Source organism: Rhodococcus sp. 05-2254-5, assembly GCF_002258575.1.
Classification (GTDB): domain Bacteria; phylum Actinomycetota; class Actinomycetes; order Mycobacteriales; family Mycobacteriaceae; genus Rhodococcoides; species Rhodococcoides fascians.
In genome coordinates this window covers 173015-270044 of record NZ_NOZG01000033.1, presented here as the reverse complement: position 1 = coordinate 270044, position 97030 = coordinate 173015, and the positions used below count along the sequence as shown (strand labels likewise).

Here is a 97030-nt window from a genome sequence, read left to right as displayed (position 1 = left end):
AACGCCCGGTCCCATTCCGAACCCGGAAGCTAAGCCCTCCAGCGCCGATGGTACTGCACTCGACAGGGTGTGGGAGAGTAGGACACCGCCGAACACAACATCCCAAAATGCCCCTGACCTCACGGTCAGGGGCATTTTGCATTCGAAACCACCAGCCACACAACACAATCGAAAGAACGCGTGCGCACTGTGTACCGCGCTGGATTCGTGTGGCACAGTCGTGTTCGATGAAACTTCCCGTCGACGGCCAGCGCGTCCACAAGGTTCTGCTCGATTTCGACCTGACCATCGAATTCGACAGCGGTGCCACCGTCGCGTTCAGTGAAGTCGTCGTCGATGATCTCGTCGTCGACGAAGACAATCAATTCGAGGGACTCAGGGCGTTCGCCGTGTTACTCGGTCTAGTCTGCGATGATGCCGAGTTCGACGAATCCGGTGTTCTCCGTCTGACATTCGACGGACGGACGCGAGTTGTGGCCCATCCACGACCAGAGGTCGAGTCGTGGGAATTCTGTGCGGCCGACGGGTCGACCGTGCTGTGTGGTGCCGAGGGCACCGTCGAATCGTGGCCGGCACCGCCGCACCGAAGCGACGAAGTATCCACTCGGGAGGGTCTACCCTCGATCGGTGCGACCGTCGTTCGTATATCTACCGGCGACGATGCATCCGTAGAATTCTCCGACGGAACTTGCCTGAATTTCGATCTACCGCTCGACGCGGGTTACTTGGTGCTTCGGGAGAGCGTTACTGCCAGTTCCGACGCGGGCGGGGACTGGGTCGTCGAGTTGTCGTCGGGGCACGTCATCTTCTACCGACCACGCACCACATAGGGTTTGCCGAACTGAGTTGCGACCCCGTCCGAGTACAGCACCGAGTCGGGTGTTCGAGTACTGACCCCCGGAAGACCCGCAGCCTCAACCAACTGATCCGAGCAGTGGGTCAGTTCCGCGTCCACCAGGGCCCAATGTCGATGCACGTTCGGCACGTACAGCAGGCGTCCGCCCAGCGCGGTGTGCAGTCCCCACCGCGCGGTGAGGAATACCGCCAGCGGGTCGTCGGACATGTCGCGTGTGCCCCGCACGATGCCGAAATCCGTCGTCGCACCGCGCTTCGGCGGTGCCAGCCGCCGGCTTCGGTAGGAAATTGCTCGCTTGTCGTCGTCGATATCGATCGATGCCCACCGGTAGGGGATACGTGCGGCATTGGTGCCCACGACGACTGCGAGTCGGGTCGCCTCGAGGGAGCGAAAGACGACACCGCGTCGGCCTTCTGCGTCCACGGAGTACAACCGCACATTGATCTCGCCGAAGGTCCCGAAGTACGGCACCGGGTGCCGATATCCGAGACCGGCACCGACCATGTGGAACCCGATGAGACCGACCCACGACGAACCGTCGAACTCGTCCGGTACGCACCCGTCCGGTAACAGCGGCGCGACGACCGAACTCGGTACTCGCCAGTGCAGGAAGACGAGTCGTTCCCACCGCTGGTCCATCAGAATCGGACGAGGCAACAGCGGTGGCCGGGGCCAAAGGCGTCGGGCATCGTCGCGGTTCATGTACTCGAGGGTAGGCGCGCCACGTCAGGAGGCGGTGAATCTGGCGTGCACGCTGGCGGAGATCGTGATGTTCTCGGGCTTCAGGGCGAACGCGGCGGGCCCGGATTGTGCGGCAAGCATGCGGTGGGACGGCTCGGTGACGCCGCGTTCGGCAGACCCCGTCAGCAGTCCGGGATCGGCAACGGCCACGGCCGTCACATTCACCCTTCCCAGGCTCGACGCATAGGCCTCTGCCTTGGACACAGCATCCTGCACTGCACGTTCGCGGACCTCATGGGTGTGGGCTTTCCTGCTCGGTTCGGTGAGGTCCCAGTCGAAGTGGTCGATCGAGACCCCGTCGAGAGCGGATGCCGCGTACACGAAGGCATCCACCAGGTCGAGTTGGCTGAACTTCACTTCGACGGACGCCTCGGCCTGATAGACGTACGGAAGTTGTTCGCCGTCCTGATTGAACGGGCGGTGACGGGAACGCCGAACCTGATCGATGGTCCATCGATCGATCGGCCCGTGTTCACTGTTGTAGAGGGGTTCGATGAGGCGAGTGAGCTCACGTACGAGTTGCCCCGCAGGCTCCGACGCGGACTCGGCGCTGCGGCCGTCGGTACGCACCGTCAGGGACAACGTGCATTGTTCGGGTGGGTATGTCACCTCGCCGTGACCGACGACGGTGATGTCGAGTGCTTCCGGGCTCATGACGTCCAGTCTGGCATCCGGGAACGGGGATTCATCGAATCTCAACACTGCTGGCCGACGCGTCAGGTGCGGAGGACAATCGGGTCATGCTCCCTGTTCTCGATCTCGAGTCGTCCGAAGACGACCCACAGGCCTTCCGACGGGCTCTGCGCGAGGCAGCCCACGACTCGGGGTTCTTCTACCTCGTCGGACACGGCATCGGCACCGACCGGATGGCCGACGTGTTGCGTTCGGCGCGGGCGTTCTTCGCGGTGCCCGACGCCGTCAAGGACGAGATCAGTCAACTGAAGAGCCCACACTTTCGCGGCTATTCGCGAGTGGGCGGCGAGCTGACCAACGGTCGGGTCGATTGGCGCGAGCAGATCGACATCGGTCCCGAGCGGCCGGCGATCGAGCATGCGCAGGGCTACTGGAATCTGCAAGGACCGAACCTGTGGCCGTCCGAACCCGAGGGCTTCCGCGAGACGTTCGAGCAGTGGGAGCAGTCGGTGTCGCAGATCGGACTCGCGCTGCTCCGACATTGGGCGGCCTCTCTCGGCGCGGACGAGCACGTGTTCGACGACGCGTTCGGCACCGCGCCGGCAACGTTGATGAAAGTCGTGCGCTACCCGGGTACGCCGGATCACTCACAGGGTGTGGGTGCGCACAAGGATTCTGGGGTGTTGACGCTGCTCCTGGTCGAACCCGACTCGGCCGGTTTGCAGGTGGAGACGACCGCGGATACCTGGGTCGATGTGCCGCCTCTGGAGGGCGCATTCATCGTCAACATCGGCGAGCTGCTGGAAGTGGCGACGGGCGGCTACCTCCGCGCGACGCGGCATCGGGTGATCGCCCCCGGGCCGGGTACCGACCGGGTATCGGTGCCGTACTTCCTCAGTCCCGCACTCGATGCCGTCGTACCGATCATCACGCTGCCACCGGAACTGGCACGGCACTCACGTGGCGTCGAGGACGATCCCGACAACCCCATCTACGACACCTACGGGGCGAACGCCTGGAAATCCCGTACGCGCGCACATCCCGACGTGGCTCTGTTGCACCACGGCATCGTTCCCGCCGGGCACAGCTCCGCTCAGTGACGCTGGCTGCGACCCTCATTCGAGGCGCGCCACTGTGCCCAGGCACCGGTGCACCACAGCGCCCACACGATCAGAAGAGGTTGGAACAGCAGTCGGATGCCGCGTGCGGCATCGGAGTCGAGACCGAACGCGTCGGTGTGCGTGACGAATTGAGAGATGTTTCCCGGGAAGACGGCGACGAAGAAGGCGGCCACCACCCATCCCACGAGCGCTGAGCGAGCAGTCCAGAACAGGAGCGCAAGACCGAGAACGATCTCGACGACGCCCGAAGCCAGGACGACGAAGTCGGTGTCGACGGGCATCCATGTCGGTACCTGGGCCGCGAAGGTACTGCGTGCCCAGAACAGATGGCTCAGACCGGCGAAGACGAGAAATGCTCCCAGCACGATCCGGCCGATGGTCCGAGATATCGATTTCGTCATTGCGCCATGAGACACCACGGGCACACTGGTGACCATGACCGGGACCACCACGACCGAGCATGCGTCGACCGATGCCACTCGGCGGCGCTGGGTATTGCACGTCGATCTCGACCAATTCATCGCAGCGGTCGAGGTGCTGAGGAACCCCGAACTCGTGGGCAAAGCCGTGGTGGTCGGCGGCAGGGGAGATCCGACCGAGCGTGGGGTGGTGTCGACGGCGTCCTACGAGGCACGGGCGAAGGGCGTCGGATCCGGAATGCCGCTGCGGATCGCAGCGAAGAAGATTCCCGACGCCGTTTTTCTTCCCGTCGACAAGCCGGCATACGACGAGGCGTCGGCGACGGTGATGGACACGCTGCGTTCCCTCGGGGTGGTGGTGGAGGTGATCGGCTGGGACGAGGCCTTTCTGGGCGTCGAGACCGACGATCCGAGGACATTCGCCAGGACAGTGCACGACGCGGTGTTCGATGCGACCGGGCTGCATTGTTCGGTCGGGATCGGGGACAACAAGCTTCGAGCGAAGATCGCCACCGATTTCGACAAGCCTCAGGGTATCTACCAACTCACCCAGGACAATTGGTACGAGGTGATGGGAGAGCGCGGCACCGATGCGCTGTGGGGAATCGGCAAGAAGATCTCCACCCGGCTTGCTGCACTCGGTATCACCACCGTCCGTGAATTGGCCGATGCGGACGACGCAGACCTCGCCGCGGCGTTCGGGCCGAAGATCGGGCCGTGGCTCGGTACGAAGGGGCGGGGGATCGAGCTGTCTCCGGTGACGTCCGAACCGTGGGTCGCGCGATCTCATAGTCGGGAAGTCACGTTCCAGACCAACGTCGCCGACTGGACCGTGATCAGGGACGAGGTCGCGAATTTGACGTCGAAGGTGCTCGCAGACATCGAAAGCGAGAATCGGCCTGCGCTCCGCGCGGCATTGAAGATCCGGTATGCCCCGTTCGAGACGCATACCGTCAGCGCCCCGATCGCGGGCCCGCCAACCTTCGATGCAGCGACTCTCACGTCGGCCGCGGTGGCCCTGGTGGATCGGCTCGACCACAGCCGAGAGGTTCGCTTGATCGGTGTGCGACTGGAAATGGTTCCGCCGCAACCGAAACCAGCGTCCTAGTTCACTTTCGGCCGGCAGCCCACTTCATTCCCCAGCCGTACTTCTTGTCGAGATCGGCTTGGCTGCCCTGGATGTACTCCACCTCGCGCGTCACGGTGATCCCGGCGGACGTGTTCTGCAGCAACGCGATCGAGCAGATCCGTGCCGAGTTTTCGGCCGAGTCCAGGCGAACCTCCACCTGCGGGCCGCTGGTGGGGTACAGGGTCACCACGCCGTCGACCGCAGCCCAGTTGGGTGCGCCGTCGTAGATCATCGCGAAGATCAGAATGCGCGTGAATTTGTCGGGGTCGGCGAGATTGATATGCATGTTCTCGCCGCCGCTGACCGAACCCGAGCGGTCGTCGCCGTCGAGCGCGATGAACGGCGGCTGCTGCAACGAACCGAAGCTGTTTCCCAGTGCCTGAACGACGCCCTTGGAACCGTCCCGCAGCTCGTAGAGGCAGCCGAGGTCGAGGTCCACCCCTCCGGTGCCGTACGACGCGGCGGCCAGCTTCGCCAGAAAGCCTTTCTTCTTCGGTTGCGCGGCAGGTGCGCCGCTCGATCAGTTGAGATTCACCCGCATCGACCCCTGCTTCTCACCGGACTTGGTCAAGCTGATGGTGGGCGACGCCTTGGACAGCGTCACCTTGCTCAGATTCACCGACGCGGCGGGCTGGGCGGGCTGAGAGGGCTTGCGGGTGTAGTCGATGGCCATCGTGGAGCCTTCCGAAACGGTCGAGTTCCGGATCGCGATGTCCGGTTTGGGCGGTCCGTCGAGAATAACCGCAACCGGGGTCGACGACGTGGGCCGGGAGTGCACTATGGAGTTCTCACGTTCGAAATTGAAAGGAACCGATGAACCCGGTCGTAGAGGTCGCGCAAGGGAAACTCAGTGGTCGCACAGTTGCGGGGGTGAGCGCCTTCAAGGGAATCCCGTACGCGGCACCGCCCTTCGGTGCACACCGCTTCCAGGCACCACAGCAACCCGAGTCGTGGGAGGGCGTCCGGCAGGCCACCGAATTCGGCCCGACGGCTCCCAAACCCGGATTTCCCAGCCCGATCGACCAGATTCTGTCCGAGGTGGCGATCGACGGAGACGATTGCCTGAACGTGAATGTCTGGACGCCCGACGTCGAGGCCGCGGGGTTGCCGGTACTGGTATGGATTCACGGTGGGTCGTTCACCAACGGCAGCGGCGCGGTACCCACGTACGACGGCACCGCGTTCGCCCGCGACGGAATCGTGTGCGTCACCATCAACTACCGATTGGGCGTCGACGGATTCCTGGCGATCGACGGAGCGCCCGCCAACCGCGGTCTGCTGGATCAGGTTGCGGCGCTCGAATGGGTGGCCGCCAACATTACGGCGTTCGGCGGCGACCCCGCTCAGGTGACGATTGCGGGGGAGTCGGCGGGCGCGATGAGTGTGGGCACGCTGCTGTCGATGCCACGCGCGAAGGGGCTGTTTCGCCGCGCCATCCTGCAGAGCGGCGGCGGGCACCACGTACTGACGGAGGAGACCGCGAAGAAGGTCACCGCGGCGTTGGCGTCGGACCTCGGTGTGGAACCCACCGTCGACGGTTTCGGTTCGGTGCCGGTGGCGGACTTGACGGCCGCGCAGACTGCGCTGTCGAATCGTATTGCCAAGCAACCCGATCCGCGTCTGTGGGGCGAGCTGGTCCTCAATGTCATGGCGTACGAACCGCACATCGACGGGGACGTGGTGCCGGCCCGGCCGATCGATGCGATCGCCGCCGGCTCCACCGCAGACGTCGAGATCATGGTCGGATCCAACTCCGACGAACATGCGCTGTTCTTCGTACCCAGCGGGGTGTTCCGGCACATCGACGAGAATCTGCTGCGCATGGCCATGGCGGGCATGGGCGCCGACGCGGACCGGGTGCTCGAGCTCTACCGCGCCGACACACCCGACGCCACCGCAGGTGAGGTCATGATGGCCGCGATGACCGACTGGTTCTTCCGAATTCCTGTCATTCGTATCGCCGAGGCTCGTTCGGGTTCCGCGACGTATATGTACGAATTCGCTTGGCCGTCACCGTCGTACGAGGGCAAGCTGGGTGCCTGCCATGCAATCGAGATCCCGTTCGTCTTCGACAACCTCGCCGAGGGCACCGGTGGGTTGCTCCTCGGGCCGAACCCTCCGCAGAAACTCGCCGACCGGACTCACCGCGCCTGGGTGGACTTCGTCACGGCAGGCGACCCGGGCTGGGCCCCGTACGGGTCGGAGCGAACGGTCATGACATTCGACGAGGAGTCGGCTTCGGTGCAGGATCCTCGTGCGGCGCAGCGGGAGCTGTGGGACAAGATCCGGTAGACGACAGCACCGGTGGTATATGCCGTACCACCGGTGCGGGGTCTCGATCAGGGACGCGGAACGTTACGCAGGTTCGACTTCGCCATCCGAACTGCTTCTCCTACACCGCCGTTGAGAACAACCTTGCTCATCGCGAGCGCGAAGCCCTTGAGCTGCTCGCCGGTGAGGGTCGGCGGCACCGACAGTGCCAGCGGATCGGTGATCAGTTGCACCAGGGCAGGCCCGTCCGTGGCGAACGCGGTTTCGAGTGCGCCGCGAATATCACCCGGCTGGTCGACACGCTGCGCGTGAATGCCCGCAGCCTTGGCGATTCCGGTGTAGTCGACCTGTGGCACGTCTACGCCGAAGTCGGGGAGTCCGTCGACGAGCATCTCGGCCTTGACCATGCCCAGGGTCGAGTTGTCGAACATGACGATCTTCACCGGCAACTTGTACATCGCCACGGTGAGGAGTTCGGAGAGCATCATCGAGAATCCACCGTCACCCGAGATGGAGACGACCTGACGGCCCGGGTGCGCGAACTGCGCCCCGATGGCGTGCGGTAGCGCGTTGGCCATCGAGCCGTGCAGCATCGATGCGACGAAAGCTCTTTTGCCGGTGGGGTTGATGTATCGGGCGGTCCACACGTTGCACATACCGGTATCGGTGGTGAACACGGCATCGTCGTCGGCCAGATCGTCGAGCACGGACGCGGCGAACTCGGGATGGATCGGCACGAGCTTCTCGGCATTGCGGGTGTACGCGCCGACTGTCTTGCCCATCAGATCGTTGTGCTTGTCCAACCACTTCTCTGCGTACCGGCGATCGGTCTTGCGAGTGACCAACGGCTGCAACGCGTTCAGAGTTGCACGCACGTCTCCGTGGATGGGGTACTTCACCGAGGTACGGCGACCCAACTTGGTCGGATCGATGTCGATCTGCGCGGTCGCGACATCCTCGGGAAGAAACTGTTGGTACGGAAAGTCGGTGCCGAGCAGGATGAGCAGATCGGCGTCGTGGATACCGGCGTGCGCAGCTCCGTAGCCGAGCAGGCCGGTCATGCCGACGTCGTACGGGTTGTCGTACTGGATGAACTCCTTGCCGCGCAACGAATGTCCGACGGGAGCGCCGATGGTGTCGGCGAATGCGACGACCTCGTCATGGGCACCCTTGACGCCGTAGCCGGCGAAGATCGCGACCTTCTCGGCATTGTTGATGGCGTCGGCCAGCTGTTGGATGTCGGCGGCGGGCGGAGTGACGACGGGAGTCGACGGAATGGCGATGGGATCCATTGCGCCGGCAGCGGACAGCTCGGCGATGTCACCGGGGAGCGTCACCACCGATACTCCGCCGCCGGTGATCGCTGCGTTGATCGCGGCGCGGAAGACGCGCGGTGCTTGCTCGGCGGTGGAGACGAACTCGTTGTACAGCGAGCATTCGACGAACAGGCGATCGGGATGCGTCTCCTGGAAGTACCCCGACCCGATCTCGCTGCTGGGAATGTGGGATGCGATCGCGAGAACCGGTGCGCCGGAACGGTGTGCGTCGAACAGCCCGTTGATCAGATGCAGGTTACCCGGTCCGCAGGAGCCGGCGCACACGGCCAGGGTGCCGGTGGTCTGCGCGTCCGCCGATGCCGCGAACGCCGCGGCTTCCTCGTGGCGAACATGGATCCAGTCGATGCCGCCCTTGGCCGACCCTCCGGTCCGACGCACCGCGTCGACCACCGGGTTGAGACTGTCGCCGACGATTCCGTAGATGCGCCGAACTCCGGCGTCGACGAGTCCGCGAACGAGTTGATCGGCCACTGTGGTGGACATAGTTTTTCTCCTCGGATGTAGTAGCGCGCCTCGGGGTCGATGTGCCCTGTGCGCATTCTCGACGCCTTCCCGGCGCCGAGGGTGTACGAAACATAGAAGTGCAGCGCGATCGCTACCGCAAGAGCAAAGCCCAGGTAGAGGCCCGACGCGATCTCCGTCACGTGGCGAAATTCCTGCCAGCACTCATCGAAGACTGGGGCTGTCCTGACGTGCTGTCTGCCGATGGCGACATTCAAATGAACAGGCTCTGTACAGGTTCATTCTTGGGATGTACGGTTCTGACATGACCGAGCCCGCTATGACTCAGCGCACACCGGAACGCGCACGGCACAAGCGCCAACAGGTACTCGCCTCGCTCAAGAACACCATCGAGTCCGGCGACATCCCCTCAGGCTCGTTCTTGCCCGGAGAGAACGACCTTGCCCGCGAGTTCTCGGTCAGTCGCGGAACCATCCGATCGGCGCTCAGCGAATTGGAAGAACAGAACCTCATCCAAAAGCGAAGCGGCATAGGATCACTCGTCACCTTCGATGGTCATCAGATCGAGACTGCGGACGGATGGGCGCGGGCCCTGTCCTCCGCGGGCGTCGAGATGCACACCCGCACTCTCCGGGTCGAGCGCATCGTCGACCCCGAGTTGGCAGCCGAGGCCGGTACTTCCACGTTGAACTTCGTTGCCGTCGACCGAGTGCGGCACGTGGTCGACGGGCGACCGGTGTCGCTGGAGCGTAGCCGTGTTCCGGCGCTCGGTTCGCTTGCGGACCTGCCCGAGAACGGATTGGTAGAAGAATCGCTGACTGCAACCTTGAGGTCTGCGGGGCTCGTGGCTGCCAGCGGCGAGCAATGGGTCTCGGTGGTTCCCGTCGACGCGGCCGATGCAGCCGTTCTCGAAGTGCCGGTGGGCACCCCGTACCTGCACAGCATTCGTGTCAGTCGAGACGCGTCGGGTCGGTTCGTCGAGAAGGTCGTCAGCCTGCTCGCGCCCGACCGATTTCGGCTCCATCTCACTTTCAATTCCTGACCGATGACCCCACTCTCTGCGAGGACTGTTTCGATGTCTGCTTCACGCGATCGCGCCCTCGGGGCTTTCTATGGCCTGGCGCTGGGAGACGCGCTGGGAATGCCGACGCAATCGATGTGTCGCGGGGACATTGCTGAGGATTACGGCCAACTACGCGGATTCGTCGCCGCCGGTCCCCGTCAGCGGATCGCGCACGGCATGTCGGCGGGCTCGATCACCGACGACACCGAGCAGGCGATCATGTTGGCCCAGTTGATCATCGACGGTGACGGTAGGGTCGATCCCTCGGCTTTCGCCCGCGCCTTGATCGCGTGGGAGTCCGAGATGTCCGCGCGCGGATCTTTGGATCTGCTCGGGCCGTCCACCAAGCGAGCTGTGGAACGAATACTCGACGGCTCCGACCCGAACGAGGCGGGCAAGTTCGGCAGCACCAACGGTGCGGCCATGCGAATCACACCTGCGGCAATTGCGGCATCGTTGGACGGCGGTATCGCGCCGTTCGTCGACGCGATCTACAGTTGCAGTTTCGTCACCCACAACACGTCACTCGGAATAGCCTCCGCCGCAGCGGTTGCCGGAGCCATCAGCGCCGGGATCGCGGGTGCGGAATTGCACGAGGCGGTCGACATCGGTGTCGCCGCCGCCACCGAGGGGGCCACCCGGGGATATTGGGTCGCCGGTGGAAACATCGCAGCCCGTATTCGTTGGGCAGTCGAGCTGGTCGGCAAGTCCGCCGACCGGCCCATCACGGACACAGTGGCAGACGTCATCGGCACGTCCGTCGCGTCACAGGAATCAGTGGTAGCGGCCTTCGCTCTGGCCGTTGCGTACGACGACCCTTGGGACGTCGTACTGGCAGCCGCCACCATCGGCGGCGACACCGACACGATCGCAGCAATAGCCGGCGCAATTCGCGGTGCCGTCGGCGGCCTGGCAGCGTGGCCCGGCGAAGCGATACGAACGGTAACCGACGTGAACAAGCTCGATCTGGAGCCCATCGTCGACCGACTGCTTGCTCTCCGTAACACGAACTGACACAGTTCGACTCACCCTTGGAGCACAACCATGACCTCATCCGCTTCCACGTCTGCATCGGACACGACAGTCGACGTATTGTCCCTGGAAACTCGGGGGATCGAGCCAGTCCCGGACGACGAGCGCAACGGTAATCCGCTGCAGTTGTTCTGGGTGTGGTTCGCCGCGAACATTTCCATTCTCGGTCTACCGCTCGGGGCTACCCTGGTGGTCTTCACCGGTCTGAATATCTGGCAAGCATTGATTGTCGCCCTGGTGGGCGCGGCGGGTTCGTTCGCCATCGTTGGAATCGTGTCGATTGCCGGTAAACGTGGCGGGGCACCGAGTCTCACGTTGTCGCGAGCCACCTTCGGGGTTCGCGGAAACATCGGCCCCACACTGGTCTCGCTGATGTCGCGACTCGGCTGGGAAACCGTCAACACCACGACCGCGGCATTCGTGTTGCTGTCGATCTTCACACTGATCTTCGGTGGATCCGGCGTCGCGAAGGATCATGCCGTCGTCACGATCGTCTCCATCGTCGTCTTCATCGTGCTCACACTGGTGGTCAGCGGTCTGGGGCATGCGGCGATCCTCGTCATCCAACGCTGGTCCACGTGGATTTTCGGTGCGCTGAACATCTTCGTCGCAATCTTCCTGATCGCCACCGTCGACTGGACTGCAGTGACCAGTACCCCGGCCGGATCCATCAGTGCGATGGTCATCGGTGTCGGAACCATAGCTGCTGGAACAGGTATCGGTTGGGCGAATGCCGGAGCCGACATGTCGCGATATCAACGAAAGAGTGTGGGAGCCGGCTCGTTGGTGCTGTCCAGCGCGGCCGGAGCCGGAATTCCCCTCGTTCTGCTGATCGGACTCGGCGCGCTGCTGTCGGCAGGCGACAACAGCCTTGCGTCCGCATCGGATCCGGTTGCGGCAATCCGAGAAATTCTGCCGGCCTGGATGGCCGTTCCGTATCTGATCACCGCATTCGGCGGATTGCTGTTGTCCAACCATCTTTCGGTGTATTCGGCCAGTCTCACCACGTTGACCCTCGGTTTCCGGATCAAGCGGGTCTATGCGGTCGGAGTCGACGTCTTCGTCACGTTCGTCGGCGCCATCTATTTCATGCTGATCTCCGACGGCTTCTACGGACCGTTCATCACCTTCATCTCGGTTCTCGCCGTACCTCTGACGGCATGGCTCGGTGTGTTCATGACGGACATGATCAAACGGAAGACGTACGACGCGGCATCGATCATGAACGTGGGCAACACCAGTCGCTACTGGTACACCGGCGGAGTCAACTGGTACGCCTTCGCGAGCTGGGCGGCGGGAATCGTGGTGGGCTTCCTGTTCACTGCGATCACGGTGGACGGCGACGTGATCTACACCGGACCGCTGTCCGGCAGCTGGATCGGTGACAACGGACTCGGCTGGGTGGCGTCGTTCGTGATCGCCGCCGGGCTCTATCTCGTCACCGGTGGAGCGCGGCGGACCGAGACGGTCTCTCGGTGAGTCCGCGACTGATCCATACCGGTCAGGTGATCGTCGACGTGGTGATGGCCGTACCCGAAGTGCCGGTTCCGGGAGGTGACGTCGTAGCGACGTCACTGAACGAGACCGCGGGCGGTGGACTCAACGTGATGGTCGCCGCGATTCGTGATGATCTGCCGGTGATCTTCGCCGGCAGATACGGGTCCGGTCACTATGGTTCGATCGTCCGCGAAGCTCTGTCCGCCAGCGGTGCCCGCATAGTCAATACCGCACCGTCTGAACAGGACTCGGGGTTCTGTATCGCCCTCGTCGATGCGAACACCGAGCGCACGTTCGTGACCTACCCGGGGGCCGAGGCGGAACTTGGTGTCGGGGACCTCGAGGCGGCAGGGGTGCGGAGTGCAGACTTGGTGTACGTCACCGGCTACGGGCTGGCGCACGAGAGCAACGCCGCAGCATTGACCGCGTGGCTGCCGACGCTTCCCGCGGACGTCACGGTGCTGTTCGATCCGTCTCCATTGATCGCCACGCTGAACCGCGACGTGGTGGACGCCGTTCTCGCCCGTGCCGACATCGTGAGCGTGAATCTACGCGAGGGCATGCTCATGACGGATGAGGTCGATATCGATTCCATCGCGGCCGAATTGGTGACGAGGGTGCGGCCCGATGCGGCGGTGGTACTCCGTACCGGTCCGGACGGTTGTCGAATCGCGGGCGGTAGACGGACGTCGCAATCGGTTCCGGGGTTCGAGGTGCAGGCGGTGGACTCGAACGGCGCGGGCGATGCTCACGCCGGGGTGTTGTTGGCAGGGCTGTCCCGTGGGCTCGGTCTGTACGACGCGGCGCTGCGGGCCAATGCTGCTGCAGCACTTGCGGTCACCGAGCGAGGACCGGCGACGGCTCCGCCTCGGTCACGTACCGACGCGTTGATCCGCGGTCGTCCTCTCGACGGGTGAGAGACGACTCCGTCCTGGAACCGTCGAGTCGCGCACGACGAGGGTCGGTGTCAACGCCATCGAGGACACCGGAAGTCCATGGGTGACCGCCAGCAGCATCTCTGCTGCGCGCGTGCCGATTTCGCGGTGTGGGCTGTGAATCGTCGTCAACGGAACGGTCAACTCGCTGCAGATCGAGATGTCGTTGTAGCCGACGACGGCTACGTCGCGTCCTGGCTGCAGACCCGACTGACGCAGCACGCCGAGCACTCCGATGGCGCTGAAATCGTTGGTCGCGAAGATCGCCGTCGGGGGAGTCGGCAGCGACAGAAGGGCGCTCGCCCCGCGCCTTCCGGCATCGGGATCGAACCCCTCTTCCCGTACGTACTCGTCCGGAACGTCGATGCCTGCGTCGCGGAGGGCAGCGCGGCAGCCCTCCAAGCGGTCGATTCCGGTGCTGGCCCACGCAGGGCCGGACACGATCCCCACTCGGGTGTGGCCCAGTCCGGCCAGGTGCTCACCGGCGAGGTAGCCGCCCCGATGGTCGTCGCACGTCACGGAGGTCATGCCCGGGTATCTGCGGCTGATGAGCACGAACTTGATCCCTCGGCGCTGGAGGTTTTCGAGGTTCTCGCTGTCGAGGCGAGCATCACCGAAGATGAGGCCGTCGACGTTGCGGCCGAGCAACAGGTCGATGCGTCGACGCTGCTGAATCGGATCGTCGTGGGTGTTGGCGACGAAGGTCTCGTACCCGGCACGATTCGCTGTTTCCTCGATGGCGTCGTACATCGCAGAGAGCACCACATCGGTCAATCGCGGGACGAGTACTCCGAACGCAGTGGATTTCTTGGTGGTCAAGCTCGCCGCGTTGGGGTTGGGGACGTAGTCCATATCGCGGGCCAGCTCGAACAATCGCAGATCTCCGGCGCTCGCACCTGCCGGGTCGAGCGCAACGCGTCGCAGAGCACGAGAGACGGTCGAAACATGCACTCCCGCAGCCGCTGCGACCGTTTTGAGCGTGACGCTCCCCGAACTGGTGCTGTCCACTGGCGGTTCCCCTCGATCCTCCGTCGGCGCTGCCCCGACCCCTGATGACCCCTAAGCTAGCACCGTGCGCAATCGTTTGCGCAACAAGTTGCCCCTAGGAACGGACAATAGATGACAGGTCTTGGTGGTCTCAATCCGTCGCCGACGTCACTCACGCTCGGCCTGGTTCAGCAGCAGGTTCCGCTGATCACGAGCTTGGACGATGTCGACGCGACGACCGATCGCGTGTGCAGGCAGCTGCGCGAGGCGAAGGCCGGGTTCGCGGCGCTCGACCTCGTGGTCTTCCCGGAGTACTCACTGCACGGTCTACGCAAATCGTCGTGGGCGTCCGACGAGGTGATGTGCGACATGGACGGTCCGCAGGTGGAGCGATTGCGCGACGCGTGCCGTGAGTCGACGGTGTGGGGGTGCTTCAGCATCATGGAACGCAACCCCGGTGGAGCGCCGTTCAACTCAGGAATAATCGTCGACGATCAGGGTGAGATTGCCCTGTACGTCCGCAAACTTCACCCCTGGACGCCCAAGGAGCCTTGGGAGCCCGGCGACATCGGTCTGCCGGTCTGCCCGGGACCGAAGGGTTCGGTGCTGTCGCTGTTGATCTGTCACGACGGAATGTTCCCCGAAGTCGCCCGTGAAGCGAGCTACCGCGGTGCCAACGTGTTGCTGCGCACGGCCGGCTACAAGTTCCCTCTTCGGCAGTCCTGGCGTATCACCAACGAGGCCAATGCATTCCACAACCTGGCGTACACTGCCTCGGTCTGTTTGGCGGGGGAGGACGGCAACGGCATCCCGTCGATGGGGGAGGCGATGGTGTGCGACTACGAAGGAACGATCATCGAGCGCGGCGATTCCACACCCGATCGGGTGGTGACCGTGTCGATCGAGCCGGCCAGGGCCGACGCGGCACGTCGCGAGTGGGGAGTGGAGAACAACATCTATCAACTGGGGCATCGTGGGTACACCGCGCTCGATGGAGGGGCGCGTGACTGCCCGTACACCTACGTCCGCGATCTCGCCGACGGAACCTACCGAGTTCCGTGGGAGGACGAGGTTCGCATTGTCGACGGGTCTTCGGAGGGATACGGGCCGCCGCGTCGAGACGGTAGTCCGATCGATACGGCCAGGGCCGGGATGCGCGGCGAGTAAGGCGCAGGTTACGCAGCCGGTGCCCGTGTAACGGTGCCATTAATTGGTTTCGGATTTGTGGCCCAAAGCTCGACATCGACCGAGAAACCCCTCTATCGTCATGACAACGCAATCGGTTGCACGACCGGTTGCACAGCAAGCGAAAGAAGGCTCGTTTCGATGACTTCCCAGGTAGGCGACTCTCTGGAGCTCACGGATCGCACCCGCCACGACATCGAATCGATGTCGTCGGGGGATGTGTACAAACTGCTGTCCTGTGCGGTGCAGCCACGTCCTATCGCCTGGATCTCGACGGTCTCCGGCGACGGCGTCCTCAACCTGGCACCGTTCAGCTTCTTCAATGTCGCGTCGCGCAACCCGGCGACGCTGATGATCTCCATCGGTGAACGCATCGGATTCCCCGGAGAGTTCAAGGACACACTGGTCAACATTCGCGACACCGGCGAATTCGTCGTCAACATTCCGTCCGCGGACACCGTGGATGCGGTGACCGCAAGTTTCGCCACCGTCGATGCCGATGTCGACGAGTTCGAGCTCTCGCACATGACCGCAGTGCCGTCGGTGTCCGTCGCGGCCCCGTCGGTGCTCGAATCCCTGGTGTCTCTCGAATGTCGCACGATGCAGGAAATTGCGCTCGGCACGGACACTCTGGTGTTGGGGACCGTCACGGCGGTGACCAGCAGGCCTGGCCTGCTCACCGCCGACCTGCACGTCGATACTCTCGAACACCGTTTCCTCGGCAGACTGGCGGGCCCGTTCTACACCACCGACATGAACCGGGTGGCGCAGTGACTGCCTCGGCCCGTCTGCGCGGTGTCGACACCGAGGCGGTTGTCGACACCTTCGACATCGCTGTGGTGCAGACCGGTTCGCGGGTGGGAGCCTGGCAGCAGAACATCGACGCGGTGCGCTCGGAGGTGCAGGCTCTCGCCGCGGGCGGATCGAAGGTGATCGTTCTGCCCGAATTGTTCGCCAGCGGTTACGATCTCGACAGCATCGACACGATGGCCGAGTCCGTACCCGGTCGAACGTCGACCGCGCTCGGAGCGCTCGCCGCCGAAACCGACACCGTTCTGGTGACGGCCATCGCGTTTCGTGATGCCGACGGAATCGTCTTCGACAGCTCGCTCGTCGTGGGCCCGGGCGGCCTGATCGCTCTGGGACACAAGCGCTTTCTGTGGGACCGAGAGAAATCGGTGTTCACTCCTGGCGCTGAGAGCGGACTGCTGGTCAGCACTCCGTTCGGCACCATCGGCGTCGTGATCTGCTACGAGGCAGGGTTCCCCGAGACGGTCCGCGACCTCGTCCAGCGAGGAGCCGATGTGATCGCCGTACCGTCGGCATTCGGACACGTCCGTTTGCACGTGTGGAAGTTGCTCACCCGTTCCCGAGCACTCGAGAACGGCGTCGTCGTCGCGGCCGCCGGACTCACCGGACAGACCGGCGACGGCCCACGGTTCGCGGGCCACAGCGTCATCGTCGGACCGCAAGGACGCACCATCGTCGAGATGGACGAGAGCGTCGGATCGGTCTCGGCAACAGTGACTCGCCGTGAGTTGCTCGACGCACGCGACGAAATTCCTTATCTGAAAGACCTTGCCCGCCTGGGCGGAATCACCGAGAACGATTCAACCGAGAACCCTCACGAGAGGAACCGAGATGTTCGATCTGCGATCAGCTGATCTCCTGCGCGCGTTCACCCGTCAGCTCGAGCTGTGCAAAGTGCAGCCAGGAGAGCAGGTGGTGATTCTCGCGGAGCCTTCGAGCCGTGGGGATTACGTCTCGGCTGCCTTCGGAGCGGCTCAAAGTTTGGGGGCACAGGTACTTTCGGCCACCGTTCCCGGCGGCAGTCCGGCACCGATGCCGAGCACCCACACCGGTGCGGGCCCCGGTCTTGTGTCGGTCATGAACAGTTCGGTCGCACAGGACATGCTCAAGGGAGCTGATCTCGTGGTCGATCTGACCAGCGAGGGCTTCATTCACGCGCCTATCCAGCAAGAGATCCTGGCCGCCGGAACACGCATCATCTTCGTGTGCGACGCCCCGGACGTGCTTATCAGGAATATGCCGCAGGACGGCGACAAGGAGCGGGTCCAGGCAGGCGTCGATCTGATCCGCAACGGTTCGACCATGCGCATCACCAACGAAGCCGGTACCGATCTCACCGTGCAACTGAGCAATTCGCAGCCCGAGTTCCAGGTGGGCTTCGCCGACGACAAGGGCCGCTGGGATCACTGGCCGTCCACCATGGTGTTGTGTTGGCCGGAGATCTCGAACGGAAAGATCGTGCTGTCCGAGGGCGATATCTTGTTGCCGTTCAAGGAATACGTCCGGGACGAGACGACGCTGACGGTCACCAACGGCCACATCGACGAGGTGACCGGCGGCGGTGAAGCTGCACTGCTCAACATGTTCTTCGCCGACTCCAACGACAAGTGGGCGCGCTACCTGTCCCACATGGGCTGGGGCTTGATGAAGACCGGCGACTGGTTCGCGGCCGCGATGTACGGCAAGGACGACATCATGGGTATGGACGCGCGAGCGTTCGCCGGCAGCTTCCTGTGGTCCACCGGCCCGCACCCTGTACTCGGCCGAGACTCATACGCACACCTCGACATCGGAATGCGCGCCTGCACGGTATCCATCGACGGCATCGACGTCGTCACCGAAGGTCGATTGGTGGAGAACTGACATGGCTCCGATCGAAGTGGTCGTCGCCGGCGGCGGCCTGGGCGGGCTGACCGCAGCGCTTTCGCTGCGGCACAGAGGAATCAAGGTAACGGTACTCGAAGCCGCCGCCGAGCTCGGCGAGGTCGGAGCAGGCATCCAGACCGCACCGAACGCCAGCCGCATTCTCATCGCCCTCGGTATGCGAGAGAAACTCGAAGAGATCAAAACCGAGCCGATGGATCAGGTGCGCAGGCGCTGGGAGAACGGGAAGGTCATCGCGCTCACCGCGCTCGGCGAATACTGCAAGAAGACGTTCAACGCGCCGTACTGGCACTACCACCGCGCAGACCTGCACTCTGCCATTCATGCGCAGTGCCTCGACCCCGACGGCCCCGGCCCGGTTGTAGTGTTCGAGACCGACGCGAAGGTCGTCGAGGTCGACCGCACCGACCCGATGCGGCCCGTCGCAGTCACCGGAGCGGGACGACGGTACGAATCGGATCTGCTCATCGGAGCCGACGGAATCCGCTCGACGGTACGCGATCTCATCGGCCTGCCCGACACGCTGGTGTTCTCCGGCGAAATGGCGTATCGCGCACTCATTCCCGGCGACCGTATCGTCAAGGATCCGGCAACCCGCTGGCTCGTAGATCGCTACCAGAGCACCATCTGGTACGGACCCGACCGTCACCTGGTGCACTACATGATCCGCAACGGCGAGTACCTCAATGTCGTTGCGTTGGCACCGTGTACGGATGAAGTACGTGACGGCGGACCGCGGCTCGTCGGGCCCGAGGAACTGATGGTGACGTTCCCGGACTGGGACGACCGCGCCCACGCGATGCTGTCCAAGGCCGACGAGAACGTGCTGTGCCAGGCGCTCTACTACCGCAGACCCGACCCGCGTTGGACCGACGGCCGCGTCGCGCTGCTGGGCGATGCGTGCCACGCCATGCTGCCGTACCAGGCGCAGGGCGCATCGCAGGCAATGGAAGATGCGGCGGTGCTCGCCGAGGAACTCGCGAAGGTGACCTCGAGCGGAATCGACGACGCGCTGGCGCGCTACGTCTTTCGCCGGGCCCGGCACGCGCGGATGGTGCAGGACGCGAGCCTGCAGAACAAGACCTTCTACCACATACCCGATGGACCCGAGCAGCAGAAGCGGGACGCGACACTGGCGTCGTTCGATGGGGAGTCCGACATCTCGTACGACTGGCTGTGGAGCGGTACACCGCTCGACGACAGCGACGACGAGAAATTCCATTACTCGTTCGTCCGATGACGACCTCGGACCACAACACCGCGCCGGAGGCTGCGATGAAGACTGGTGATCAGGTAGTACAGGAGCTCCCCTGGAAATGGGGAGTGCAGGGCAAGATCTTCATCATCGGCGGGCTGGGTTACATGTTCGACGCCTGGGACGTGGCGCTGAACGGCTTCTTGACCCCCCTGCTCGGAAGTTACTGGGATCTGTCCCAGGCCGAGCGCGGTCTCGTCGCCACCGGCAACCTGATCGGTATGGCCGTCGGAGCCGTCGTGTGGGGAACGATCGCCGACCGCGTCGGGCGAAAACGCGCATTCTCGTTGACGCTGTTGATCTTTGCGCTGTTCTCGGTCCTCGGTGCTTTCGCCCCGAGCTTCGAGATCTTCATCGTTCTGCGGTTCCTCGCAGGATTCGGCCTCGGCGGCTGCATCCCGGTGGACTACGCGTTGGTCAGCGAATTCTCGCCCCGCCGCATTCGCGGCAAGATTCTGTCCGCGATGGACGTCTGGTGGCCGATCGGTGCCACCATCTGCGGCGTCGTGGCAACACTGCTCGTCCCGATCGACGGCGATGTTCGCTGGCGCTACATGCTGTTGTTCATGGTTCTGCCTGCGCTGCTGCTGTTCTGGGTCCGGCGCGGCATCCCGGAGTCGCCGATCTACCTCGCCAAGGTCGGCCGAGACGCCGAGGCCCGCGCCGTCATCGACGACATGGTGACTCGTACCGGATCCGACGCCGTCGAGTACGTCATCGTCGCCGACACCGCTCCGAAGGGTCCGGGTGGAATGAAAGCTGCTCTGACGCAGCTGAAATCGGTGTGGCGCTACAGCCCACGTATCACTGCCGCAGCGTGGATGCTGTTCGTGTCGATCATGCTGCTGTACTACGCCGCGCTGAGTTGGATGCCGTCCATCCTGCGGGCCGAGGGCTACGGGGAATTCGCGGCCTTCGCCGGTACGACGCTCATGACCGGAGTCGGTATCGTCGGTGTGCTCACCTCCGCGTTCATCGTCGAGATCTTCGGACGCAAGTGGGTCATCGGACTGTCCGGACCGATCGCCGGCAGTGCGCTGGTCATGTTCGCCGTCATGCTCGACATTCAATCGGCAGCGCTGATCTGGCTCGGCATCTTCGGATTCGTCATCCAGCTGACCATCCCCGTGCTGTACTGCTACGTCTCGGAGTTGTACCCCACCAATATCCGCGCCTCGGGATTCGGGTACGCCTCCTCGGTCAGTCGGGTGGCGACCGGCTTTGCGCCTCTGCTCTTCGGCTCCGTCATGTGGCCGATCCTGGGTCTGCCGTTGACCTTCGGCATCGTCACCGCGTTCGTGTTGTTCGCGGTGATCTGGATGGCGTACTTCGCACCCGAGACCAAGGGCCGCGAACTCGACACCCTGGTCGACGAACCCACCGAGGTAGTCGCAGGCGAGGCTCGGGTCTGATGAAGCCCGCACAGTTCGACTACCACCGGGCGCGCGATGTCTCGGGTGCAGTGCGCCTGCTGGCCGAGCTGGGCGAGGACGCGAAGATCATCGCCGGAGGCCAGTCCCTGGTTGCCATGATGAACTTCCGCCTCGCCCGGCCCGGGCATCTGGTCGACGTGGGTGGGTTGAACACTCTGAGCTACATCCGCCGAGAATCCGACGGCCTGCACATCGGAGCGCTCACCACCCACCATGACGTCGAATCCGGCGACGTGGGAACAGACTTCGCTGTTCTACGCGATGCCATGCGGTGGGTGGGGCACTACCCGATCCGTACCCGCGGCACCGTCGGTGGCAGCATCGCCCATGCGGACGCCACCGCCGAATGGTGCTTGCTCGCCATCCTGCTGGACGCCCGCATCGTCGTCGAGAGTGTGCGGGGACGGCGCACCGTTGAGGCAGACTCGTTCTTCTTCGGGTACTACTCCACCGATCTTGCGTTCGACGAGATGATCGTCGAGATCGTGTTCCCGAACCCGGCACCGCATGCCGCAGTGACCGAATACGCCGAGCGGCAGGGAGATTTCGCGATCGTGGGCGCAGCAGTGTCCCTCGATCTCGACGGCGTGGCCGTGGTCGGCGGACGCGTCGCCCTTGCGGGGGTCGGCGCGACCCCGATGCGATCGCCCGCAGGAGAAGCCGCGCTCGCCGCCGGTGGAACGTTCGCCGACTGCGCGGACGCCGCAGCCGAAGCACTGGAACTGGAGGACGAGGGCATGTTCACCGCCGAGTACCGCCGCGCCCTGGTGCGCACGTTGGTCGTCGAAGCCTGCAGCGACGCGCTGGTGTCGCAGGGGGTGCCCACGTGAGCGTCGATCAGGTTCTCACGCCGAAATTCGTCGGTACCTCGGTCGCACGCCGGGAAGATCCACGGTTGCTCACCGGCCGTGGCAGATTCGTCGACGACATCGCGATGCCGGGCATGCTGCACGCGCAGTTCGTCCGCAGCACCGTCGCGGCCGGAGCCATCACCGGTCTCGACGTCGGTGATGTCGCCGGAGTCGAGGGAGTGCGCGGTGTGTTCACCGCGGCGGACCTGGACTTGAGGCCGATCCGAGCCGAATTGTCCCGTCCTCTGACCGAATTCGTGCCCACCGACATGCCCGTGCTGGCGCACGACGTCGTGCGCTATGTCGGTGAGCCGCTGGCCATCGTCGTCGCCGCCGACGCCTACAGCGTCGAGGACGGACTCGAAGCGGCACGAGTGTCGTACCGGACTGTCGCCGCTGTCACCTCCGCAGATCAGGCCATGTCCGAGGGCATGCCGCTGGTTCACGATTCGGTTCCGAACAACACCGTCGTGGACGTGCAGATGTTTGCCACCGACGGCATCGACGAGATATTCGACGACGCGCACACCGTGGTGTCCGTGCAGTCCAGAACCGGACGTCAGAACGCACTGCCTCTCGAGACCCGCGGATGCATCGCGTACTGGGACGACCGCGACGAGCAATTGATCGTCTACATCTGCACGCAGGTCCCACACCAGGTTCGCACCGTCACCGCGCTCTGCCTCGGACTCGACGAGCGCCAGGTGCGCGTCGTGGTACCCGACATGGGCGGCGGCTTCGGGCAGAAGTGCGTCGTCGGTCGCGAGGAAATTGCAGTCGCCGCGGCAGCGTTGAAGCTCCGTCGTCCCGTGAAATGGATCGAGGACCGCAAGGACGCACTGACGGCCTCGTTCCTGGCGCGCGAACAGCAGTACGACGTGCGGGCAGCGTTCGACTCCGAGGGACACATATTGGGCCTGGACGCGGATGTCGTGTGCGACATGGGCGCGTACTCCTGCTACCCGTTCACCGCGGGTATCGAGCCGCTCATGGCGTCGGCGGAAATGCCAGGGGTGTACCAGGTTCCGGCGTACCGGGTACGAGGGCGCTCGGTGTTCAGCAACAAGGCACCGACCGCGCCGTACCGCGGAGTGTCACGCCCGCAGTACGTGATGGTGATGGAGCGGCTGTTCGAGCGAGCGGCTCGCGAACTGGCGCTCGATGCGGTGGAGATCAGACGCCGCAACGTCATCACGGCCTTCCCGTACACCGGCGTCAACAACATCACCTACGACCCGGGCTCGTACCTCGAGGCCCTGAACCTGTGCGAGCAGACGCTGCGGGACGGCGGTTGGTACGACCTTCAGGAGCGGGCGACCGCAGATGGTCGACACGTCGGCATCGGATACTCCTGCTTCAGCGAGCGAACAGGTTACGGAAGTAGCGCGTTCGCCGCCCGCAAGATGAACGTGGTGCCGGGGTTCGACATCTCGGAGGTCAGGATGGATACTTCCGGCACCGTCGTCGTGACGACCGGAACGATGAGCCACGGGCAGAGTCACGAGACCACCATGGCGCAGATCGTCGCAGATCGTCTCGGCATCGGCGTCGAACAGGTGAAGATCGTGCAGGGCGACACCGACCGCATCACGTACGGCTTCGGGTCGTTCGCCTCCCGCTCGATCACCATCGGCGGCAGTGCGGTGGCGTTGGCGTCGAACAAGCTGGGAGACAAACTGTGTGAGATCGCGGCGCACCTGCTGGAGACACGTGACGACAACGTCGAGCTGGCCTCCGGGCGCGTCCGTCAGCGCGACGACCACTCGAAGTACGTCACCTACCGGGACATCGCCGACGTCGCGTATCTGAAGGCGCAACTGCTACCGAAGGGCGTCGAACCCGGACTGTCCGCGACGGCCAGCTTCGACGTGTTCAACGACGGCACGTTCTCCAACGCCACACACGGCGTCGTCGTCGAATTACACGAGGGCACCGGGCAAGTGGAGATCCTGAAGTACGTGTGCGTCGAGGATTGCGGGGTGGCCATCAATCCGAAAATCGTCGAGGGCCAGTGTCGCGGCGGGATCGCCCAGGGTATCGCGGGCGCGTTGTTCGAGCAGGTCTCGTACGACGATCATGGAAACCCACTGTGCGCCAGCTTCATCGACTACAAGGTGCCCACCGCGTGCGAAATTCCAGACATCGAGATCCACCACCTCGAAACTCCCTGCCTGTTCACCGAATCCGGGGCCAAAGGAGCCGGTGAGGGTGGAACTATCGGCGCACCGGCCGCGGTGCTCAACGCGGTCAACGACGGACTGCGTTCCACCGGAGTCGAACTGAACGACACACCGATCACTCCCGTTGCTGTACATGCGGCGCTGGCGAAGGGAAGGCCATGAGCAACAAGCAACTGATCGAACTGACCGTCAACGGTACCGAGCACGAGGTGATCACCCAACCACGCCGCACCCTGGTCGACGTACTACGGCACGACCTGCAGTTGACCGGAACTCACGTGGGTTGCGAGCACGGCGTCTGCGGGGCCTGCACTGTCCTGATCGACGGCAAGCCGGCGCGCGCATGCTTGACGTTTGCCGCGCAGGTGGAGAACTCCGAGATTCGGACCGTCGAATCACTGAGCATCGACGGCGAATTGAACGATCTGCAACAAGCGTTCGCGGACCACCACGGACTGCAGTGCGGATTCTGTACGCCGGGATTCCTGATGCTGGCCGAGGGATATCTTGCCGACAATCCCGATGCCACCAAGGAACAGATCCGCGAGGTGGTTGCCTCGAACTATTGCCGTTGCACCGGATACCAGACCATCGTCGAGGCCATCGACTCGTGCGCCGAACAGCGCCGCTGCGTCGGCTGCGCGAAAGGAGTTTCCCAGTGATACTGACCAACACCCTCGACATCGACGCGTCCGCGGACGACGTTTTCAGGCTGATCAACGACGTCGAGAAAGTGGCGACCTGTGTACCAGGGGCCGCAATCACCGGCAAGGACGGTGAGACGTTCCTCGGCGGAGTCAAGGTCAAGGTCGGGCCGATCAGCGCGTCGTACGCCGGCACGATTCGGTTCCTCGAAGTCGACGCCGAGACCCGCACGCTCACACTCGAAGCCAAGGGTGCGGACTCGCACGGAAACGGCGATGCCGAGGCTCAGGTCGATCTCGCGGTCGAGTCGATCGGTGACCGTTCGCGGTTGACCCTGAACACCGATCTGGTGATCAGCGGCAAGATCGTCTCGTTCGGCAAGGGCGCGATCGTGGCGGTGTCGAACAAGGTGTTGCAACAGTTCGCCGTCAATCTCGGTGCGTTGCTCAGTGGTTCGGCTACGGCCGATCCCACCGCGCCTGCAGCAGTGAAGACCGCTGTTCCGAGTCCGATGGGCGGCGAATTGAATGCGATGTCTCTGATGCCCGAACCGGTGCGCAAGTACGCACCGGTCGCGGGGATCTTTCTCGCCGGAATGGTCGAGGGCTGGTTGGTCTCCAGAGCCTTCGGACGTCGGTAGGTTCGCGATGCTCGACTTCGCCGGCACACTGCACGATTGGTTCGTAGACGGACGACCGTTCGGTGTGGCCACTGTCGTAGCGACCTCAGGCAGCGCGGTGCGGGACGTCGGTGCGGTCATGGCCGTCGACGCCGGTGGTACCGCTCTCGGCGGGGTGTCCGGCGGATGCGTCGAAGGTGCAGTGTTCGATGCGGCAGTGTCGGCGGCGACGGGTGGACTCGTCGACCGCCTGAGGTTCGGCGTCGCGGCCGACGACCCGTTCGCCATAGGCCTCACCTGCGGCGGAACGGTCGACGTTGTGGTCGACAGGGTCGATCGAGACAGTCGCCCGCACTACGCAGAACTGTTGGCGCGAATAACATCGCGATCGTCGGTTGCCGAGGTCACGGTCGCCTCCGGTGCTGCGGGCGGACACCTCGTGGTGACTGCCGACGGTTCGTCCGGCTCCATCGGACACCCGGTGCTCGATGAGCGAGCTGTATCGCTCGCTCGGGTGATGTTGTCGGACGGCGCAAGTGGACTGCGGGAAATCGACGTCGACGACGACATCGTCGAGGTCTTCGTGCGATCGTTTCGGGCCCCACCGCTCCTGATCGTCTTCGGCGCGCTCGATCTCGCCGACGCCGTCGCCCACGCAGCAACCATCGTGGGCTACCGCACCGTGGTGTGTGATGCCCGGCCGATATTCGCTACGGAGGAGCGCTTTCCGCACGCCGACGAGGTTGTCGTGGCGTGGCCGCACGAGTATCTGACGGCCCAGTGGGACAAGGGGTCGATCGACGACACCACCGCCCTGTGCGTGCTCACACACGATGCGAAGTTCGATGTCCCGTTGCTCGACGTCGCAGTGCGCACCCCTGCCGGTTACATCGGTGTGTTGGGCAGCCGCCGAACGCACGAGGACCGACGTGAACGTCTTGTCGACAGAGGTGTCGGAGAGGACGCGTTCGCGCGGTTGTCGTCGCCCGTCGGTCTCGACATCGGCGGACGCACCCCTGGGGAGACCGCACTGTCGATCGTCGCCGAAATGGTTGCGGTGTCCAACGGGCGATCGGGCGGGCGTTTGCGTGACGGCACCGGTCCGTTGCACGGCAGCGCCGACCGTGGCAGCGAGGCTCAGCGTGGCGCGGTCAACTGCGATACGCGCACTGCGCCGGCAGTTCCCAGCACCAGCACGCCGGTCGCGATGGCGAAGGCGATCGCGTACGAATCGCCGATTGCGGGCGCAACCACCAATGGACCCACCACTTGTCCGACGCCGTAGACGGTAGTCAGTGTCGCCGCGGTACGGCCGATGGGAAGTGATTGCGCTGTGCTCATCGTCAGCATCGTGATGCCCATGAACGTTCCCCCGAACAACAACGCTGAACATACGGCGGCAAGGGTGTTCCCGGTCAGTGCGGGAAGTACTGCGGCAACGGACTGTAAGGCGAACGCTGCTACCAGAGCTTCGCGCAGGCTGGTTCGGCGTGCCACCCCTTGCCACAGCACCGTCGCCGGCACCGCAGCCAATCCCACGACGATCCACACCGCTGGACCCACCGACGTGCTGCCGTGGCCACCGACCGCTGCCACGAGAAACGTGCCGACGACGATGTACCCGAGGCCCTCGAGGAAGTACGCGACGAGCAATGTCCGCCACACCGCGCGGGTTCCGGCGTTCACCTCGCCCGCCTCGGACCGCCCTGCAGGCTCGGGGTGTACCCGAAGCGTCCATGCCGGGGCGACGAGCACCGCAGTCAGTATCGCCGAGCACAACCACAGCGCCTCCCACGACAGATGTGGCCCGGCGAGCAACGTCAGAATGCCCGACGCTGCAATACCTGCACCGACGCCGCCGAACGCGATTCCTGGTGACGCACCGTCGGCTCTGTGCTTGGTGACGGTGCTCGCGCAGGCGATGAACACCGCGGCACTCGCCAGGCCGGCCAGGAACCGCAGCGCCGAAAACGTTGCGGTGGAATGCACTGCAGCCATCGCCATTTCGCTTGCGATGAGCACGAGCGTCCACAGCCTGAACGACGTCGTCGTATTGATCGACGGGCGCACCGACAACACGATCGCGCCGACGAGGTAGCCGGCATAGTTCGCGGTTGCGATGACGGCACCGCTGCTCGGGGTCACCTCCGCCGCGTCGACCATGATCGGTAGCAGCGGCGTGAACACGAATCGCCCGACGCCCATCGCGGCCGCGAGTCCGGCCGCGGCAGCGAACGATAATCGACGGCCGTTCATTGCGATCGCCCTCCTAAGTCGTTAGCCGCGCCAACGGTACGCGTTGGATCCCCGTCTCATCGAACCGAGCAGCAGGGAACCGATCGCACCACCGGTGCGTCCAATACCTGATACCGACTGTGGGGGACGCATGAGTGAGACGAAGTACACCGACGCAGAACGACCTATCTGGGTCCCGTACTGGCCGAACACGTTGGGCCGCCTGTGGCAGGCCGTCATCGCGATTGTCGCGGTGGTAGCCATTGCGATCTATCGCGGACGGCTCGAGGTGCAAGGAAGCGACAATGGGCACACGATCGGATCGATCGCTCTACTTGCCCTCATGGCTTGCGTTTGGATCGGCATCAACGACAACGTGATTCGATGGGGAATCCCCGTCCGATTCGTTCGGCGCGTCGAGGACCACGCGCTCGGTAGCGGCGTCTGCATTCCGCCTCGGACCGCCAAGCTCTGGTCGATCACGGTCGCGTCCATTTCGGTGTCAGGAATGGGGGTCGCCCTGTCGAAGAGTGACGTGTTCGGCGCGGCCGGTATGCCGATTGCTGGAATTGCCATCGTTGTACTGGTGGCGACGCTCGGCTTCCGCAGCAGCGTCGAACTGTGTTTGTTCGCGGACGGATTTATCAGACGCAGACGGTCGTGCATGTTCTTCTTTCCGCGCACTCACGACATCCTCGTGCGCTGGGACGATGTGGAGCACTACGAGGCCTCGACGTACCGAACGTCAGAGAAGCGGGGGAGTGGGTTCACCGAGCCCGTACTGTACGTCCGAGCGACTGGGCTCGATATCGAGCGTCCCCGCGACCGGCTGGATCAACCGGACCGGATGGCGATTCGCATCCATTTGCTCGCAGCCGAGCCGAATGCCGTTCTGGCATTGATGAAGTGGTGCACCGACGGCCCGGTCAACCGGATTCGCATGACCGGCTACGACTCACCCGACCTGCTGGTGCCACCACCGCTTCGTGAGCGACTGGAACTGTCGCGGTCCTAGCTTCGGCACGGAACCGACAACGGGCTCGCTGCGTCAAACCCGATGACGCCGATTCACCGGGCGTCGATACGGTGCGACTCGGGGGAGCGTCATGACAGTGAATGTGGATCCAGTGATCCTGCGGCAGTTCTCGAATGTGCTGTCGGGAACGGGGGAGGTGATCGCCGAGTTGGACACCCTCGCCCCGTTCCGAGCATCCGAGAATGCGCTGCAGGGTACCGACTTTCGCACTGCGTGTGCGGCAGCGTCCGCAGCGGCTGCGGGAGCTGTTGCCGCTCTGGCAGGCCGAGCCGAATGCGTTGCGGACATCGCCCGTGGTGTCGCGCAGAACTACGAGATCACCGACGACGACCTTGCCCGCCGCCTCGCTGCGATGGACCAGCCGAAATGACCCCGACCGTGCCGCACGTCGCCGGCTGGGAGCCGCAGTCGATGCGCAAGACGATGATCGAACTGGCCGAGATAGTCGAACGCGTCAACGGCCAACGAACCGGGGTCTTGGAAGAGCAGGACACACTGGCCGAGACGTGGACCGGCGAGGCGGCACGCGCCGCAGCCGATCGCGTGGTGGCCGAATGCTCCCGGATGAGCTCCGTCTGCAGTGAAATCGACTCGCTCGGAGCTGCATTCGAAGGTGCGGCCGACATCGTCGAGGCCGCCCAAGCGCACGTGCGGGCTCAGGTGTCGGCGGCTACGACGAGCGGGTTCGCGGTACGGGCCGACGGTGTGGTGAATCCCGAAGGGATGATCGCGCTGATTCCCGACAGCCTGGGTGACGAGAAGACGCGTCGAGCCGACGAACTGCGTTCTGCAGCAAATCAATTGACCGAGGACATCCAGAGTGCTCTGCGCCAGGCCGAGAGTGTCGCTCTCGACGCTGCGCAGCAGCTGGCCGAGCCCACCGAGGTGCTGACGGCGCTCGCCCTCGACAATCCCACCGGAAAGTTCGTCGAGAACCCGGACGGGTCGTTCTCCTGGATGCCGGACTGGCCGTCGACCATCGCGGCGTCGGTCGTCGGAGGCATGGCCGCCGTGACAAGGCGGGCGCTGGAAATACCCGGTGTCGAATCCGTCGACGACGTTGCCAAGAACATCGGACGCGGGCTCGGGGTCTTCGGAGTCGTTGCGGGTGCGATTCCCGGAATTGCGGGAAAAATCGACGAGGGCGTGAATCCGGCCGAGGCCGTGATCGTCGAGGCGACGCCGATAGTCGCGGGAGCAATTACGACCTGGGCGTTCGGAGCCGTGGGTGGCATGGCGGGTTCCATTTTTCCGGGGCCCGGCACGGTGGCCGGCGCTGCTGCCGGGATCGCACTGGGCCAAGTCGTCAGCTACGGGGTGGAGAAGTTGTTCGAGGCGGCAGGAAAATGAGCGAGATCAGAGACGATCGCACGCCCCGGACCGAGGACGTGCTGCGTAAGAGCCTGGTAGCGCAGAAATATCCATTGTGGGTGCGGACGTGGCGCAGTGTTCACCTGGGTTGGCTGGTAGCTCTCGGGGTTTCGTCTGCAGTCCTTGCCGCGACGATCGTGGCTCCGGTTCTCCTGTTCGGGACGCTTTCCGGGGAGACCGTTCTCCTCGTGTCGCCGCTGGTGCTCGCGGTGCTGATATCGCTCACAGCGGCCGTGGTGTTGTCCGGCATCGGGTCTGCGCGGCTGTCGCTGTTCGTGCGACCGGTGACTGTCGCCGGAGTCGGCCGAGGCGTGGCAGTGCCAGGGCGGGGGACTGTGTTGTATCGCAGCGGCATACTCGCATTCGCGTTGGTGTCCGGCCTGTCCTACATCCACTGGGGAGGAGACGCACGGGTAAGTACAACGCGTCACGACCTGAGCGTCGTAGTCATGTCGCACTTCGGCGCTCCGATATGTCTGCTGTTTTTCGCACTGAGTGTGCTCGTCGTCAACCGGACCCGAATTTCACTGCATCCCGATGGCCTCGTGGAGGAGATCTATCGGCGCCGCGGATGGAAGGCCACCACTGCAATCACGGTTGTCCCGTGGGACGGGATCGTCGAGCTGCAGCCGCAGACGCATCCGAATCCTGCGGTGTCGCATTCACATTGGTACCCCACCATCCGAGTCGTGTATCGCGACCCTGCCGGTGGAACGGATCAGGTGCTGGTCCTGATGGCGTGCGAGAAGAAGGTCGAGCCCAACGCGCTGCTGTCCGTACTGCAGTGGTGTCGGGACAATCCCTGGGGCCGTGCGCAGCTTGCCCACGACGACGCGCGAGAGCTACTGCGCCAGCCTCGATTCCTCGATCGCATCGAAGCAGACCGAGCGGCGTCGATGTCGGGTCGACGGGACGTCCGGTGACAACTCAGGAGCAATCGATGCAGAGCGTTCTGCAACAGCAGGATGTCGAGCTCGTGCCCGTACATCTCGACGAATGCGCAAGGTTCGGTCTGGAGCTCCCCGCGCTGCCGGGGTGGGATCTCGTTCCTGCGCATCTGTTTCCGCACGCCACCGCGGTGCTGTGTTCTCCGACAGATGCGGTCGACGGGTTCGTTCCCAACGCGGCAGTCTTGACCGGAAAGTTGACGCGGTCACTCGATCCGCAGACCCTGCTGGCTTGTGGGCTCGGCGACTCTCGGGCACTTCCGGAATGGATCGACGTCAGCTACGACCGTGAACCGTTCTGCGGTCTACCGTCCGTTTCGATTGCGGGTCGGTACGACTGGGACGGTCGGACGCTGTTCGCTCGGACTAGGTATGTCGTGGTCCACCACATCGTCGATCAGTACCTCGTCCAATTGACGGTCACCTTGCCGGAACGGGTCAGGTCTCGATTGGCTTGGGCAGCAGACGAATTCGTGGACGAGGTTCGTATCGGGAGAAACTAGGTCGTAGGCAGCCTGCGCAGTTCCTCAGCAACGTCATCCGTCGTGCAGATGGATTCGACGATGCCTTCGAGCTCTGCTGCATCCTCTTCTCCCACCAGGCGGGCAATTTTGGCTCTGATCCCGCCGTAATTCATCGGGAAGTGGTCGACATCTCCGACGGGATTCGGGGTCGAGGCAGACATGGCAGTTCCATCTCGGAATTCGATCGTCACCTCGGCAGCCCGGCGCTCGGGTAGAAGCTCATCGAACTCGCCGGCCGAGGAGATATCGACCCGGGCGCTGAATTGTTGCGCGCGAGAGAAAGTGGGACCATCCGGATCGAGCGCGTCGACGTCGATCGCGTCGGACAAGAACGCAGCAGCGACGACGAACGGTAGCGAGAACATCGCGCCGAGGCGAGTGCTCGGATTGCGTTGGAACAGCGGCTCCGCCAGTGAATGTGTACGCACGACGACCCTTGCGATGTCGTCGGCTGACCAGTCGGCATGGCTGCGCAGACTCTGCACGGTGTCGATGGCGGCATGTGTGTAGGAGCAACTCGCATGCTGCTTGGAATAACCTTCGAGAGTCAGCCATCGCTCACCGAGATTCTCGGTGAGCTTCGCCAGATCCAGCGTGCCGATGATCGAGCCCAGTGAATGCTCGATCGCACCGGTGTTGCCCACCACACCCGCACTGGCCAGTCGTGCGGCGTTCGTACCGGCCCGCGCCGCACCGCCGATCCAGAGGTTGCGTGCAAAGTTACCGTCGAGCACCACAGCCCACGGCGCTACCTGCACCAACGCCGCGGACGAATCGATCGCTGCAGCAATGGCATCGCGGTCGCATCCGTGAACGACGGCGGCCGCAGTCGCCGCACCGGTCGCACCCCAATGCCCGTGGGTGTGCCATGCACTGTTCCGCGTCAGCGCATAGCCGAACCTGGCCGCCACTTCGTATCCGGCGACAACGGCGGTGAGGAAGGTGGGACCGGAGATCCGCTGGGGTGCACGTCGCGCTGCTGCAATCGCTGCAGGCACCACGTGCGCGGCGGGGTGTCCAGCGGCGTACTTGTTGCCTTCGTCGAGTTCGAGGCAGCACGAGGCAATAGCGTCGAGTTCGGCAGCCGATTCGACCGTGGTGCCGTGGGGTCCGCCGAGCGGGTGCGTCGAGCCGGGCTCGGCGTTCCAGTGGGCGCGTACTCGTGTCATCTCTGTGGTGCGCGCCCCGGCGAGTGTCACGCCCAGCAGGTCCAACAGAACGAGCCGTGCGCGCTCGACGAGGTTGTCCGGCAGGGGCCGGCCGCGAAGTATGTCGACTGCTTGGGCGAGCCGCGCGACGGAGGCGACGTGTTCCGTTGAACGAAACGACAATGAACCGTCCATCGGTGAAGGTTAGAAGCAGATGGCTCTGATCGTCAATGACACAACTGATATTGCCTGGACTGTTACTCTGATTACATCGCTTAGCCGTGAACTGGGTCGCTCCACAATGTTCCGCTTGGCGAAACGAATGCATTGCTGACGTGATCGGCGCGCTCAGCGAGTAGAAGGAGACAATCAATGTCCGATCAACTCCTCGATGCCGTCCAGCAGGGCGTGCACACGGTGGATCTCGGGAGACAATTGCGAGTGGGAATGCCGCAGTCGCCCAATCACCCGCAGTTCTGGCACACGCTGCCGCGCAGACACGGGGACATGACACGGTCGGACGGCGGTAGTGCAGCCAACGACATGATCACGACGGGTACCCACGTCGGAACCCACATCGACGCGCTTGCGCACGTGAGTCACAACGGGAAACTGCACGGCGGTGCCGACGCGGGCCAGTCCTGCCTCGGTGGAAAGTACGTGGAGCACGGCGTGCACACCATCGCACCGATGATCCGGCGCGGTGTACTGCTGGACATCCCCAGGCTTCTCGGTGTCGGTCGCTGCGACGGAGGTTACGAGATCACGGTCGACGATCTCGAATCTGCCTGCGCTGCACAGTCGGTCGAGATCGGTACCGGCGACGTAGTGCTGATTCGCAGCGGCTGGGGTCAGCTCTTCGACGAAGGCCTGCCCTACGTCGGAGGCCCTTCCGGCGTGCCGGGGGTCAGCGAAGCCGGGGCTCAGTGGCTCGCTGCCCTGCAGGTGCACGCGGCTGGTGCCGACACCATCGCGTTCGAACGACTCGCCCCCGGCGGAGGTCACGCTCTCCTGCCCGCACACCGAGTGCTGTTGGTGGAGAGCGGAATCTACATCATCGAAGCGTTGGACCTCGAAGAATTGTCGCGTCAGGAGATCTTCGAGTTCACGTTCCTGCTGGTGCCGCTGAACATCTTCGGTGCAACCGGCTCGCCGGTTCGCCCTCTGGCGGTGACGTCCGCATGAGTGAACTCACCCTCGCGCAGCAGGTGGCGCGGTTCGCTGTGAACACGCGATACGAGGATCTGCCGGAAGATGTGGTGGCCTCGGTCGGTATGCGCGTTCTCGATACCCTCGGAATCGCGGTCGCGGCCACGGACCTCGATACCAGCCGCGCCGCCATCGCATGGGCGTGCGAACAGGGTGGCACTGCGACGGCGACAGCCATCGGAGTCGACGTCGCGCTACCGCCCATGCTCGCCGCATTCGTCAACGGGGTGCTCGCGCACTCCTTGGACTTCGACGACACACATCTGCCCTCTATCCTGCATCCGAGCGCCAGCGTGGTTCCCGCTGCCTTGGCTGCTGCCCAGGAACACGGTGCCGACGGCCGCGCCCTGGTGCGCGGCATCGCAATCGGCCTCGAGGTCTGCGTTCGGCTCGGCATGGCAGGCTTCGACCCGGACGCCAAGAACTCGGTGTTCTTCGAGCACGGCCAACACGCAACCTCCATTTGCGGCGCGATGGGTGGTGCCGTAGCGGCTGCCGTCATCGGGGGTGCTTCCGAGACCGGGATCGTCGACACCATGGGCATTGCGGCGTCGATGGCATCGGGCATCATCGAAGCCAACCGCACCGGCGGAACCGTCAAGCGCATGCACTGCGGGTGGGCCGCACATTCCGCACTGTCGGCCGCGGGACTGTCCCGGCACGGGATCACCGGCCCGCCGACGGTCCTGGAGGGCCGGTTCGGGTTCTTCCAAGCCTGGTTGCACGAACCGGGCCGGGCAAACGAAATAGTCGCCGGCCTCGGTACCGAGTGGGCGGTTCCGGCCATATTCTTCAAGCCGTATCCGGCCAACCACTTCACCCACGCCGCCATCGACGCAGGGGCTGCGCTCCGCAAGCGCGGAATCATGTTGGAGGACATCGGCACATTGGAGCTGGGTGTCCCGGCCGCGAACCTGCGCACGATCGGTGAACCCATCGAGGTCAAGCGCACTCCTGCAACCGGTTATATGGCTCAGTTCAGTGGCCCGTACGCCGTGGTCGTCGGACTGCTGGGCGGTGGGGGACTCGGTGCCGCTCTCGAGGACTACTCCGACGAGTTGGCCAACGATCCGCAGCGGCGAGAGTTGATGGCAAAGATCTCGGTGGTGCCGGATTCACGGTGCGACGCCATTTTCCCCCATCAGTTCCCGGCGGTCCTGACGGCCACGATGACGGACGGTTCCGTACTCGTCGAAGAAGTCCTGACGACTCGCGGTGGTCCGGAAAGGCCGCTGTCGTTCGAGGAGGTGTCGGCCAAGTTCACCAGCAACGCGCAACAGTTCCTGAGCGAGCCCGAGCTCGGTGCGTTGGCCGGTCGTTGCCATGGACTCGGCGACTTGTCGAGCATCACCGAACTGCTTGCGCCCCTGACGGTATCGAAGAACCAGTAGAAGCGCTGCACCGCCCAGTTCTCGGCTGGGCGGTGCAGTAGTTCGGCTGATTACGCGCGAGCCAGGACTTCCCGAGCTCCACGAACCACGGCTTCGTCGACGAATCGGCCGGAGTCGTCGACTGTCGGTCCTCCGTGAGCTGCGTCGTACAGCTCGAGCAACCTCCGAGCGGCGTTCACATCTTCGTCGGTGGGTGTGAGTGCGGCGTTGATGATGGGCACCTGGCTGGGGTGCAGTGCTGTTCGGGCTCGAAAGCCCATCTCGACAAACCGTGCGGTGGTGGTCTCGAAGCCGGCGAGGTCTCGAAAGTCCGTCGATGTGGGTGCGATCGGGGCTGCGATACCAGCTGCAGCGCAGTCGATCACGATGCTCGTGCGGATTCCGTCGATCACCGTCGCCGTGTCCTCGGAGCGGGTGATGCGCAGGTCTGCCAAGAGGTCGACCTCGCCTATCCCGAACGTGCGAATTCGGTTGCAGCGGGCCATCTCCGGCAAGGCACGCAGTGCGTGGGCGGTTTCGACGAGACCGATCAATTCGACATCGGGGAGCCCTCTCTCGGAGAGAATTCGGTCGGCATGGGTGAGCGAATCCACCGAACATTTTGCAACCATGATGCCGGTGATCCCCACCCTGCCTACCGCGTCGAGATCCTCCTCGAGGAATTCGGGGGTGACGCGAACCCATACTTCGGTGGCGGTCGGCTCTGTGATGTCGAGCCACTGCGCGACGTCGTGGCGAGCTCGTTCCTTGTACGGCAACGGAACTGCGTCTTCGAGGTCGATGATGACGGCGTCGGCCGCGCCTCGTACTGCCTTGTCGAACAGCTCGGGCTTGACCGCAGGAACATAGAGAAACGACCGGGCGGAGGACAGTGTCATCGGCTTGTACGAGCTTCCAGGATCTGGGTGATCGATGTCGCGGCGGCGACCACCTGGCGGGCATGAATCATGTGTTCGTCGTCCGCCGAGGACGAGTAGCGGAAGGCCGGACCGGACGAACTGACAGAGCCGAGTACATGTGCGGCCCCGTCGAAGAACGGTGCCGCAATGGAGGCAGCTCCGGTGTTCCGCTCGTTCGTGGAGGTGGCGTACCCATTGGTGCGGATGTCCTGAAGTCCTGCGTGGAAGCGACTTTCGTCGGCATCGGGGGAGTGTGCCCGCAGCTCTTGGAAGGCCTCCACCGCAAAGCGTTCGGGCAGGAAGGCCAATATCGCGCGGCTCGATGCTCCTGAGTGCAAGGCGTACTGGGGCCCGATCTCGACCACCATCTTCACCTCTTGCGGGCTCTCGTATTGGTCGAGGTACACGCGTCGATGCCCGACGAGGACCGACAGAGTTGCGGTCTCACGGGTTTGAGCGCGCAGGGAACGCAGGACCGGGGCAGCGACGGACCTGACGTCCAGCTGGCTCCACGCCTTGGTTCCGAGGCCGATAGCCGCAGGACCGAGGGCGTATGTCGACTCTCCCACGACCGGCTGCACGATCGAGCGTGACGCCAGCGATTGCAGGATTCGGTGCACGACGGCCTTGCTCAGTTCGAGTCTGCGTGCGATCTCCGAAACCCCCAGGGCCCGATCGGATTGTGCGAAAGCAATGAGCACATCGGCGACACGATCTGCCGACTCCGTGCCCGTCGATGTTTCCAGTACCGGCTTGCTGACCATGTGTGTCACCTTTCGGATGTTCCAGCGTTCCGCTGGGCGAACCATACCCGTAACAAGAATTTGACGAAAGGTCCTGTTCTGAGCGCGTGATGCGTGACATACTCGGTTCCAGCGAGAAAAGTCATCAATCTGATGGTGCGCTCAGCGGAACGATCGAGTTCCGCCCTCTTGTTCGACTCGGCGCCGGTGGGTGCGGAAGGCAGACACAACAATGAAGAAGCTCGTAGGTGTGCTGACAGCGGTTGCGGTCGTGGGTGCGGCAGCGTGTGGATCCTCATCGGGTTCGGACGATTCGGGGCCGATCAAGATCGGCTCGGTGCACCCCACCACCGGTGCGCTCGCCGGTGTGGGTGGTCTGATGAACGACGGTGCAGCGCTGGCAGTTTCCGACATCAATGCGGCAGGCGGCATCGCTGCCCTCGACGGGCGGTCACTCGAACTGGTGTCCGGTGACAGCCAGGGCAAGGCCGAAGTCGGCCAGAGCGAGGCACAACGCTTGATCGACGACGGTGCCGTGTCCCTCGTCGGTACGTACCAGAGCGACGTGACGCAGAACGTCGCGTCGGTCGCCGAACGGTCTCGTGTGCCCCTGGTCATCGACGTCGCGGTGGACGACAAGATTCTCGAACAGGGTTACCAGTATTCGTTCCGTATGCAGCCGAATGCCTCGAGCATGGGCACCGACGGTGCCAAGGCGCTCGCCGCGATCGAGGAGCAGACCGGCCAGGCCATCGACAGAGTGTCGTATCTGCACATCGAAGGCTCGTTCGGCGACAGCGTCTTCGACGCCTTCGAGGCCGAAGCAGCAAATCAGGGAATCTCCTCCGTGCAGGAAATCACCTATCCGGCAACGAACTTCTCGGACGCGACCACCCAGGTTCGGGAGGCAGCCGTGTCCAATCCCGATGTCATCGTCGCCACCGGTTACTACCCGGACGGGTTGTTGATCGCTCGCGCGGTCGAGCAGTTGAACCTGAACGTCAAGGGCGTGTACGGAATTGCCAACGGCGCGTTCGACGACAGCTCCTTCCCGAGCGATGCCGGTGCTGCCGGCGCAGGCGTTCTCAGTGCCAATTACCACTTCGATGCCACCAGCGACCGCGTCACCGACATCCGTGCACGCTTCGAGGCTCAGTACGGGCGACCCATGGAAACGGCAGCGATGTTGTCCTACCAGGCAGTCGAGGTTATCGCGGCCGGCTTGGAAGGCGGCGCTTCGACCGACCCCGAGGATCTGCGGGACGCGATTGCGGGCGTCTCGATCGAGGATCCGTTGCTCGCGTTCAGTGGGCCGATCGAGTTCGACGAAACCGGTGAGAACAAGAACGCGACCGTCATCGTCACCCAGGTACGCGACGGTGCGATCGCCCAGGTCTTCCCCGAAGAGTTCGCAACGGACGCAATCGAGTTCCCGGTAGGGGCGGGACAATGACGTCCGCGGCCCCCACCGTCGACAAGGCGGGAAAGCGCGGACTCTCGGGTCTCGGCCCCGGTGCTCCCGTGCTGGCCGCGATCGTCGTCGTCATGGCGGTCATCTATTTCGTCGGTGGTAAGGACCAGGGACTGGTCACCCAGGCGGTCGTCTCCGGTCTGCTGCTCGGCGGCGTCTACGCACTGATCTCGGTCGGGTTGACGCTCATCTTCGGCGTTCTCGGCATCGTCAACTTCGCCCAGGGAGCGATGCTGACGATGGCCATGTACATCGTCTACGCCTTGTCCACGGCAGGCCTTCCGGTCTACGTCGCGACACTCGTGGCGGTTCCGCTGATGTTCGTCTTCGGCATGATCGTGCAGGCGACGTTGCTGACCAAGCTGACGATCAGCGGGAGCCACGACGGCCCGCTGCTGGTCACTCTCGGTCTGTCGCTGCTGATCATCAACGTGCTGTTGATGATCTTCGGCGGACGTCCACAGTCGGTGCAGGCACCGATCGACGGTTCGCTGAACGTGCTCGGGGCCGTCGCATCATGGCCACGTGTGGTGGCGTTCATCGGTGCTGCGCTCGTCGCCGTTGCGTTGACCGCCGTGTTGAAGCGGACGCCGCTCGGCTTGTCGATCAGGGCAGTTGCGTCGAACTCGGAGGGGGCCAAGCTCGTCGGCGTCGACATCGGCCGGGTCTACGCTCTCACCTTCGGAATCGGCGCGGCCTGTGTGGCTGTGGCCGGCGGATTGATGACGCCGTTCACCAGCCTCACGCCGTCGGTCGGCGAGCAGTTCACGATTCTGGCGTTCGTCATCGTCGTTCTCGGCGGACTCGGCAGCGTGGTCGGTGCCGTGGTCGGCGGGCTCGTCATCGGGCTCGTGCAGACGGTCGGCGCGCTCTACCTACCCGGAACGGGCTCGCTGATCCTCGTGTTCGCAGTGTTCGTCCTCGTCCTGTTTCTCAAGCCCGAAGGATTGTACGGAGCTCGCCGATGACAACGACCGGTACCGCACCCACCCCGGTGCAGGACGATTCACGACTGAAGGACACGTGGCTTCGTCGCCAACTGATCACGCTGGCAATAGGATTCGTCGTCGTCGCGGCATTGCCGTTGATGCTGGGCGAGCAGGCGCAGACCGTGGCCGTCCGCACGTTGATCTTCGCGATCATGGCGGTGGCCTGGAACATCATGAGCGGCTTCGGCGGCATGTTCAGCTTCGGTCACGCCGCGTTCTTCGGCATCGGCGCTTACACGGGTGCGTTCCTGCTCGTCGAACACGATGTGTCGCCGTGGATCTCGATGATCGTGGCCGCGTGTATCGCCGCTGTGGTGGGCACACTGATCGCCTATCTGTGTCTGCGTTACCGGCTTGCCGGTTCGTACTTCGCGTTGGCCACGTTCGCCTTCGCCCAGATGTTCCTGCTGTTGGTCCAGAATCTCGAGGTTTTCAACAAGACCGAGGGCTTCAATGTGCCGATTCTGCCTCGTGATTCGTGGTGGATGTTGCAATTCGAGAAGGGCAGCGCCAACTACCTCTGGATCCCGTTGGTGATACTTGCTCTCGCGGTTCTCGGCACCATCTTCTACACGCGTTCTCGTGCAGGCCAGTTCGTCCAGGCCACCCGCGACGACGAGACAGCCGCAGCATCGCTCGGTATCGACACGATGAAGTATCGGCTGATCGCCGTCGCGGCGAGTTGTGCGCTGACCGCCGTCGCCGGCGTCTATTACACGCAGTACTACTTCTTCGTCGGCCCCGAGCAGGCCTTCGGCTCGGCGGTATCCGTCGAAGCCATCGTGCCGGCGGTCATCGGCGGAATCGGAACGATCTGGGGTCCGGTGATCGGTGCCGCCGTCATCGGGCCGCTGTCCGAGTTGATCAACCAGTTGCTCAGAAACCCGCCGCAATTCCTCGAATTCCTGCAAGGAACAATCGGTTTGGACGTCGCCGCCTATTCGGTGATCCTGATTCTGATCGTGATCTTCCTGCCCAAGGGAATCTTCGGGACAATCCGTGAGAGGTGGAACCGATGAGCCTGTTGAGCATCGAGAACCTGAGCAAGTCCTTCTCGGGAATCCACGCGGTACGCGAGGTCAGCCTCGACGTGCCCGAGCACGAATTCCTCGGCATCATCGGCCCCAACGGGGCCGGTAAGACGACCCTGTTCTCCCTGCTGTCGGGTGAGCAGCCCCCGACAGCAGGCCGAGTGATCTTCGACGGAACGGATATCACCGGATGGCCGGCGAGCAAGATCGCGCGGGCCGGTCTGGTGCGTACGTTCCAGTTGATGCGCCCCTTCGAGTCGATGTCGGTACTCGAGAACGTCACCATTGCCGCACTGTCGAAGCGTAAGTCGCGCAAGGATGCTCGACGCCACGCGCTCGAAGTGCTCGACCGGGTCCAACTGTCGGATCAGGTCGGCGGCAAGGTCTCGACCATGTCCACTGCGGGGTTGAAGCGACTCGAACTCGCGCGGGCTCTCGCGATGGAGCCGCAGGTCGTTCTGCTCGACGAAGTACTGGCCGGGCTCGTCCCCGCCGAGCGCGCACCCATGATCGAGCTGTTGCGCAGCGTACATCAGCAAGGCCAGACGGTGATGTTCGTGGAGCACATCATGGCAGCGGTGATGGCGTTGTCCGAGCGTTTGGTCGTCATGCACGAGGGCGCTGTGTTGACCTCGGGCGACCCGCGCACTGTCGTCGCCGACGAACGAGTCGTCGAGGCCTACCTCGGTGAGGAGAAGACCGCATGATGCTCGAAATCGACGACCTCCACGCCGGCTACCGCAGGCTGGAGATTCTGCACGGACTGACGCTGGGGGTCGACAAGAACGAGATCGTCTCGCTCATCGGTGCCAACGGTGCGGGTAAGACGACGACGCTACGTGCGTTGTCCGGCCTCGTCACCACGTCGGGTGGCCGAATCATGTTGGACGGAAACCCCATTCACGGCATGCGTGCCGACCGAATCGTCAAGGCGGGTCTGGTCCACGTGGCGCAGGACCGCGCGCTGTTCGGTAGCCTCTCCGTAGCAGAGAACCTCGAGATGGGTGCCTACTCGCAGAAGCACGGAACCGTACGCTCGTCGTTGGATTCGGTCTTCGAGTTGTTCCCCATCCTCGCCGAACGCCGGGAACAACGCGCCGACACCATGTCCGGTGGGCAACAACAGATGTTGGCCATCGGACGAGCCATGATGGCCCGTCCCCGGGTGCTGACGCTGGACGAACCGTCCGTCGGACTGGCACCGAAACTCGCCGCGGAGGTTCTCGACGCTATCGTGCGCATCCGCGACTCCGGCGTGACGGTGCTGATAGTCGAACAGAACGCCGCGCAGGCACTGGCGATCTCCGATCGCGCCTACGTGATCGAGAGCGGCTCGATCGTGTTGACCGGCAGCGGTTCCGAACTGGCACACGACGAACGCGTCAAAGCGGCGTACCTCGGCATTTAGGAGCCCCACGCACATGCACCTCTTGGCTTTCACCCCGATCGACGTCGACTCTGCCGAACTGGCTCGTCGGCAGCGTCGGTACGACCAGTTGGCCCCGTCCGGCGTCACTGTCGAACTCCGCAACATCGGACCCGACGCGCCCGATGCGCTCGACACGGAATTGGACATCAGACGTTCCGAGGATGTCCTGTCTGCGGCCTTTCATGCTCTACGCGACACCGAAGCAGACGGCTTCCTGCCCGACTGCGTGCTGGATCCGTGCGCAGAGGAAGCGGACTCGTTTGCTGTACCCCTGTACGGATTGACTCGACTGACCGCGTCGTTCCACGCATCCCAAGGAAGCCGCATCGGCGCTCTGGCCCGAAACGAGGCCATCGCCGCCGAACTGGACCGCAGGCTCGGCTTCTACGGTCTCGTCGCCGAGGCCACTGTTGTTCTGGGACTGGGTGTTCACGACATCGCCGATACTCGGGCGTGGGTACGAGCAGTGTCCGAGCACGCGCGCGAGTTGCACTGCGACGTCGCAATCAACGCCTGTTCGGCAGTCGACCTGACGGATCCTCCGGTGTCTCCGTGGGTAGTGGACCCCACAGCAACGGCGCTACGACTGCTGGGACTTCGCAGCGAATTGAAGGTCCTCGCATGAGCGCGGAGGGCCCCGATCTCGTCGTTGCAGGTGCGGGCGGCGGACTCGTCGCGGCGCTCAGGGCTGCTCAGCTCGGTCTCGACGTATTGGTGGTCGAGGCGAGCGAACACTTCCGGCGCGGCAACAACACGGCGATGTCCACCGCGATGATCCCGGGCGCGGGCTCGCGGTGGCAACGCGACGCGGGAATCGACGACTCACCGCAGCAGTTCGTGGACGACGTGCTGCGCAAGACCAAGGGCACAGCCGACGCTCGGTTGGCCACGGCGCTTGCCGACGTCAGCGCTCCCTTGGTGGAATGGTTGGCAGATCATCTGGATCTTCCGCTGGCGTTGGTGACCGACTTCGCGTACCCGGGGCACTCCCGATTACGTTGTCACACGGTCGAAGGCCGACACGGTAGCGCGATGCTCGATCACCTCGCCCGCGCTGTGGCGGCCGAGCCTCGGATCGACATGCTGGTTCCGGCGCGCCTCACCGATGTGTCGGTCGACCTCGACGGTGGAGTGGACGCGGTGACTGTCACGCTGCCCGACGGCAACACCGAGGTCATCCCTACTCGCGCAGTACTGTTGGCCACCAACGGATACGGCGCGAACGAGGCTCTCGTGGAGCAGCACGCTCCGGAAATATCGTCGGCGCGGTACCACGGCAGCGAGCACTCCACCGGAGATGCTCTCGCCATCGGGCGCAAGCTGGGAGCGGATGCGGCGTACCTCGACGCCTATCAGGGGCACGCGGCACTGTCGAAGAAGGCGACGACGCTCGTCGGCTGGGCCACTGTGATGCACGGCGGAATCGTGCTCGACGCAACGGGCCGCCGATTCGGTGACGAAACCACCGGCTACTCCGAATATGCCGCCGCTCTCGCGGCTCGGCCCGGATCCGAGGGCTGGGTCGTCATCGACAGGGAGGTCTACGACAAGTGCCTGTCGTTCAAGGACTTCGAGCAGACGGTGGCCTCCGGTGCGGCAGTGTGGGCCGATGACGCTGCAACTCTGGCCGACGCGACCGGCCTGCCGGCCGAGGCGGTGGCAGAAGAACTCGCGGCTGTGGCAGGGTATGCACAGGGCGACGTGCCGGATCCGTTCGGCCGCAGCTCTTTCGAGCACACCCTGACCGAACCGTACGCGGCCATCAAAATCGTCCCCGCGTTGTTTCACACGCAGGGCGGCCTCGTCGTCGACGAGAACGCGCGAGTACTGCGGCCCGACGGGTCTGCAATCGACGGCCTGTTCGCCTCCGGCGGCGCGGCAATGGGCATTTCGGGCCACGGGGCCGCCGGTTATCTGGCGGGCAACGGGTTGTTGCCCGCGCTCGGGCTCGCGTACCTCGCGGCCAGTTCTCTCACAACTTCCTAACTAGTGAAAAATCTCGAAAGGACAACCATGTCAACGTTGTTGATCACCAATGCCCGCATCGTGCGACCGGGATCGGACGCTCCCGACGAGGGGGAGTTCCTCGACCTTCTCATCGAAGACGGCAAGTTCACCCGCATCGAAGCGGGAATCGATGCCGCCGGAATCGACACGGTCATCGACGCCGCAGGCAAGGTTGCGTTCCCCGGAGTGGTCGACGCGCATCAGCACTGGGGTATCTACAACTCGCTCGGTGAGGACGCCGAGATCGAGTCGCGGGCCTGCGTGCAGGGCGGCGTCACCACCTCGCTGTCCTACATGCGTACCGGGCAGTACTACATGAACACCGGCGGCTCCTACGCCGACGTCTTCCCGACCGTGCTCGAGGCCACCGAGGGCCGACCGTACGTGGACTACGCCTACCACCTGGCACCGATGTCCAAGGGTCACATCGACGAAATCCCGGCACTTATCGCCGAGCATGGCGTCACCTCGTTCAAGATCTTCATGTTCTACGGCAGCCACGGCCTGCACGGGCGCTCGACCGACCAGAGCGAGTTCCTGATGACGCCCAAGGGTGAGCGTTACGATCTGGCGCACTTCGAGTTCGTGATGCGCGGAATTCAGGCTGCGCGCGAACAGTTCCCGGACAAGGCCGATCACATCTCGCTGTCGCTGCACTGCGAGACCGCCGAAATCATGAGTGCGTACACCAAGATCGTCGAAGAAGAAGGCACATTGCAAGGCCTGGCCGCCTACAGCGCGTCACGGCCACCGCACTCCGAGGGCCTCGCCGTCACGATCGCGTCGTTCCTGGCCGACGAGACGCAGCTGCCGAACATCAACCTGCTGCACCTGTCCTCGCGCAAGGCGCTGACGGCGGCAATGCGGATGGCGAAAGCCTTCCCGCACGTGAACTTCCGTCGTGAGGTGACCATCGGGCACCTGTTGGCAGATATCGACACCGCCTACGGACTCGGCGGCAAGGTCAACCCGCCGTTGCGTCCTCGAGACGACGTCGAAGCGTTGTGGGAGCACCTGCTGGCCGGCGATATCGACTGGGTCGTCAGCGACCACGCGTGCTGCAAGGACGAGAAGAAGTTCGCCGAGGACCGCGGCGACATCTTCGCCGCCAAGTCCGGCTTCGGCGGGGCCGAGTACCTGCTCCCCGGTTTGGTCAGCGAAGGCCGCAAGCGCGGGCTGAGCTGGCGCCGGATCGCCGAGCTCACGTCCCTCAACCCGGCGTTGCGCTACGGCCTGCCGGGCAAGGGCGACATCGCCGTCGGGATGGATGCAGACCTCGCGCTGGTCGACCCCGATCACACCTGGACCGTGAGCCCCGAAGGCTCCGAGTCGGCCCAGGAATACACGCCGTTCCAGGGCTTCGAACTCGGTGCCAAGGTGACCGACACGTTCGTCCGCGGACAGCGTGTGCTCGCTGACGGTGCCGTCTCCGGCGCGCCCGCCGGTCGCTACCTGCACCGCCCGTACCTGTGACGGGGCCGCTCGAGGGCGTCAAGGTACTCGATATCTCGACGATCCTCGCCGGGCCGCTCGTCGCGCAGATCCTGGGTGATTTCGGTGCCGAGGTCATCAAGATCGAGCACCCCACGAAGCCCGACGGGATGCGCGGACACGGTCTGGACAAGGACGGACACCCGCTGTGGTGGACGATGATCAGCCGCAACAAGCGGACGATGACGTTGAATCTCGGCAACGAGCGCGGAGCGGAGATCTTTCGGCGTCTGGCGGCAGAGGCCGATGTAGTGGTCGAAAACTTCCGGCCGGGCACACTCGAGCGCTGGGGGCTGGGATACGACGTCCTGTCCGAGGTGAACCCCGGCCTGATTCTGTTGCGTGTCACCGGTTTCGGGCAGACCGGTCCGTATTCCACCAGGCCCGCATTCGGAACACTCGTCGAGTCGATGAGCGGCTTCGCCCACCTGACCGGTGAAGCCGACGGCCCGCCGACGCTCCCCGCATTCGGGCTCGCCGATTCCCTTGCCGGAATAGCGGGCTCGTCGGCAGTGTCCATGGCATTGCTGCACCGCACCAACAACGGCGGCAAGGGGCAGGTCATCGACCTCGACCTGTTGAGCCCGATCATGGCCGCAGTCGGCCCGGGCGTCATCTACGCCGACCAATTGGGTATCGACCAGGAGCGCACCGGAAACAGGTCCAGCAACAACGCACCACGCAACCTGTACAAGACGGCGGACGGCCATTGGCTGGCGATCTCGACCAGTGCCAATTCCATCGCCGAGCGGGTCCTCGTTCTCGTCGGCCACCCCGAGGTGCTCGACGAACCCTGGTTCGCCACCGGCCGGCAGCGCGCAGCGCACGCGGATCTGTTGGACGATTACGTCGGGGGCTGGATCGCCGAGCGGACGCGGGACGTCGTCATCGACGAGTTCGAGAAGGCAGGTGCTGCAGTCGCTCCCGTGTACAAACCCAGCGAACTGCTGTCGGATCCGCAGGTCAATGCCATCGAGATGGTGACGACCGTGGAAGACGACGATCTGGGGCCGGTCCGTATGCAGAATGTCATGTGGCGGATGGGCGGTAGCCCCGGCCGAATTCGGCACACCGGTCGACGGCACGGGGCCGATACCGACGACGTACTGTCCGAACTCGGCTGTACGGCGGACGAGATCGAGGCCATGCGACGCGACAGCGTGGTGTAGATCGATCCCGCGGTAGCGGGTGTCGGAACGCCGCGGCGGGTCAGGCGGGGAGCTGTCGAATCACCGAAGCGACGGCCTCTGCCTGGTCTGCGATACGAGGGCCCCATCGACTCGACAGGTCCTCGTCCATCGGGAAGATCCGGCCGTCGCGGACGGCGGTCATCGATCCCCAACCCGGTCGTGACGAGACGGAAGCGGCTGTGGCGCCACAGCATTGGGCGTCGGCAAGAAACACCACATCCGGGTTCGACGTGATCACGGCCTCGGCGGCGAGCTGCGGGTAGTCGCCGGCGTCGGAACCGTCGGCGATGCTGGTGAGTCCGAACAGACCGTAGATCTGCCCGACGAAGCTCGCACTCGTCACCGTGTACAACGTGTCGTCGAGTTCGTGGAAGTACGTCAGCGGCGCTTCGCGGGTCGGGACGCTCGCGACGGCTGCGTCTATCCGGTCACGAGTCCGGGATATGACGGCATCGCCGTCGGCGTCGTGGCCGGTGGCGTCCGCGACGCGCTCGATCTGCGAGTAGGCATCGTCGATGCTCGTCGCGGCAGGCAGCACCAGCGTCGGAACGCCTGCCTCGGCCAGTGTCGACGTCACGAGGCCCAGGTCGGTGGAGGCGATCACCAGATCGGGGTCGTACGCCACGATCGCTTCGAGGCTCGGGGTGAACGCCGACAACCCTGTCTTCGGAGCATCGGCGGGGAAGTCCGATTGATCGTCCACGGCCACCACCTGGTCGCCCGCCCCGACGGCGTACAGCGTCTCCGTCGCGGTCGGGCTCAGCGACACGATCTTCTGTGGAGCAGCGTCGATGATGACCGAGCCGCCGTCCGAGCCGGATTTGATCGTCCTCGGAAACTCGCCACTCGCCGCGGGTGCCGGATCGGCGGCGGGTGGCGCGTCCGTTTCCGTGGTGCTGCATCCCGCCGCTACGAGCGCGACGACCGCGAACCCGGCTGAGATTATTCGTGCCGATCGACGCTGCACTGCCACTCCTGTGTTGTCCGGTTTCTCTTCGAACGCCAACACTATCGGGGAGCGGTCAACGCCCCAGGCTCCGTGCCAAGTACCTACCGGTGTGAGTGTCCGAGGCCACCAATTCGTCGACCGTCCCGGTGAACGTGATCAGCCCGCCGTTGTGGCCGCCGTCGGGACCGAGATCGATGATGTGATCCGCCGCGGCGACGACGTCGAGGTTGTGTTCGATGACGATCACCGACCTGCCCTCGTCGACCATCCCGGACAGCAACGCGATCAAGTTCGACACATCCGACGGGTGCAGTCCCGTCGTCGGTTCGTCGAGCACCAGCACCGAGGACGACCCGATCAGCTCGGTGGCGAGTTTGAGACGTTGCCGTTCGCCGCCGGACAGTGACGACAAGTTCTGACCGAGCGAGAGGTAGCCGAGTCCGACGTCCCGGCAGCGGCGAAGAATGTCTCGAACCTTCTTGACCTCGAAGAAGTCCTGCGCATCCTCGACGGACATCTCGAAGATGTCGGCGATGCTGACGCCGTCGACGGTGTGCCGGATGGCCCCGGAGCGAAAGCGCCTGCCCTGGCAGGTCTCGCAGGTACTCGTCACGGGATCGGTGAACCCGAGTTCGGTGAAGATGACGCCGCTGCCTTGGCAATCGGGGCACGCGCCGTCCGAGTTGGGGGAGAACAGCGACGGCGGCTGGCCCGTCTTCTTGGCAAAGTACGCGCGGATCGGATCGAGCAGACCGGTGTAGGTCGCGGGGGACGAACGGCGTGAGCCCCGGATCGGTGCCTGGTCGATGACGACGGCGTCGGGCGCGGCCTCGCGCAGGTGTCCGTGGATGAGGCTCGACTTCCCGGAACCGGCGACACCGGTGACGGCTGTCAGTACCCCGAGCGGGATGTCGACGCTGACGTCGCGCAGGTTGTGGGTTGTGGCACCGGAGATGCTCAGCCAGCCCGAAGGCGCACGGGGAGTTCGTAACTCGGCGTCGTCACGCCGGAGCGCGGAGCCGGTCCTGGTGTCGGCTCGGCGGAGCTCGTCGAAGGTTCCCTCGAAGACCACTGTGCCACCGGACTTTCCGGCGCCCGGTCCGATCTCGACGATGCGGTCGGCGATGGCCATCACCTCGGGGTCGTGCTCGACGACGAGGACGGTGTTGCCCTTGTCGCGCAGCGCGAGCAGCATGTCGTTCAGACGGTGGACGTCGCGAGGATGCAAACCGGTCGTCGGTTCGTCGAAGACATAGAGCATGTCGTTCAGCGTGGCTCCGAGGTGACGAACCATCTTGATGCGCTGGGATTCACCACCCGAGAGCGAGGACGTGGCACGGTCCAGGCTCAGGTAGCCCAGGCCGAGATCGACGAGCCTGGTCAACTGCGTGACGATTTCGGCGGTGACGGAGTGCAGGCCCTTGATGTCCCATTGTTCGATACGGTCGGCGAGTTCGGAAACCTGCATGGCGAACGCGTCGGGCAGGGACAGTCCTCCGAGAGTGGCACCGCGGATGGTGTCGTTGTAGCGGGAACCGCCGCAGGCCTCGCAGACGCCGCGCGTGACGATGCGCTCGAACGCGGCTTTCGCCTTGCCCTTGAGCGCATCTGCGTCCTTCGCGAGGTAGCTTCGGCGGAACCTCGACACGATGCCCTCGTAGCTCTTCATGACGGCGTCGGGATTGGTCACCTCGACCTCGCCGGGCTTGGCGTCGAAGAAGAGGTGACGCTCCCGCGCCGAGTACTGCTCGATCGGGACGTCGAGATCGAACAGGCCCGAGTCGGCGAACACCCGGTACGGCCATTTGCCGACCTCGAAGTCAGGATGCTTGAACGGGCCCTCGCGCAACGACTTCGACTCGTCCACCAGTTCGTCGAGGTCGACGACCTTCGCCTCGCCGAGCCCCTCGCATTCGAGACACATTCCGGCGGGGTCGTTGAACGAGAAGGCGTTGGCGTAGCCGATGTTGGGCGTGACGGCGCGGGACCACAGCATGCGCAGCCAGTCTCCGATGTCGGTGATGGTGCCGACCGTCGACCTCGGTCCACCGAACAGTCGCCTCTGATCGACGATGACGACGGCCGACAGGTTCGCGATCAGATCTGCATCCGGTCGGCCGTAGGACGGTAGGAACGTCTGCGCGAACGCGGTGAACGTGGAGTTGATCTGCCGCTGTGCTTCGGCGGCGATGGTGTCGAACACCAGTGACGATTTGCCCGACCCGGAGACGCCGGCGAACACGACCAGCGAGCGTTTCGGCAGATCGAGGTCGACGTCGCGCAGGTTGTTCTCTCGGGCTCCACGCACGACGATCGTGGACAGTGCATCGGTAGGTGGCTGGTTTTGTGCTACTAGCTGGGGCTCGGTCATCGCGTTGTCGATTGCCTTTCGCCGCGCCCCGAAGGGCGTACACCCACGTTGGTTCGCGCAGTGCCGCCGCAGCCTACCGTACGGTGTACGGAAACGCCACAGGTAACGGATCGACGCAAGGAGCGATCCATCAAAGACGGCTGCTGTGGTGGGGGTTTGTCGTAACGAAAGGTCTCGATGTCGACGAGAAGGCATGTGTTCGCAGCCTGCATTGTCGTGTTGCCGATGCTGGCGGGGTGCAGCACGCCGCACGCAGACGTCGGCACGGAGGTCGAGGCGGTGCCAGGGGGAGGCCTCACGCGCTCTACCGTTGTGCCGAGGATCGTCATCCCCGATACCCCGACGGTCGAGAGGCCCGCACCCGCAGCCCCCGCCTACATGCCTCCGGTTGTGTGTATGAATCTGCAGTCAGCGCAGAACGCGATCCAGGCGGCCGGTGTCTTCTACTCCCGCAGCGCAGACGCGTCAGGGGAGGGCCGTATGCAGGTCAACGATTCGAACTGGATTGTCGTCGAACAGGATCCGGCTCCCGGCGTCCTCATCCGCGAGGGCGATGCGGTGCTGTCGGTGGTCAAGACCGGGGAACCGAACAACTGTTGATGGGTGGTCAGCTCGGTAGGCGGTGTCGAGCTTCGGACTCGGCCTCGCTGCCGGGGGTGCTGTAGGCAAGGTGCCCGCCGATGAGTCCGCCGAGTCCTGCGGCTGCGAGGCCGGCCGCCGCCAGAGCTTTGGCGACTCCGTCGGTCTGCTTCCGGCGACGGAGGTAGGAGCCCAGAAAGAGGAACACCCCGGTTGCGTTCGAGGCCGCGTGGATGATGCCGACCCGACGCTGAACAGTGTTCATCGTCGACCAGTCGGCCCATCCGGTCGCTATCGCCGGCGGCGCGGACGCGAGACCCAGCGCGACGACAATTTTGGCCGCCCTGGACTGGTTCTTGACGAGGTCGAGCGCGACGGCGCTGGTCCAGCTGCCGATGGTCACCGTCACCAGCGCGGGGTGGATGGGGTGCCCGATCCACCGGCCGTGCAGCGCTGATCCGACGGCACTGTCCGCTACCGCAGGTGCAAGTACGCCATGGATCGCGTCGCTGGGTCCGTCGAGAAACGAGGCAGTCTCGAGACTGTCGAGTGCTTGTTTGATTGTCATGCAACACCGAATGCCCCGTGATCGGCGAGCGAACCATCGACGTCGAAGTCGAGGCAAGAAGCTTGGACGCCCTATAACGTCATTGTCATGACGAACGGCACCCGAGTCAGCACCGTCGACGGCGTTCTGCGCAGGTCGGCGGCGAAATTTCCCGACCGTACGGCCGTGACATTCGATGGCCGCAGCCATAGCTACCGCGAGCTCGACACTGCCGTGACGCGGGTCGCCCGTCGGCTGGTTGCTATGGGCTTGAACAAGGGTGACCGGGTAGCGGCGTACGGCGTCAACTCCGACGCGTACGTGGTGGCATTTCTTGCCTGTGCGCGAGCAGGATTGGTGCACGTGCCCATCAACTACGCACTCGTGGGCGACGAGCTGCTGTATCTGCTCGATCAGTCGGGCGCACGGGCTGTGCTCGTCGACCCGGAGTTGTCGAACACTCTCGATTCCGTTCGGAGTGGCACCGCCGTCGAGTTCGTGGTGTCGCTTCCGGATCTGCTCGACGCTGCTGGGGATGATTCGGTCCTCGAGCCGGCCGCGGACTCCACGGACCTGGTGCAGTTGCTCTACACCTCCGGCACGACGTCGAAACCGAAGGGCGCGATGATGTCTCACGGCGCGCTCGTTGCCGAGTACGTCTCGTGTGTGATCGCTCTGGGGTTCACCGAAGACGACGACCCGCTGTTGGTGATGCCGATGTACCACTCGGCCGGGATGCACGTGTTCATGCTGCCGTATCTGTCGGTCGGGGCGACCGTGCGACTGATGCGCAAGCCCGACGTCGCGGAGATTCTGCGGCGGATCGAGGACGAGAAGATCAAGTCGTTGTTCCTGGCCCCGACGGTGTGGGTTCCGCTCGCCAATCATCCCGACCTCGATTCTCGTGATCTGGCGTCGTTGAAGAAGGCGCAGTACGGGTCGTCGATCATGCCCGTCACCGTGTTGACCCGGCTGCGTGAGCGATACCCGGACATCGAGTTCTACAACTGCTTCGGACAATCCGAAATCGGTCCGCTGGCAACGGTTCTTCAGCCGTCCGAGCACGAGGCCAGACCGGCGTCGTGTGGTCGTGCGGTGTTCTTCGTCGAGACACGCGTCGTCGACGCGGACGGTAACGATGTGCCGGACGGTGAGCCCGGTGAGATTCTCTACCGCTCGCCTCAATTGTGCGACGGGTACTGGGACAAGCCGGAGGCGACGGCGGATGCGTTCTCGGGTGGGTGGTTCCATTCGGGTGATCTGGTGACTCGGGACGCCGAGGGGTTCATCACGGTCGTCGACCGGATCAAGGACGTCATCAACACGGGCGGGATTCTGGTTGCTTCTCGTGAGGTCGAGGACGCGATCTACACGCACCCCGCCGTTGCCGAGGTCGCGGTCATCGGAACTCCGGACGACAGGTGGATCGAGGCGGTGACTGCTGTCGTCGTGCTCAAGGACGGAAGTCAGGTGTCGGCGCAGGAGTTGATCGACCACGTGAAGGGCAGGATCGCGCCGTTCAAGGTGCCGAAGGCCGTCACTTTCCTGGACGAGTTGCCCCGCAACCAGAGCGGAAAGTTGCTCAAGCGCGCGTTGCGCGCCTGAGTTGTTCACGCGGCTCGCTGTTTTCGTCGGTGGTAGCTGGGGAGGGGTTGCTGTCTGGGGTCGACGGATTCGGGTGGGATGGCGTACGGGTGTCCGTCGTCGCCCATGATCAGTTGCCAGTCGCCGTGGTGGACGAGGCGGTGGCATTCTCCGCAGACCAGCGCGAGGTTGATCAGGTCGGTGCGGCCGCCGTGTTCCCAGAATTTGATGTGGTGGGCTTGGCACCACTGGGCTGGGCGGCCGCACATGACGCAGCAGGTGTCGCGGATGGTCAGGGCGATGCGTTGGTCGTCGCTGGCAAGTCGTGTGGTTCGTCCGAGCGCGAGTGGTGCGCCGTGGTGGTCGACGATAACCGGGGTCAGGTCGGCGTCGCAGGTGACGAGTTCGGCGAGGAAGCGGCTGATGGGGCCGGTCCAGTCGAGGTGGAACGGCCAGTCGGCGTGGCCCGGCTCGGGCACAGACTTCTGCCCGGCACCATCACCATCGTTTTCTGCCGCATCCTGGCGAGCAGCGACATCCCCTCGGGCCACTCCATGCGGACGCGAGCCGTTGCTGTCGCCGCCGTTCGAGGAGCTCTTCGAGACCGAACCGGTGTCGACCGAATCCGTTGCAGTGCTACCCGTTTGCTTGCTACCGCCGTGGGCGAGCAAGTCCCGCAGGGGGACGATCAGGTGTACCGACGCCCGCGACCCGCCCGCCGACCCACGAGTGCCGCCGCGGAGGTGTCGGTCGAGGATCTGATCGAGTGCATCGGCCCGGCGCTTCGACGGGCTGCGTGGGTCGCGCTCCCCGCCGGGACCTGGTCGCGGTGCTGTCAACTGCGACAGAGCGGTGAGAAGCTTCTCGGCGAGCAACCGGTCGATGTCGCCACCGAACTGAAAGCGGCCGTTGGCCAGAGCATGCAGGTCGAACCGGTTCAGTGCCGAGTTCTCCGACACCGGTCGCGGTGCAGGTGTCGGCGGAACAGGCTCGGGCGCAGGCGGTTCCGGATCCGGTGTCGGTTCGCCGTGTCGGTCGGAGGACGTGGCGGTGTCGGCGGCGCGACGCTCCTGTTCCCGCTGTTCCTGCTCTCGGCGTTGTTTCTCGGCTTTCGCGTGTCGTGCCCGGGCGTCGTCGGCGGCAGCATGCGCCAAAGCCTGCGCGCGGGAGGTGACCTGGCCGGCGGTGTTGCGCATCGCGGTGTCGAGCAATTCGGCGACAATTCCGTCGCGGCGCTCCTGATCCAACGTCGGGTCGGCCACCAGCGCGACGTCGTATCCCTCGGCGATGGCGGCGGCGTGCGCGGCATGGATCCGACCGTCGGCGAGGGCGTCGAGCACCGTGGGGTGATCGAACAGCCAGTACCCCAGTGCGTTCTGGCGGGCGGCTGACCCGTCGGTGATCCGTATCGATCGGGCGTACCAGCGGGTGACGGACGAGTGCCCGAGTTTCATCGCCAAGCCACGTCGGTCGATCTCGGCGAGCAACGTCAATCTCGTTGCTGCGAGGGCATTTTCGAGTGAAGCCACGTCAGCAAGCTCGGAGGCCAACTCCTGGTCCCCGAGCTCGAACACATCCCCCCATGTCTTCACACCACGAAAGCTATACCCACCCACCGACAGGTTTCCGTCAACGCTTCCAACGGATCCGGATCGGTCCTTTTGCGGTCGAGGGATCTATGACCGACCCCTTCTGTGTGATCTCGACTTCGCCGGCGTCGACCATACGTCGGGCCGCGCGACGAACGGGCTCCATCAAGTCGCGCCAGCCGTCGTCGGACAGGGCTCGTGCGACGTCCGAGGGGCAGATCGTGGCGTCGCGTGATCGGGCGTCGAGCAAGGATCGGATTTTGTCTTCGAGTTCCTTGTCGGTTGCACTCACTTTGCGCCGCCGGCAGGTGTCGCTGCAGTACTTGACGTCATCCCAGTTCTTCTCCCATTTCTTGCGCCACTCGATCCGCCGACCGCACGACGCGCACACCTTGTCTGCGGGGTGCGCGGCGGAGGTACGACGGGAGTGGGCCACAGATCGACAGTAACCTCGTTGCCCGGGGCTCCGCCGCTCTCGGAGCGAAACTATCCTCATCTCATGGCGATTCGACCGATCCTGGTTGCCGGGGATCCCCGGCTGACAACTCCGGCCGCACGCGTGACGGTGTTCGATGACGAGCTCGCAACGCTGGTCGAGGACATGTTCGAGACCAATACTGCTGCACCCGGTGCGGGTCTGGCGGCCAACCAAATCGGCGACCCACGTTCGGTCTTCGTCTACGACCTGCGGGACGGTGGGGTCCGTCACCGCGGACACGTGATCAACCCGGTGCTCGAGACCTCTGGAATTCCGGAGACGATGCCCGACCCGGAAGACACCGAGGGATGCCTGTCCGTGCCGAAGGAGCTGTTTCCGACCGGGCGTGCTCAGTGGGCCCGTGTCACAGGTGTCGATGTGGAGAACAACCCGGTGACGGTGGAAGGAACGGGCTATCTGGCGCGGTGTCTGCAGCACGAGTCCGACCATCTGGCCGGGCTCCTCTACCTCGACCGCCTGCTCGGCCGCCACCGACGTGCGGCGAAGAAGATGATCAAGGAGAGGGGGTGGGTCGGGCCGGGCAACACTTGGTTGCCCGGGGCCGACTCGCATCCGCTCGGACTCTGATCGCGGCTGTGCCTAATCCGACTGTCAGAACGGGTTGTAGACGTAGAGCATTCGGTAATCCCATTCCGACGATCCGGAGGGGATTCGGATCTCGGCGAGCACGTGGCCGTTCTGGGAGCATGATCCGCGGGCGTGGAACGACCAGCAGTCGATTTGCCGGCTGGTACCGAAGGGGCTGATGATCAGTGACTTCTCGCTCGCGCTGCCGTAGGCCGCGGGGTCGAATGCGTTGACGAAGCTCGCGGTGGAGTCCTTGGGCCCGAACGGGTTGTCGTCGGGCGCAGCGGATGCCGTCGGCGCGGCGAGCACTGCTACGCCGATCGTCAGTGCAGCGCCTGCGAGGATCTTCTTCAGCATGGTGACTCCGTTCGTTTCGAGCACGAATACTCGGTGCTCGGTGATCGGCAGCAACGGACCGCGCGTTACGGGTCGCCCTCGGCGTCGAGCCCGGCACACTGGAGCGATGACTCGTATGGAAGCTCCCGCCGTCGCCCAACTACTCGGTCGGCGTCTCGCCGTGTGGGGTGGTGTGAGTGTGCTTGCCGGAACGGTGTTGGCGGCCCGCGGTTCGTCGCCTGCCCGTCGTGCATTCGGCCAACAGACGGCGGGTTGGGGTGCGATCGACGTGGCGATCGCCGGGGCGGGAGCGCTCAACTCCTCGGTCCCGACGTCGAAGAGTTTGAGCAAGCTGCTGTGGATCAATGCCGGGCTCGACGTGCTCTACGTCGCGGCCGGTGCGCACATCGCCGTCCGGAAGCCCAGCTTCGGCCGTCGAATCACCGCTGACCAGGCGATCGGTCACGGAACGGCGGTCGTCGTGCAGGGAGCGGCGCTGTTCTTGCTCGACACCGCGCACGCCCGCCTGATCGCGCACTAATCACATCGGTGTCATTCTCATCGCGTTCGATTTGTCAAGCATCGACACGAACTAATTGTTGCGGCCTAAGTGTATTTGCGTAACACTCGTCCCATCAGTCACATCCGTATCGTGCTTCACAAGGGGAACGGTGGGTTCGTTCATGCGCTTACGTAGTCGGCATATTGCTGTCGGGGCTGTCCTGGCATTGGCAGTGAGCGGGCTGAGCGCATTGACTGCGCCGACCGTCTCTGCAGAACCGTGCGGCGGTCTGGGTGGGCCGGGCTCCTCACCGCTGTTCGGTTCGTCGGGCAGCGCGGGAATGTCGGGCAAGAACCCGCAGGGACCGCAGGGTCCTCTGCCGCGCATCACCGGGAACACCCAGAGCATCGCCTGGGTCACCGGTCCGCAGAGCGTGAACGACACCTACGACAACCTGGCGATGTCCGGAACCGACCTCGGTATCACCTGGGACAACGGTGCGGGCCAGATCTTGATGGCGTTCGGTGACACGTTCGGTGATTGCTCCTCCGGCAATGCCCAGTGGCGCAGCAATGCACTCTTCCGCTCGGACAAGGCGTCGACGAACCTGTCGCAGGGCATCACGATCGGTCCGGCCGACCCCGCGAACACCACCTCGGGTGCGGTTGTCAGAGCGAACAATCCGCGTTACGCCGCCGAGATCATCTCGAGCGCAAAGCTACCGAGCGTCGAGGACACGACCATCCCCACGGCCGCTATCGCGATCGGCAGCACCCAGTACATCAACTACATGTCGGTGCAGAGCTGGGGCACACCCGGTCGCTGGATCACGAACTACTCGGCGACGGCCAAATCGACCGACAACGGCCAGAATTGGACGACGGATCCCAAGACGATCCGCGTCAACAAGGGTGTCACGATCCCGGGCTTCACCAACGTCCACGAAAGCCAGGGCAAGTTTCAGCAGAGCGCCTACGTTCTGGGACAAGACGGTCGGTACCTGTACCAGTTCGGTACTCCCAACGGACGATTCGGCGACGCGTTCGTCTCCCGAGTCGCGCCCGATCAGATCGAGAATCTCGACGCGTACGAGTATTCGACGCAAGATCCCGATCCGGCCAAGCAATGGTCCAAGAACGTCGGCGATACCGTCGCCGTAGTGAAGGGCCCGGTCAGCGAGATGTCGGTGGCGTGGAACGACTACCTCGGCCGGTACGTCATGATGTACGGCAACGAGAACAACCGTACGCTGGTGGCGCGTACAGCGGAAAACCCGGAGGGGCCGTGGAGCGAACCGAGGACGATTCTCGACGCCAACCAGACGGCAGGCGGCATCTACGCGCCGTTCATTCACCCGATGTCGAGCGGAAAAGACCTGTACTTCACGGCTTCTCGGTGGTCCGATTACAACGTCATGCTTCTGAAGACGAACCTCGACGCGTTGAAGTGACGCGTCCGGCGGCGGCGTCGAGGTAGGCGTCGACGTCCATGTCGATTTCTGCGGACAGCAGTCCACGCCGGATCGTCGAGAGATACTTGCTCGACGGTTCGCCGTGCTCCCGCACGATCGAACTCGTCAGTGTGAACGCGGGCAGTCCGTCGATGTCCGGAAGCCGTAGCAGCGCATCGTATTTCCCTCGGTATGCTTTACCTCGGCGGTCGATGTCGAGTGCGGCCCACTCGCCGATGCCCAGCGATTCCACAGCCGAGATATCGACGGAATCGACCACGTTCTCCACCGAGGCGACATGCGCCAACTGCACACTGTCGATCAGGTATCCGTGTACCAGAGACGGATACGCGGGATCGGTGTTCAGCGACACGAAGGCCGACGCCCCGGTCCACCGTCGGGACACGCCCGCGAAGTACAGGGCGTGATCGATCCACAACCAGCGTTCCGCCTCGACCTCTTCCGACGAGGGTGCCGGTGGATGCGCCCCGAACTCCGAGCCGTCCTCGGAGCCCGTCAGATAGACGGAGAACCTCTCTCGCAGCAGGTTCGAGCCGTATGCGACGTACCAGAGGCGGTCGGTCACTCGGCCTCGAACAGCTGCCGGTATGCCTCGGCGAGTAGGTCGGCCGCGAGATCGTTGTTGTGTGCCGCTGCGCCCGTTGAGTTTCCGGACCGCATCAGCCGCGCGTTGAGGCCGTACGCGAGATCGTCGAACGTGTCGTCGTCGATGCCGAGATCGACATCCACGTCTTCTTCCAGCAACGCGCCGAGGTCGATAGACCACGACCACACCCGTTCGTCTCGGTACGGTCCCCGTCCGGCGCTGACGGTTTCGTTGGAGACCTCGAGTTGCTCGTCTGTCCGGTCGCGCGGAACGTTGGTGTTGATGCGCAGGTCGAGCTCGATCGTGTCGTCGTCGTGCACGATTTCGTCGACTCGCAGGGTCTCGAAGCCGCCGCACGTCAGCGTCAGCAATCGTCGCGGACCGGTGTCGTCCTGTACGTCGGACAGAGCGGCTGTCTGCCACAGGTATTTCGCGGTGTTGGCTGGGTCGGGGATCGACGAGTTGATGTAGTCGGCCACGATGCTGCGGATGGCGGGGTACGCGATGTGGTCGGACAGTTCCCAGAACTGGCGACGACTGCGTCCCACGGCCGCGTCGAGGAGCGTCGTGCGCTTGGCTCGTTCTTTGGGCAGTGCCGTCTTCACTCCCGGAGCTTCGCCGATCGCGGTGGGCTCGGACGGGCGTTGTCGCAGTGGGTGGAGCTGGGACACGAGATCGGTGAGCTGCTCCAGACGATCTGCGGCACCGGGTGCAACCTCGAGGGCCTCGATGTCGGGCCATATCTCGCGGTCGGCATTCACTCGGGCCGCGAGTGATTCGGAGTAGCCCACGAAGGCCGCGTTGTCTGCGAAATGCAGAACGTAGAGTCCGTTTCGGTAGTCCTTGGCGGCGAAGATCGTGGCAATGGCCCCGGAATCGGTGACGTCGAAGCGTTCGAGAGCGAATCCGTCGGGTGTGGAGTCTGTCGGCATGGCACTGAATCTACCGACGCGTGCGAGCACCGCCTATTCGTCTCCTGTCCGCATTGTCGCGAATGCGTTCTGTGAGCCGATGAATTAGGCGACCCTACGACAGCCAGGTCGTCAGACTCGTTCTGCGACCGATGATTCCGCATTGCCCGAAGTGTCGGTAAGAGTTTCGCAACCGTCATCGAAATACGAATTCCTGGTGCTATCTTGAGGATTGTCCGTTTCCACCGCTAACGAAACACGCAGGAAACAAGCGGTGTGAACAATGCCGAGAGCAGTGCCGTCGGGCACGGCCGTGGTGCTCGATGGAAGGTGGTTGCGCGTGGGCGGTTATCTTGCACGCAGGTTGCTGAATTACGTCGTCCTGCTGATCATCGCGACGTTTCTCACGTACTTGCTGGCCTCGCTCACGTTCGATCCACTGTCGAATCTGCTCAGCCGCAACCCGCCGCCGTCGGATGCTGTACTCGACGCCAAGCGCGCGGCACTGCACCTCGACGACAATCCGGTGTTGCGGTATCTGAAATGGCTATGGGCGGTACTGCACGGAGACTTCGGGCAGACCATCGCTGCAGGCTCGGTCAACGACGAACTGTGGCGCCGCATCCTGGTCTCGCTGCGGTTGGTCGTACTCGGCACCGTCCTCGGCGCGGTACTGGGAACCCTCGTCGGTGCGTACGGCGCCGTCCGGCAGTACAAGATCTTCGACCACGTCGCAACGGTGGTGACGTTCATTCTCATCAGCACCCCGATCCTGGTCTTGGCCCCGGTGCTCAAGTACCTTGCTGTGCAGGTCAATCAGAGCACCGGCAGTCAGTTCTTCCAGTACACCGGTGAAACGTCGACGACGCTCGCCCCCGGTCTGATGAACGAAATTGTCGACCGCGCACAGCATCTGCTGCTGCCGACCGTCGTCTTGATGCTGTTCACCATCGGTGGGTACAGCCGGTACATGCGCAGTTCTATGCTCGACGAGCTGAACATGGACTACATCCGTACTGCCCGCGGCAAAGGACTCACGCGCGGGCGCGCAATCTTCAAGCACGGCTTCCGTACTGCGTTGATCCCGATGGCCACACTGTTCGCATTCGGTATGGGTGCGGTGATCACCGGCGCGACGTTCACCGAGCGCGTGTTCGGCTGGTACGGCATGGGTGACTGGCTGATCTACGGCATCACCAGTCAGGACATCAACATCACGCTCGCGGTCTCGCTCTTCACTGCGCTGTCGGTGCTGGTTTCCGGAATGTTGACCGATATCTTCACTGCTGCTTTGGATCCGCGCGTTCGCTACGCGGACTGACCCACCACTTCGAGTAGAGGAAAGGACCGGCGATGGCGACACCTGTGGTTCCCGAGATCGCTGCGGTCGAGGGCCCGATCGACTCGTCTGCCCCGATCACCCGTCGGCGGTTGGTGCTGCGCCGGTTCCTGCGTAACCGGCCGGCGCTGGTGGGCATCGTGGTCCTTCTCGCGATGTTCGTCGGCGCGTTCGTGCTCCCGCATTTCATCCCGTTCACCTACGAGGAACTCGACGCGTACGCGCTCAACTCGCCGCCGACCACACGACACTGGTTCGGCACCAATCAGATCGGCCAGGATGTTCTGGCTCAGACGCTGCGCGGTCTGCAGAAGTCGCTGATCATCGGCATGCTCGTCGCGCTCATTTCCACGGTGCTTGCCGGCGTCGTCGGCGCGGTGGCGGGGTACTTCGGCGGTTGGACCGACCGCGCGCTGATGTGGGTCGCCGATGTATTGCTCGTCGTACCCAGCTTCCTGGTGATCGCTATCTGCTCTCCGTTGTTCCGCGACAAGAGCTTCTTCATCCTGGTGCTGCTGCTCGCAGCCTTCGCGTGGATGATCACCTCACGCATCATTCGCGCGATGACGCGGTCCCTACGTGAACGCGAATTCATCCGCGCCGCAAAGTACATGGGCGCAACACCGAGCAGCGTGATCGGCAAGCACGTGCTGCCGTCGATGGCCTCCATCCTCATCGTCGACGTCACGCTCAATGTGGGTATCGCCATCATCGGGGAGGCATCGCTGAGCTACTTCGGCTTCGGTGTCCAGCGACCCGACGTCTCGCTCGGCACGCTGATTGCAGACGGTACGTCGTCCGCGTTGACGTATCCGTGGCTGTTCGCATTCTGCTGTGGCGCACTGGTATTGATCGTGCTGGCGACGAATTTCGTCGGCGACGGTCTGCGCGACGCATTCGATCCGAACTCGACGAGGGGACAGGCACGTGGCTGAGACAGTGCCGGTGTTGAAGGTCAGCGGACTCGAGGTCAGCTTTCCCAGCGAGGAGGGGCGCGTCACCGCAGTGCGAGGCTTGGACTACCAGGTCGACAAGGGCGAGGTCATGGCCATCGTCGGCGAGTCCGGCTCGGGCAAGTCGGTGTCGTCCCTCGCGGTCATGGGTTTGCTCCCGGAGTCCGCGCGGGTCACCGGATCCATCGAACTGAACGGCCGTCAACTGCTCGGCCTGTCCGACCGCGAAATGTCGCGTGAGCGTGGACGTTCGGTAGCGATGATCTCGCAGGACCCGCTGACCGCGTTGACGCCCATCTACCGCATCGGCGACCAGATCGCCGAGGCGATCTCGGTACACAATCCGTCACTGTCCAAGGCGAAGGTTCACGAGCGCACCCTCGAATTGCTCGATCTGGTCGGTATTACCGATCCGGCGGCCCGGGCGCGGTCGTATCCGCACGAGTTCTCCGGTGGCATGCGTCAACGCGTCGTCATCGCGATGGCCATCGCAAACGATCCCGATCTCATCATCGCCGACGAGCCCACTACTGCTCTCGACGTGACGATTCAGGCCCAGATCCTCGATCTGCTGCGTACCGCCCGCGACGTCACCGGCGCAGGCGTCGTGTTCATCACCCACGACCTGGGAGTCGTTGCCGGCGTGGCCGATCGGGCTATGGTGATGTACGCCGGGCGTGCGGTCGAGACCGCGCCGGTCGACGAGTTGTACGCACACCCGTCGATGCCCTACACCGTCGGCTTGCTCGGCTCCGTGCCTCGCCCGGATCGTCCCGCGCAGGAGCGACTGGTGCCCATCGAGGGCACGCCGCCCGCTCTGGTGAATCTCCCGACGGGCTGCCCGTTCGGACCTCGATGCCCGTTGCACACGGAGGCCTGTGACAAGGGCGAACCGCCGTTGATTCAGGTGGCACCGAATCACAGGGCGGCGTGTATCCGCGTCGACGCGGCGACGGCCGAGTCGGTGGAGGCCGAGTTCGAGGGTGCCCCACGGTCGGAGGCCCCGGCGGAGCTCGTGGTGACGGTGTCGAAGGACGCTCCGGTGCTGTCGGTGACCGACCTGCACAAGAGCTACCCGCTGTTCAAAGGTTCCGTGCTGCGGCGTCGGGCTGGGGAAGTGCCTGCCGTGCAGGGCATCAGCTTCGATGTGCATGCGGGGTCCACGTTGGCGATCGTCGGTGAGTCCGGGTGCGGAAAGTCCACGACTCTCCTCGAGATCATGGAATTCGTGAAGCCGCAGCAGGGTTCGATCAAGATCAACGGCGTAGAGCCCTACAGCCTGAGCCGCGCCGAGCAACGAAAGTTGCGCGCCCACATCCAAATCGTGTTCCAGGATCCGATGGGCTCGCTAGACCCGCGCATGCCGGTGGGGGAGATCATCGCCGAGCCGCTGAAGATCAACGGCGTCCCGGTCGACGAGCGAACCCGCCGAGTTCGAGAACTGATGGACACCGTCGGAATGCGTCCCGAGCTCGCGGATCGGTATCCCACCCAGTTCTCCGGCGGGCAGCGCCAACGAGTCGGCATTGCACGGGCTTTGGCGCTGAAGCCGTCGATCCTGGTGCTCGACGAGCCCGTGTCTGCTCTCGACGTGTCGATCCAGGCGGGCGTGCTGAACCTCCTGCAGGATCTGCAGGAGGAGCTCGGTCTGGCGTATCTGTTCGTCTCGCACGATCTTTCGGTGGTGCGTCACCTCGCCGACGAAGTAGCGGTGATGCGTAACGGTGTGTTCGTGGAGAAGGGCCCGACGGAGCAGATCTTCGACGCACCGAAGGACCCGTACACGAGGGCGCTGCTCAAAGCCATCCCCATCCCCGATCCCGTGCTCCAACGAGCCCGAATCGCCGAGGCCGCAGCACTGGCCGACGCCATCTGACCCTGCAGGTTACGTGCACACTGAGAAAGGTGAATTGATGAGAGCCAAGCTATTTCGGGCACTGGTCCCGATCGCGGTGGCCGTGACCACTGTGGGACTGGTGGCGGGGTGCAGCTCGGGTGACACCGGGCCGAACGCCGATGCGCCCGCGTCCTTCGAGAGCGGAGCGCAGATCAACCCGCATCCCATCAGCGATCTCCAGCAGGGCGGAAATATGAACTTTCCGCTCTCGCAGGTGCCGACCAACTACAACTACTACCAAATCGATGGCACCACGGTCGATGCGGCACGGTACTACCTGGCATTGATGCCGAGAGCATTCAATGCTGCAGCCGATGCAAGCCTGACGGTCGCGACGGATTTCTTCACCGACATCACCGAGTCCGAGGTCGACGGCAAGCAGGTCATCACGTACAACATCAACCCGAAGGCCAAGTGGAGCACCGGGCGTCCGTTGGACTACACAGACCTCGTGGCAACGTGGACTGCCAACAACGGTAAGGATCCGGCCTACGAGGCGTCCAGCACCGCTGGCTGGGACAAGGTCGAGTCCGTCGTCCGCGGCGAGAACGACCAGCAGGTCATCCTGACCTTTGCCGAGAAGTTCGGTGACTGGCGGTCGTTGTACGAGCCTCTGATGCCGGCTGAGTCCATGGCCAGTGTCGACGCATTCAACACCGGATCTGTGAGCACGATGCCGGCCACCGCAGGGCCGTTCCGTATCCGGACCATCGAGCCCGGTGGCAAGCGCATTGTCGCCGAACGCAACCCGGACTGGTGGGGCGAAAATCCCGCAGTGCTCGACACCATCACGTACCTGCCACTCGATTCGACAGCGTCCGTCGGCGCGTTGCAGAGCGGCGAGATCGACTACTACGAACTGGGCAGCAGCGCAGATGCGTTCAAGGTTGCCCGCGGTATCCCGAACGTCGACCTGCGGCAGAGCCTCGGGTCTCAGTACCGCCACTTCGACTTCAACGGTGCTCCCGGACGCATCACGTCGGACAAGGCGGTCCGGCTGGCTCTGATGAAGGCGATCGACCGCGATTACCTGGCTACCTCGCAGCTGGGCCAGATCACCTCGAACCCTACGGTGCTGAACAGTCATATCTACGTCGACGGACAGAAGGGCTACCAGGCCAACAACGGCGACATCACGTTCGATCCGGAGAAGGCGAAGTCCGAACTCGACGCGGCCGGCTGGACGATGAACGGTGAGTTCCGCTCGAAGGACGGTCAGCAGCTCGATCTGCACGACATCATTCCGGCCGATACCCCGAATGCGACGCAGGAAGCGCAGATCATCCAGCAGAACCTCAAGGCTGTCGGTGCCAATCTCATCATCGATGCGGTGCCGTCGGACGACTTCTTCGAGAAGTACATCCTGGTGGGTGCCTTCGACGTCACCCACTTCACCTGGGAGGGAACGCCGTACACGTCCAGCAGTGACGGCATCTACCGTTTGACGCCCGGCAGCACGCTGCAGAATTACGGCCAGGTCGGGTCCGAGGAGATCAACGGACTACTCGACAAGGCTGCGGGCGAGCTTGACGACGAAGCACGTATCGCCGACTACAACGAGGCGGACGAGGCGATCTGGGCCGAAGGCCACAGCCTGACGCTGTTCCAGCGTCCGTTCACCTACGCGACGAAGTCCAATCTCGCCAACTTCGGCGCTCCAGGATTCGGCGACATCGACATGTCGAAGGTCGGGTTCCTGAAATAGACAACGGGCGCGAATATCCGGTCGGTGTCGCGGCAATCACGCTGGTTGTCGCGGCATCGACCGCTGTCTACACCCCGCTCGGCCTGTTGGTTGCGCTCGTCGTTCTGATCTGGACGGGTTGGTCTGTGGCCTCGGCCTTGTTGGCCGGACGATCCGCAGCGCGGTCTCGGGATCGAATCTCCGTGCGTCGTGTTCGGTTTCAACACCGCATGCGTTCGCGCGGGTATGTGGAGGTTCAGGAGGGCGCCGGGCGGGCCTGGTACCCCGTCTACTTCCACACCGGTCTTCTCGGATTGGTCCCCGACGCCGAAGCGAAGGTCGGTAGGTCGTTTCTCGGACGCCGCGCCTTCGTCGTCGAACCGGGGATCGTTGCGTTGCCGTCCGGTCGGCGTCGATCGACCTTACCGCCGGGAACACCTCTCGATGCCCCGCGCCTCAACGACTCCGATCTGCGCACGCGCAGCGCCAGATTCGGTTCGCTGCGTCGTCGGATCATGCTCGACGCCCCCGCAGCAGTGGCCGGCCCGTTCATCGGGCTGCTGTGGTTGATCGTCGACGGTGGGGGCTTTGCACAATTTCTGGCGGTGAGTCTGTTGGCAGCTGTCACCGCGATCTGGTGGTCGGCGATCGACGGCAGCGACCCCAGTTGAGTCGCTGAGCAATTCGCGTGACGCGCGTTCGTAACTGCTGAGAAACACCCCTGATCTACGTTCGAGATTCGGACAATTCAGGAGGCAGTATGGCGCAGTCGATGGCAGAGCACGCAGCGGAAACAATCAGCAAAGGAATCGGCCGACGCGGCTTCATTCGGGCGGTGGCAGCGATGAGCGCAGGGGCTGGTTTGGCAACTACAGCTGCGTGTTCGACGACCTCGACCACTACGGCGGCAACAAGTTCGTCGGCTCCGGTAGCGCCCGCGGGTGCCATTCTCAACCCAGGATCGGGCGACATCTCGGGGGACCACTACCTGAGCTCCGAGGTCGACAAGGTTCTGTGGGGCTACGTCCCGACCGTCGAGTCGGAGTCGGTACTGCAGATGAAGTCCGGCGAGACGGTGACCATCGACGCGCTCAGCCATGAGGGAATCCTCGAAGACCAGGGCCGCGATCCCGTCGAATTCTTCGGCGGCAAAGGTGTTTCCCAGTCCGATGTTCTTCAGGACGCGATCGACATCGCAGGCGGGTACGACCGAACGGTTCGCAACTTCGACGTCGACGGACCGCACGTGGTGACGGGCCCGGTGTTTGTCGAAGGTGCGCAGCGCGGCGATGTGCTCAAGATCGAAACTCTGGAGGCCGTTCCGCGGGTGCCGTACGGCGTGGTGTCGAGCAGGCACGGCAAGGGCGCGCTGGCAGTTACGGCGTCCGGCGAGGCACCGGCGGGCATCAGCCTCGACGAGGTCATGCCGCCGATCGGAAGCGACGGCAGGAAATCGGGTGACCCGACGCAGTACGGCAATGTATCCACGTTCACGGCCGTCGAGGACGGACAGGGCGTGATGCGGTACGGCGATGCGGCCGTGCGCTTTCCGCTGCGCCCGTTCATGGGCATGATGGGCGTGGCGTTCGCCAGCGACCCGGGTCTGACATCCCCGAATGCCAACTCGATTCCCCCGACGCTCGGCGGCGGCAACATCGACGTCGGTCTGCTCGGCGTCGGCTCGACGTTCTACCTTCCTGTGTTCGCGGAGGGCGCGTTGTTCTACGTCGGCGATCCGCACATGGCGATGGGTGACGGTGAGGTGGCGCTGACTGCGATGGAGGGGTCTCTGCGCGGCACCTTTCGCCTTACGGTCTGCAAGGCGGGCAGCGGTGACGCGCCGTCGGTCGCGTACTCGTATCCCTTTGCCGAGAACGAGGACTCGTGGATTCCGATCGGCCTGTCAGATCCGGACGGGGCCGTCGGCGGCCAGAGTTCGGACCTGAACGCGGCGATGCGTCGCGCGGTCGTCAACGCTCTGGACTTCTTGGAGACGGACCTCGGCATGGACCGAGCGACGGCGTATGCGTACCTGTCCGCGGCCGCGAACTTCACCGTCTCGCAGGTGGTCGACAAGACCGTCGGCGTGCACGGGCAGATCTCGAAGGCGCACTTCGACCGGTAGGAGTGCGCCTGCGGCGCAGTGGTGCGGGTAAGTGCCTCTGCGGGCACATAATCACGCCACTGCGCGTAGCGCACCTCAGCGGTGCGCGGTTGCGATGAAGTGACGTGTTGCGGCGTCGACGATGTCTGCAGGTGCGATGTCGATTTCGTCGTTCAGCCAGGCGATCACGAGTTCGGCAAGTCCACCGATGAAGAGCAGACCGTTGATCTCCGACTGTGGTTGCGGCCAGGCCTTCTCGCCGTAGAGTTCGCGCGACTGTTCGGCCACCAGATGAGCGAAGCCGCGCAGGGACTTTCGTCGGTATTCGCGGAGGGAGTCGACGGCGAGCGATTCGATCATCGCAACCCGGCCCTTGCGACGGTCCTCGGTCAGGACGCCGACGAACGCGGTCACTGCGTTGTGTACCTTCTCGTCGACGGTCCGGGCGGGGGAGTGCAGTGCATCCAGCGCTGCGGTCCGTATCTCGGCAGAGACCGATTCCACGACCTGCTCGAGCAAGTCGTCTCTGCTGGTGAAGTTTTGGTAGAAGTAGCGCTCGGTGAGCTTGGCGTGTGCGCAGATCGCGGTCATGGTCGCACCCTTCGCTCCGGCTGCCGCGAATACCTCGAGGCCGGCGTCGAGCAATCTCGCTCGGCGGTCGGCCGCGCGGTCGTCGGCGCTCATGCCGTTGTAGCGACGCGTCGTAGGGGGCATGGGTAGATCTTGACAGACACCGTGGCTGTGACGCAGACTACATCTCATCTGACATGACGTCATGTCAGATTGACGGAGGTCGACAATGGCACGTGCTCTGGCTGCTCCACCCGCAGATTCAGCTCTCCAACCGGTGTTCGGCGACGGCGGTCTTCCCGTCGTCGGACACACGCTCGAGTACATTCGAGACCCTCTGAAGCTGCTCGGTAGTCGGTGGGACAAGTACGGCGAGGTCTCGTGGATGACGATGGCCGGGCAGAAGTGGATCACCGTTCTCGGTCCCGATGCGTGTCAGCAAGTGCTGCAGAACGCGGACAAGGCGTTCGCCAACGGTGACGGCTGGTCGCTGTTGATCGGGCCGTTCTTCCACGGCGGGCTGATGCTGCTCGACTCCGAGGAGCACCTACGTCATCGACGAATCATGCAGCAGGCCTTCACTCGGGACCGGCTGACCAAGTCCGTCGCAGCGTTGAATCCAGTTACAGCAACGGGTTTGGACGCGTGGCAGCCGGGCCGCGACTTTCAGGTCTATCCGGCGCTCAAAGCGCTGACGCTGGACGTCGCGACGAGCATCTTCATGGGAGGTGCGGAGGGAACGACGGACGCCGACATCGCTGAGCTCAACGCGAGTTTCATTGCCTGCGTGCAGGCTGCCACCTCGATCGTGCGCTACCGGGTTCCTGGCACGCGGTGGAAGCGGGGTTTGGACGGCCGGGCGGTGCTGGACCAGTTCTTCCGCCGCTACCTCCCTGCCCGTCGAGCCACCGAGACCGACGACCTCTTCTCGGTGTTGTGCCACATCGAGGGTGACGACGGAGAGCACTTCTCCGACGACGAAGTGATCGACCACATGATCTTTCTGCTCATGGCTGCGCACGACACGTCGACGATCACGCTGTCGACGATGATGCAGTACCTCGGCCAGCATCCGGAGTGGCAGGACAAGTGCCGGGCCGAATGCGAGGCGCTGGGTACCGATTCCCCGTCGTTCGCGCAACTCGACGAGCTGACCAATGTCGATCTGGTGATGAAGGAGTGCTTGCGCCTGGTCTCGCCCACGCCGGTAGTGGCCCGCCGTGCCGTGAAAGACACGGAGGTGCAAGGCAAGTTCGTCCCCGCGGGAACGTATGCCTCTGTCGCGCCGCACTTCACGCATCACATGGAGCAGTACTGGCCCAACCCCGAGCAATTCGATCCCGGGCGGTTCGCCGCCGATCGCCGCGAGGACAAGGTGCACCGCTATGCGTGGGAGCCGTTCGGTGGTGGCGTCCACAAATGCATCGGCATGTTCTTCGCCGGGGCAGAGATCAAGACGATCATGCATCACTTGCTGCTGCGGTTCGACTGGACGGTCGACCCCGATTACGTTGCACCGCTGAACTTCACGTCGCTGCCCTTCCCGGAGGACGGGCAGCCCGTGCAGCTGAGACGGCGTTAGACCGATCCGGCGCGGTCGGTGAGCCAGCCGATGATGTCGGCGGTGACCTCGTCACGGTTGGTCTCGTTGAGGATTTCGTGGCGGGCACCGGGGTACAGGGTGACGGTCACATCGCTCATGCCGGCCTCGCGGTAGCGGGACGCCAGTGTCTCGATCAACTGACCGCCGCCGGCGAGTGGGTCGTCCGTTCCCGACGTGATGAGCAGGGGGAGGTCCGAGCGGATCTGCTCCAGGTTGTGGGGATCGGCGAGCTTCTCGGCCTCACCGAACAGCGCGGGCACCGTCGACTCCGGAAGATCGAAGCCGCACAGTGGATCTGCCACGTAGGCGTCCACCTCGGCCTCGTCACGCGAGAGCCACTCGTAACCGGTGCGGTGCTCGAAGGCGGCGTTGAACACGCTCAGGTCCCCGGCGGGGGCGTCGGCCATTCCGGCGGCGAGGACGTCGAGTGTCGTCGAGCCGGACAGCACCACACCCTCGTACAGATCTGATCGCTCGATCAGAACATGCTGGGTGGCAAAGGATCCCATGGAATGAGCGAACAAGAACAGAGGCAGGTCGGGGTACTCGGTGAGCAGTGATTCGCCCAGTTGCTCGATGTCTGCCCACAGGCCTGCAAATGCGGCGGCCCCGAAATCGCCGGGGGTGTCCACGATCGACTGGCCATGGCCGCGGTGATCCGACGCGACGACGTGGAAGCCGGCGTCGTTCAGCGCGGCAGCGAAGCGTGCGTAACGACTGCCGTGCTCGGCGAGCCCGTGTGCGATCTGTACGACACCGCGAGCAGGATCGGCGGAAGTCGCCCAGGTATAGGTGCTGATCTCGAGGTCGTCCTGCTTGGATACGAACGACGAAGCGTTGGCCACGAAAATCTCCTCGGAGCGGTGATAAGGACGAGACTCGAACTTATCTCCTAGGCCTGCAGTATCGGGTCGAAATGATCGACGAGGGAGAACGACAGAGCTCCCCGGGCAACTGCCCGGGGAGCTCTGTCAGCGGAGCCTATTTCGCGGAGACTCGGACGAGCTTCTTGTTCACGAATTCGTCCATGCCCCACGGTCCCAGCTCGCGGCCGACGCCGGAGCGCTTCACACCGCCGAACGGCAGGCCGGGCAATGTGGTGCCGTGTTCGTTGACGAAGGCCATGCCCACCTCGAGGCGCTCTGCTACGTCCCGGGCCTTGTCGAGGTCTGCGCTCCACACCGACCCACTCAGTCCGTAGGGGGAGGAGTTTGCCAATTCGATTGCCTCGTCGGCGTTCTGGATCTTGTAGATGACGCCTGCGGGGCCGAACAGTTCCTCGGTGTAGGCACGCATGTCCGGAGTCACGTCCGTCAGCAGTGTCGGCTGCACGTACGCACCCGGTCCGTCGATCTTCTTACCGCCGGTGAGCAGAGTGGCCCCCTTGGACACGGCGTCGTCGATCTGCTCGATCAGGGTATCCGCGGCGGTCTGCGACGACAGGGGACCGAGAGCGGTGTTGGCATCCAACGGATCGCCGGTCTGCACGGCCTCGAAGGATGTGACGAGCTTGGCGACGAATTCGTCGTAGACGTCCTCGGCGACGAGGATGCGCTTGGCGGCATTACAGGCCTGGCCTGCGTTGGACAGGCGCGCACGGGTTGCGGATTCGACGGTGGCGTCCATGTCTGCTGAGTCGAGCAGGATGAACACGTCCGAACCGCCGAGCTCGAGCACGACCTTCTTGAGGTTGCGCCCCGCCGTCTCGGCGACGGACGTTCCGGCCCGCTCACTTCCGGTGAGGGAGACGCCCTGGACGCGAGCGTCGGCGATCATGTCGGCGATCTGCTCGTTGGTTGCGAAGATGTTGATGTACGCGTCTTCCGGCAACCCGGCTTGCCGGAATATCTCTTCCATCAGCAACGCCGATTGCGGGCAGTTCGGTGCATGCTTGAGCAGAATCGTGTTGCCCACCATCAGGTTCGGGCCGGCGAATCGGGCTACCTGGTAGTACGGGAAGTTCCACGGCATGACGCCGACGAGCGCGCCCACGGGCTTGCGCTGCAGCACACTGATTTCCGCTCCGGGCACGTCGAGTGTCTCGTCCTCGAGCAAGCGGGGGCCGTTGTCGGCGTAGTAACGGTAGATGTTCGAGGACAGTTCGACCTCGCCCTGAGACTCGGTCAGCGGCTTGCCCATCTCGAGCGAGATGGTGCGGGCCAGTTCGTCGGCGCGCTCGACATAGAGGTCGGCGACCTTGTGCAGGATGTCTGCGCGATGCTCGGGTGAGGTCTTGCGCCACGTCTGGAAACCGGCGTGCGCATCCGCGAGGGCGCGCTCGATGCCGGCCGTGTCGAGAGTTTCGAATTCCTTGACGGTTGTGCCGTCGGCAGGATTGACAGTCTTGTAGGTCGTCATACTCGGTTCAACGGACGGCGAGGCCGATGTTGTTCCTAATCGGGCAAATCGGGTGACCCGACGGTGGTCAGGGGCGGGACCGAGCACGGTCTCGAAATCCATTGAGCGCCCTACTGGTCGGTAACTTGGATGCGCAGATGGAGTGATACCCCACTGCCCCCCACAGCGGCGAGAACGAAGATTAAAGTTGAGGACGAACGCATCCAAAAGACGACGTCGAAACTGAGGCAAAGGCGAAACATGACAGCGAAGAAGCCGACCATCATCTATACCCTGACCGATGAGGCGCCGATGCTGGCGACTCACGCGTTTCTGCCGGTCATACGTTCTTTCGCCAGCGCGGCCGGCATCGACGTCGAGTCCAGTGACATCTCGGTTGCGAACCGCATCCTCGCCGAGTTCCCCGATTACCTCAACGAAGACCAGCGAGTGACCGACAACCTCGCCGAGCTGGGCAAGCTCACGCAGCTGCCCGACACCAACATCATCAAGCTTCCCAACATCAGTGCCTCCGTTCCGCAGTTGCTGACCGCGATCAAGGAACTGCAGGACAAGGGTTACGCGATCCCCGACTTCCCCGGGAACCCGAAGACCGACGAAGAGCGCGAAATCCGCGACCGCTACACCAAGTGCCTTGGCAGTGCGGTCAACCCCGTTCTGCGCGAGGGCAATTCGGATCGCCGCGCACCCAAGGCCGTCAAGGAATTCGCGCGCAAGCACCCGCACAGCATGGGTGAATGGTCGCCGGCGTCGCGTACCCACGTTGCGCACATGCGCCACGGCGACTTCTACCACGGCGAGAAGTCGATGACCGTCGAAGGCGACCGCGAGGTCAAGATGGAGCTGCTGACCGAGGGCGGCGAGACCATCGTTCTCAAGGAGAAGGTGTCGCTCACCGACGGCGACGTCATCGACAGCATGTTCATGAGCAAGAAGGCGCTCATCGAGTTCTACGAGGAGCAGATGGAGGACGCCTACAAGACGGGCATCATGTTCTCCCTGCACGTCAAGGCCACGATGATGCGGGTCTCGCACCCCATCGTCTTCGGTCACGCCGTCAAGGTCTTCTACAAGGACGCGTTCGCCAAGCACGGCGACCTGTTCGAGGAGCTCGGCGTCAACGTCAACAACGGCCTGTCGGATCTGTACAGCAAAATCGAGGCACTCCCCAGCGCGCAGCGCGAGGAGATCATCGACGACCTGCACAAGTGCCACGAGACTCGTCCGGAGCTGGCGATGGTCGACTCCGCCCGCGGAATCTCGAACTTCCACTCGCCCAGCGACGTCATCGTCGACGCGTCGATGCCTGCGATGATCCGCAGCGGCGGCAAGATGTGGGGCGCGGACGGCCGGCCGAAGGACACCAAGGCCGTCAGCCCGGAGTCGACCTTCTTCCGCATCTACCAGGAAATGATCAACTTCTGTAAGACCAACGGCCAGTTCGACCCGACGACGATGGGCACCGTTCCCAACGTCGGCCTGATGGCACAGAAGGCCGAGGAGTACGGCTCGCACGACAAGACGTTCGAGGTCCCTGCCGGTGGCGTCGCGAACATCACCGACCTGGCGACGGGCGAGGTTCTGCTGACGCAGGACGTCGAAGAGGGTGACATCTGGCGTCTGTGCATCGTCAAGGATGCACCGATCCGCGACTGGGTTGCGTTGGCAGTGCGACGCACCCGTGAGTCCGGAATGCCCGTCGTCTTCTGGCTCGACCCGTACCGCCCGCATGAGAACGAGCTGATCGGCAAGGTGCGCAAGTACCTGAAGGATCACGAGACCGAGGGCCTCGACATCCAGATCATGTCGCAGGTTCGTGCGATCCGCTACACGATGGAACGTCTCATCCGCGGGCTCGACACCATCTCCGCGACCGGCAACATCCTGCGTGACTACCTCACCGACCTGTTCCCGATCCTCGAACTCGGCACCAGCGCCAAGATGCTCTCCATCGTTCCGCTGATGGCCGGCGGTGGGCTGTACGAGACGGGTGCGGGCGGCTCGGCCCCCAAGCACGTCAAGCAGCTCATCGAGGAGAACCACCTTCGCTGGGATTCGCTGGGTGAGTTCCTGGCTCTCGCGGTCAGCCTCGAGGACCTGGGAACCAAGACCGGTGACGTCAAGGCGACCATCCTCGCCAACGCACTCGACTCGGCCACCGGCAAGCTGCTCGAGAACAGCAAGGGCCCGTCGCGCTCGACCGGTGAACTCGACAACCGTGGCAGCCAGTTCTACCTCGCCCTCTACTGGGCACAGGAACTCGCCGAGCAGACCGAGGACACCGAGCTGGCCAAGCACTTCGCAGCTCTGGCAAAGACCCTCGCGGAGAACGAGGAGAAGATCGTCGGCGAGCTCAACGCGGTACAGGGCAACCCGGTCGACATCGGTGGGTACTACTACCCGGACCCCGAAGCCACCGCCGCAGTGATGCGTCCGTCCTCGACGTTCAACGAGGCACTGGAGTCTGCGAAGCAGTAGTTCTTCTGCCTGCTTCACCACCCTTTGGGATGAATGGCCCATTCACGCGCTCAGACGTTGTGAATGGGCCATTCATCTTGCATTACATCATCATTCGGGCTTCAGCAGCAGCCGCCAGCCGTCCGGGGTCTACAGTTCGCCCCCCCGGTTGGGATCAATGCGACATTCACGCGTTCAGACGTTGTGAATGGGACATTCATGCGCTTGCGTGGCCGGTCTCCGCACTCGGAAGTGCCGGCAGCGCCACCGGATACAACTGAAAGCTTCCGCTCATTCCCTTGAGTTCGACGTCGCGGGGCGTCCCCAGAGTCAGGCCGTCCGCCCTGGCGATGGCGTCACGCACCGGCTCGCTGACAAGAATTTCTCCGCCCTCGGCTTGGTTCGCCACTCTTGCCGCCATGGCGACGTTGAGGCCGAACAGGTCGTCGCCTCGGCGCACCGAGCTGCCGACGTGCACGCCCATGCGCACGCGGATGCGGTCCCACCGATCTGGGTTCTTCAGCAGGGCTTCTTGGACTTCCACTCCGCAGCGCACGGCCTCGGCCGGGTCGGAGAAGGCGATCATGTAGCCGTCGCCCTGGCTCTTGACCACGTGTCCGCCGTGGTCGTCGACGTGTTTGCGGATCAGCTTGTTGTGCTTCTCGAGCAGTTTCACCCAACCGCGGTCGCCCAGTTCCTCGTTGCGGGCGGTGGACCCTTCGATGTCGGAGAACATGACCACGATGTCGCCGTCGGCGGTCATGCGTGCCAGGTCGGGGCGTTCGACCTTCGCCCAGCCCGCGAGGTCTTCGACGGAGTTGCGGACGGTCGCGCCGAATCCCTTGTTGATGAGTAGGTCCGTGGTGTGGAACGCGGTTCTGATCGCGAAGGGCACCAGACCACGTCGCTTACGGCGTTGCTGCGATTCGAGAGCGCGGTCGAGTGCTCGGCGCGTGTGCTTCAACTTTCGTCGAGACACGATGAGAACCACACCGAGCGCGATAATGGCGGCGAGCTCGACTCCGGCAACTATCCACAGGATCACGTTGCTCATCCTCGCCTGTCGGCGGTGTCCGTGGTTGCACAACCGACCGCGAACTGCTTCCGATAGGCCGTCGGCGTGACGGCGAACGCCGAGTGGAAGTTCTGACGCAGGGTGACGGCGCCGCCGAATCCGCACGAGGCAGCGATGGTCTCGATGCTGTGGCCGGTCGTTTCGAGTTGGCTGCGGGCGGCGTCGAGCCGCTGGTCGAGTACCCAGCGCGCGGGCGTGGTTCCCGTCGCATACTGAAATTGCCGGATGAAGCTACGCCGGCTCATACGTGCCCGCTCGGCGAGCCGCTCGATCGGTAGTGGCTCGGACAGTCGTTCCAGCGCCCAACTCTGGACGTCGGCGATCGCGGAGTCCTGGGACGCCTCGATGACCGGCCGTTCGATGTATTGCGCCTGACCGCCGTCTCGATGCGGTGCGACGACGAGGCTGCGTGCCACCCGCGTTGCTGCTGCCGCGCCGAGGTGTTTGCGGACTATGTGCAGGCAGGAATCGATCGACGACGCCGTGCCCGCGGAAGTCATGACGTCGCCGTGGTCGATGTAGAGCACGGACTCGTCGAGGCCGATCTGCGAATTGCGATCGCGCAGTTCTGTCATCTTGGACCAATGGGTGACGGCGGGACGTCCGGCGAGCAGTCCGGTGTCGGCGACGGCGAACGACCCCAGACACAATCCCGCGATTTGGGCTCCCCGTCGGTGAGCGCCTCGAAGAGCGGTGGAAAGGTGAGTGCCGATGTGTGGCAACGACTCCGGCCACGACGTCACGATCACGATGTCGGCCCAATCGGCGATCTCAGGGCCCTCGATCTCGCCGACGGGGAAGCCCTCCTCGGTGCGGATCGACCCTGGCTCGTCGGACCACACCCGCGTCTCCCAGTCGGGGGCCAGCCCGAGGCGCGTCACCTCGCCGAACACCATCAACGGCGCGGCGAGGTGGAACATGGTGATGCCGTCGAACACGTACAGCGCGATGCGCATGAATCTCCGATCGACGAATTGGCGCAATTTCATCGAAAGTATGCATCCGTGCCACTCGTGAACGCAAGGTCGGTGCCGAAGTATGGGTATCGACCGAGTACGCCACCTGAAGGAGAACGTCCATGACCGCACCGCGTAGAGCCCTCATCGTTATCGATGTACAGCAGGAATACTTCGAGGGAGTTCTGAAGATTCAGTACCCGCCTCGCGACGAGTCGTTGGCCAACATCGTTCGTACCATCGAAGCGGCTGTGGCGCAGGATGTTCCGGTGGCCATCGTGCAGCACGAGATGCCCGAAGGCTCGCCTGCTTTCGTCAAGGGAACCCCGACGTACGAGCTTCATCCCGACATTCAGGCCGTCGTGCAGCCGTCCTTCGAGCGGGTCGAGAAGCAGTACAGCAGCGTCTTCGCTGGCACCGATGTCGCGAAGTGGTTGCAGGGCAACAACGTCGACACCGTCACGATCGTCGGATACATGACCAACAACTGCGATCTCGCCACCAGCGCCGACGCCGAAGCGCTGGACCTGGCCGTCGAGATTCTGTCCGACGCCACCGGCGCGATCAACCTCTCGAACGAGGCTGGGACGGTCTCAGCCGAACAACTCCACAAGGCGCTGATGGTGCTTTACCAGTCCAATTTCGCAGCAGTGGCGGCGACCGACCAGTGGATCGACGCGGTCAAGAACGGAAACGGCCTCACGGCAAACAATCTGGTGGTCTCGGCTGCGCAGGGCAACGACGCGGTGGCGTAGTTCGTCATTAGGATTACAAGTGTGACGGCACGGGCGATAACGGACCAGACGCTCGGCGCATGGGTGATCAAGTGCAATCCGCACAAGACCGACCTCGCACCGATGGTCGAAGCCGGACGTGCGCAGGAGAATTGGTGCGTCGCGGACAACTATCGAACTCGTCTGATGGCACCTGGGCAGCCGGTGTTGTTCTGGGTCAGCAGCCACCCGCGACGCGGGATCTGGGGTGCGGGTCGGTTGACCGGCACCCCGGTCCCCGGCCCCCAGTGGAAGGTCTCGACGGACACCACGCTGTTCGATCAGCCGATCCTCGCGTCGGATCTGCATGCCGTTGCGGAACTGTCGACGCTCGAGGTGTTCCGGTCGCCGCAGCAGTCCAATCCCTCATGGGTCGACGCGTCCGCGTGGGCAGTGATCCGACGGATGTTGCCTCTCGAATGATGTGATGGCGCTATGACACCGGAGGACGAACCGACACTGCACGGAATGCTCGATGTCGGGGACGGTCAATGCATCTACTGGGAGCAATGGGGTCCGTCCGACGGCGTCCCGGCGGTCTACTTGCACGGCGGACCGGGCGGGACCCTGAATGCCAGTCAGTTTCGTCGTCACTTCGACCTGTCCCGTGTTCGCGCTATCGGATTCGAGCAGCGCGGGTGCGGCCGGTCGACCCCGCACGCGTCCGATCCCTCGACGTCGTTGGCTACCAACACCACTGCGCATCTGATCGCTGATATCGAAGTACTGCGTGTGCACCTTGGCGTCGAGGCGTGGATCGTCAACGGCGCGTCCTGGGGATCCACTCTTGCTCTTGCCTACGCTCTCGCGCATCCGACGAGGGTTCTCGGCATGGTGCTCGTGTCGGTGACGACGACCAGCCGCGCGGAGGTCGTTTGGATCACCGAGGGCGTCGGTGCGGTCTTCCCGGAGGCGTGGGATCGGTTCGCCACATTTGCCGAGCAGGCCGGCGTCGGCTATCGACGCGGTGAGGGCCGCATAGTCGACGCGTACGACCGCCTGTTCAATTCGGCCGATTTACAGCTGCGGGACAGCGCATCTCGCGAATGGGCACTGTGGGAGGACGTGCACATCTCGATCGGCACCGATGGCGTGCGGCGCAATCCGCGATGGGACGACGACCGGTTCCGACTCGCCTTCGTGCGGCTGACCGCGCACTACTGGTCGCACGACGGGTTCTGCGATCCGCCCTTGCTCGATCGCGCCGACGGTCTGCGAGACATTCCGGGCGTCCTGATCCACGGCCGAAAGGACGTTTCCGGACCGGCTGTCACGCCGTGGCATCTACACCGACGTTGGCCCGGTTCGACACTCGTCATCGATGAGGGTGACGGCCATGGGGGACTGTCCATGGCGGCGCGATGGGACGCTGCGAACGAGGAATTGACCAACCGGGCCCTGCAGAGGCCGAATGGTGCATGATCGAAGGGTGACTTCTTTCCCGATCGTTGATCTGACTCCTGACGAGCTGCTGACCACCACGCGAACTGTGCGTAAGCGCCTGGACCTGACGCGGCCGGTGCCGATGGAGCTGATCAAGGAATGTCTCGAGATCGCACTGCAGGCCCCATCAGGCTCGAACAAGCAGGGGTGGCAGTGGATCGTCGTCACCGATCCTGATCTTCGTGCCCGCATCGGTGCGATCTACGGCGAACTGTTCGCCGAGTACCAGGCATCGAAGCAATCCGCGTCAGCATTGTTCGCGGACGATCCCGAACGCGCATCGGTTCAGAAGCGCGTCGGCGACAGTGCCGGTTGGCTCGGCGAGCACATGGGTGAAGTTCCCGTGCTGCTGATTCCGTGCATCAAGGCCGGCAAGACGCTTCCGGCCGGCAACCAGGCCGGTCTGTGGGGCTCGCTGCTGCCTGCGGTGTGGAACTACGCCCTGGCTGCACGGGCACGTGGACTCGGAACAGCGTGGACGACAATTCATCTCGCGAAGGAAGCCGAGATTTCCGAACTGCTCGGTATTCCCGAAGGCTTCCATCAAGGCGCACTGATTCCGACTGCCTACTACACGGGGGAGACCTTCAAGGTCGCGCCCAGGGATCCGATCGAGACGGTGCTGCACGTCGATCGCTGGTAGTCGGCCCGGCTAGGTGCGCAGGTAGGCCACCACCGCCATCACGCGTCGGCTCATACCGGTCGAGTTCGCCAATCCGAGTTTGTCGAACACGGCGTTGATGTGTTTCTCGACCGAGCTCACCGAAATGAACAGACCAGCGGCGATTCTGGCGTTCGTGAGACCTTGCGCCATCAGCTCGAGCACATCGCGCTCGCGCGGCGTCAGTCGTTCGAGGGGATTGGATCGGGTGGTGCGAGACAACAGCTGACGCACCACCTCCGGGTCAAAGGCAGTCCCGCCGCCGGCAACTCTGTCGAGGGCGTCCAGGAACTCGTCGACCTGCGCGACTCGGTCCTTCAGCAGGTACCCGACCTTGCCTCCTGGCCCACTGATCAGCTCTGCCGCGTAGCGGTTTTCGACGTACTGGGAGAGCACGAGCACTGCCACCTCCGGCCATCGACTGCGGATGGTCAATGCCGCCCGCAGCCCCTCGTCGCTGTTGCCTGGAGGCATCCGAACGTCGGTGACGACGATGTCGGGATGATCCAGTTCCACGGCAGCCAGGAGCGCGTCGGCGTCGCCCACGGACGCGACCACGTCATGGCCTTCGTCGACGAGCAGACGGACCAGGCCCTCACGCAGCAACGTCGAGTCCTCCGCGACGATCACGCGCATGGGATGCTCGCAGTCACAACAGTCGGGCCGCCGACCGGGCTGTCCACGGTGAGGGTGCCATCCATGGCAGCGACGCGGCGGGCCAGTCCGGACAATCCGGTGCCGGACGGATCGGCACCACCGGACCCGTCGTCGGTGATGGTTGCCAGTATGCGATCAAACTTCTGCCGAGTGACCTCGACCTCCAACGATCTCGGGGAGGCATGCTTGGCTGCGTTGGTCACCGCCTCCGAGATGACGAAGTAGACGGCTGTTTCCACAGCGGGGCGCAACCTCTCTGTCAGTTCGTACGAGAGTCGAACGGGCACACCGGACCGCTCGGCCAGCGCCTCGAGAGCTGGGCGCAGGCCGTCCTTGTCGAGTGCGATCGGATACACCCGGTTGGCAACCTCGCGCAGCTCGTCCGTCGCTCCCTGCGAGGCGACCTGGGCTTGGCGGAGGAGTTCGTGCACCTTGTCGGGATCTTCAGCGCGGCGAGCCCGGCCGACGAGCATTCCCAGAGCAACCAGGTGCTGTTGCACGCCGTCGTGCAGGTCACGCTCGATGCGTCGGCGTTCGTCGTCGATAGCGTCCACGACATGATCGCGAGTGCTCGTCAGCTCGGCAACCCGTTGGTGCAGCAACCGATCCGACTGCCGGCCGAGTACCTGGATGGCGAACCAACGATCGAGAGATCCCACCCCTGCCACTCCGACTGCCGCGACGAAAATCAGGAGGATTCCGGGTAGTGCGGCCATAGCAACGAGTCCGCCGTCGACGCGGTTCGAGTCCTCGATCAAGCCCCAGTCGCCGCTGAGAGTCCATGCCGAGACCATCGATGCGGCGACGACGAGACACAGCGTCAGGAGGAGAACCACGCCGAGCCCGAGCAGCCCGATAGGCCAACGAATTCCGAGATACCAGCGGCAGCGACGAGGGGCCGCCGCATCCGTGGAGAACGCGCCGTGAAAGCGTGTGATCCGCCGGATCTCGAAGTCGGACAAGATCAATGCGGTCTCATCTACGGCCGTCCGTATTGGTTCTCCCCACCGGCCGAGGAGACGCACCAGTGCTAGGGCGAGTAAAGCCGCCACGGAGAACAACAGAGCCGCGATCGCGGTGAAGATTCCGAGCAGAACTCCGGAAAGTGCCGTGAGCCAGCGCCGTAGAAGTGAGCCGATCGACGCGCGATCAGCCTGCTCGGGTGAGTAGACGTCACGGTTGGCCAGCACACGAGCAGCGTAACCGAGCAAGTGGCCGCTGATACTGCGGTAAACCACACACTTCCATGCAGATAGCCCCGCGGCAGGCGACGGTCTTCCTCGATGTCCCGCATCCACATAGTTCGTAGCGTTTTCCGTGTCCTTCACGACCGGAAACATAGACGAACAAGGGAATTGCCATGTCCAACATATCGATTGCTACAGCAGCAGAAACCAGCGCTCTCGACGGACTGGCCGGGTGGGCGGTCGGCGTCATGGATGCCCTTGGCGGCCCCGGCGCAGCGGTCGTCGTCGGTGCAGACAATCTGTTCCCGCCGATCCCGAGCGAACTCGTTCTCCCACTTGCCGGGTTCTCGGCCAGTCAGGGAGCGTTCTCTTTCGGTGCTGCGCTCTTCTGGACGACGCTCGGCTCGGTACTGGGCGCGGTCGTCGTCTACGCGGTGGGTGCGCTCATCGGACGCGAGCGCACACGAGCATTGGTAGCGCGAATTCCCCTGATCAAGGCCAGCGACTTCGACCGCTCGGAGGCATGGTTCGCCAAGCACGGCTCGAAGGCAGTTCTGCTCGGCCGAATGATCCCGCTCTTTCGTAGTTTCATCTCCCTGCCGGCCGGGATCGAGCGGATGGGAATGGCGAAGTTCCTTCTACTCACCACCATTGGGAGTCTGATCTGGAACACCATTTTCGTCACCGCGGGATATCAGCTGGGCGAGAACTGGCACCTGGTCGACGCGTATGCCGAAATCCTGCAGAAGATCGTCGTCATGACGGTCGCCATGGCCTTCGTCGTCTTCGTGGCCCTGCGGTTGCGGTCTCGCCGCCAGGCCGGTCTGTGACAACGCCGGCCCGGCGACCTGACATGCACTTATCGGGGCAGCCCCATTTTGTACTGCAAGGCGTAGGCCAGCTTGCCCGGCTTGTCGCCCGAGTACGGTACCGAGAGTTTCCCGAACTCGCCCTTACCAGCAGCCTTGCCGTCGTTCCAGGAAGCCAGTGCGCCGAGTTCCGCTGCGGTGCGGCCGCTGTCTATGACCGCGTCTTTTGGGGCCGCCACCTGAGCGCGCGACACCGACTCGACGGTGCTCAGGTAGCTCGCCAGGTTGTTGCTGTCCCAGCCGCTGATGTCGACTTCCGCCGAGTCGCGAACCCATGCGCCCCAATAGAACTCCTGGAACGGGATCGTGCCGGGTGTGAAGCCGATGTCGCGCGCGAAGTACATCAGGCTGCGGTACTTGTCGTTCTGGAACTTGGCGAGGCCGACTCCCGACGGAAGCTGCTCCACCGGAACCTCGTTGCCGTCGACGTCGTAGTTCCACACCCACTTCTCGGCTTTCATCCGAGCCCAGAAGTCGGCAGGGCTCAGGTCGCTGAGGTTCGCGACCACTCGCAGACGAAGATGCAGATTCGGTCCACCGTCGGCCGTTTCGTAGAACGACGTCAGAGTGTGGTGTCCGTCGGTCAGGTACGGCACACCGCCCGGCCCGATGACGACGGTCTTCATCGGTGCGATGGTATCGGGAGTTTCCTGGCCGACGGGCACTGTGCAGGTGAACGACGACGGATTGTCCAGTCGCGCATCGGGCAATGCGGAGGCAGCCTCTTCCTGCCCGTTGGCCTCGCACCAGTCGTCGAACTTCTTGTTGATCTCGTCCTTGCCGAGCGTGTACCGACCGAGCTTGTAGTACACCTCGTCGTATCCGAGCGACGGTTGCGTCGCGTGCACGTCACCGATCGGCAGATCGAGAAGCTCACCGGCTTCGGCACATTGGTAGCCGAGGCCCGAGGACGATCCACTGGGGAGCAGGTCCGCAACCTGACACAGCGGCGACGCCGTCCGTGCCGGGGCGGCAGTGGCGACGCCGCCCATCGTCGTGGAGGCGATCGATACCAAAGCGAGCGTGCCCAGTAGAGCAGCTCTGCGACGCGATGCCATTCGTGAAACTCCCAGAGTTCGGAAAGTGAAGTTTTCCGAGACTGTCGCACCGCGGTCACCGGCCGGTGTCGGGGAACCGACGCGGAGGTGAACGTCGCATGATGTGCGTCAGCGATCCTCGCGCAACAGTGCGTAGACGAGCGTGTCGGTCCATTCACCCTTGCACCACCAGTTCTGGCGGAAATGCGCTTCCTGACGCATTCCGACCCGGTCGGCCAACCGGGCCGACGCGTCGTTGCGTCCGTCCATCTGTGCCGTGACTCGGTGGATCTGCGGCAGCGAGAACACGTGGTCGATCAAGTCGCGCACCGCCTCGGTCGCGTAACCACGACCGGCCACGGCGGGTGAGAACGTCCAGCCGAGTTCGACGAGTGCCGGCGAACCGTCCACGAGCCATGCTTCGACGTTGCCCACCACCGTCCCCTCGTGTTCGACGACCATCGCGAGCGCCTGGGTGTGCAATCCGGATCGCTTCATCCGCTTACCCACCGCCGCAACAGCGTCGGCATGGGTCCACGCTTCGTGGAGGAGATAGCGGCACACCTCGGGATCGCTGTAGTAGGCGAGAATCCGGTCTGCGTCGTCGGGTTCGTACAGACGCAGCGTCAGGCGTTCGGTGTGAATGGGCTCGACTGTCATATGTCCGATTCTGCCCGACCTAGATTCACGCTGATTCGAACCCTGGTCTCGTACCCCTCTCGTAACGGAGGGTGGTGAGTCGAAGCTGATCGTCATCAAGTGGAAGGCACGTGAACATGGTCGTGACGTCGTACGCCGCTCCCGCGGGACCTTTGGACACGCGGCGCAGCGTCGTACCGAAGGGCGACCCGGTGCCCGCCTCGTCCAAAACGCCACTGTGGCAGCGATACCGATGGACCGTCCTGCGTGCCTTGTCCCCGATCGTCCTCCTCGTTCTGTGGCAGATCGCCAGTGCTGCCGGAGTCCTCTCCGAACGTGTTCTCCCCGCACCGTCACTGATCTTCGACGCGGGTCTGGAATTGCTGCGCAACGGTGAATTGGCCGACGCTCTGGCTATTTCCGGAACGCGAGTGGTTCAGGGACTCCTGCTGGGCGGGCTGATCGGGGTGGCACTCGGGGCGCTCGTCGGACTGTCCAAGCTCGCCGAAGCAACCGTCGATCCGCCGCTGCAGATGCTGCGTGCACTCCCGCACCTCGGGTTGATCCCACTGTTCATCCTGTGGTTCGGAATCGGCGAGACTCCCAAGATTCTGCTCGTCGCTCTCGGAGTGGCATTTCCGTTGTACCTCAACACGTTCTCGGCCATCCGGCAGATCGATCGCGACTTCCTCGACACTGCCGTTGTACTGAGATTTTCGTGGCGACAGCGATTCACCACCATCATTCTGCCGAGCATCGCGCCCCAGCTGTTGGTGGGACTTCGGCAGTCGTTGGCCATCGCGTGGCTGTCGTTGATCGTGGCCGAGCAGATCAATGCCGAATCCGGGCTCGGCTACATCATCAACAATGCGCGGGACTTTCTGCGTGTGGACACCATCATCTTCGGGCTCGTCGTCTACGCGCTGATGGGAATCGGCACCGACGGAATCGTACGAATCCTCGAAAAACGAGCCCTCCGTTACAGATTGGACGCGTGAGCCATGACTACGACGACGACTTCCGTCGCCACCCTGCACGGGATCGACAAGTTCTACGGATCCAGCCACGTGTTGAAGGGTGTCGACCTGTCCATCGAGCGCGGCGAAATCGTCTCGCTGGTCGGACGATCCGGCTCCGGCAAGTCGACCATCCTGCGTGTCCTGGCCGGACTGTCGACCGACCACACGGGGGAGCGGCACGTCGCCGGACATCCTGCAGTCGCGTTTCAGGAACCACGACTGTTCCCGTGGCGATCGGTTCGCCAGAACGTGTCCTACGGTCTGAACACCGCAGGCGTCACCGGCAACGAAGCATTGACTGCTGCCGACGCGACCCTCGACGAGGTGGGGCTGGCCGAGAAGCGAGACGCATGGCCACTCACATTGTCCGGTGGGCAAGCTCAGCGCGCTGCGCTGGCGCGGGCTTTGGTGGGGGAGCCCGAACTGCTGCTCCTCGACGAACCGTTCGGCGCGCTCGACGCACTCACACGACTGACCATGCAGTCACTTCTGCTCGACCTGTGGGGACGGCACCGCTTCGGCATCCTCCTGGTCACGCATGATGTCGACGAGGCGATCGCGCTGGCCGATCGGGTTGTGGTGCTCGAGAACGGGGCAGTTTCGGACACCGTCACCGTCGATCTGCCCCGTCCCCGTGATCGCGGAACGCCGGGCTTCTCCCGCCTTCGCACCCATCTGCTCGGAGCTCTCGGAGTTCACTGACCGTCCAATTCGGCACCTGACAAGGATCTTTCACGCATGTCGTCATACGCTCGTCCTCGTTCTCTGCGCGCACTCGGTGTGCTCGCTGCGCTGTCTCTGACGGTCGTCGGACTTACCGGTTGCGTCTCTCGTGGTAGCGACACCACTTCCACCGAAGCCCCCGAACTGGTCTCGAACGACCAGCTCGCCACAGTCACCCTCGACGTCGGCGACCAGAAGGGTGGCACCGAAGCCCTACTGCGCGCATCGGGTGAGCTGGACTCCGCTCCCTACGATGTTGCGTTCTCCACCTTCACTTCCGGCCCGCCTCAGGTGGAGGCGGCAACGGCCGGACAGATCGACTTCGCGGTCACCGGCAACACGCCCCCCGTCTTCGGGGTTGCAGCCAATGCCCGCATCAAGGTCGTGTCCGCCTACACCAACGATGCGAGCGGGGATCAGATTCTCGTGCCACCGGGTTCGACTCTGGCGTCGTTCGCCGACCTGCGCGGCAAGAAGATCGCGGTGGGCAAGGGAAGTTCGGCGCACGGACACGTGCTGCTGCAGTTGCAGAAGGCCGGCTTGAACACCGACGACGTTCAGCTGGTGTTCCTTCAGCCTGCCGATGCGCTGACGGCATTCACCTCGGGCGAGGTCGATGCCTGGGCGATCTGGGATCCGTTCACCGCCATCGCGCAGGTGCAGAACGGCTCGAAGACGCTGACCACTGCCGAGGGTGTGGCCAACGGTTATGGCTTCGGTATCGCGTCTCAGCAGGCTCTGGACGATCCCGCGAAGAACACTGCGCTGCAGGACTTCGTGGTTCGTCTGGCCAAGGCGTCCGCATGGGCGGACGCACACCCGGCAGAGTGGGCGTCGGCGTACTCGACGGCCGTCGGCATCGACCCGGCCGCGGGTGAATTGGCGCAGGGGCGAAGCCAGCGACCCGCAATTGCTCTGGATGACAACGTGATCGAATCCGAGCAGACGCTGTTCGACGCGTTCGTCGAGAGCGGAAGCATCCCTGGCGGCAACACGTTCGCAGACTTCGTCGACACGCGTTACAACGACGCCATCGCCGCCGCGACCGCCTCCACCAACTGATCACCCACCACGTCGTAGGAGTTCACTCGTGACCGCACGCATTTTCTGGTTCCTCCCCACCGCTGGCGACGGCCGCTCCATCGTCGGTGCATCTCACGCGTCGGCCAACATCGTCGAACCAGCCGGGTTCCGTCGTCCGTCGCTGCGGTACCTCACGGAGGTGGCTCAGGCCGCGGACCGCCTCGGCTACGAGGGAGTGTTGACTCCGACCGGAACCTGGTGCGAGGACGCCTGGTTGACCACCGCCGCGCTACTGCAGAGCACCCGACGGTTGAAGTTCCTTGTCGCCTTCCGTCCCGGCCTCACGCCGCCCACGTTGGCGGCGCAACAGGCAGCGACGCTGCAGCGGTTCTCGGAAGGTCGGGTGCTTTTCAACATCGTCACCGGCGGCGACGACGTCGAGCAGCGTCGTTTCGGGGATTGGATCGACCACGATCGGCGATACGCCCGCACCGACGAATTTCTCGGACTGGTGCATCGGATCTGGACGGAGACGTCGGTCGATCACGAAGGCGAATTCTTCAAGGTGGCCGATGCGCGTGTTTCGGAGGCACCGGACCCGTTGCCCGAGTTCTGGTTCGGCGGTTCGTCCGATCCCGCACTCGCCGTCGCCGCCAAGCATGTCCAGACGTATCTGACGTGGGGTGAGCCTCCTGCCGACGCCCGCGCCAAGATCGAGAAGGTGCAGGCGCTCGCGGACGCCGAGGGCCGCAAGCTCACCTATGGCATTCGCCTGCACACCATCAGCCGCGACACCTCCGACGAGGCCTGGGCCGTCGCACAAAAGCTGCTCGACGAGCTTCCCGAGGAACAGGTGTCGGCGGCGCACGCGCTGCACTCGTCGTCGCAGTCCGAGGGACAGCGCCGGATGGCCGCATTGCACGGGGGCAGCAAGGATTCGCTCGAGATCTACCCGAACCTCTGGGCCGGAGTCGGTCTCGTTCGAGGCGGTGCCGGCACCGCGCTGGTTGGTTCGCACGAGGAAGTTGCCAACCTGATCGGGGAGTACCACGACGCCGGATTCGACGAGTTCATTCTGTCCGGCTACCCGCACCTCGAGGAGTCCTACCACTTCGCCGAAGGTGTTCGACCCATCCTCGACGCGCGAGGAATCACGGTCCCCGCACGCTAGAGCACGTGGGATCGAACCCGCCGGGTCTGCGCAGTTGGGAAATCTGTCCAGTAGATGGTGTGAAAAATGGATGATAGACGAGGGCAAATCTGTATGATGGCTGCGTGTCCAGTGCCATGTACGTCCCGCGAATCGTGGACGAGGAGCTCGACGACCTCCTCCCTCACCTAGCCGCGATCAACCTCGACGGTGCGAAGGGCGTAGGCAAGACCGCTACCGCCACCCGCCGTGCGAAGTCGGTTCTCGAACTCGACAACGCGGTGGATCGGCAGCTGATTTCTGCGGACCCAGATCTGCTCGCGAGATCGGCGCGCCCCATGCTTATCGATGAATGGCAACGATTCCCGCCGTCATGGGATCTGGTTCGCAGAGCCGTGGACAACGATGCGTCGGGTGGGCAATTTCTGCTGACGGGAAGCGCGCCGCCTTCCGACGCTGTCGTCCACTCCGGTGCAGGCCGAATTGTCCGTGTACGAATGTGGCCTCTGAGCTTCGCCGAACGTCGGCCGTCGGATTCGGCTGTATCCCTGAAGGACTTGCTGTCTCCCCGGCAGGTGACTATTTCGGGTTCGACCGAGACCGTGCTCGGCGATTACATCGAAGAAGTGCTGGTTTCCGGCTTCCCTGGCATCCGTCGTCTCGCCGGTCGCGCGAATCGCGCAGCTTTGGACGGCTACCTGCACGCGATCATCGAACACGACTTTCCGGAGCAAGGCCACGTGGTTCGACGTCCGGAATCCCTTCGTGCCTGGATGACTGCATACGCCGCAGCCACATCGACCACAGCATCCTGGGAGTCGATCAGGGATGCGGCAACGCCGGGTGCGACCCACAAGCCAACCCGTCAAACATCGATCAACTATCGCGATGTGCTCAGTCGCCTGCGCATGCTGCATGACGTAGAAGCATGGTTGCCGCAGGATAATTCGTTGGGGAAGCTAGCCAAGGCACCTAAGCACCATCTAGTGGACCCAGCCCTGTGCGCTCGATTGCTCGGCGTGACAGCTGAGTCCCTGTTGACGCCTGGCGGCTCGGCGGGCGTCAGATTGGGGCACCTTTTCGAGTCGTTCGTAACGCAAAGCCTCGAGGTGTACGCGCAAGCGAACGAGGCGAGGCTGTTTCATTTCCGTGGCAGGACTGCCGAAGTGGATCTGATCGTCGAGCAAGGCGATGGATCGTTCATCGGCATCGAGGTGAAAGTCTCGCCCGATATCACGGACCACGATGTCCGACATCTGAAGTGGCTTCGGAGCGCAGTGGGCAGTCGAATGAGGGACGCGATCGTAGTGACGACAGGTCCTCACGCTTACCGCCGACAGGACGGTATCGCGGTGATTCCGTTGGCTTTGCTCGCGCCTTAGCCGGTCCTCGGCCGCTCGGAGTCGGTGATACGCACTGTCAGCAGATTCCGGCGTACACCGGCCGGACGTACTCCTCCGCTCGGTCGGAGCCGATGATTCCTGGACCCATTCGGTTCATGACATAGGAGATGGTCAGCTTCGACTCCGGGTGCAGAACGGTGAGCGATCCGCCCCAACCTCCCCAGAAGCAGATCTTGCCGTCGGGGATGTAGGGAATCGATTCGTGCTGTGGGAGGGCAAAGCCCAGGCCGAAGCGCAACGGAATGCCTAGGGCCAGATCGATTCCGTTGGACTGCTCCTCGAAGATCGTGTCGATGGTCTCCGGGCTCAGCAGTCGTATGCCGTCCACGGTGCCGCCTCGGGAGATGACCGACAGGATCCTCGCGACCGATCGTGCGTTGCCGTGCCCGTTGAGTGCACCCATGTCCGCGGCACGCCATGCCGGAGTGTTCGCGGACGAGGCCTGGACCAACGGTCCGAGAAAGGTCTTGCGACGCACCATCGTCGGATCGGGCACGGCATCATCGGTCGGCGGGGGCGGCGGAACCACATCGGCGATCCGATCCCAGTCAGCCTCGGCGGCACCGATCTGGAAGTCGGCACCGAGAGGACCAGCAATCTCATCGGCGACGAACTGCCTCAACGGCTTTCCGGTGACGCGCCGAACTACTTCGCCGATCAGGTGCCCCTGACTTGCTGCGTGATACCCCGATGTGGTGCGCGAATCCCACCACGGAGCCTGCGCGGCCAGACGCGAGGTAGAGAGTTCCCAGTCGTAGAGGTCCTCTTCGCTGAACGGCCTGTCCCAGCCCGAGATTCCGGAGGTGTGCGACAACAGGTTCCGGACCGCGATGTCCTGCTTGCCTGCGGCTGCGAACTCGGGCCAGTAGGTCGCGACCGGCGCATCGGGATCGAGCACTCCACGGTCGATGAGCACCAGCGCGGACAGGCACGTCACCATTTTCGTCGTCGACCACACGTTGGTGATCGTGTCCGACTCCCACGGCAAGCGGCGCTCGGTGTCTCGGTAGCCACCCCACACGTCGACGGCGGTGTGGCCGTCGATGTCGACCACGATGGACGCGCCGAGCTCCTCTCCGCTGTCGAGGTTGGCCGCCAACTTCTCGCGCACGCCCTCGAAGCGTGGGTCGCAGTGACCGTCAATTGCCATGTGATGCCCCCAGAATGCGGTGAACGGCCAATTCGACGTAGTTGTCGGCAACGTCCTCGATGCTCAACTCGCCGCCGTCGTGGAACCAGTTGCTGATGCCGTTGAGCATGTCGGTCAGAGCGAACGACGCCAGACGCGCATCCGGGACGGTGAATTCACCACTGCGCATTCCGGCGGTGATGACATCGCGGACGCGTCGTTGGTACTGGCGACGGTAGTCCTCGACGACAGTGCGGTGCTCGGGGGTGAGTGACGCGAGTTCGTGCAGGCCCACGATGTACTCCACCCGTCGACGGTTCAGATGCACCAGGTGCGCGCGCACCAGTGACGAGAGGCGATCGGTAGGGGTTCCGGCCGCGTCGAGCAGCGGCAGGTTCTCCTCGGCCGGCTCCTGCGTGACAGTCAGACAAATCGCGAACAGGATGTCTTCCTTGGACGGGAAGTGGTGGTAGAGGCTGGCACCCTTGATGCCGACGGCGTCGGCGATGTCGCGCATGCCGACGTTCGAGTAGCCCTCGCGCGCAAAGATATTGGCGGCATTGGCGACGATGTCGTCTCGGCGTTGCCGGGTACGTATCTGCCGAGGGAGTGGAGTCACAGCATCGGGTTGAGTCATACGGTCTCCTCGACCGCCGCCAGCAGTCGCAGTTCACGCTTGAGGATCTTGCCCTGCGGGTCGACGGGCAGTTCGGCCACGATGTGCACCGACTTCGGGGCCTTGTACGACGCCAACTCGGTGCGGCAGTACTCGATGATCGCGGCCGGGTCGGCGGTCACCCCGTCGCGCGCGATGACGAAGGCGGTCACGGCCTCGGACCAGTACGGGTCGGGGACTCCGACGACGGCGGCACGCAGCACGTCCGGGTGGGTGTGGATGGTGCGTTCCACTTCCTGCGACGACACGTTCATCCCTCCCGACTTGATCATGTCCTTCATCCGATCGTAGAAGAACAGGTTGCCGTCGGCGTCGATGCGGACCATATCGCCGGTATGCACCCATCCGTCTCGGAACACCTCGGCGGTGCGCTCGGGGTCCTTGAAGTAGCCGAGCATCACCGACGGAGTGCGGCAGAGCAATTCACCGATCTCACTCTCGTTGCCCGCGGGGTCGACCACCTTGATTTCGAGGTGCGTGACGGGCTTTCCGATCCACGACGCGTCCCCGCCGGGAATGTCGTCGAGGGTGGAGAACCAGCCGACCGAGCCGAGCTGCGAGAGTTCCGACTGTCCCCAGTAGGTGCCCCAGATGGCCTCGGGTGCCGCGCCGGCCCAGGCGCTGATCGTGTGCGGCGACACCTGGCCACCGTAGGTGAGGCAGCGCCGAACTTGGCTGACGGCCTCGGGGCCGAACTGCGCATCACGGGCCAAGGCCAAATAGAACGTCGGCGTCTGCGCGATGACGGAGATCTTCTCGGCCGCGATGATGCGCAGCGATTGTGCCGGGTCGACCGTCGCCGGCAGGACGAGGGTGGCACCCATCAGCGTGAGGGTGGTCATCGAGCCGAGCCCGGCGATGGTGTGGAAGGGCATGACGAACAGCCAGGTGTCTTCCGGTCCGGTGCGCAGGCCCCAGCTCCACGCGGGCGCGGTGGAGATGAGGAAGTTGCGATGCGGGATCATCACGCCCTTGGGAGCCGCCTCGGTTCCCGAGGTGTAGATGACCATCGCGACGTCGTTCTCGTCCATGTCGACGTCCGGCTCGGTGGACGGGGTGTTCGCCGTCAGTGCGGCGTATTCGGTACCGAAGGTCACTAGGGTGGTGGTCTCCGGCTTCACCGAGGAGATGATCTCGGCGTAGGCCGGATCGGCCACCACCACAGTCGGTTCCGCGTGTTCGAGTTGGTGCTTCACCTCGGCCGCGCGATACATCACGTTGATGCCGGTGAAGGCCGCACCCGCTTTGAGGGTGCCGTAGTACGCCACCACCACGTCGACGCTGTTACGAGCCATCGATGCGACGCGGTCGCCCGAAGTCACTCCGAGATCGACCAGCAGGTTAGCGAACTGGTTTGCGCGAGAATCCAGTTCGCCGTACGTGGTGACCTCGCGGGTGCCGTCCGCCGCGTAGCTAATAAACGCAACCTTTTTCGGCTGAGTCCGCGCATGACGACGAAGCTGATCGCCGATGGTGGCGCGGCCGATGGGGGAGCGGTGGTGGATGGCAGTACCGGGCACGGCGGACTCCTTCAGATGCTGTGGTTTTACAGTGCAGGCGAGAGCGCAGCGGAGTCGAACATCGGCTGCGAGAACGTCTCTGCCGCAACGATCTGCTCGACGGGATCGCGTGTGAGCTTGCGCGGGAACGACTTCTCGGGATAACCGACGGCGATGTGCGCGGCGGTGATGTAGTCGTCCGGGATGCCGAGCAGTTCGCGAATGGCGGGTTCCTCGTGGCACAGCAAAGTCGTCACCGCGGTTGCGACGCCCTGATCTCGCAGGCTCAGGCACAGGTTCTGCACGGTGGGGTAGATGGATGCGCCGCCGACGACGGAGAGTCGGCCGAGTTCGTGGTCGGTGGGGTGCAGTCCGTCCAACGCTGCGCAGACCACCACGATGGCGGGCACCTCGTGAAGGTGACGGGCGAAGTAGTCGGCGTCCTGCACGGTCTTGGGCAGAGCGCCAACGGCGACGGTTCCGCCGGTGATGCCGGCGAAGTAGGCGTCCCACATCGGGAGGTAGAGGTCAGCGAGGGCCTGCTTGCGGGCGGCGTCGCGCACGACGATCCATCGCACGGGCTGACGATTGCCGCCCTGCGGGCCGAAGCGGGCGACGTCGAACGCGGCCTTGAACACCTCGTCGGGAACAGGATCGCTGAGGTACCGCCTGCAGGTGCCGGTGGTGCGCATCGCCTCGGTGAGTTCCATGGGTGTTTCCCTTCGCCTGTCCGCTGTTAGGTAGTGCCATGAAGCATCGTGTGGCTTGGGCCACATTGTCAAGGGTTCAAATGCTGTGAATCTGAGGATCGCGAAACCCTTGCGCCAAATTGCCTAACCGTGGTTAGTTGAGCTGTCGAAGTCGGATTGAGCAGCTCGCAATAGGAGGTACCGGTGTCCACAGACGCAGCAACGGCAGCGGAAACCGTGGGTGGGGTAGATCGGGATCGGCTCTCGCGGGCTCTCACCGCGGCCAACCTCCCCACGCTGGTGGCGGTGCTCTATCAGTTGACCGGCGATCGCACGTGGCTCGCCGATCCATACCGCCCCACGCGTAGTCGAGGCATGGACAACAACGACACGGGCGGATTCGACGACGCCGTTGCCGACCGCATCCGCTCCGCAGCACTCGACGCGATCTGCGCGTTCCACGAGGGTGCGCCAATGGCGGTGCCGTCACCCGATTCGGAGCACCTGGTCGAGATGATCAGCGTGGCCGTCGGTGAGCAGGTTCCTCCCGAGTTCGGCGTCATGGTCGCCGAGGACATGGGCTTCACCGCCTCGGACACTCCGGTGGCCGCGCCGAACGATCTGTCGGTCATCGTGATCGGTGCCGGTGTCTCCGGCATGCTCGCCGCCATCAAGCTGCACGAGGCGGGCATCAGTCACGTGGTGCTGGAGAAGAACTCCGACGTGGGCGGCGGCTGGTTCGAGAACACTTACCCCGGTGCGGGTGTCGACACCCCCAGTCACCTGTACTCCTACTCCTTCGCGCCGCGGGCCTGGAGCACGCACTTCGGCAAGCGTGACGAGGTGTGGGAGTACCTCAGCGATGTCGCGTCCGAACACGATCTGCGGCAACGCATTCGCTTCGACACCGAGGTGGCGACCGCGGAGTACGACGCCCAGCGACAGGGCTGGACCGTCACGACGGTCGACGGCGAAACGCTGACCGCCGACGTGGTAATCACCGCTACTGGTCAGCTCAATCGGCCAAAGGTGCCCCACATTCCCGGGCTCGAGTCGTTCGACGGCCCGATCTTCCACACGGCGAACTGGCCGGCCGATCTGGATCTGACCGGTAAGCGCGTCGCCATCGTCGGAACCGGGGCCAGTGCCATGCAGGTGCTGCCGGCCATCGCGTCGACGGTGGGGCATGCGACGGTCTTTCAGCGTTCGCCGCAGTGGGTGTCGTCGAGTGACGTGTACTTCACCGAGATGGGCGACGACGCCAACTACCTGATGGATGTCGTTCCGCTGTATCGGCTCTGGTACCGGACCAGGCTGGCCTGGAACTTCAACGATCGTGTGCACAGCTCGCTGCAGGTCGATCCCGAATGGGAGCATCCGCAGCGCTCGATCAACCCGATGAACGACGCGCATCGACGCGTCTTCACCCGCTACATCGAAGCCGAGCTCGAGGGCCGACCGGACCTGATCGAGAAGTCGCTTCCCGATTACCCGCCCTTCGGCAAGCGGATGTTGCTCGACAACGGCTGGTACGCCGCGCTCAAGCGCGACAACGTCACGCTCATCGCCGACGCCGTGTCATCGATCACCGCGAACTCGGTGGTGGCACGGGATGGTTCGGAGACCGAGATCGATGTGGTGATCCTCGCGACCGGCTTCGAGACCCACAAGCTATTGACGCCGATCGATGTGCGCGGACGATCAGGGGAGTCCATCCGCGATATCTGGGGCCCGGAAGATGCGCACGCGTACCTCGGCATCACCGTCCCGGACTTCCCGAACTTCTTCATCACCTGCGGTCCCGGAACAGTGTTGGGCCACGGGGGCAGCTACATCACCATCGCCGAATGTCAGGTCCGCTACATCGTCGATGTGCTGATCGACATGGTGGACAAGCGAATCGGAGCCATCGAGTGCAAGGCCGACGTGGAGACGGAGTATGTCCGCAAGCACGACGAGGCGCACGCGAAGATGATCTGGTCGCACGGCGGTATGGACAACTGGTACCGCAACGACGCCGGACGCGTTGTCTCGACACTGCCGTGGAGGATCGTCGACTACTGGGAAATGACGCGGCGAGCCGATCTCGACGACTTCGTCACCGAGGCTCGACGGGACCCAGCTCGCGTGAAAGCCGTTCTCAGAACGCGATGTTGACGTCGCGGGAGATCACAAAGCCGTGGTCGCCGCTGTAGCAGGCAATGCCGCCCTCGGTGGAGCGGCAGAAGGTGCCGGTCACTCCGATGACCTGGCCGTACTCGAGTACTCGAGGCTCTCCGCTGCTCGGATCTCCGACGAAGATGCCTTGATTGGTGCAGATCTGTTCGACGGTGTCGTCCTGGTTGATCTTCACCCCGTAGGTGTTGTTCGCGGCGTTGGCGCACTCACGTCCGGTGTTTCCCGGCACCGAGTAGCGCACCTGACAGCCCACGATGGTTCCGGGTGCGTTGGATGAGTTGAAGCCGCAGAACACGTTGCCGCTGGGGGACTGGAAGAAGTATTGGCTGCCGGGTTGTTCGTAATCGCGGGCATCGACGTTGACGTCGTCGCGGTTCGGGGCAGGTGGCACAGCGGGGATGCCTTGCTCGACGGGTATAGCCGGCACCGGGGCAGCGTCGGGGATCTCTCCGGTGGGTCCGGGGCCACTGCCGCCGTTGGAGTCGGTGTAGCCGTTGGCCGACGGAGCTGCGGCTGCAGTGGTGGTGGGCGGTGACGCGGTTCCTGTGGGTTCCTCGGATCCGCAGGCGATGGCTGCGAAGCCGGTCGCGGCGATCAGTGCGCACGTGGCCACGACTCTGCGGACTCGACTCATTTTGTTCGTCCTCACCGGCGTCTGCACAGTGCATCACCTCTGATCAGAGAATCGAACGGGCCAAGTGGTCTGTTAACGTCTTTCGTGTCACGACCCCGTCACGAATCGGTATACGAGTGGTCCTTTTGTCGCGGTGGCTGCGAGGGTGGGTCGGGTAACGGCTCGAGCAGCGCTCGATGTTTCAGGTTCGGGCTCGAATGAGTGGTCCGGTGCCCCGAGCGAACCGGTATCCCATTGTGCGACATGAGCGGAAGGCGTGCGGTATGCGAAAGACGTTGCGGCGAGCGGTCGTATCGATCGCACTGACAGTTCCGTTGCTGCTCGGCATCGGCCTGGGAACGGCTGTGGCAGCGCCGCAGAGCACGCTGCTGCAGGTTCCAGTAGTGACCGGTTTTCAGATCGCGCCCGGTGCGGTGCCCGGTGGGTTGTTTCAGACCATTCCGATGAAGGCCACGGTCGGGACCGAGCCGGGTGTTCTGCTGTTGTCCGCGGCGAATATCGCGCCGTATGCAGACCAGTATCCGTACCGAAGTCTCGGTGTGACTTGGCGGAACTGGGACATCGGGTTTCGTGGAACCGTAGGACTGCGGCACTGGCAGGACAACCCCAACCCGGGCCCGCCGAACGACCTCCCGCCGCTGCGCGCAGAACAGTTACCACTCGAGGTCGCGCTGCCCACGGGTAGTGGCTGGGTCGAGATCACCGTGACGCACTACCGCGAGTACTACGACAGTGCGCCGTACGCCGACACTCTGATCCCGGGCAAAGGCTTGATTTACGTGCCCTGAGCGCACCTACGAAAGGAAACTCGATGAGGAAAACGATCCGCTGCGGCGTCGCCGCCCTGGCGCTGTCCGCCCCCCTGGCCTTCGGCGTAGGTGTCGGAACTGCAACCGCTGCGCCGCAAGAGTCGGTACTGCAAGTGCCTGTTGTCACGGGGCCGGAATTCGTCCCTGCGGGCGTTCCCGGCGGACTGATTCAGACCATTCCGATTCGCGCGGTGGTCGGGGAGAAGCCGGGTGAGGTGCGTTTCTCGGCCGCCGACATCCGGCCGTACTACTACCAGTTCGCTTACCGGCATCTGACGGTCAACTGGCGCAACCTGTCCACCGGTGAGGCAGGCTCCGCCGGCTTGCGGCACTGGAACGACGAGATCGATCGGACGCAGCCGGCCAATCAGGGTGGTCCGCAGGCCTATCGCCTGCCGACCGAGGTGACGGCTCGAACGGGTGCGGGTCCGGTATTCGTAACGGTGACCCACGACCGCGAGAATCCCGATGCGTCGAATGCTCTGATCCCCGGGCTGGGTGTGTTGTTGGTGCCGTGATGTGGCAACGGTCGTTGTGCTGCAATACGTTCCACGCTCGAATCTGCCTGATCTGCCAGCTGATTCAGAACAACGTGGGCGCGGTGTAGCGGCCGTTCCGTGCTTCGCTGAGTCGGGCGCTCCAGCGCTGCACGAGCCACATTTCGACGAGCTCGGGGCTGGTGCCGATGTCCGTGGCCCATGCGGTGATGAGGTCGACGTAGCGGTCGTAGCGGCGACGAGTGAATCCGGTGACGGACGGGTCTTCGAGCCACCCTTCGTGGATGAGGGTCGAGACTCCGTACTGATCGATCAGCTGCGCCGGCCCGCCGTAGACCGACGCTTTCACTGCCCACAGGAACGTGGCCATGAGGGACATTCCGACGCCGGGG

The 97030-nt window shown here is 64.0% G+C and carries 92 protein-coding genes, 1 rRNA gene and 3 pseudogenes (1 of these 96 only partly in view); 62 read left to right on the top strand and 34 right to left on the bottom strand.

Features of this window, described 5'->3' with window-relative positions; all coding sequences use genetic code 11:
• Positions 1–94 (top strand): 5S ribosomal RNA (gene rrf / locus CH278_RS26350); the annotation flags it as partial.
• A 133-nt stretch (positions 95–227) separates the two neighbouring features.
• Positions 228–830 carry a DUF6188 family protein gene (locus CH278_RS26345; protein WP_052055135.1) on the top strand — a complete coding sequence of 201 codons (603 nt, stop codon included), beginning with the start codon at positions 228–230 and terminating at the stop codon, positions 828–830.
• Here the strand turns inward: CH278_RS26345 and CH278_RS26340 are convergent.
• Entirely contained in the window at positions 809–1558 is a 750-nt protein-coding gene (locus CH278_RS26340; protein ID WP_256991834.1) for a YqjF family protein, read from the bottom strand. The two genes, CH278_RS26345 and CH278_RS26340, sit on opposite strands and share 22 nt — an antisense overlap.
• Before the next feature lie 24 nt (positions 1559–1582).
• Complete coding sequence (locus tag CH278_RS26335) at positions 1583–2251, bottom strand: SIMPL domain-containing protein (protein ID WP_032384770.1); 669 nt, start codon at positions 2249–2251, stop codon at positions 1583–1585.
• 86 nt (positions 2252–2337) lie between these two features.
• Between CH278_RS26335 and CH278_RS26330 the strand changes: the two genes are divergently transcribed.
• Complete coding sequence (locus CH278_RS26330; RefSeq protein WP_094623282.1) at positions 2338–3330, top strand: isopenicillin N synthase family dioxygenase; 993 nt, start codon at positions 2338–2340, stop codon at positions 3328–3330.
• Here CH278_RS26330 and CH278_RS26325 read toward each other — a convergent pair.
• Positions 3324–3752 carry a DoxX family protein gene (locus CH278_RS26325; protein WP_228139261.1) on the bottom strand — a complete coding sequence of 143 codons (429 nt, stop codon included), beginning with the start codon at positions 3750–3752 and terminating at the stop codon, positions 3324–3326. The genes CH278_RS26330 and CH278_RS26325 overlap by 7 nt on opposite strands.
• Before the next feature lie 34 nt (positions 3753–3786).
• Here CH278_RS26325 and CH278_RS26320 point away from each other — a divergent pair, with 34 nt between their 5' ends.
• Entirely contained in the window at positions 3787–4878 is a 1092-nt protein-coding gene (locus CH278_RS26320) for a DNA polymerase IV (protein WP_094623308.1), read from the top strand.
• 1 nt (position 4879) lies between these two features.
• Here the strand turns inward: CH278_RS26320 and CH278_RS26315 are convergent.
• Positions 4880–5572: pseudogene (locus CH278_RS26315) on the bottom strand (TerD family protein).
• Between the two features lie 140 nt (positions 5573–5712).
• Between CH278_RS26315 and CH278_RS26310 the strand changes: the two are divergent.
• Positions 5713–7191 (top strand): carboxylesterase/lipase family protein, encoded by a 1479-nt coding sequence (locus CH278_RS26310; protein ID WP_094623281.1) that lies wholly within the window; start codon positions 5713–5715, stop codon positions 7189–7191.
• A gap of 47 nt (positions 7192–7238) precedes the next feature.
• On the opposite strand, the gene CH278_RS26305 is transcribed toward CH278_RS26310, so the two are convergent.
• Positions 7239–8990, bottom strand: coding sequence for a pyruvate dehydrogenase (locus CH278_RS26305; protein ID WP_057474750.1), 1752 nt, complete (start codon positions 8988–8990; stop codon positions 7239–7241).
• 283 nt (positions 8991–9273) lie between these two features.
• Between CH278_RS26305 and CH278_RS26300 the strand changes: the two genes are divergently transcribed.
• From CH278_RS26300 to CH278_RS26285, 4 genes are read left to right on the top strand one after another with little or no spacing between them, the layout of a single operon-like run.
• Positions 9274–10011, top strand: a complete 738-nt coding sequence (locus CH278_RS26300; protein WP_051365410.1) for a GntR family transcriptional regulator — start codon at positions 9274–9276, stop codon at positions 10009–10011.
• Positions 10012–10044: 33 nt separating this feature from the next.
• Positions 10045–11046, top strand: a complete 1002-nt coding sequence (locus CH278_RS26295; RefSeq protein ID WP_027497883.1) for an ADP-ribosylglycohydrolase family protein — start codon at positions 10045–10047, stop codon at positions 11044–11046.
• A gap of 30 nt (positions 11047–11076) precedes the next feature.
• Positions 11077–12543: a purine-cytosine permease family protein gene (locus CH278_RS26290; RefSeq protein ID WP_027497882.1), complete on the top strand. Its 1467-nt coding sequence runs from the start codon at positions 11077–11079 to the stop codon at positions 12541–12543.
• Positions 12540–13478, top strand: a complete 939-nt coding sequence (locus CH278_RS26285; protein ID WP_218828735.1) for a PfkB family carbohydrate kinase — start codon at positions 12540–12542, stop codon at positions 13476–13478. The genes CH278_RS26290 and CH278_RS26285 overlap by 4 nt, the downstream gene beginning before the upstream one ends.
• Here CH278_RS26285 and CH278_RS26280 read toward each other — a convergent pair.
• On the bottom strand, positions 13434–14504 hold the full coding sequence (locus CH278_RS26280; protein WP_051365239.1) for a LacI family DNA-binding transcriptional regulator: 1071 nt from the start codon (positions 14502–14504) through the stop codon (positions 13434–13436). The two genes, CH278_RS26285 and CH278_RS26280, sit on opposite strands and share 45 nt — an antisense overlap.
• Before the next feature lie 111 nt (positions 14505–14615).
• On the opposite strand from CH278_RS26280, the gene CH278_RS26275 reads away from it, so the two are divergent.
• From CH278_RS26275 to CH278_RS26225, 11 genes and pseudogenes are all read left to right on the top strand, one after another.
• Positions 14616–15650, top strand: coding sequence for a formamidase (locus CH278_RS26275; RefSeq protein WP_027497880.1), 1035 nt, complete (start codon positions 14616–14618; stop codon positions 15648–15650).
• Between the two features lie 159 nt (positions 15651–15809).
• Positions 15810–16442, top strand: coding sequence for a flavin reductase family protein (locus CH278_RS26270; protein ID WP_081701649.1), 633 nt, complete (start codon positions 15810–15812; stop codon positions 16440–16442).
• Complete coding sequence (locus CH278_RS26265; protein WP_051365238.1) at positions 16439–17332, top strand: carbon-nitrogen hydrolase family protein; 894 nt, start codon at positions 16439–16441, stop codon at positions 17330–17332. Before CH278_RS26270 ends, CH278_RS26265 begins: the two co-directional genes overlap by 4 nt.
• Positions 17310–18341, top strand: coding sequence for a hypothetical protein (locus tag CH278_RS26260; protein WP_027497879.1), 1032 nt, complete (start codon positions 17310–17312; stop codon positions 18339–18341). The genes CH278_RS26265 and CH278_RS26260 overlap by 23 nt, the downstream gene beginning before the upstream one ends.
• A gap of 1 nt (position 18342) precedes the next feature.
• Positions 18343–19602 (top strand): FAD-dependent monooxygenase, encoded by a 1260-nt coding sequence (locus CH278_RS26255; protein WP_094623280.1) that lies wholly within the window; start codon positions 18343–18345, stop codon positions 19600–19602.
• Positions 19599–21029, top strand: a complete 1431-nt coding sequence (locus tag CH278_RS26250; protein ID WP_256991832.1) for an MFS transporter — start codon at positions 19599–19601, stop codon at positions 21027–21029. Before CH278_RS26255 ends, CH278_RS26250 begins: the two co-directional genes overlap by 4 nt.
• Complete coding sequence (locus CH278_RS26245) at positions 21029–21880, top strand: FAD binding domain-containing protein (protein ID WP_027497876.1); 852 nt, start codon at positions 21029–21031, stop codon at positions 21878–21880. Before CH278_RS26250 ends, CH278_RS26245 begins: the two co-directional genes overlap by 1 nt.
• Entirely contained in the window at positions 21877–24243 is a 2367-nt protein-coding gene (locus CH278_RS26240) for a xanthine dehydrogenase family protein molybdopterin-binding subunit (RefSeq protein WP_256991831.1), read from the top strand. Before CH278_RS26245 ends, CH278_RS26240 begins: the two co-directional genes overlap by 4 nt.
• The gene (locus CH278_RS26235; protein WP_032364275.1) at positions 24240–24743 is read left to right on the top strand and encodes a (2Fe-2S)-binding protein; all 504 of its coding nucleotides are present in this window, start codon (positions 24240–24242) and stop codon (positions 24741–24743) included. The genes CH278_RS26240 and CH278_RS26235 overlap by 4 nt, the downstream gene beginning before the upstream one ends.
• Positions 24740–25366 carry an SRPBCC family protein gene (locus tag CH278_RS26230; RefSeq protein ID WP_027497873.1) on the top strand — a complete coding sequence of 209 codons (627 nt, stop codon included), beginning with the start codon at positions 24740–24742 and terminating at the stop codon, positions 25364–25366. The genes CH278_RS26235 and CH278_RS26230 overlap by 4 nt, the downstream gene beginning before the upstream one ends.
• 7 nt (positions 25367–25373) lie before the next feature.
• Positions 25374–26384 (top strand): annotated as a pseudogene (locus tag CH278_RS26225) (XdhC family protein); the annotation flags it as partial.
• Positions 26385–26482: 98 nt separating this feature from the next.
• On the opposite strand, the gene CH278_RS26220 reads toward CH278_RS26225, so the two are convergent.
• Entirely contained in the window at positions 26483–27601 is a 1119-nt protein-coding gene (locus tag CH278_RS26220; protein ID WP_094623279.1) for a YbfB/YjiJ family MFS transporter, read from the bottom strand.
• A gap of 130 nt (positions 27602–27731) precedes the next feature.
• Between CH278_RS26220 and CH278_RS26215 the strand changes: the two genes are divergently transcribed.
• The 5 genes from CH278_RS26215 (at position 27732) to CH278_RS27730 (ending at position 31437) form a co-directional block, all read left to right on the top strand.
• Positions 27732–28595, top strand: a complete 864-nt coding sequence (locus CH278_RS26215) for a hypothetical protein (protein ID WP_094623278.1) — start codon at positions 27732–27734, stop codon at positions 28593–28595.
• 91 nt (positions 28596–28686) lie between these two features.
• Positions 28687–28986: a type VII secretion target gene (locus CH278_RS26210; RefSeq protein WP_094623277.1), complete on the top strand. Its 300-nt coding sequence runs from the start codon at positions 28687–28689 to the stop codon at positions 28984–28986.
• Complete coding sequence (locus tag CH278_RS26205; protein WP_094623276.1) at positions 28983–29966, top strand: hypothetical protein; 984 nt, start codon at positions 28983–28985, stop codon at positions 29964–29966. The genes CH278_RS26210 and CH278_RS26205 overlap by 4 nt, the downstream gene beginning before the upstream one ends.
• Entirely contained in the window at positions 29963–30910 is a 948-nt protein-coding gene (locus tag CH278_RS27735; RefSeq protein WP_179274417.1) for a hypothetical protein, read from the top strand. Before CH278_RS26205 ends, CH278_RS27735 begins: the two co-directional genes overlap by 4 nt.
• Positions 30911–30927: 17 nt before the next feature.
• Positions 30928–31437 (top strand): LpqN/LpqT family lipoprotein, encoded by a 510-nt coding sequence (locus CH278_RS27730; RefSeq protein ID WP_179274416.1) that lies wholly within the window; start codon positions 30928–30930, stop codon positions 31435–31437.
• On the opposite strand, the gene CH278_RS26195 is transcribed toward CH278_RS27730, so the two are convergent.
• A complete protein-coding gene (locus CH278_RS26195) occupies positions 31434–32801 on the bottom strand; it encodes an MmgE/PrpD family protein (protein WP_094623274.1) in 1368 nt (455 codons plus the stop codon). The two genes, CH278_RS27730 and CH278_RS26195, sit on opposite strands and share 4 nt — an antisense overlap.
• A 177-nt stretch (positions 32802–32978) precedes the next feature.
• Here CH278_RS26195 and CH278_RS26190 point away from each other — a divergent pair, with 177 nt between their 5' ends.
• Both CH278_RS26190 and CH278_RS26185 read left to right on the top strand, forming a co-directional pair.
• A complete protein-coding gene (locus tag CH278_RS26190) occupies positions 32979–33791 on the top strand; it encodes a cyclase family protein (RefSeq protein WP_027497869.1) in 813 nt (270 codons plus the stop codon).
• Positions 33788–35206 carry an MmgE/PrpD family protein gene (locus CH278_RS26185; RefSeq protein WP_094623273.1) on the top strand — a complete coding sequence of 473 codons (1419 nt, stop codon included), beginning with the start codon at positions 33788–33790 and terminating at the stop codon, positions 35204–35206. Before CH278_RS26190 ends, CH278_RS26185 begins: the two co-directional genes overlap by 4 nt.
• 50 nt (positions 35207–35256) lie before the next feature.
• On the opposite strand, the gene CH278_RS26180 is transcribed toward CH278_RS26185, so the two are convergent.
• Positions 35257–36084, bottom strand: coding sequence for an HpcH/HpaI aldolase/citrate lyase family protein (locus CH278_RS26180; protein ID WP_094623272.1), 828 nt, complete (start codon positions 36082–36084; stop codon positions 35257–35259).
• On the bottom strand, positions 36081–36869 hold the full coding sequence (locus CH278_RS26175) for an IclR family transcriptional regulator (RefSeq protein ID WP_032384779.1): 789 nt from the start codon (positions 36867–36869) through the stop codon (positions 36081–36083). Before CH278_RS26175 ends, CH278_RS26180 begins: the two co-directional genes overlap by 4 nt.
• Positions 36870–37080: 211 nt before the next feature.
• Between CH278_RS26175 and CH278_RS26170 the strand changes: the two genes are divergently transcribed.
• The 9 genes from CH278_RS26170 to CH278_RS26130 are packed head-to-tail and all read left to right on the top strand — an operon-like array spanning position 37081 to position 46435.
• Positions 37081–38301 carry an ABC transporter substrate-binding protein gene (locus CH278_RS26170; protein WP_027497866.1) on the top strand — a complete coding sequence of 407 codons (1221 nt, stop codon included), beginning with the start codon at positions 37081–37083 and terminating at the stop codon, positions 38299–38301.
• The gene (locus CH278_RS26165; RefSeq protein ID WP_094623271.1) at positions 38298–39287 is read left to right on the top strand and encodes a branched-chain amino acid ABC transporter permease; all 990 of its coding nucleotides are present in this window, start codon (positions 38298–38300) and stop codon (positions 39285–39287) included. The genes CH278_RS26170 and CH278_RS26165 overlap by 4 nt, the downstream gene beginning before the upstream one ends.
• Positions 39284–40327: a branched-chain amino acid ABC transporter permease gene (locus CH278_RS26160; protein ID WP_094623270.1), complete on the top strand. Its 1044-nt coding sequence runs from the start codon at positions 39284–39286 to the stop codon at positions 40325–40327. Before CH278_RS26165 ends, CH278_RS26160 begins: the two co-directional genes overlap by 4 nt.
• On the top strand, positions 40324–41046 hold the full coding sequence (locus CH278_RS26155) for an ABC transporter ATP-binding protein (protein ID WP_094623304.1): 723 nt from the start codon (positions 40324–40326) through the stop codon (positions 41044–41046). Before CH278_RS26160 ends, CH278_RS26155 begins: the two co-directional genes overlap by 4 nt.
• Positions 41043–41747: an ABC transporter ATP-binding protein gene (locus CH278_RS26150; protein ID WP_032369048.1), complete on the top strand. Its 705-nt coding sequence runs from the start codon at positions 41043–41045 to the stop codon at positions 41745–41747. Before CH278_RS26155 ends, CH278_RS26150 begins: the two co-directional genes overlap by 4 nt.
• A gap of 13 nt (positions 41748–41760) precedes the next feature.
• The gene (locus tag CH278_RS26145; protein WP_094623269.1) at positions 41761–42393 is read left to right on the top strand and encodes a hypothetical protein; all 633 of its coding nucleotides are present in this window, start codon (positions 41761–41763) and stop codon (positions 42391–42393) included.
• The gene (locus tag CH278_RS26140; RefSeq protein ID WP_094623268.1) at positions 42390–43754 is read left to right on the top strand and encodes an FAD-dependent oxidoreductase; all 1365 of its coding nucleotides are present in this window, start codon (positions 42390–42392) and stop codon (positions 43752–43754) included. The genes CH278_RS26145 and CH278_RS26140 overlap by 4 nt, the downstream gene beginning before the upstream one ends.
• Before the next feature lie 27 nt (positions 43755–43781).
• On the top strand, positions 43782–45248 hold the full coding sequence (locus tag CH278_RS26135; protein ID WP_094623267.1) for a dihydroorotase: 1467 nt from the start codon (positions 43782–43784) through the stop codon (positions 45246–45248).
• Entirely contained in the window at positions 45245–46435 is a 1191-nt protein-coding gene (locus CH278_RS26130) for a CaiB/BaiF CoA transferase family protein (protein WP_032369045.1), read from the top strand. Before CH278_RS26135 ends, CH278_RS26130 begins: the two co-directional genes overlap by 4 nt.
• A 40-nt stretch (positions 46436–46475) precedes the next feature.
• On the opposite strand, the gene CH278_RS26125 is transcribed toward CH278_RS26130, so the two are convergent.
• Positions 46476–47423, bottom strand: coding sequence for an ABC transporter substrate-binding protein (locus CH278_RS26125; RefSeq protein ID WP_179274415.1), 948 nt, complete (start codon positions 47421–47423; stop codon positions 46476–46478).
• Between the two features lie 55 nt (positions 47424–47478).
• Positions 47479–49776 (bottom strand): ATP-binding cassette domain-containing protein, encoded by a 2298-nt coding sequence (locus tag CH278_RS26120; protein ID WP_094623266.1) that lies wholly within the window; start codon positions 49774–49776, stop codon positions 47479–47481.
• Between the two features lie 396 nt (positions 49777–50172).
• Between CH278_RS26120 and CH278_RS26115 the strand changes: the two genes are divergently transcribed.
• On the top strand, positions 50173–50376 hold the full coding sequence (locus tag CH278_RS26115; RefSeq protein ID WP_094623302.1) for a PASTA domain-containing protein: 204 nt from the start codon (positions 50173–50175) through the stop codon (positions 50374–50376).
• A 7-nt stretch (positions 50377–50383) separates the two neighbouring features.
• Here the strand turns inward: CH278_RS26115 and CH278_RS26110 are convergent, their stop codons facing one another.
• Complete coding sequence (locus CH278_RS26110) at positions 50384–50923, bottom strand: DUF2231 domain-containing protein (protein WP_032388485.1); 540 nt, start codon at positions 50921–50923, stop codon at positions 50384–50386.
• 87 nt (positions 50924–51010) lie between these two features.
• Between CH278_RS26110 and CH278_RS26105 the strand changes: the two genes are divergently transcribed.
• The gene (locus CH278_RS26105) at positions 51011–52507 is read left to right on the top strand and encodes a fatty acyl-CoA synthetase (RefSeq protein ID WP_094623265.1); all 1497 of its coding nucleotides are present in this window, start codon (positions 51011–51013) and stop codon (positions 52505–52507) included.
• A gap of 5 nt (positions 52508–52512) precedes the next feature.
• Here the strand turns inward: CH278_RS26105 and CH278_RS26100 are convergent, their stop codons facing one another.
• From CH278_RS26100 to CH278_RS28105, 3 genes and pseudogenes are all read right to left on the bottom strand, one after another.
• The gene (locus tag CH278_RS26100) at positions 52513–54078 is read right to left on the bottom strand and encodes an HNH endonuclease signature motif containing protein (protein ID WP_256991830.1); all 1566 of its coding nucleotides are present in this window, start codon (positions 54076–54078) and stop codon (positions 52513–52515) included.
• A 37-nt stretch (positions 54079–54115) separates the two neighbouring features.
• Positions 54116–54367, bottom strand: a complete 252-nt coding sequence (locus tag CH278_RS28110) for a DUF3253 domain-containing protein (protein WP_256991839.1) — start codon at positions 54365–54367, stop codon at positions 54116–54118.
• A gap of 15 nt (positions 54368–54382) precedes the next feature.
• Positions 54383–54571, bottom strand: a pseudogene (locus CH278_RS28105) (DUF2256 domain-containing protein); the annotation flags it as partial.
• Positions 54572–54574: 3 nt separating this feature from the next.
• Here CH278_RS28105 and CH278_RS26090 point away from each other — a divergent pair.
• Positions 54575–55141 (top strand): peptide deformylase, encoded by a 567-nt coding sequence (locus tag CH278_RS26090; RefSeq protein ID WP_094623262.1) that lies wholly within the window; start codon positions 54575–54577, stop codon positions 55139–55141.
• 24 nt (positions 55142–55165) lie between these two features.
• Here the strand turns inward: CH278_RS26090 and CH278_RS26085 are convergent, their stop codons facing one another.
• Positions 55166–55498 carry a hypothetical protein gene (locus CH278_RS26085; RefSeq protein WP_032399166.1) on the bottom strand — a complete coding sequence of 111 codons (333 nt, stop codon included), beginning with the start codon at positions 55496–55498 and terminating at the stop codon, positions 55166–55168.
• Between the two features lie 106 nt (positions 55499–55604).
• On the opposite strand from CH278_RS26085, the gene CH278_RS26080 reads away from it, so the two are divergent.
• Complete coding sequence (locus CH278_RS26080) at positions 55605–56018, top strand: DUF6992 family protein (protein ID WP_218828734.1); 414 nt, start codon at positions 55605–55607, stop codon at positions 56016–56018.
• Positions 56019–56160: 142 nt separating this feature from the next.
• Positions 56161–57429, top strand: coding sequence for a DUF4185 domain-containing protein (locus CH278_RS26075; protein ID WP_057474904.1), 1269 nt, complete (start codon positions 56161–56163; stop codon positions 57427–57429).
• Here CH278_RS26075 and CH278_RS26070 read toward each other — a convergent pair.
• Both CH278_RS26070 and CH278_RS26065 read right to left on the bottom strand, forming a co-directional pair.
• Entirely contained in the window at positions 57392–58015 is a 624-nt protein-coding gene (locus CH278_RS26070) for a hypothetical protein (RefSeq protein WP_094623260.1), read from the bottom strand. The genes CH278_RS26075 and CH278_RS26070 overlap by 38 nt on opposite strands.
• Positions 58012–58968 (bottom strand): hypothetical protein, encoded by a 957-nt coding sequence (locus tag CH278_RS26065; protein ID WP_256991829.1) that lies wholly within the window; start codon positions 58966–58968, stop codon positions 58012–58014. The genes CH278_RS26070 and CH278_RS26065 overlap by 4 nt, the downstream gene beginning before the upstream one ends.
• Positions 58969–59287: 319 nt before the next feature.
• Here CH278_RS26065 and CH278_RS26060 point away from each other — a divergent pair, with 319 nt between their 5' ends.
• The 6 genes from CH278_RS26060 to CH278_RS26035 all read left to right on the top strand — a co-directional run bounded on the left by CH278_RS26060 (position 59288) and on the right by CH278_RS26035 (position 66945).
• Positions 59288–60268, top strand: coding sequence for an ABC transporter permease (locus CH278_RS26060; protein WP_032364425.1), 981 nt, complete (start codon positions 59288–59290; stop codon positions 60266–60268).
• 32 nt (positions 60269–60300) lie between these two features.
• Positions 60301–61221, top strand: a complete 921-nt coding sequence (locus CH278_RS26055; protein ID WP_027497844.1) for an ABC transporter permease — start codon at positions 60301–60303, stop codon at positions 61219–61221.
• Positions 61214–63115: an ABC transporter ATP-binding protein gene (locus CH278_RS26050; protein ID WP_094623259.1), complete on the top strand. Its 1902-nt coding sequence runs from the start codon at positions 61214–61216 to the stop codon at positions 63113–63115. Before CH278_RS26055 ends, CH278_RS26050 begins: the two co-directional genes overlap by 8 nt.
• A 37-nt stretch (positions 63116–63152) precedes the next feature.
• On the top strand, positions 63153–64841 hold the full coding sequence (locus tag CH278_RS26045; RefSeq protein WP_143536318.1) for an ABC transporter family substrate-binding protein: 1689 nt from the start codon (positions 63153–63155) through the stop codon (positions 64839–64841).
• Between the two features lie 209 nt (positions 64842–65050).
• Complete coding sequence (locus CH278_RS26040; protein ID WP_143536317.1) at positions 65051–65491, top strand: hypothetical protein; 441 nt, start codon at positions 65051–65053, stop codon at positions 65489–65491.
• A gap of 89 nt (positions 65492–65580) precedes the next feature.
• Positions 65581–66945, top strand: a complete 1365-nt coding sequence (locus CH278_RS26035; protein ID WP_094623256.1) for an acetamidase/formamidase family protein — start codon at positions 65581–65583, stop codon at positions 66943–66945.
• Positions 66946–67020: 75 nt separating this feature from the next.
• Here the strand turns inward: CH278_RS26035 and CH278_RS26030 are convergent, their stop codons facing one another.
• The gene (locus CH278_RS26030) at positions 67021–67638 is read right to left on the bottom strand and encodes a TetR/AcrR family transcriptional regulator (RefSeq protein WP_179274414.1); all 618 of its coding nucleotides are present in this window, start codon (positions 67636–67638) and stop codon (positions 67021–67023) included.
• 85 nt (positions 67639–67723) lie between these two features.
• Between CH278_RS26030 and CH278_RS26025 the strand changes: the two genes are divergently transcribed.
• On the top strand, positions 67724–69076 hold the full coding sequence (locus CH278_RS26025; protein ID WP_094623255.1) for a cytochrome P450: 1353 nt from the start codon (positions 67724–67726) through the stop codon (positions 69074–69076).
• On the opposite strand, the gene CH278_RS26020 is transcribed toward CH278_RS26025, so the two are convergent.
• Entirely contained in the window at positions 69073–69942 is an 870-nt protein-coding gene (locus tag CH278_RS26020; RefSeq protein ID WP_094623254.1) for an alpha/beta fold hydrolase, read from the bottom strand. The genes CH278_RS26025 and CH278_RS26020 overlap by 4 nt on opposite strands.
• A 136-nt stretch (positions 69943–70078) precedes the next feature.
• Positions 70079–71455, bottom strand: a complete 1377-nt coding sequence (locus CH278_RS26015; protein ID WP_032369029.1) for an NAD-dependent succinate-semialdehyde dehydrogenase — start codon at positions 71453–71455, stop codon at positions 70079–70081.
• A gap of 240 nt (positions 71456–71695) precedes the next feature.
• On the opposite strand from CH278_RS26015, the gene CH278_RS26010 reads away from it, so the two are divergent.
• Positions 71696–73933, top strand: coding sequence for an NADP-dependent isocitrate dehydrogenase (locus tag CH278_RS26010; protein WP_094623253.1), 2238 nt, complete (start codon positions 71696–71698; stop codon positions 73931–73933).
• A gap of 196 nt (positions 73934–74129) precedes the next feature.
• Here the strand turns inward: CH278_RS26010 and CH278_RS26005 are convergent, their stop codons facing one another.
• Both CH278_RS26005 and CH278_RS26000 read right to left on the bottom strand, forming a co-directional pair.
• Entirely contained in the window at positions 74130–74966 is an 837-nt protein-coding gene (locus CH278_RS26005; RefSeq protein ID WP_052061211.1) for an adenylate/guanylate cyclase domain-containing protein, read from the bottom strand.
• A complete protein-coding gene (locus CH278_RS26000) occupies positions 74963–75943 on the bottom strand; it encodes a GlxA family transcriptional regulator (RefSeq protein WP_094623252.1) in 981 nt (326 codons plus the stop codon). The genes CH278_RS26005 and CH278_RS26000 overlap by 4 nt, the downstream gene beginning before the upstream one ends.
• 122 nt (positions 75944–76065) lie before the next feature.
• Between CH278_RS26000 and CH278_RS25995 the strand changes: the two genes are divergently transcribed.
• Genes CH278_RS25995 through CH278_RS25980 form a run of 4 tightly spaced genes read left to right on the top strand, consistent with a single transcriptional unit; the run spans position 76066 to position 78802 of the window.
• Complete coding sequence (locus CH278_RS25995) at positions 76066–76698, top strand: isochorismatase family protein (RefSeq protein ID WP_094623251.1); 633 nt, start codon at positions 76066–76068, stop codon at positions 76696–76698.
• A gap of 21 nt (positions 76699–76719) precedes the next feature.
• Positions 76720–77139: an EVE domain-containing protein gene (locus CH278_RS25990; protein ID WP_256991828.1), complete on the top strand. Its 420-nt coding sequence runs from the start codon at positions 76720–76722 to the stop codon at positions 77137–77139.
• 12 nt (positions 77140–77151) lie between these two features.
• Positions 77152–78138 (top strand): alpha/beta fold hydrolase, encoded by a 987-nt coding sequence (locus tag CH278_RS25985; RefSeq protein WP_094623250.1) that lies wholly within the window; start codon positions 77152–77154, stop codon positions 78136–78138.
• Positions 78139–78145: 7 nt separating this feature from the next.
• Positions 78146–78802 (top strand): nitroreductase family protein, encoded by a 657-nt coding sequence (locus CH278_RS25980; RefSeq protein ID WP_032388498.1) that lies wholly within the window; start codon positions 78146–78148, stop codon positions 78800–78802.
• 9 nt (positions 78803–78811) lie between these two features.
• On the opposite strand, the gene CH278_RS25975 is transcribed toward CH278_RS25980, so the two are convergent.
• Together CH278_RS25975 and CH278_RS25970 are read right to left on the bottom strand one after the other, a co-directional pair.
• The gene (locus CH278_RS25975; protein ID WP_094623249.1) at positions 78812–79456 is read right to left on the bottom strand and encodes a response regulator; all 645 of its coding nucleotides are present in this window, start codon (positions 79454–79456) and stop codon (positions 78812–78814) included.
• Positions 79447–80667 carry a sensor histidine kinase gene (locus CH278_RS25970; RefSeq protein ID WP_037219478.1) on the bottom strand — a complete coding sequence of 407 codons (1221 nt, stop codon included), beginning with the start codon at positions 80665–80667 and terminating at the stop codon, positions 79447–79449. Before CH278_RS25970 ends, CH278_RS25975 begins: the two co-directional genes overlap by 10 nt.
• Positions 80668–80837: 170 nt before the next feature.
• Here CH278_RS25970 and CH278_RS25965 point away from each other — a divergent pair, with 170 nt between their 5' ends.
• Positions 80838–81494 carry a DedA family protein gene (locus CH278_RS25965; protein ID WP_094623248.1) on the top strand — a complete coding sequence of 219 codons (657 nt, stop codon included), beginning with the start codon at positions 80838–80840 and terminating at the stop codon, positions 81492–81494.
• Between the two features lie 29 nt (positions 81495–81523).
• On the opposite strand, the gene CH278_RS25960 is transcribed toward CH278_RS25965, so the two are convergent.
• Together CH278_RS25960 and CH278_RS25955 are read right to left on the bottom strand one after the other, a co-directional pair.
• A complete protein-coding gene (locus tag CH278_RS25960) occupies positions 81524–82591 on the bottom strand; it encodes a ParB/Srx family N-terminal domain-containing protein (RefSeq protein ID WP_094623247.1) in 1068 nt (355 codons plus the stop codon).
• Positions 82592–82699: 108 nt separating this feature from the next.
• Positions 82700–83230, bottom strand: coding sequence for a GNAT family N-acetyltransferase (locus CH278_RS25955; protein WP_094623246.1), 531 nt, complete (start codon positions 83228–83230; stop codon positions 82700–82702).
• A 116-nt stretch (positions 83231–83346) separates the two neighbouring features.
• Between CH278_RS25955 and CH278_RS25950 the strand changes: the two genes are divergently transcribed.
• The 5 genes from CH278_RS25950 to CH278_RS25930 all read left to right on the top strand — a co-directional run bounded on the left by CH278_RS25950 (position 83347) and on the right by CH278_RS25930 (position 88506).
• A complete protein-coding gene (locus CH278_RS25950) occupies positions 83347–84207 on the top strand; it encodes an ABC transporter permease (RefSeq protein ID WP_094623299.1) in 861 nt (286 codons plus the stop codon).
• Between the two features lie 3 nt (positions 84208–84210).
• Positions 84211–84930, top strand: a complete 720-nt coding sequence (locus CH278_RS25945) for an ABC transporter ATP-binding protein (RefSeq protein WP_032406964.1) — start codon at positions 84211–84213, stop codon at positions 84928–84930.
• Positions 84931–84966: 36 nt separating this feature from the next.
• Positions 84967–86013 (top strand): ABC transporter substrate-binding protein, encoded by a 1047-nt coding sequence (locus tag CH278_RS25940; RefSeq protein ID WP_094623245.1) that lies wholly within the window; start codon positions 84967–84969, stop codon positions 86011–86013.
• 28 nt (positions 86014–86041) lie between these two features.
• Positions 86042–87145: an LLM class flavin-dependent oxidoreductase gene (locus CH278_RS25935; protein ID WP_094623244.1), complete on the top strand. Its 1104-nt coding sequence runs from the start codon at positions 86042–86044 to the stop codon at positions 87143–87145.
• 104 nt (positions 87146–87249) lie between these two features.
• On the top strand, positions 87250–88506 hold the full coding sequence (locus CH278_RS25930; RefSeq protein ID WP_238325079.1) for an ATP-binding protein: 1257 nt from the start codon (positions 87250–87252) through the stop codon (positions 88504–88506).
• Between the two features lie 37 nt (positions 88507–88543).
• Here the strand turns inward: CH278_RS25930 and CH278_RS25925 are convergent, their stop codons facing one another.
• From CH278_RS25925 to CH278_RS25910, 4 genes are read right to left on the bottom strand one after another with little or no spacing between them, the layout of a single operon-like run.
• Positions 88544–89677: a serine hydrolase domain-containing protein gene (locus tag CH278_RS25925; protein ID WP_094623243.1), complete on the bottom strand. Its 1134-nt coding sequence runs from the start codon at positions 89675–89677 to the stop codon at positions 88544–88546.
• On the bottom strand, positions 89667–90293 hold the full coding sequence (locus CH278_RS25920) for a TetR/AcrR family transcriptional regulator (RefSeq protein WP_094623242.1): 627 nt from the start codon (positions 90291–90293) through the stop codon (positions 89667–89669). Before CH278_RS25920 ends, CH278_RS25925 begins: the two co-directional genes overlap by 11 nt.
• Positions 90290–91852: a class I adenylate-forming enzyme family protein gene (locus CH278_RS25915; RefSeq protein WP_094623241.1), complete on the bottom strand. Its 1563-nt coding sequence runs from the start codon at positions 91850–91852 to the stop codon at positions 90290–90292. Before CH278_RS25915 ends, CH278_RS25920 begins: the two co-directional genes overlap by 4 nt.
• Positions 91853–91878: 26 nt before the next feature.
• Positions 91879–92541, bottom strand: a complete 663-nt coding sequence (locus CH278_RS25910; protein ID WP_027497814.1) for a nitroreductase family protein — start codon at positions 92539–92541, stop codon at positions 91879–91881.
• Positions 92542–92724: 183 nt separating this feature from the next.
• Between CH278_RS25910 and CH278_RS25905 the strand changes: the two genes are divergently transcribed.
• On the top strand, positions 92725–94677 hold the full coding sequence (locus tag CH278_RS25905; RefSeq protein ID WP_179274413.1) for a flavin-containing monooxygenase: 1953 nt from the start codon (positions 92725–92727) through the stop codon (positions 94675–94677).
• On the opposite strand, the gene CH278_RS25900 is transcribed toward CH278_RS25905, so the two are convergent.
• The gene (locus CH278_RS25900; RefSeq protein ID WP_094623297.1) at positions 94661–95332 is read right to left on the bottom strand and encodes a hypothetical protein; all 672 of its coding nucleotides are present in this window, start codon (positions 95330–95332) and stop codon (positions 94661–94663) included. The genes CH278_RS25905 and CH278_RS25900 overlap by 17 nt on opposite strands.
• Before the next feature lie 263 nt (positions 95333–95595).
• Between CH278_RS25900 and CH278_RS25895 the strand changes: the two genes are divergently transcribed.
• Together CH278_RS25895 and CH278_RS25890 are read left to right on the top strand one after the other, a co-directional pair.
• Complete coding sequence (locus tag CH278_RS25895) at positions 95596–96120, top strand: hypothetical protein (RefSeq protein ID WP_094623240.1); 525 nt, start codon at positions 95596–95598, stop codon at positions 96118–96120.
• A gap of 23 nt (positions 96121–96143) precedes the next feature.
• Entirely contained in the window at positions 96144–96659 is a 516-nt protein-coding gene (locus tag CH278_RS25890; RefSeq protein WP_256991827.1) for a hypothetical protein, read from the top strand.
• 64 nt (positions 96660–96723) lie between these two features.
• On the opposite strand, the gene CH278_RS25885 is transcribed toward CH278_RS25890, so the two are convergent.
• A protein-coding gene (locus tag CH278_RS25885; protein WP_094623239.1) for an 8-oxoguanine DNA glycosylase OGG fold protein crosses the window boundary here: on the bottom strand, positions 96724–97030 show its end. It continues 467 nt past the right edge of the window; 307 of the gene's 774 nt are visible here — the last part of the coding sequence; its start codon lies beyond the right edge, outside the window; it ends in the stop codon at positions 96724–96726.

What these genes read in the sequence shown, in the direction of transcription:
- CH278_RS26310 (WP_094623281.1), top strand. Translation starts at nt 5,713, where the DNA reads ATGAACCCGGTCGTAGAGGTCGCGCAAGGGAAACTCAGTGGTCGCACA.
- CH278_RS26215 (WP_094623278.1), top strand. Translation starts at nt 27,732, where the DNA reads ATGAGTGAGACGAAGTACACCGACGCAGAACGACCTATCTGGGTCCCG.
- CH278_RS26220 (WP_094623279.1), bottom strand. Translation starts at nt 27,601, where the DNA reads ATGAACGGCCGTCGATTATCGTTCGCTGCCGCGGCCGGACTCGCGGCC.
- CH278_RS26015 (WP_032369029.1), bottom strand. Translation starts at nt 71,455, where the DNA reads ATGACGACCTACAAGACTGTCAATCCTGCCGACGGCACAACCGTCAAG.
- CH278_RS25955 (WP_094623246.1), bottom strand. Translation starts at nt 83,230, where the DNA reads ATGACAGTCGAGCCCATTCACACCGAACGCCTGACGCTGCGTCTGTAC.
- CH278_RS25890 (WP_256991827.1), top strand. Translation starts at nt 96,144, where the DNA reads ATGAGGAAAACGATCCGCTGCGGCGTCGCCGCCCTGGCGCTGTCCGCC.
- CH278_RS25975 (WP_094623249.1), bottom strand. Translation starts at nt 79,456, where the DNA reads ATGCGCGTGATCGTCGCGGAGGACTCGACGTTGCTGCGTGAGGGCCTG.
- CH278_RS26300 (WP_051365410.1), top strand. Translation starts at nt 9,274, where the DNA reads ATGACCGAGCCCGCTATGACTCAGCGCACACCGGAACGCGCACGGCAC.
- CH278_RS26340 (WP_256991834.1), bottom strand. Translation starts at nt 1,558, where the DNA reads ATGAACCGCGACGATGCCCGACGCCTTTGGCCCCGGCCACCGCTGTTG.
- CH278_RS26115 (WP_094623302.1), top strand. Translation starts at nt 50,173, where the DNA reads ATGAATCTGCAGTCAGCGCAGAACGCGATCCAGGCGGCCGGTGTCTTC.
- CH278_RS25985 (WP_094623250.1), top strand. Translation starts at nt 77,152, where the DNA reads ATGACACCGGAGGACGAACCGACACTGCACGGAATGCTCGATGTCGGG.
- CH278_RS26045 (WP_143536318.1), top strand. Translation starts at nt 63,153, where the DNA reads ATGAGAGCCAAGCTATTTCGGGCACTGGTCCCGATCGCGGTGGCCGTG.
- CH278_RS26165 (WP_094623271.1), top strand. Translation starts at nt 38,298, where the DNA reads ATGACGTCCGCGGCCCCCACCGTCGACAAGGCGGGAAAGCGCGGACTC.
- CH278_RS25925 (WP_094623243.1), bottom strand. Translation starts at nt 89,677, where the DNA reads ATGGCAATTGACGGTCACTGCGACCCACGCTTCGAGGGCGTGCGCGAG.
- CH278_RS26185 (WP_094623273.1), top strand. Translation starts at nt 33,788, where the DNA reads ATGAGTGAACTCACCCTCGCGCAGCAGGTGGCGCGGTTCGCTGTGAAC.
- CH278_RS26205 (WP_094623276.1), top strand. Translation starts at nt 28,983, where the DNA reads ATGACCCCGACCGTGCCGCACGTCGCCGGCTGGGAGCCGCAGTCGATG.
- CH278_RS26105 (WP_094623265.1), top strand. Translation starts at nt 51,011, where the DNA reads ATGACGAACGGCACCCGAGTCAGCACCGTCGACGGCGTTCTGCGCAGG.
- CH278_RS26170 (WP_027497866.1), top strand. Translation starts at nt 37,081, where the DNA reads ATGAAGAAGCTCGTAGGTGTGCTGACAGCGGTTGCGGTCGTGGGTGCG.
- CH278_RS26330 (WP_094623282.1), top strand. Translation starts at nt 2,338, where the DNA reads ATGCTCCCTGTTCTCGATCTCGAGTCGTCCGAAGACGACCCACAGGCC.
- CH278_RS25965 (WP_094623248.1), top strand. Translation starts at nt 80,838, where the DNA reads ATGTCCAACATATCGATTGCTACAGCAGCAGAAACCAGCGCTCTCGAC.
- CH278_RS26335 (WP_032384770.1), bottom strand. Translation starts at nt 2,251, where the DNA reads ATGAGCCCGGAAGCACTCGACATCACCGTCGTCGGTCACGGCGAGGTG.
- CH278_RS26320 (WP_094623308.1), top strand. Translation starts at nt 3,787, where the DNA reads ATGACCGGGACCACCACGACCGAGCATGCGTCGACCGATGCCACTCGG.
- CH278_RS26135 (WP_094623267.1), top strand. Translation starts at nt 43,782, where the DNA reads ATGTCAACGTTGTTGATCACCAATGCCCGCATCGTGCGACCGGGATCG.
- CH278_RS25895 (WP_094623240.1), top strand. Translation starts at nt 95,596, where the DNA reads ATGCGAAAGACGTTGCGGCGAGCGGTCGTATCGATCGCACTGACAGTT.
- CH278_RS26295 (WP_027497883.1), top strand. Translation starts at nt 10,045, where the DNA reads ATGTCTGCTTCACGCGATCGCGCCCTCGGGGCTTTCTATGGCCTGGCG.
- CH278_RS26210 (WP_094623277.1), top strand. Translation starts at nt 28,687, where the DNA reads ATGACAGTGAATGTGGATCCAGTGATCCTGCGGCAGTTCTCGAATGTG.
- CH278_RS26140 (WP_094623268.1), top strand. Translation starts at nt 42,390, where the DNA reads ATGAGCGCGGAGGGCCCCGATCTCGTCGTTGCAGGTGCGGGCGGCGGA.
- CH278_RS26005 (WP_052061211.1), bottom strand. Translation starts at nt 74,966, where the DNA reads ATGAGCAACGTGATCCTGTGGATAGTTGCCGGAGTCGAGCTCGCCGCC.
- CH278_RS26150 (WP_032369048.1), top strand. Translation starts at nt 41,043, where the DNA reads ATGATGCTCGAAATCGACGACCTCCACGCCGGCTACCGCAGGCTGGAG.
- CH278_RS26090 (WP_094623262.1), top strand. Translation starts at nt 54,575, where the DNA reads ATGGCGATTCGACCGATCCTGGTTGCCGGGGATCCCCGGCTGACAACT.
- CH278_RS26080 (WP_218828734.1), top strand. Translation starts at nt 55,605, where the DNA reads ATGACTCGTATGGAAGCTCCCGCCGTCGCCCAACTACTCGGTCGGCGT.
- CH278_RS26160 (WP_094623270.1), top strand. Translation starts at nt 39,284, where the DNA reads ATGACAACGACCGGTACCGCACCCACCCCGGTGCAGGACGATTCACGA.
- CH278_RS26075 (WP_057474904.1), top strand. Translation starts at nt 56,161, where the DNA reads ATGCGCTTACGTAGTCGGCATATTGCTGTCGGGGCTGTCCTGGCATTG.
- CH278_RS26245 (WP_027497876.1), top strand. Translation starts at nt 21,029, where the DNA reads ATGAAGCCCGCACAGTTCGACTACCACCGGGCGCGCGATGTCTCGGGT.
- CH278_RS26275 (WP_027497880.1), top strand. Translation starts at nt 14,616, where the DNA reads ATGACAGGTCTTGGTGGTCTCAATCCGTCGCCGACGTCACTCACGCTC.
- CH278_RS26010 (WP_094623253.1), top strand. Translation starts at nt 71,696, where the DNA reads ATGACAGCGAAGAAGCCGACCATCATCTATACCCTGACCGATGAGGCG.
- CH278_RS25900 (WP_094623297.1), bottom strand. Translation starts at nt 95,332, where the DNA reads ATGAGTCGAGTCCGCAGAGTCGTGGCCACGTGCGCACTGATCGCCGCG.
- CH278_RS26120 (WP_094623266.1), bottom strand. Translation starts at nt 49,776, where the DNA reads ATGACCGAGCCCCAGCTAGTAGCACAAAACCAGCCACCTACCGATGCA.
- CH278_RS26085 (WP_032399166.1), bottom strand. Translation starts at nt 55,498, where the DNA reads ATGCTGAAGAAGATCCTCGCAGGCGCTGCACTGACGATCGGCGTAGCA.
- CH278_RS27735 (WP_179274417.1), top strand. Translation starts at nt 29,963, where the DNA reads ATGAGCGAGATCAGAGACGATCGCACGCCCCGGACCGAGGACGTGCTG.
- CH278_RS26290 (WP_027497882.1), top strand. Translation starts at nt 11,077, where the DNA reads ATGACCTCATCCGCTTCCACGTCTGCATCGGACACGACAGTCGACGTA.
- CH278_RS26110 (WP_032388485.1), bottom strand. Translation starts at nt 50,923, where the DNA reads ATGACAATCAAACAAGCACTCGACAGTCTCGAGACTGCCTCGTTTCTC.
- CH278_RS26235 (WP_032364275.1), top strand. Translation starts at nt 24,240, where the DNA reads ATGAGCAACAAGCAACTGATCGAACTGACCGTCAACGGTACCGAGCAC.
- CH278_RS25940 (WP_094623245.1), top strand. Translation starts at nt 84,967, where the DNA reads ATGTCGTCATACGCTCGTCCTCGTTCTCTGCGCGCACTCGGTGTGCTC.
- CH278_RS26000 (WP_094623252.1), bottom strand. Translation starts at nt 75,943, where the DNA reads ATGCGCATCGCGCTGTACGTGTTCGACGGCATCACCATGTTCCACCTC.
- CH278_RS26345 (WP_052055135.1), top strand. Translation starts at nt 228, where the DNA reads ATGAAACTTCCCGTCGACGGCCAGCGCGTCCACAAGGTTCTGCTCGAT.
- CH278_RS26065 (WP_256991829.1), bottom strand. Translation starts at nt 58,968, where the DNA reads ATGCCGACAGACTCCACACCCGACGGATTCGCTCTCGAACGCTTCGAC.
- CH278_RS25920 (WP_094623242.1), bottom strand. Translation starts at nt 90,293, where the DNA reads ATGACTCAACCCGATGCTGTGACTCCACTCCCTCGGCAGATACGTACC.
- CH278_RS26270 (WP_081701649.1), top strand. Translation starts at nt 15,810, where the DNA reads ATGACTTCCCAGGTAGGCGACTCTCTGGAGCTCACGGATCGCACCCGC.
- CH278_RS25960 (WP_094623247.1), bottom strand. Translation starts at nt 82,591, where the DNA reads ATGGCATCGCGTCGCAGAGCTGCTCTACTGGGCACGCTCGCTTTGGTA.
- CH278_RS26260 (WP_027497879.1), top strand. Translation starts at nt 17,310, where the DNA reads ATGTTCGATCTGCGATCAGCTGATCTCCTGCGCGCGTTCACCCGTCAG.
- CH278_RS25910 (WP_027497814.1), bottom strand. Translation starts at nt 92,541, where the DNA reads ATGGAACTCACCGAGGCGATGCGCACCACCGGCACCTGCAGGCGGTAC.
- CH278_RS25945 (WP_032406964.1), top strand. Translation starts at nt 84,211, where the DNA reads ATGACTACGACGACGACTTCCGTCGCCACCCTGCACGGGATCGACAAG.
- CH278_RS26195 (WP_094623274.1), bottom strand. Translation starts at nt 32,801, where the DNA reads ATGGACGGTTCATTGTCGTTTCGTTCAACGGAACACGTCGCCTCCGTC.
- CH278_RS26025 (WP_094623255.1), top strand. Translation starts at nt 67,724, where the DNA reads ATGGCACGTGCTCTGGCTGCTCCACCCGCAGATTCAGCTCTCCAACCG.
- CH278_RS26180 (WP_094623272.1), bottom strand. Translation starts at nt 36,084, where the DNA reads ATGACACTGTCCTCCGCCCGGTCGTTTCTCTATGTTCCTGCGGTCAAG.
- CH278_RS25995 (WP_094623251.1), top strand. Translation starts at nt 76,066, where the DNA reads ATGACCGCACCGCGTAGAGCCCTCATCGTTATCGATGTACAGCAGGAA.
- CH278_RS26055 (WP_027497844.1), top strand. Translation starts at nt 60,301, where the DNA reads ATGGCGACACCTGTGGTTCCCGAGATCGCTGCGGTCGAGGGCCCGATC.
- CH278_RS25950 (WP_094623299.1), top strand. Translation starts at nt 83,347, where the DNA reads ATGGTCGTGACGTCGTACGCCGCTCCCGCGGGACCTTTGGACACGCGG.
- CH278_RS26305 (WP_057474750.1), bottom strand. Translation starts at nt 8,990, where the DNA reads ATGTCCACCACAGTGGCCGATCAACTCGTTCGCGGACTCGTCGACGCC.
- CH278_RS26040 (WP_143536317.1), top strand. Translation starts at nt 65,051, where the DNA reads ATGCGTTCGCGCGGGTATGTGGAGGTTCAGGAGGGCGCCGGGCGGGCC.
- CH278_RS26145 (WP_094623269.1), top strand. Translation starts at nt 41,761, where the DNA reads ATGCACCTCTTGGCTTTCACCCCGATCGACGTCGACTCTGCCGAACTG.
- CH278_RS26250 (WP_256991832.1), top strand. Translation starts at nt 19,599, where the DNA reads ATGACGACCTCGGACCACAACACCGCGCCGGAGGCTGCGATGAAGACT.
- CH278_RS26155 (WP_094623304.1), top strand. Translation starts at nt 40,324, where the DNA reads ATGAGCCTGTTGAGCATCGAGAACCTGAGCAAGTCCTTCTCGGGAATC.
- CH278_RS26325 (WP_228139261.1), bottom strand. Translation starts at nt 3,752, where the DNA reads ATGACGAAATCGATATCTCGGACCATCGGCCGGATCGTGCTGGGAGCA.
- CH278_RS26190 (WP_027497869.1), top strand. Translation starts at nt 32,979, where the DNA reads ATGTCCGATCAACTCCTCGATGCCGTCCAGCAGGGCGTGCACACGGTG.
- CH278_RS26175 (WP_032384779.1), bottom strand. Translation starts at nt 36,869, where the DNA reads ATGGTCAGCAAGCCGGTACTGGAAACATCGACGGGCACGGAGTCGGCA.
- CH278_RS26035 (WP_094623256.1), top strand. Translation starts at nt 65,581, where the DNA reads ATGGCGCAGTCGATGGCAGAGCACGCAGCGGAAACAATCAGCAAAGGA.
- CH278_RS27730 (WP_179274416.1), top strand. Translation starts at nt 30,928, where the DNA reads ATGCAGAGCGTTCTGCAACAGCAGGATGTCGAGCTCGTGCCCGTACAT.
- CH278_RS26030 (WP_179274414.1), bottom strand. Translation starts at nt 67,638, where the DNA reads ATGCCCCCTACGACGCGTCGCTACAACGGCATGAGCGCCGACGACCGC.
- CH278_RS26255 (WP_094623280.1), top strand. Translation starts at nt 18,343, where the DNA reads ATGGCTCCGATCGAAGTGGTCGTCGCCGGCGGCGGCCTGGGCGGGCTG.